Genomic DNA, 110,891 nt, shown 5'->3' with positions numbered 1-110,891 from the left:
CAGCCGGTGGGCGGCGGAGCAGTAGAGCCGTTGCGGTCGTCCGTGGACGGACCCGATCGTCTCCACACAACCGTCCAAGGCGCACGTGCGCACCGGTTCGTCCACGAAGTCCTCCCGCCACCCGTGCCGCCGGCCACCGGCGCGCACCGGCGTGTCGCGGCGATCCGAAGCCATGTTTCGCGGGACGACCTGGTTACGGGGGCCGATCCGGTGATCGTCACCCGTCCGGGTCGGCAACCGCGGTCGGCAACGGCGGGCGCACGCACCGTTCCGCTGCGTGGACGACGACGGCCGCCGCCCCGGGATCGGGACGGCGGCCGTGGGCTCGCGCGGGAGGGGTCAGTAGGTCGGCTGCGAGGGGTCGATCTGCTTGACCCAGGACAGCACGCCCCCGCCGACGTGGACGGCGTCGGCGAAGCCTGCCTTGTGCAGCGCCGCGAGGGCCTCGGCGGAGCGGCCGCCGGACTTGCAGTGCAGCACCACCGGCCGGTCCTGGGAGATCTCGGACAGCGCCTCGCCGGACAGGATCCGGTCCTTGGGGATCAGCGTCGCGCCCGGGATGTTCACGATCTCGTACTCGTGCGGCTCGCGGACGTCGATGAGCTGGAAGTCCTTGCCCACGTCGATCATCTGCTTGAGCTCGCCGACGGTGATCGTGTTGCCGGCCGCCGCGTCCTGCGCGTCCTGGGTGACGGTGCCGCAGAACGCCTCGTAGTCGATCAGCTCGGTGATCTTCGGCGTCTCCGGGTCCTTGCGGATCTTCACCTGGCGCCAGGTGGTCTCCAGCGCGTCGTAGATCACCAGGCGGCCGAGCAGCGGCTCGCCGATACCGGTGATCAGCTTGACGGCCTCGTTGACCATGATCGAGCCGATCGACGCGCAGAGCACGCCCAGCACGCCGCCCTCGGCGCAGGACGGGACCATCCCGGGCGGCGGGGGCTCCGGGTAGAGGTCGCGGTAGTTGAGGCCCTGCCCGTCGGGGGCGTCCTCCCAGAACACCGACGCCTGGCCCTCGAACCGGAAGATCGAGCCCCAGACGTAGGGCTTGCCCAGCAGCACCGCGGCGTCGTTCACCAGGTAGCGGGTGGCGAAGTTGTCCGCGCCGTCCAGGATCAGGTCGTAGTCCCGGAAGACGTCGAGGACGTTCTCACTGGTCAGTCGCTCGTTGTGCAGCCGGACCTCGACGTAGGGGTTGACCTCGCGGATCGAGTCACGGGCCGACTCGGCCTTCGGCCGGTCGATGTCCGACTGGCCGTGGATGACCTGGCGCTGCAGGTTGGACTCGTCGACGACGTCGAACTCGACGATGCCGAGCGTCCCGACACCCGCGGCGGCCAGGTACAGCAGGGCGGGCGAGCCGAGCCCGCCGGCACCGACGACCAGGACCTTGGCGTTCTTCAGCCGCTTCTGACCATCCATCCCGACATCCGGGATGATGAGGTGGCGGCTGTACCGCTCGACCTCTTCCTTGGTGAGCTCGGTAGCCGGCTCCACCAGCGGCGGTAGCGCCATCTCGTCCACTCCTCGCGTTGTCGCGTGCGGTCTCGCTGCGTCTCAACGCACCGGGTCGCCACCATCTTCCCCGATGCCGGTGCTGCCGCCGTCCCACAGCCCGGCGACGGCGCGGGCCACCGCCTCGGGACGCTCGATCTGGGCGACGTGCCCGGTCTCCGGGAGCACCAGCAGGCCCGCGTCCAGCGCCGACGCCGTCCGCCGGGCGAGCTTCGGGGTGACGACGCGGTCGGCGCCGCCCCACACCACCAGCGTGGGCACCCGCACCCGGGACGCCCGCTGCCACGCCGTCCGGCCCGCCCACACCGCGAGCAGCCCGCGGGTGGCGCCGTCGGACGCCTCGGCCGCCCACGGCAGCGTCGCCCGGTGCTCGTGCTCGGCGATCAGTTCCTCGAGCCGTCGCTCCGAGCCGCGCTGCGGGTCGGCGAAGCAGACCTTCACGATCCGCTCGGCCCGGCTGCGCAGCGGCTCGGCGGCGAGCGCGCGCCGGGCGCCGCGGCCGAGGACCGGCACCATGGCGAGCGCCATCCGCGGGTCGGACAGCCGCCGCGGGTCCGGGCGCAGGTCCGGCATCGCGGGCGACACCAGCGTCAGGGTCCGGACCAGCTCCGGACGGCGGGCCGCGACCGTCATGCAGATCAGGCCACCGAGCGAGTTCCCGACGAGGTGCACCGGCCGGCCGCGACCGGCCAGCCAGCAGAGCAGCGCGTCGGCCATGCCGTCCGGGGTGAAGTCGCGCGACGCCGTCGGCTCGGACAGCCCGAAGCCCGGCAGGTCCACCGACAGTCCGGTGGCGCGGGTGCCGAGCAGCCCGGCGAGATCGGTCCAGTTGGTCGCCGACCCGGCGAGGCCGTGGACGTAGACCGCCTCGGTGCCGGGATCACCCGGGGTCTCCCGGACGTGCAGCGACACCCCGCCCGCGGTGACCGTCCGGCCGGGCCACGGTGCCTGGTCGGACCGCAGTGATGCGAGGGTCGTGGGGTCGGCCAGGCGCGGCTCCGCACCCGTCGCCGCCCCGGACCGGGGCGCGGTGACGGGCGGATGAACGGGGAGCGTCGTACCGGCGGCCATCCGACAAGGATGACGTGCCGGTGATCCCCATCGCCGTCCCGGGTGACCCCGATCTCGTCCGAGGGTCGATCTCGTCACTCCGTGCGTTCGTGCATCCACGGAGCGCAACGGCTGCGGCGCCCGCGCGTTGTACCGGGGGGACACCGACCACGGGAGGACGCATGGGGCGGATCGCGGGATCGGCCGCCGCCCGGATCGCCGGGTTCGGTGCCGCGTCGGTGCTCGTGTTCACCGGGGCCTGGACGGCGGGCGGCGCGCTGGAGGCGCTGGGCCCGGCGGGCGACCCGGACGGCGCGGCCGGCTCGCCGGTGCTCCCCGCCCGGCAAGCCACCGACACCGGGAGCGCGCCGGGCGGCGTCCTCAGCACCGGCGCCGGGTACAGCCTGTCCCCGGTGCGTCAGGTCTACCCGTACCGGCAGCCCACCGAGGTGGCCTTCACCGTCACCGGCTCCGACGGGGCACCGGTGACCCGGTTCGACGACCCCGGCGACGGCGAGCCGGTCATGGACGTGGCCGTGCTGCGCCGCGACGTCGCCGGCTACACCCGGCTGCGCGCCACCCAGGGCCCCGATGGCGTCTGGCGGGCCCCGGTGACCTTCCCCGGGGAGGGCGTCTGGCAGCTCTACGCGGGGTTCACCCCGACCGGCGGCCCACGCCTGGACCTGGGCACCGACCTGCACGTCCCCGGCCCGTACGGCGCGTTCCAGTTCCCCGACGAGAACCGTGCCGGGCTCTGCGGCGGCAGCGACCAGCAGGTCCGGCTCGACGGCGTGCTGGTCCCGGGCGGCGACTCGCGCCTGTTCGCCACCGTCGGGAGGGACGGCGCCCCGGTCACCGATCTCGAACCGCTCGACGACGGCGGGTTCGGACGGGTCACCGCCGTCCGGCAGGGCGACCTGGCCCGGTTCCCGGTGCGCCCGGAGGTGACCGGCGCGTCGCCGGCCGACCGGTCCGGGCCCGGGATCGCGTTCACCGCGTCGGTCCCCGCCCCGGGCAGCTACCGGCTCTTCCTCGACTACCGCTCCGGCGGCGCGCTGCGCTCCTGCGAGTTCACCCTGCCGACGGCGCCGGGGAGCTGAGCCGGTGCGCCGACCCGTGCCGGTCCCCGCCGCCGTCGCGGCCGTGGCGGCACTGCTGCTCCCGCTCGCCGGGCCCGTGGTGCCCCCGTCCGCGCACCCGGGCGTCCTCGTGGGGGCCGTCCTGCTGGGGGCCGCCGTCGTGTGCGGCGCCGGACGGCACGGGCACCGGGCCGCCGCCCGTGCACTGCGGCAGGGCTCCGTCACCGCCGACGCCGGCGTCTCGCTGGCGACCATGCCGGCACTCACCTGGTCGGGCTTTGCTCTGCTCACCCCGGCGCTCGGGGGGCCGGGCGCGCCCATCGGGATCCGGGTTCCCGGAGCGCTCCTGACCGGACCGTCCCTGCTGCCGGGGATCGCGGCCGTGCTGACGGTGGTCGCCCTGGCCGTCCGGGTCACCGGACGGAGCGACGACGACGGGCCGGGCGAGGACGCGCTCGGCGCGGCCGCCGACCGGTGGTGCGTGCGGCTGGTCCCGGTCACGGCGCTGCTCGCGCTGGCCGTCGCCGGGTTCCGTGCGGGCACCGGCCGGCCCTGGGACGACGCCGCGACGGCCGCGGTGGCCGTCCTGCTCGCCGGCTGCCCGCTGGTGCTGCTCGCCGCGGTCCCGGCGGCCGTACGGGCCGCGGACCGGGCCTGCGGGACGGACGTGCGGCTCCCGCTGCCGGCGGCGGGCCGGCCCGATCCGGTCGGCTGGACCGCCCCGCACCGCGGTCCGCGCCCGGCTGACCGGGTCGACACGGTCGCCCTCGCGGGGCCGGAGGTGCTGACCGGTGCCGTCCCCGCGCCGCTCGTCGTGCACCCGGCGCGCGGGGAGGACACGGCCACCGTGGTGCGCCTGGCCGGGTCGGTCGCCACCGGGATCGCGGCCGGTTCGGACATCGGGCCGCTCGGCCGCGCGCTCGCCGCACAGGCCCCGGACGCGCTCCCGGACGTCGCCGAGGCCGACGAGCGGCCGGGGCTGGGCATGTCCGGGCTGGTCGCCGAGCTGCTCCCGGCGCCGGACGACGGGAGCGCGCCCCCGGGAGCCGGGATCGGGACGCTCGAGCGCAGCTCCCCGACCGTCGTCGCGCACGCGGTGCTCCTCGGCGCGCACGCCTGGCTGCTCGAGCACGGCATCGGGCTGCCGGCCGACCTGGCCGTGCAGCGCGAGCGGGCCGAGGCCGAGGCCGAGGGACACGCGATCGTCGCGGTCGCCTGGGACGGCACCGCCCGGGCCGTCCTGGAGCTGACCCGGTCCCCGCACGACGGCGCCGGCCCCGGCCTGGACGCGCTGCGGGCGGCCGGGACGGAGCCGGTCCTGCTCACCCCCGACGACGACGGCCCCGCCCGCGCGCTCGCCGCCGCCGCCGGCCTGGACCCGGCCGACCCCGACGCCGTCCGGCCGGGCCTGGATCCGGGCGGGCGCGCGGCCGCCGTCGCCGGGCTGCGGGTGCGTGGCCGCACGGTCGCGGTGGCAGCCGATCCCGGGACCGACCCGGCGGCGCTGGACCGGGCCGATCTGGCCGTCGAGCTGCACCCGCGGGCCCCGGGGCCGGCCGCACCGGACCCGGTCCCGGCGCCCGCCGGCGGATCGGCGAGGATCGTCGCCCGGGGCGGCCCCGCCGAGGTGGCCACGGCCCTCGAGCTGGCCCGCCGGGCGCGGGCGCACGCCCGCTCCGGGATCGTCGCGGGGGTCGTCGTGGGTGCGGCGGCAGTCGTCGCCGCGGTGGCCGGAGCACCCGCGGTGCCGGTCGCCGCGGTGCCGGTGCTCGGGGCGGCCGCGGTCCGCGCCCGCCGGATCCGCCCCGGCCGGTGATCGGGTCTCCCATTGAGACCACACCGGTGTTCACGGAACGTTCGTCAACCCGGTTACCTGCGGGTAGGGTGACCCCACACCGGGTGAAAGGTAGGGGGCCGATGACCGGAACCGCCACGCCTCGGGGCGCTCGCCTGTCCCGTGGAGCGCGGCGCGCCCAGCTGTTGCTGGCCGCCCGCGACGTCTTCGCCGACCAGGGCTATCACGCCGCCGCCATGGACGACATCGCCGAGCGGGCGGGTGTCAGCAAGCCGGTTCTCTACCAGCACTTCCCCGGGAAGCTGGAGCTGTACCAGGCGCTGCTGACGACCTACGCCGAGGAGCTCGTCGAGCGGGTCTCGGGGGCGATCGAGCGCACCGACGACAACAAGGAACGCGTGCAGGCCGCGGTCGCGGCGTACTTCGACTTCGTCGCCGGGGAGGGCCGGGCCTACCGGCTGGTGTTCGAGTCGGACCTGCGCGGCGACGCGGAGGCCGCGGCCCTCGTCGAGAGCGCGCTGGACCGCTGCATCGACGCGGTCGCGGGCGCCGTCACCACCGACGCCGGGCTCGACCACGACCGCGCCCGGCTGCTCGCCGTCGGACTGGTCGGGCTCAGCCAGGTCGGTGCCCAGTACTGGCTGGACTCCGACCAGCGGGTCCCCCGGGACGAGGCCGTCGCGCTGATGACCTCGCTCGCCTGGCGGGGCATCGCCGGCTTCCCGAAGCAGTCCGGCGAGCAGTAGCCACCCGGCCCGGTCAGGCCGCCCGCGTCGCGGCGGCCTGCCGGACCAGGGCGGCGATCCGGGCCGTCACCCCGCCGACCCGCTCGACGGGAAGCATGTGCCCGGCGTCCGGGAACACGGTCAGGCCCGCCCTCGGGAGCCGGTCCCGGATGCGCCGCGAGAACCGCGGCGGGGTCAGCCGGTCCCGCGAGCCCGCCAGGATCTCGACCGGGAGCGCGGCGAACGCCTCCAGTGCCTCGTCGCGCTCGTGCTCGGTGAGGGTCGGGGTGAAGCCGAAGACGGTCGTCGGGCGGCAGGCGGCGATCGCCTCGCAGGTCGCCCGCACCGCGAGCCGGTCCGGACGCCTGCCCAGCAGCAACGGCTGCAGGGCGGCCCGCAGCAGCGCGGGGTGGGTGCTCAGCGAGCGCCGGCCCGTCCACAGCGGACTGACCGTGACCTTGTCCTTCCCCGCCAGGAACAGTTCGGCGCGACGCCCGGTCAGCCCGAGCGTGGCCGCGCCGCCGAGCCCGCCGCTGGCCGTGGCGACCAGCGCGACGCCCGCGACCCGCGACGCCACCAGGTCCGGATACCGCTGGGCCAGCGCCATCGCGGTCATCCCGCCCATCGAGTGCCCGGCCAGCACGAGCGGCCCGGACGGCGCCACCTGCCCGATCACCTCGGCCATGTCGTCGGCGAGGCGGTCGAGGGTCTTGAGCTCGTCCGGGGTGTCGTCGGACCGGCCGTGGCCGCGGTGGTCGTAGCGCACGACGCGCGGTGCCGCGGCCCCGCCGGACGCCACCAGCGCGTCGGCCACCGGCGCCCAGCAGCGCTCGTCGAGGGTCCAGCCGTGCGCCAGCAGCACGGTGACCGGCGCCGACGCCGGACCCGACTCGCACACGTGCAGCCCGGTCCCGTCCCGGGTCACGACCCGCCTGCTCATCGATCACTCCCTCAGATCAAGTGTGCGCGCTTCCACAGCGCCTCGGTCGGCCCGCCGACGACCTTCTGCTCCCGCAGGAACGGGACCAGCTTGCGCGCCGACCAGCGCAGCATCTCGTGGTGGTGCGGGTTGGCCATGGCCGCCTTCCGGCCGGCCGCCGGGTCGATCCCGACACTGCGGTACACGTCGGGGTGGATCAGGTTGCGCGCCACGACGTAGGCGATCCGTGCCGTGAGGTACCGCGCCCAGGCACGCTCGGCGTAGTTGGTCCTCGGCATGATCCGCTGCAGCTCCTCGCGGGCGTAGCGGACGTGCCGGGCCTCCTCCGTCACGTGGATCTTGTTGATCATGCGGGAGAGCGGCTGGACGCGCTCGTCGCGCATCCCCTCGCGCTGCATCTGGTCGAGGATCTCCTCGACGTAGAGGGTCCCGGCGAACATGGCGGGCCCGGTACCGATCGTCTTCATCAGACGGCCCTGCTCGTGGGTGAGCCGCCGGGGTGCGTAGTCCGGCACGCCGTAGCGCTCGGTCGCCTTCGCGAACATCATCGAGTGCCGGCACTCGTCGGCGATCTCGACCAGGGCGTACTGGATGTGCGCGCGGCGGGGGTCGCGGTCGTAGGCGTAGCGCAGCAGCATCTGCATGAGGATCATCTCGAACCACAGCCCGATCCGGGCGACGCTGCAGAACTCGTGGATCGACAGGGTGATCCGCTGCTCCTCGGTCAGCCCGTCCCAGAGCGGGGTCCCGTAGAGCGACACGCGCTCCGGGACGATCCCGTACTTGCCCTCCACGAGCGGGGCGTCCCAGTCGATGTCGATCGACGGCTCGTAGGACTTGTCGACGGAGCTGCGCAGCAGCCGTCGCGCGGTGTCCTCCCGGTCGGCCGGGTTCACCTTGCTCCCCGTGCGACCATTCCGGCCGAGGACGTGTGCTGTTCCGGACACCGCAGCCTCCTTGCTGTTACCGCCGGTAACGGTTACCAGTGGTAACGTGCCCCACGTGGAGAGGGATGTCAAGCCGGACGCACGCGTCCGACGCCGGGAGGAACGCCGGGCCGAGATGGTCGACGCGGCCGTCGGAGCCATCCGCGAGCACGGACCCGGGGTCTCGGTCGCGCAGATCGCCGCCGCGGCGGGGATCACCAAACCCGTCCTGTACCGGCACTTCGCCGACCGGGCCGACCTGCAGCGCGCCGTGGGCGAGCACGCGGCGGAGATGCTCATGGAGCGCATCTCCCCCGTCCTCGCCATCGACGCGGAGCCGATCGAGCACGTCGCCGCGGTGATCGACGCCTTCCTCGGCATGATCGAGGACGAGCCGCACCTGTACCGGTTCGTGGTGTCCAACCCCGCCGAGCCGACGGCCGGCGCCGAGGTCGCCGAGGACGTCCGCGGCCGGATCGGCGCGGTCCTCACCACGCTGTTCGGGGAGCGGTTGCGCGCCGAGGGCCGCGACTCGGGCGGCGCCGAGGTCTGGGCCCACGGCCTGATCGGCATGGTCCAGTCGGCGGGCGACTGGTGGCTCGACCGGCGCACGATGAGCCGGGAGGCGCTCACCAACTACCTGTCCGCGATCATCTGGGGCGGGATCGCCGGGGTCTCCGGGATCGACTCGCCGACGGCGAACGCCGACATCCTGCGGCTCGTCCCGGACCCGCACACCCCGACCGGCACCGACACCGGGAGCACCCCGTGAGCGACGACGACGAGGGCTACCGCGGGCCGGCCGAGCTGGTCGTCGACGGGGAGACGCTGGCCGTCGAGGTCCTGCTCGACGCGCGGCACGAACCGTTCGACGGCCGCATGCACTGGTCGGGCCGGGTGCTCGCGCACCCACGGCTGACCGAGCTACTGGGCACCGGCGGCGGCCGGGCCGAGGTGCGGACGCCAGGGCACTCCGCGGTCGGCGCGCTCTCCGAGCCGGACCCCTGGGACCGGTTCCGGATCACCGGGACCGGCCCGCCGCCGTTCCCCCTGGACGATCCACCCCCGCCCGCGAGCGACTGAGCGGGACCCCGCCACACACGCCGACGGGCCCGATCCCTCGCGGAACCGGGCCCGTCGACCACGCCCCGGAGGACGTGTCACACGTCGTCAGCCGCCGAGGCCGAACCCGACCTTGCGCTCCTCCGACGGGCCGATCTCCACGTACGAGATCCGCGCGACCGGAACGACGAACCGGTTGCCCTGGTCGTCGGTGAGGTCCAGCAGGCCGTCGTCGGACTTCATCGCCCCGCTCACCAGCTGGGCGACCTCGTCCGGGGTGCGGTCGCTGGACACCACGAGCTCCCGCGGCGTCTCCGCGATGCCGATCTTGACCTTCACCGGTAGGACCTCCCGATCCGTCACCTCGTGCTCTTGCGGACGCCAGGCTAGTCGAAACCGCTCAGGACAGCCCGAGCCTGCTCATCCGCTTCCCGTGCGCCGACTGCACGGTCTTGATCAGGCCGGCGACGCCGCCCTTCTCGCCGGAGCCCAGGACGATGAACTCGGCCAGCTCGTCGCGCTCGGCGACCACCCGCTGGGCGTGCGTGACGGCCTCGCCGAGCAGCCGCCTGCCCCACAGCGCCAGCCGGTCGCGCTGGTGCGGATTCGCCTCGCAGGCCGCCTGCACCTCCCGCTCGGCGAAGGCCGAGTGCCCGGTGTCGGCGAGCACCCGCCGGACGAGCTCACCCGTGGCGGGGTCCACCCAGCCCGCGACCTCGCGGTAGAAGTCGGCACCCAGGCCGTCCCCGAGATAGGCCTTGACCAGCGACTCCAGCCAGCTCCGCGGCGCGGTCGACGCGTGGTAGCTGTCGATCAGCGCGACGAACGGCGCCATCGCGTCCGCGACACCGATCCGGACCCCGCCGAGGTGCTCCTCGATCAGCCGGAAGTGGCCGATCTCCGCGGCGGCCATCGTGGAGAGCTGGGCCCGGCCGGCGAGGGTCGGTGCCGCCCGCGCGTCCTCGGCCAGCCGGTCGAACGCGGAGAGCTCGCCGTAGGCCAGGACGCCGAGCAGCTCGACGGTCGCCGCGGCCGGCCCGTCGGCATCGGAGGTCATGGCGCCACCCTAACCGGACGAGCCGGACCGTCCGGGCCACGTCACGGACGGTGGCGCGAGGCATCTCACGACCCGCCACGGGCCCGGCGTGTCGTGCGCGACGGAACGGCCGGGTACCATGCGGGGAGCGCGTCTCCGGTATGCGGCGGACGTGCCCACCGCGCGGGATCCGGGTAACGGGGCGGGCGGGCCGCGGGACACGGCTGACCGCCAGCTGCTGCGGCCGGCCACATCTCACCGGGACCCGCACCCGAACTGGTGCGCGCAGCGCCTCGGCGGCTCTCCCGCCCGGTCCCACACGGACCCGGTGCCGGTCGACGAGCCACGCCACGGCTCCTGTGCGCGGAGAGAGGCGATCACCCTGTCCGTTTCCGCAGACAGCCCCGACACCACCCCCGACGGCGACACGGCCGACCCCGGCTTCCTCGCCACCGGCATCACCGCCACCGAGGCGCCCGAGGGCGTCACCAACCCCGGCGGCGAGAAGCTCCCCCCGACCTTCGCCGAGCTCGGCGTCCGCCCCGAGATCGTCTCCGCCCTCGCGGAGAACGACATCGTCCGGACCTTCGCGATCCAGGAGCTGACCCTCCCGCTCGCGCTGGACGGCGAGGACGTCATCGGCCAGGCCCGCACCGGCACCGGCAAGACGCTCGGTTTCGGCGTCCCGATGCTCCAGCGGATCACCCCGCCCGGTGAGCAGCCGGCCGCCACCGCCGAGGGCGAGGCCGCCGACCGCACCAAGGACGTGCCGCAGGCGCTCGTCGTCGTCCCGACCCGCGAGCTGTGCGTGCAGGTCGCCCGGGACATCGCCGCGGCGGGCAAGAACCTCGGCGTCCGCGTCGTCGCGATCTACGGCGGCCGCGCCTACGAGCCGCAGCTCGAGGCCCTCCGCAAGGGCGTCGACGTCATCGTCGGCACCCCGGGCCGGCTGCTCGACCTCGCCGAGCAGCGCCACCTGGTGCTCGGCCGGGTCAAGGCGCTGGTCCTCGACGAGGCCGACGAGATGCTGGACCTCGGGTTCCTGCCCGACGTCGAGCGGATCCTGCGCATGCTCCCCGAGCAGCGCCACACCATGCTGTTCTCGGCCACCATGCCGGGCCCGATCGTGCAGCTGTCCCGGGCGTTCCTCACCCGGCCGACGCACATCCGCGCGGAGGAGGCCGACCAGGGCTCCATCCCCGAGCGCACCAAGCAGCTCGTCTACCGCGCGCACGCGATGGACAAGGTCGAGCTGGTCACCCGGGTGTTGCAGGCCAAGGACCGCGGCCTGTCGATGATCTTCACCCGGACCAAGCGGACCGCCCAGCGGGTCGCCGACGACCTCGCCGAGCGCGGGTTCGCCGCGGCCGCGGTGCACGGTGACCTCGGCCAGGGCGCCCGCGAGCAGGCGCTGCGCGCGTTCCGGGCGGAGAAGGTCGACGTCCTGGTCGCGACGGACGTCGCCGCGCGCGGCATCGACGTCACCGGCGTCACCCACGTCGTCAACTACCAGTGCCCGGAGGACTCGAAGACCTACGTGCACCGGATCGGCCGCACCGGCCGCGCCGGGCGCGAGGGCGTCGCCGTCACCCTGGTCGACTGGGACGAGATCCCCCGCTGGAAGCTCATCTCGGAGGACCTGAACCTGGGGATGCCGGAGCCGGTCGAGACCTACTCGACCTCCGACCACCTGTTCACCGACCTAGACATCCCGACCGACTCGACCGGGCGGCTCCCGCTGTCCGCGCGCACCCGGGCCGGGCTCGACGCCGAGTACATCGACGCCGAGGGCGACCACGGGTCGAAGAAGCAGCGTGGCGGGCGTCCGGCACGCGACGGCGCCGGCGACGACGGCGGACGCCGTCCGCGCAAGCGCCGTGCCCGGACCCGGACCCGCGGCGGGGTGGCGGTCGACGCCTCCTCCGAGCAGGGCCAGGGCGAGGGGGCCGCCCCGCAGAACGGGCCCGGCTCCGACGGTGGGGCGGAGGCCGGCGGCGACGGCAAGCCGCGCCGTCGTCGTCACCGTGGCGGCGCCCGGCGCCGCTCGGACTCCGGCGACGGATCCACCGGCGACTCCGACGCCGCCGCCAGCTGACGGTCCCCCGCACGCGTGCTGCGCCCGCGGGACCCGCGACCCGGACGTCTGCCCTGGTCGCGGACACCGGCCGAACGACGCCACCGCGGCGACCTCCTGGTCGCCGCGGTGCTCGTCCTGCTGCTCGGCGGCGGAGCCGTGCTCTACGGCGTGCAGAGTCCCGCCGCGAACACCGAGTCCGTCCCGGCCACGGCCGCGCCGGCGCCACCCCCGCCCGCGGGGGCGGTGCCCGCGTCCTTCACCGAGCTGTGGCGGGCCGCCAGCCCGGGGACACCGGTCCCGCTCGTCGCCGGTGACGGCGTCGTCGTGGCCGAGGGGTCCCGGATCTCCGGCCGCGACGCCACCACCGGACAGGAACGGTGGAGCTACACCCGCGACCTGCCGCTGTGCACCACCGGCCTGGCCGACGGCCGGGTGCTGGCGCTCTACCGCAACGACGAGTACTGCTCCGAGCTCAGCACCCTCGGTCCGGACACCGGCCTGCGCGGGCCGACCCGCACCCTCGACACCCGCCCCGGTACCCGCCTGATCGGCCAGGACCCGGTGCTCGCCACCGGGCAGGACTACGCCGAGACGTTCCGCTCCGACCTCGTCCGGACCGCCGAGTACGGCACGGTCCGCGCGCAGGAGGAGCCCGGCGACCAGCCACGGGCCGGCTGCACGTACCTCTCCTTCGCGGCGGCCCGCGACCGGGCCGGCGTGCTCGAACGCTGCCCCGGCCAGGCCACCGAACGACTGTCGGTGATCCGGCCCAGCGGGACCGACGGCGACCGGCCCGTCTTCGACTCGTCGGCCGAGATCGGGACCGACGGTGCGCAGCTGGTCGCGGTCTCCCCCGAGCGGTCCGCGGTGCTGCTGCCGGGCGTCCCGCGGCTGGCGCTCTACGACCGCGGCGGCCGCAAGACCGGCGAGTTCCCGGTCGCCACCGGCCCCCGGATCACCGCACCCGCCGACGGCGTGGCCCGCACCTCCTCCGACGACGCGCGGCGCTACTGGTGGACCGGCAGTGCCACCGTCGCGCTCGACACCGGCACCCTGCAGCCGCTCTGGTCGGTGCCCGGCACGCTCGGCCCCGGTACCCGCTACGGCGACCGGCTGCTCGTCCCGGTCCCCGGCGGCCTCGCCGACGTCGATCCCGGCACCGGCTCGGCCGGGCGCACGGTGCCCGTCGACCGCGCGGGCTGGACCGGCCCCGTGCAGGTCACGGCGCAGGGCGGGCTGCTCGCCGAGCTGCGCGGCGACCAGGTCGTCCTCCTGGGTCCGTCCGCCTCCTTGCCTTAGTGTCCGAGACACTAGTACCTTCGACACTATGACGCAGCGGTCCGGGCTGGCTCTCGCCGTCCTCTCCCTGCTCACCGAGGAGCCGATGCACCCGTACCGGATGCAGCAGCTCATCCGGGAGCGGGGCAAGGACGACGTGGTCAACGTCGGGCAGCGGTCACAGCTCTACAAGACGATCGACCGTCTCGCGCGCGACGGCCTGATCACCGAGCACGCGACCGAGCGGGAGACCGCCCGCCCGGAACGCACCCTCTACACGGTCACCGACGCCGGTCGCGAGACCGCGGCGGACTGGACCCGGGAGATGCTGGCCGCGCCCCGGCCGGAGTTCCCCGAGTTCGTCGTCGGGCTCGCGCACCTCGCCCAGCTCCGCCCGGCCGACGCGGCCCGCGCACTGGACACCCGTCTCGACGGGCTGCGCCGGCGCCTCGCGGCCTCGCGGGCGAGCCACGAGGCGGTCGAAGGGTTCCTCCCCCGCGTCGTCGTCGTGGAGCTGGAGTACGCCATCGCGATGCTGGAGGCGGAGACGGCCTGGGTCGCCGCTCTCGTCGACGACGTGCGCGGCGGACGCCTGACCTGGGACCGCGAGGAGCTGCGCCGGTTCGCGCAGCGCCTCGGACAGTCCGGCGACGCCTGAGGTCCCCGACCACCACGGCCCACCACGGCCCGTCGCACCCGCGACCGGCCGCGACCACACCTGTCCTCGTCCGGAGGTCCGTCATGTCCTTCCGAGTCATCGTCGCCGGAGCCGGTACCGGCGGCCTCTGCCTGGCGCAGGGTCTGCGCCGGGCCGGCATCGACGTCGTCGTGCTGGAGCGCGACGACGGTCCGCGGGCCGCCGGGCTGCGCGGCTACCGGGTCGGGATCTCCCCGAACGGGGCCCGCGGGCTGCGTGCCTGCCTCGCCCCGGAGCTGTACGCGGTGTTCGAGGCGAGCACCGGCGAGCCCTACGCACGGCTGCTGATGTGCACCGAGCGGTACCGCCGGCTCCTGGCGGTCCCGTTCGCCGAGATGCCCGGCGGCGGGAGCGACGAGCACAACGTCAGCCGGGCCACGTTGCGCCAGGTGCTGCTCACCGGCATCACCGACGCGGTGGCCTGGGGCAGGCCGGTCACCGGCTACGAGCTGCGTCCCGACGGGCGGGTCACCGTGCACGCCGGCGGCGGCGAGCCGGTCACCGGCGACCTGCTGGTCGGGGCGGACGGGGCCGGTTCGCCCGTCCGGCGGCGGTTCCTCCCCGGCGCCGGGCACACGTCCACCGGGCTGGTCGCGATCGGCGGGAAGGCCCCGCTCGACGCGGCCGCCACCGCCCTGCTCCCGGACGGCGACGTCCCCGGGATGGCGCCGATGTTCGACCGCCACGGCGGGATGGGCATCAGCCACGTGATGCGGATGCGGTGGGACGACGACCACGTCCCCCGGCCCGGGATCGCTCCGGCGCACGCCGCGGCGCTGAACGGGTGGGAGGGCCTGGCCGGCGACCCGACGACCGACTTCGTGTCGTGGGGCGTGACCGTCCCGCACACCCGGTTCCCCGGCGGGATGCCCTCCTCCACGGACGGCTTTGCTCTGCTCACCCATGCGCGCCGGGTCACCGACGACTGGGATCCGCGCTGGCACGAGCTGCTGAAACGTTCGGACCCGGCGTCGGCGATCACGATCGACATCCGTACCTCGGACCCGCTGCCGGAGTGGGAGCCCGGACCCGTCACGCTGCTCGGCGACGCCGCGCACACCATGACCCCGGGCCGCGGCGCCGGGGCCAACACCGCGCTGCGCGACGCCCGCGAGCTGTGCGAGCGCCTCGTCCGGGTCCGTGACGGCGAGCTGGGGCTCCGCGAGGCCGTCGGCGGGTACGAGACGCTGATGCGGCGCTACTCGGCGCTCGCCGTCCGGGAGTCGCTGGAGTTCATGAATGACGGGGCCGCCTCGCGCGGGCCGGTCGCGCGGGCCCTCGGGACGGTCGGCACGCGGGCCGGGATGCGGCTGGTCGACCGGGTCCCGGTGCTACGCAGGCGGATGATCCGCGACATGCAGCGGGTGCGGGACTCCGAGCTCGTCTGAGCGCCCGTCCGGCCGGGCTACAGGAACCAGCCGGCACCCAGCACGAGCGCCGCGAGCCCGACGACGCCGAGCGCGACGAGGGACCCGGTCCGGTCCCGGCGCCGGTCCGCGACGACCTGCCCGACGACGGCGGCGACGGCCGCGCCGGCGTGCCCGGCCAGCGCGCCGGAGCCCGGGCCGGGCACACCGTTGCTCCCGGCGACCCACTCCACGATGCCGAGACCGACGGCCAGCACGACGAGGCCACCGGCGAGCACGCCGGAAACCCCGCGCAGGACCCGTCCGGCGGCGGTGGTCGTCCGTCCGGCGGCGCGGGGGGGGGTGCGCCGACGGTCGTCGCGGTCGCCGCCCGGTGCCCGCGACGCGGGATGGCCGTCGTCGCCACGGCGGCGCGCACGGTCGCCCCCGGCCGGTCCGGCCGGCCCGCGCCGCGATCCGCCGTCACCGGCCCGGCCCGGCGCCTGGTCCGTGTCCCGGCGCCGGCCTCCCGGGCCGGCCGGCCCACGACGGGCGCCGTCGCCGGCGAACGCATCGGGACCTCCGGCACCGGGCCCGGCCGGGGCGCGCCGCACCGGTGGGCGGTGCCCCTGGGGGACACCGGAGGGCCGGGTCGGCGGCTCCGGCGGCCCGGAGCCGCCGTGCCGGGCGCCGCCGGGGACCGGTCCGTCACCCGGGGCCGGCCGGTGCCGGGGTGGGGCGGGCGGTGCGGGACGACCGCCCCGGTCCGGCGGCCGGTGGCCGGGAAACCGGTCGCCGGGACCGCGCGGTCCGGGCCGGTCGGGGTGGCGCGGGTCGGTGCTCACGGGACGAGGAGGTCCCACGGGCGGGGCTCGGGTGCCGCGGCGCGACCCTCGGGGCAGTGCCGTCGCACCGGGCAGGTGCCGCACTGCACACCGGTACGCACCGGGAACAGCTCCGCCGGGTCGCCGCCCCCGGCGAGCGCGCCGGTCGCCGCGGCGGCGGCGCCCGCGGTCTCCTCCACGGCCCGGACGTGGCCGTCGAGGGACGCGTCGTCGTGCTCCCAGGCCGCGACGGTGCCGGTGGGGACGTGGTGCAGCTCCACCCGCCGGCAGCGGCGGCGGAACACCTGGGCGGTGGCGACGGCGTACAACGCGAGCTGGCGGGAGTCCCGGGCGTCGTCGTCGGTGGGGACCCGGCGCCCGGTCTTGAAGTCGACGACGACCGCGCCCTCGCCGCCGTCGTCGACGCGGTCGATCCGGCCCTCGACGAGCAGCCCGCCCGCGGCCGCGCTCACCCACCGCTCGACGGCGAGCGGCTCGGTCGCGCCGACCGGGCCCTCCGCGGCCGTGGCCAGCCATTCCTCGGCGCGACGCCGGTACCGGGCGGCCTGCTCGCGGTCGGCGAACCCCTCGTCGGACCAGTGTCGCCGGACCAGTCCGGCGGCCTCGGCCGGGGTCCGCCGGTGCGGGGGCAGCGCGGCCAGCGACCGCAGCGCCAGGTGCACGACGGCGCCGAGCGTGGTGTGCGCGAAGGCGCCGCCGCGGGCCGGGGCAGGGCGGTCGACGTGCAGCATCCGGTACCGCCGCGGGCAGGCGTCCCACGCGTCGAGCCGGGCGGGGGTCACCCGGTGCAGTGCCTGGGCGCCGAAGTCGGGATCCAGCAGGTCGAGGCCGAGCTGACCGTCCGGGCACCCGGTGGTGGCAGGGGTGGTCCGGGCCATCCGTCCACGGTACAGCGACCCCGGTCACCCCCCGCGGGTCGCCCGGACGGATCAGCCGTACACGACCGGCACGCCGGAGGCGCGGGCGACGACGGCGTCGTAGACCTCGGCCGCGGTGGTCTCCTCGGCGAGCGGGGTGGTCTTGTTGGTGCCGTGGTAGTCGCTGGACCCGGTGGCCAGCAGGCCGTGCTCGGCGGCGAGGCCCCGCAGCAGCTCCCGGTCGGCGGGCAGGTGGTTCGGATGGTCCACCTCGACGCCGCCGAGCCCGTACCCGACCAGGTCGACCAGCACCGACGGCTCGATCACGGTGCCGCGCCTGCGAGCCAGCGGGTGCGCGAACACGGCGATCCCGCCGGCCGCGACGATCATCTCGACGGCCGTCTCGACCGCGGTGTCGGCCCGCGGCACGTAGTAGGGGCTGTCGTTGTGCAGAAGTTCGGCGAACGCCTCGTCGACCGAACCGACCACGCCGGCGGCGACGAGTGCCCGGGCCAGGTGCGGCCGTCCGGCGCTGCCGCCCTCGGGCAGGTGGGCGAAGACGGTGTCGACGTCGACCGGGTACCCGTCGGCCGCCATCCGGCCGATCATGGTGTGCAGCCGCTGCACCCGTTCCTCCCGCAGCCGGTCCTGCTCGGCGACGATCGCGTCGTGCCGCGGGTCGAACAGGTAGCCGAGCAGGTGCACCGAGCAGCGCGGTTCGCCCATGCGGCTGGTGGGGCTGAGGCAGGAGAACTCGGCACCGCGTACCAGGGACAGACCGGCCGGCAGGGCGGCGACCGCGTCGTCCCAGCCGTGGGTCGTGTCGTGGTCGGTGATCGCGACGACGTCGAGCCCGGCCGCGCCGGCCGCGCGGACCAGCTCGGCCGGGGTGTCGGTGCCGTCGGAGGCGGTGGAGTGGGCGTGCAGATCGATCACGGGCACGGGCCGACCCTAGCGCCGCGCCGGTGCACGCGGCCCGTCCCTCCGGACGGGCGTCTCAGCGCCGCCAGCGCGGCTTGGCGAGCATGCCCGTCGCGCGGGTCTTGCCCTTCTCGCCGAACACCAGCTCGGAGAGCGCCTCGTAGATCTCCTCGGGCCGGGGCATGTAGTCGATCTTGTTGAGGGCCTGGATCTGACCTGCCGACTCGACCACCATCGTCCCGTAGCCGAGCAGACGACCGGACAGCGACCGGCGGAAGGTCAGGTCCGTGACCTTGCCGAGCGGCATCATGCCGACGTTGTGGACGATGATCCCCTGGGCGATCATCACGCGTTTGTCGGTGATCACGATGCGCTCGATCCACCAGAGGATCGTGAGCGCCGTGAACCGCAGTACGGCGACCAGCACCAGGTAGAACGCCAGGTTGTCGATCAGGATGTCGACCGACGTACCGAGCTGTCTGCCGTCGGTGAACTGCTCGATCGCGACGACGATCAGGATGAACAGGCCCGTCTGCAGGATGTGCCGGGCCATGACGGCCCAGTGCTGGCGCACACGGATGACGCGCCGCTCCGTGGGGAGCAGGTACTCGTCGATCTCCCGGGGCGCGAGCACGGGATCAGATCAACGACGTGACGAAGGTCGAGACCGACTGGGCGGCGTCGTAGAGGATGTTGCCGACGTTCTGCACCGATCCCGCCGCCGCTTGCGGCGCGGTCACGACCAGGAAGATACCCAGCGCCACAGCGGCGAAGATCAGAATCTTGCGCACGTTACTCGTCACCCGTTCCGGCCCGTTGGGAACAACCTCGTCATTGGTACCCGAGCCCCGCGGACCCGGGGTACCGGCACCCGAGCAGCGTACCGTCGTTACGGATGACCGACAGTAGCCGACACGTCGCCTGCGTGGGTGGAATCGTCTTTGACCCGGACGGCCGATTGCTGCTGGTACGCAGGGCGAACGAGCCGGGTCGTGGCCGGTGGTCGGTCCCGGGCGGCCGGGTCGAGCCCGGTGAGGACGACCACACCGCCGTCGTCCGGGAGCTGGCCGAGGAGACCGGCCTGACGGTACGTCCCGGCAGGCTCGTCGGTGTGGTGCACCGCGGGCCCTACCGGATCGCGGACTACGTGTGCGCCCTCACCTCGGGATCCGCGACGGAACCGCGGCCCGGGGACGACGCCGACGACGCCCGGTTCGTGGACCGCGCCGCCTACGCCGCGCTGCCCGTCGTCGACGGCCTCACCGAGGCCCTGACGGGCTGGGGCTGCCTCCCGCGGAGCTGATAGCGACCCGCCCACCCGCACCTGGCCCCACGACGGGTGGCGCTCCGGCCGCCGGAGCCCCGGCCGCGGGGCGGGACCCGGCTCGGGGACTGCACCGGGGGATCCGGGCGGCGCCCCGGGGTGGCGTGTGGGGGACACACGTCGGCCCCGCGACCGGGATCCGGTGCGGGGCCGAGGCGCGCGTCTCAGACCTGGGGGGTCGGACGGCCGGGCTGCTCCCCGCCGCGGGTCTCCCCGTACTTCTCCTTCGGCACCATCACCTTGCGCCGGAAGGTGCAGACGACGGTGCCGTCCTGCTTGTAGCCGCGGGTCTCGACGTACACGACGCCGCGGTCGTCCTTGGACTTCGACTCGGTCTTGTCCAGGACCTCGGTCTCGCCGTAGATCGTGTCCCCGTGGAAGGTCGGCTTCGTGTGCTTGAGCGACTCGACCTCGAGGTTCGCGATCGCCTTGCCCGACACGTCGGGAACCGACATGCCGAGCAGCAGCGAGTAGATGTAGTTGCCGACCACGACGTTCTTGCCGAAGTCCGTGGTCTCCCCTGCGTAGTGCGCATCCATGTGCAGCGGGTGGTGGTTCATCGTGAGGAGGCAGAAGAGGTGGTCGTCGTACTCGGTGACCGTCTTACCGGGCCAGTGCTTGTAGACGGCACCGACCTCGAACTCCTCGTAGTAGCGCCCGAACTGCACCGTTCACGCTCCCATCACGCCGACGACTCGTTGCGCGGGTAATCTATCCGGTGGCCCGCGAGCGACACGGCGGTCCGGCTCACACGTGCCCGGTCGGGGATCTCACATCTCCGACACGTTCCGGTGCGTGTGCGCGATGACAGGGACGGACCCGTCGGATCCAGGGAGGTGAGAGCGGTGTCGTCAGAGTCCCGGACACCGGCGAGCAGTACGTGCCGCCTCCCGCTCCCCTCTGCCCGGAGCACGCTCCCGGGCTGAGCCCCGGCGGGAGGCGAGTCGTGAGCCAGGCGGCCGCCGGTGCGGCCGCACGACCTCGGTCCCCGCCCGGAGGTTCCTCCCGTGATGCCCTCGCTCTCCCAGCTCCGCCCCGCCATCCGGTCCGCCGGCCGCAGCCGTCGCGCCGAGCGGGCCGCCGCCCGCGCCGCCGCGAACAGCCCGGCCGACCGGCTGCGCGTCCCGCTGTCGGCCTACGTCGTCGACTGCGCCGTCTACGTCGACGGGGAACGCCTGCCGGGCCGCTGGACCCACGACGAGGCCATCGCCGAGGTCCGCGAGCGCGGTGACGGCTTCGTCTGGATCGGCCTGCACGAGCCGGACGCCGAGCAGATCTCCGGTGTCGCCGAGACCTACGGGCTGCACGAGCTCGCCGTCGAGGACGCGGTGCACGCGCACAACCGGCCCAAGCTCGAGCGCTACGACGACACACTGTTCATGGTGCTCAAGACGGTCCGCTACGTCGGCCACGCCGACCCGACGACGGCGAACGAGATCGTCGAGACCGGCGAGGTCATGACGTTCCTCGGCCGGGACTTCGTCGTCACGGTCCGGCACGGCAGGCACACCGGCCTCCGCGAGGTGCGCCGCCGTCTCGAGGAGGACCCTGATCAGCTGCGGCTGGGGCCCGCCGCGGTGCTGCACGGGATCGCCGACCACGTGGTCGACTCCTACATCGAGGTCGTCCGGCAGATCGAGGGCGATCTGGACGCCGTCGAGGCCGAGGTGTTCTCGCCCCGCTCGACGATGAACCCCGAGCAGATCTACGTGATGAAGCGCGAGATCCTCGACCTGCGCCGCAGCGTGATGCCGCTGGTCTGGCCGATGCGCAAGCTGTCGGGCTACAGCGCGCTGGTGCCGCACGAGGTGCGGTCCTACTTCCGCGACGTCGACGACCACCTCGGCGGCGTCGCCGAGCAGGTCGCCGGGTTCAACGAACTGCTGACCACGCTGGTCGACGCGGTGCTGGCGAAGATCAGCATGCGGCAGAACAACGACATGCGGAAGATCACCGCCTACGCCGGTCTCATCTCGGTCCCGACCATGATCGCCGGGGTCTACGGGATGAACTTCGACTACATGCCCGAGCTGCACTGGAACTTCGGGTACCCGCTGGTGCTGCTGGTCATCGCGACCATCTGGACGCTGCTGTACCGGAACTTCCGCCGCAACGGCTGGCTGTAGCGGACCGTCCGGGGCCGCAGGGTCCCGCGGTCGGCGGACGTCCGTCAGCGGACCGTCCGGGTGCCGGTGGGCGGGGTCGGCAGTTCGTCGTCGGGGCCGTCGGACCTGGTGTCGCCGGACCCGGTGTCGGCGTCGCCGGGACCGGATGTGCCGTCGGCGCGGCCGGTCGGATCGTCGTCAGCGGGGGCAGCACGGTCCGCGGAGCCGGTGCCGGAGCCGGAGCCAGTGCCAGTGCCAGTGCCAGTGCCAGTGCCGGAGGGATCGCGGTCGTCCGGGCGGGCCGCCGCATCCGCCTCGTCCGGGCCGTCCTGCTGGGAGCCCGTGCCGTCCCCGGCCGGCTCCGCAGGCGCGGGTGTCCCGCGCCAGCGTCCGGCCAGGGACGCGCCGCGCCCGCGGGGCCGGTCCGGCGCGTCGTCGTCCGGGTCGCGGGGGCCGGCCCCGGAGGGACCGTCCGGGCGAGGGGCGGGGTCCGCCCCGTCCTCGGCGGCGTCCCCCTCGCCCCCGGTGTCCTCGACGACCTCGTCCGGCAGCTCGTCGGCGTAGCCCGGGTCCTCCGGACCGCCCTCGTCGACCGGGCCGTCGTCCTGCGGGGTGTCCCGGCCGGGAGCGCCGACCGGCCGCCAGCCGGCCGCGGCCAGTGCCGACGACCGGGCCTTCCGCTCCCCCACGACGTCCGGTTCCTCGGGGCGCCGCCCGAGGAAGGTGTGCACGAGGTGCTGCTGCACCCCGCCCATCGTCTGGACGCGGACGTCACCGAACCCGGCCCGCTCCATCCGCAGCTTCATCTGCTCCGGCCCGCCGGCGGAGGCGACCCGCTTCAGCCGGTAGCGCAGCAGGTCGGAGACGCCCCAGCGGGCGGCCGCGAGGGGCAGCAGGTAGCCCCAGCCCGCCGTCGCCCAGCGGGCCCGGCCGCGGGTGCCGCCGACGGCGTAGTCGTGCACGGCGAGCGGGGCGCCCGGCGCGAGCAGCGACAGCAGCCTGCGGAGGCCGTGCTCGGCGTCGGGCAGGTTGGAGACCAGGTAGGAGGCGAGGATGCCGTCGAACGGGCCCTCGATCCCGGCCTCGGCGAGCGTCTCCAGCTTGGCGTGCACGAACGACACCCGCGGGGACCAGTTCTTCCGGCGCGCGACGGCGAGCATCTCGGTGGACGCGTCGACCGCGACGACCTCGGCGCCCTTCACCGTGGTCAGCAACGCCTCGGTCGAGACGCCGGTCCCGCACCCGATGTCGAGCAGGCGCAGGCCGTACCCCTCGCCCAGACCCATCCGCGACGCCGAGACCCTCAGGTGCGTGCGGTAGCCGGGGATCATCCCGACGAACGCGTCGTACCCGGCCGCGCCGCGCCCGTAGGCCCGGTGCACGGTGGAAGGGCGGATCTCGTCGCTCTGCCACGCCTCGCCGTTCACGGAGCCGATCCTGCCCGCCGCGCCGCGTGACGGGAACCTCGACGCGCCCGGGGACACACCCCGCACGCGATCGTGCCGCCCGTCCGGACGTCCCCGGCTGCGCCGCACCACCCGTGCGGCGCAGCCGGGGCGCTCAGCAGCAGCGGCCCTGCGGGTTGCGCTCCTGGTGGTCGGTCCGGGCCCGCCAGTACTCCCGCTCGGTCATCGGCGGGTGGTCGTGCCCGGCCCGGCGGTGGTGGTCGAGGTAGCGGTCGTAGAGGTCCGCCCCGATCACCCCCCGCCACCAGCGGTGCAGGCCGCGCAGCCGGTCGAGCACCGGGCTCAGTGCCCCGACCGGGCCGGCGTGCCGACGGTCTCCGCCCACTGCTTCTCCAGCTCCTTCTCCGCCGGGGTCGCGATCATCCCGGCCGGTGCGTAGATCCGGGCCGGGACGGCCGGGTCCTCGTTGTCCGGGCGCCCGCCTGCCTGCACCGACTTCCAGGTCGCCAGCACGGCGGTCACGATCACGACGATCGCCAGCGAGACGAACAGGATCGACAGCGTCCCCTGGATGAAGGTGTTGCGGACGACGGCCGCCATCGCCTCCGGGGTGCCCGCGGTGCCGAAGCTCGTCTCGCCGGACGCGATCGCGTCCCGGAACGCGAGGTGCTGCGCCCAGTACCCGATCTTCGGGTTCGACGAGAAGATCTTGTACATCGACGCCGTGACCGTGATGACGGCCGCGAACGCCAACGGTACGGCGATGATCCACAGGTAGCGGGCCCGCCTGCCCCGGGCGGCCAGCGCCAGGCAGACCGCGAGCGCGATCGCCGCCAGCAGCTGGTTGGCGATGCCGAACAGCGGGAACAGCGTGTTGATCCCGCCGAGCGGGTCGGTGACACCCATGACCAGGATCGCACCCCAGCCACCGACCATCAGCGCGGTGCAGATCCATGCCCCGGCCCGCCACGAGGTGTCCTTGAACTTCGGGACGACGGTGCCGATCGCGTCCTGCAGCATGAAGCGCGCCACCCGGGTGCCCGCGTCGACCGCGGTCAGGATGAACAGCGCCTCGAACATGATCGCGAAGTGGTACCAGAAGCTCATCATGGCGGGACCGCCGATGAACTGCTGCATGATGTTCGCGAGACCGACCGCCAGCGTCGGCGCACCGCCGGTCCGGGAGACGATCGACTCCTCCCCCACCAGCGCCGCGGTCGTCGCGAGCTGGTCCGGGGTGACGTTGACGTTCATCAGCCCGAGCGAGTTGACGAACGCGGCCGCGCCCTCGACGGTGCCCTCGGTCAGGTTGGCGGGCACGTTCATCGCGAAGTAGAGCCCGCGGTCGATGGACAGGGCCGCGACCAGCGCCATGATGGCGACGAACGACTCCATGAGCATGCCGCCGTAGCCGATGAACCGGGTCTGCCGCTCCTTCTCCACCAGCTTCGGCGTGGTGCCCGAGGAGATCAGCGCGTGGAACCCGGACAGGGCGCCGCAGGCGATGGTCACGAACAGGAACGGGAACAGCGAGCCGGAGACGACCGGGCCGTCGTCGCGTCCGGCGAACTCGCTGAACGCGGGCGCGTTCAGCTCCGGCCGCACGACGATGATCGCGACGGCGAGCAGCACAATCGTGCCGATCTTCATGAACGTCGACAGGTAGTCGCGCGGGGCGAGTAGCAGCCACACCGGGAGCACCGCGGCGATGAACCCGTAGACGATGATGCCCCAGGCGATCGTCACCGGCTCCAGGGTGAAGACGGACGCGCCCCACTCGGTCTCCGCGACCCAGCCGCCCGCGATGATCGCGACCATCAGCAGGACGAAGCCGATCCAGGAGACCTCGGAGACCTTCCCGGGCCGCAGGAACCGCAGGTAGACGCCCATGAACAGCGCGATCGGGATGGTCATCGCGACCGAGAAGACGCCCCAGGGGCTCTCGCCGAGCGCGTTCACCACGACCAGCGCCAGCACCGCGACCAGGATGATCATGATCGCGAGCGTCGCGACGAGCGCGGCGGCGCCGCCGACCCGGCCGAGCTCCTCGCGGGCCATCTGCCCCAGCGAGCGGCCGCCCCGGCGCATCGAGAAGAACAGGACCAGGTAGTCCTGCACCGCCCCGGCGAGGATGACCCCGACGATGATCCAGATCGTGCCGGGCAGGTATCCCATCTGCGCCGCGAGCACCGGGCCGACCAGCGGGCCCGCACCGGCGATGGCGGCGAAGTGGTGGCCGTAGAGGACGCGGCGGTCGGTCGGGAGGAAGTCCTGCCCGTTCTCCTTGTACTCCGCGGGTGTCGCTCGTCGGTCGTCCGGCTTGAGGAGCTTGTCCTCGATGTAGGTGGAGTAGAAGCGGTAGGCGATCAGGTAGGTCGCCACCGCGGCGAACACGAACCAGATGGCGTTGACCGTCTCGCCACGGACCAGGGCCACCATCACCCAGCCCAGGCCGCCCAGCAGCGCGATCGTCGCCCAGATCGCGATCTTGAACGGGGTCCACTTCCGCCGCTCCGCGAGCAGCACGTCCTCGCCGACCGCGGCCGGGGGCAGGTCGTGCCCCGCCGCGCCCGCTCGTGACACCTGTGTCATCGAGTGTCCCTTTCCGGTATGTCCGACGCGCGCACTTTAGGGAGCTTCGCCGGGAAAGGGAACGGGTGCGGGGCCCCGACGCACGAGACCGCCGCCACCCTGCCGGGTGACGGCGGCCGGGACGGGTCCGGACGGGGTCAGAAACCCCCGCCGGGACCGCCCATCGCGAGCTTGGCGAGCATCTCCCGGGCCTGCTCGGCGTTGCGGGGCTCGCAGAGGACGTCGTAGCGGCCGGCGACCATCTGGCTGGACGACTGGAAGTCCCGGCGGCCCTTGCTGGCGCCGTAGCCGGCGGCGGCGAAGGCCATGCCGAACACGGCACCGGAGACCAGGCCGACCACGATCGGGAGGAAACTCCCGTCCGGGGAGAACAGGCTGAGCAGCAGACCGACGAACAGACCGAACCAGGCACCGGACGCCGCGCCCGAAGCGAGCACCCGGCCCCAGGTCAGGCGGCCGATGACCCGCTCCACCAACATCAGGTCGACGCCGACGATCGTGACGTCCCGGACCGGGAAGTCGGAGTCGGCGAGGTGGTCGACGGCGCGCTGCGCCTCCTCGTAGGTGGCGTAGGAGCCGACCGGCCACCCGGTCGGCGGGGTGGGCAGCTGCGGCAGGCCCGGTGCCGGGCGTGCCTGGCCGCCGAAGGGGTTGGTCATGGTGCACTCCTTCTCGACGCTCGCAACCCCCTCAACGTACGAGGACTGCTCGATGTGCCCGGGAGGATAACGACGTCCGGTACGTCACCGATCGGGTCGCCGCCCCCGGCGGATCCGGGGCCCCGTCGTGACGACGCGGAGCGGGTGCGTTCCGCGGAACGCACCCGGGCACACGACGACCGACGACACCGGCGAGGCCGCATTGCCCGACGCACTGACGATCACCGGCTCGCGCGGGGTCCGGTCGTAACCGGACGCACGACCGGTGGCCCTGTTCGAGGAGTTCGTGGCGCCGTTCGCCCGGGCCGGGACGACCGTCCACGTCGGCGGCGCGGTCGGCATCGACACCGCGGCGCTCGACTGGCTCGCGCAGTGCACGGACGCCGGAATCGTCGTCGTCGTGCCGTGCACGGTCGCCGACCAGCCGGACGTCGCGGCCGCGGCCGTCCGCCGGTGGCAGGACGCGCACCGGCTGGCCGCCGTGGTCGAGCTCGGTGCCGCGCGGCTCGGATCGGACGCCTATCACGCCCGGAACCGGTGGATGGTGGACCGCAGCCGGCTCGTCGTCGGCTTCCCGCTGGGCGACGAGCCGACCGCTGGGACCCGGTACACGCTCGACTACGCCGCAGCTCTCGGCGTCCCGCGGCTGGTCGTACCGGTGTGAGCGGCGGAGCGGGGCGCCGGCGTCCGGCCGGTCGTGCCGGCCGGACGCCTCAGCCCACGGGCAGGCCGCTCAGCGCAGCTTGTAGTCGCGCAGCAGACCCCGGGAGATGATCGTCTTCTGGATCTCCGAGGTGCCCTCGCCGATGAGCAGGAACGGGGCCTCACGCATGAGGCGCTCGATCTCGTACTCCTTGGAGTACCCGTAGCCGCCGTGGATGCGGAACGACTCCTCGGTGACCTCCTTGCAGTACTCCGAGGCGAGCATCTTGGCCATGCCGGCCTCGACGTCGTTGCGCTCGCCGCGGTCCTTCAGGCGCGCGGCGTTGACCATCATCAGGTGCGCGGCCTCGACCTTGGTCGCCATCTCGGCGAGCTTGAAGCTGATCGCCTGGTGCTGGGCGATCGGCTTGCCGAAGGTGGAGCGCTGCTGGGCGTACTCGACGCCGAGCTCGAAGGCCCGGATCGCGATGCCGCAGGCACGGGCGGCGACGTTGACCCGGCCGACCTCGACGCCGTCCATCATGTGCGAGAAGCCCTTGCCGCGCTCCCCGCCGAGGATCTGGTCGCCGGACACCCGGTGGCCCTTGAACACCATCTCGGTAGTGTCCACGCCCTTGTAGCCCATCTTGTCGATCTTGCCGGGGATGACGAGGCCGGGAGCGACCTCGCCGTAGCCGGTCGGCTTCTCGACCAGGAACGTCGTGAGGTTCTGGTGGGCCTTCTCCGCGCCCTCGTCGGTCTTGACCAGCACCGCGGTCAGGTTCGACGTGCCACCGTTGGTCAGCCACATCTTGGCGCCGTCGATGACATAGTCACCACTGCCGTCGCTCGACTCGACCGCCTTGGTCTTGATGGCCGCGACGTCCGAGCCGAGGTCGGGCTCGGACATCGAGAAGGAGCCGCGGGTCTCGCCCGTGGCCATCTTCGGCAGGTAGCGCTCCTTCTGCGCCTGCGTGCCGTGCTGGCGCAGCATGTAGGCCACGATGAAGTGGGTGTTGATCACACCGGAGACGCTCATCCAGCCGCGCGCGATCTCCTCGACGACGAGCGCGTAGGTCAGCAGCGACTCGCCGAGACCGCCGTACTCCTCCGGGATCATGAGGCCGAACAGCCCCATCTCCTTCATCCCGTCGACGATGTCCTGCGGGTAGGCGTCCTCGTGCTCCAGCGCCGTGGCGTGCGGGATGATCTCCTCGTCCACGAAGCTGCGGACGGTGGAGAGGATCTCCTCCTGGATGTCGGTGAGACCGGCGGTCCGTGCGAGCCGGGCCATGGGTGTTCCTCCTGAACGTCTCTGGTCAGTACCGGGCGGGACTCACGCCTCCGGCGGCGTCCACTTCTCGGTGCGGGTCATGCCCGCGGCGCGGCCCTTGCCGGAGATGACCAGCGCCATCTTCCGGCTGGCCTCGTCGATCATCTCGTCGCCGATCATCGCGGCGCCCTTCTTCCCGCCCGCCTCGGACGTGAAGTACTCGTAGGCGTCGAGGATGTTCTCGGCGTGGTCGTAGTCGCTCTGCGCCGGCGAGAAGGTCTCGTTCGCCGCGTCAATCTGACCGGGGTGCAGCACCCACTTGCCGTCGAATCCGAGCGCGGCCGAGCGGCCGGCGACGCGCGTGAAGCCGTCGACGTCCTTGATCTGCAGGAAGGGGCCGTCGATGGCCTGCTTGTCGTGCGCGCGCGCCGCCATCAGGATCGACATGAGGATGTGGTGGTAGGCGTCGCCCACGTCGTAGCCGGGCGGCTGCTCACCGACGACCAGCGACTTCATGTTGATCGAGGCCATGAAGTCCGCCGGGCCGAAGATGATCGTCTCGACCCGCGGCGACGCGGTGGCGATCGCGTTGACGTTGGTCAGGCCCAGCGCGTTCTCGATCTGCGCCTCGATGCCGATCTTCCCGACCTCGTAGCCCAGGGTCTTCTCGATCTGGGTCAGCAGCAGGTCCAGCGCGACGACCTGCTCCGGGGTCTGCACCTTCGGCAGCATGATCGCGTCGAGGTTCGCCCCGGCGCCCTCGACCACCTCGGTCACGTCGCGGTAGGTCCACTCGGTCGTCCAGTCGTTGACCCGGACCACGCGGAGCTTCTCACCCCAGCCGCCCTCGTTGAGGGCCTCCACGATCGTCTTCCTCGCCCCGGGCTTGGCCAGCGGGGCGCACGCGTCCTCGAGGTCCAGGAACACCTGGTCGGAGTTCAGGCCGCGCGCCTTGTCGATGAACTTCTGGCTCGAACCGGGCACGGCCAGGCAGGACCGGCGCGGGCGGAGGGTAGTGCTCACAGGCGGGCTCCTCGTCGAGATCGTCCTCGTCCGCGCCACGGTGCTCGGCGCGGACCTCGCGTCGGACTGTGACTCTGGCACGAGCGCCCGCCGTCCGCCCCGTCCAGGTGATTGGTTTCTCACCCGCCGGTGGTCAGGGTGGGGTTACTCGCCGGTCACCCCTGCTCGGGAGGTGGGGTCAGGGATCCGCCGGCCACCGCGACGACGGTGCCCCCGACCCAGGTCCCGGCGACCCGGCCGCCCTCGGTGCGGACCCCCGCGTACAGCGTCGACGGCCGGCCCATCTCGACGCCCTGGGTAACGACGAAGGGATGGTCGCCGTCGTCCCCCACCAGCCCGCGGTCGGCGAGGAACACCCCGAGCGCGACGGCGGCGGACCCGGTGGCCGGGTCCTCGGGGACGCCGATGCCGTTGCCGAACATCCGGGCGTGCACCCGCTCGGCGGTGGCGTCGACCGCGGCGACGAGCAGCCCGGTCGCGCTGCCGGTCGCGTCGGCGAGCGCGGCGGGGTCGGGCCGGCAACGGGCGACGGCGTCCGGCTGCACCAACAGGATCGCGAACTCGACCCCCGCACCGGCGACGCCGGGGACGGGGCCCCGTCGACGTCGTCGAGGCCGAGGCCTACCGCGGCGGCGAGCCGGACGGCGTTCAGCTCCTCCCCGACGAACGGCTCCCCGCCCTCGACGCGGGCGCCCGTCCCGTCGACCCGGACCGGGAGCAGGCCCGCGCCGCACTCCTGGATCCGCTCGCCGTGCCCGATGACGCCGTCGCGGGCCAGCACCCAGGCGGTGCCGACGCTGGGGTGACCGGCGAAGGGCAGCTCCCGGCCCCGGGGTGAAGATCCGGACCCGGCAGTCGGCGCTCCCGTCGCCGTCCCCGGTCGGGGCAGCGGGAACGTAGTCTCGGAGAGGTTGAACTCGGTCGCGATCGCCTGCATCCGCGCCGTCGAGAGGGCCTCGGCGCCGTGCACGACGGCGAGCGGGTTCCCCGCGTAGGCGCGGTCGGTGAAGACGTCGACGACGTCGTAGCGGAGGGTCTCGGCGCTGCGCTCGCTCACGTGGCCGCAGCCTAATCGTCCGGCGGGTGTGTGCCACCCGGCCCCGGCCCGGCGCCGGCTCTAGGCTCGCCCCATGGCCTCGGCACGGGTGTTCGTCGCGCGGATGGCCGGGCTGGCCGTGTTCGGGCCGGACGGCGAGCGGATAGGGAAGGTCCGCGACGTCGTCGTGTCGCTGCGGGTCGACAGCCACCCGCCGCGGGTGCTCGGGCTGGTCGTGGACCTGTCGGCGCGGCGGAGCATCTTCGTCCCGATGCTGCGGGTCTCCGACGTGGCGCCGACCGCGGTCACGCTGGCCAGCGGGTCGGTGAACCTGCGCGGGTTCGACCAGCGGCCGAACGAGACGCTCGTCGTCGGTGAGCTGCTGAACTCCACGGTGGGCGTGCGCGAGTCGGGGGCGTCGGGCGTCGTCGTGGACGCGGCGATCGAGCCGACCCGGACCCGGGACTGGGCGATCACGAAGGTCGCGGTCCGGTTCCGCCGGGCGCGACTGTCCCGTCGCCCGCGCGTCGAGGTGTACGGCTGGGAGGCCGTGTCCGGGCTCGACGTCGCCGCCACCCAGGGCGCCGATCGGCTGCTGGCGGTGTTCGACACGATGCGCCCCGCCGACGTCGCGGCGGCCCTGTCCCGGCTGCCCGACGAGCGGCAGCGGCAGGTCGTCGACGCCCTCGACGACGAGCGTCTCGCCGACGTGTTCGAGGAGCTGTCCGAGTCCGACCAGCGGGAGCTGCTCGCCTACCTCGACGACGACCGGGCCGCCGACGTGCTCGAGGCGATGAGCCCGGACGACGCCGCGGACCTGCTCGGCGAGCTGTCCGACGACGAGGCCGGCCGGCTGCTGGAGCTGATGGAGCCCGACGAGTCCGAGCCCGTCCGGCGGCTGCTGCGCTACGAGTGGGACACCGCGGGCGGTCTCATGACCCCCGAGCCGATCACGCTGTCCCCGGACGCGACGGTCGCGGAGGCGCTGGCCCGGGTCCGGAACCCGGAGGTGCCGCCCGCGCTGGCGTCGATGGTGTTCGTCGTCCGGCCGCCGACGGCGACCCCGACCGGGCGCTACCTCGGCTGCGTGCACGCCCAGCAGCTGCTCCGTGCCGCACCGTTCGAGCTGGTCGCGGGCATGGTGGACACCGAGCTGCAGCAGCTCGGCCCGGAGGCGGGGCTGGGTGCGGTGACGCGCTGGTTCGCCAGCTACAATCTGGTCGCCGGCCCGGTGGTCGACGCCGAGGACCACCTGCTCGGTGCGGTGACCGTCGACGACGTGCTGGACCACCTGCTGCCGCAGGGCTGGCGGGACCGCGACCTCGCCCCCGGCGAGGTGCACAGCGGCACCGCGAACGGCGGGGACACCGGCGGTGCGGAGGTGCGCGGTGCCTGAGGCCCCCGTCGGACGCCGGCTCGACCAGCCCCGCGTCGGACGCCGGCGGTTCGAGGTCGACCCGGACGGCTTCGCCCGGCTGTCCGAGCGCATCGCACGGTTCCTCGGGACGGGGCGCTTCCTGGCGATCCAGTCCGTCATCGTGGTCTTCTGGATCGCGCTGAACCTGATCGCCTGGCGGATCCAGTGGGACCCGTACCCGTTCATCCTGCTGAACCTGGCGTTCTCCACCCAGGCGGCGTACGCGGCACCGTTGATCCTGCTGGCCCAGAACCGGCAGGACGACCGGGACCGGATCGCGCTGGACGAGGACCGGCGCCGGGCCGAGCGGACCAAGGCCGACACCGAGTTCCTCGCCCGCGAGCTCGCGGCGCTCCGGCTGGCGGTCGGTGAGACGGCCAGCCGGGATTACCTCCGCGGGGAGCTGGAGAAGCTCACCGACCGGCTCGACGACGCGGTCGCCCGCGCGGCCGAGGGCCCCGGTCCGGCCCCGCACGCGGAGAAGGACGACCGCAAGCGGGGCCGCAAGAAGGACCGGTTCAGGGGATGAGCTTGCGGCTGATCCGCTCGAGGTCGACGAGATCGGCGGGGTCGAGCCGGTCGGCGAAGTGCTCGCGGACCCCGCGCAGGTGCGTCGTGGCGGCGATCCGCAGGCGCTCGTAGCCGGCGTCGGTCAGCTTGGCGGTGACGCCGCGGCCGTCGCCGGCGAACTTGGCGCGGGCGACCAGCCCGGCCCGCTCCAGCCGGTCCACCAGCCGGGTCACCCCGGACCGGGACAGCAGGACGGCGTCGGCGAGCTCGGTCATCCGCAGCCGGTGCTCCGGGGCCTCGGAGAGCTGCACGAAGACGTCGTACGCGGCCAGTGAGAGCTGCTGCTCGACCTCCAGCTCGCCCTCGAGCAGCTTGGTGATGCCGGCGTGCGCACGCAGGAAGCTGCGCCACGACGCCAGCTCCTCGCGCGTCGGGACCGCGCGGCGCCGCCCGGTGAGCTCGCGCCCCGGGGCGCCGACGGTGTCCTCCACCGAGACGATGCTAGGGGGCCGCCGGCTGCGGCGTGGTGGGAGGCACGCGTCCTGTCCCGTACCCGCACGTAGCATGGGTGGGACGCGAGAGGAAAGAGGTCGTCAGGCTCATGTCCGTCACCGACAGCACCAGCACCGTCGAGGACCGGGTGCGCGCCGCTCTCGGCACCGTCGAGGACCCGGAGATCCACAAGCCGATCACCGAGCTGGGGATGGTCAAGAGCGTCGCCGTGTCGGCCGACGGGCTCGCCGAGGTCGGCGTCTACCTGACCGTCGCCGGCTGCCCGATGCGCGAGACCATCACCACCCGGGTGACCGACGCCGTCACGAAGGTCCCGGGCGTCGAGCGGGTCGAGGTCGAGCTCGACGTGATGAGCGACGAGCAGCGCACCGAGCTCCGCAAGTCGCTGCGCGGCGACTCCGACGAGCCCGAGATCCCGTTCGCCCAGCCCGGGTCGATGACCCGCGTCTACTGCGTGGCGTCCGGCAAGGGCGGCGTCGGCAAGTCCTCGGTCACCGTCAACCTGGCCGCGTCGATGGCGCGGCGCGGGCTGAAGGTCGGCGTGGTCGACGCCGACATCTACGGCCACTCGGTGCCCCGCATGATCGGGGCGGACGACCGGCCGACCAAGGTCGACAACATGATCATGCCGCCGCAGTCGCACGGCGTGAAGGTCATCTCGATCGGCATGTTCACCGACGGGAACACCCCGGTCGTCTGGCGCGGGCCGATGCTGCACCGGGCCCTGCAGCAGTTCCTCGCCGACGTCTTCTGGGGCGATCTGGACGTCCTGCTGCTGGACCTGCCCCCCGGCACCGGCGACGTCGCCATCTCGACCGCGCAGCTCGTGCCCAACGCCGAGCTGCTCGTCGTCACCACCCCGCAGCAGGCGGCCGCCGAGGTGGCCGAGCGGGCCGGTGCGATCTCCACGCAGACCCGTCAGCGGCTGGCCGGCGTCGTGGAGAACATGTCGTGGCTGGAGATGCCCGACGGCTCCCGCAACGAGCTGTTCGGATCCGGCGGCGGGCAGATCGTGGCCGACTCGCTCTCGAAGATCGTCGGCGCACCGGTGCCGCTGCTCGGGCAGGTCCCGCTCGAGGTGGCGCTGCGCGAGGGCGGCGACGCCGGGAACCCGATCGTGCTGGGCAGGCCCGAGTCCGGGGCCGCGCAGGCCCTGGAGGGCATCGCCGAGAAGCTCACGGTCCGTTCGCGCGGCCTGGCCGGGATGAGCCTGAACATCTCGCCCGTCGGGCGCTGAGCACACCGCGTCCGTCCGGACGACGAACGGCCCCGCACACCGATCGGTGTGCGGGGCCGTTCGCGGTTCCCCGGGGTTGGTCAGGACAGCGCGTCGTCGAGCGCCTTGGTCCAGAGCGCGAGGCCCTCGTCGATCTGCTCACCGGTGACGACCAGCGGCGGGATCATCCGGACGATGTTGCCCTGGACGCCGCAGGTCAGCAGGAGCAGACCCTGCGCGGCTGCGGCGGCATGGACCTTCGCCGCGGTGGCGCCGTCCGGGTTGCCCGCGGCGTCGACGAACTCGATGCCGACCATCAGGCCACGGCCGCGGACGTCGCCGATCGCGGCGATCCCCTGCGCCGCGTCCCGGACCCCGGCGACGAGCTTCTCGCCCTGCACCCGGGCGTTCTCGACGAGACCCTCGCCCTGCACGACGTCCAGGGTGGCCAGGGCCGCGGCGCAGGCGACGGCGTTGCCGCCGTAGGTGCCGCCCTGCGAGCCCGGCCAGGCCTTCTCCATGATCGCCTTCGGCGCGGCGATCGCGGACAGCGGGAACCCGGACGCGAGCCCCTTCGCGGTGACGATGACGTCCGGCGTGAAGCCCTCGGCGTGCTGGTGACCCCAGAACCTGCCGGTGCGGCCGTAGCCGGTCTGCACCTCGTCGGCGATCAGCAAGATGCCGTGCTTGTCGGCCCGCTCCCGCAGACCGTGCAGGAACGCGGACGGGGTCGGGACGTAGCCACCCTCGCCGAGCACCGGCTCGACGATGAAGGCCGCGACGTCCGACGCCGGCGCGGAGCTGGCCAGGACCCGGTCGAGCTCGCGCAGCGCGAACGCGACGGTGTCCTCCTCCGACCAGCCGTAGCGGTAGGCGTAGGGGAACGGGGAGAACGCGACCCCGCCCATCATCGGGCCGATCCCGGCGCGGATCTTCGCACCGGAGGTGGTGAGCGCCGCGGCGCCCATCGTGCGGCCGTGGAACCCGCCGTCGAAGGCGACGATCGTGGAGCGGCCGGTGGCCTGGCGCGCGAGCCGCACCGAGGCCTCGACGGCCTCCGAACCGGAGTTGGTGAAGAAGACCGAGTCGATGCCCTCGGGCAGGACCTCGCCCATCCGCTCGACCAGCTTCAGCAGCGGCTGGTGCATGACGGTCGTGTACTGGCCGTGGATCAGGGTGCCGACCTGCTCCTGCGCCGCCTTGACGACCGTCGGGTGGCAGTGCCCGGTGGACGTGACGCCGATTCCGGCGGTGAAGTCGAGGTGCCGGCGGCCGTCGGTGTCGTACAGGTACACGCCCTCACCGCGGGCGGCCTGGACCGGGGTGGCCTGCTTCAGCAGCGGGGACAGCTGTGCCATGGGTTCGCAGCTCCTGGTGCGTCGAGGTGTCCGGCGTGCGGCTGGGATCCGGGTCCGTCGACCCGAGTTGTCGAGTTGTCGACAATCCAAGGGAAGCATGCGCGACCGGGGCGGGGCAAGGGCCTCCCCTGGCTCCCTTTGCTCTGCACACCGGTACGCGCCGGGGGGCGGGCAGAGCCGGGACTCCGGCACCGGGCCGGCTCCGGCCCGCCCGACCCGGGGGCCGCGCAGGCGGGTGGTGCGTACCGGTGTGCAGAGCAAAGCGGCCCACGGGCAGCACCCTCCCGAGCGGGCGGGCGGACAGGCGGCCGGGCGGATCGGTGGGTCGGGACGCCCGTCAGCTCAGGAGACCCGCGATGACCAGCAGGACCGGCACCGCGACGATCGTCGATGCCAGTGCGGACTCACGGGCCACGGAGACGGCGCGGTCGTAGCGCACTGCGTAGCCGAACACGTTCTGCGCGGTCGGCAGCGCGGCCAGGACGACGGCGGCCAGCAACGCCGGCCCCGTCAGCCCGAGCAGGCCGGCGGCCAGGGCCCAGGCGAGCAGCGGGTGCACGACGTTCTTGATCGCGACGGCGGTCCACACCGAGCCTGCGGTGTCCCCGAGGCCCGGCAGCCGGGCGCCGTGCAGGGAGATCCCGAACGCGAGCAGCATCGCGGGCACGGCGAGGTCGGCGAGCAGGTCGATCGGCGCCGCGACCGGCTCGGGCAGCGTGATCCCCGTACCCGACACGATCAGTCCGGCCGCCGTCGCGAGGGCGATCGGGTTGCGCAGCGGCGCGAACGCGATGCGCGTCCAGCCGGGACGCTCGCCGCGGCCGTCGCCGGGCAGGATGTCCATCAGCGTCGTGAACAGCGGTGTGAGGATCGCGAGCTGGAACAGCAGCACCGGTGCGACGGTCGCCGGGTCGCCGAGCACGTAGGTCGCGATCGGGATGCCGAGGTTGCCGGCGTTGACGTAGCCCGACGCCATCGAGCCGACCACCGCCTCCCCCGCGGGCCGGCGGCGCAGCAGCGCGATCGGGACGAACAACGCGCAGGCCAGGGAGCTGGTGACGCCGTGACCACGAGCGCGGAGGAGAAGACCGCACCGACGTCGGCCCGGGACAGGGTGGTGAACAGCAGTGCGGGCGAGGCGACGAAGAACGCCGTGCGCGCCAGGACCCGGGACCCGTTGTCGCCGAGGACCCCGCCCCGGCCCAGGGCGTACCCGACGGCGACGACGACCGTGATGACCAGGAATCCCTCGAGCACGCCCGTCACGTGCCCAGATGTTACGTATGCGAACGATCGCGCGGGGCGGCGAGCGCCCCGATTCACACGGTTCCGGCTCAGGCGGCCCCGGGCATCGCGGCGAGGATCCGGGTGACGGCATCGTCCATGTGTGCGGCCAGCCGGTCGAGCAGGAGCTCGGTCCGGCCGTCGCGCAGGGCGTCGCGCAGCCCCTCGTGCTCGGCGAGCAGCTCCGGGGCGGGCGGGGCGGTCTGCTGGAACGCGGCCAGGCACATCCGGGTCTCGACGAGCAGCCCGTCGGTCATCCGGCGCAGCCGCGGGCTCCCGGACGCCGCGACCAGCGCGGCGTGGAAGTCGTGGTCGGCGTCGGCGAGGCCGATCGCGTCCCCGGCCGCCGCGGCGGCCTCCATCGCACCGAGCGGGATCTCCAGCGCGACGACGGCCGACGCCCGGTCCCCCGCCAGCACCTGCAGCGCTGCGGCCCGCTCGACCGCGGTCCGGGCCAGGTACACGTCACGGACGTCGTCGGGGCCGAGCTCGCGCACGAACAGGCCGCGGTGCCGCTCGCTGCGCAGGAGCCCCTCGGCGACGAGCCGCTGCATCGCCTCGCGCAGCGGCCCCCGGCTCACCCCGAGCCGTCCGGCCAGGTCCACCTCGCCGAGCTGGGTGCCCGGCGCGAACGTGCCGCGCATGATCGCGGCGCGGATCCGGTCCGCGACGATCTCCGCGGTCGACCGCCGGCTGACCGGCTCCAGGTCCGAGACGTCCAGGCCCACCCGGGCTCACCCCTTCCGGAACAACGTCCCCAGCCCGGGGCGGTCGACGTCCGAGCCGGCCAGGCGCAGGCCCTGCCAGATGCTGACCTGGTTGGCCGTCAGCACCGGCTTGCCGAGACGCTCGTCGAGCGCGTCCAGGATCTCCACGGTGTGCAGTGCGGTGTCCGGCAGCAGCACCGCGTCGGCGGCCGGCGCGTCCGACGACACCGCGTCGGCGAACTCGAGCACCGTCGACGACGGCAGCGTCCCGACCTCCGCGGCGGTGATGATGTCCCGCGCGGAGACGGTCAGCACCGAGATGCCGTGGTGGGTCAGGAACTGCACGAACGCCCCGGCGACGTCCGGCGGGTAGGTCGCGCCGACCGCCACCGTCGTGACGCCGAGCCGCTTGCAGGCGTCCACGAACGCGAACGACGTGCTCGACGCCGGCACGCCCGCCGCCTTCTCCAGCGCCGCCGCCTGCCGGGCCGCCCCCTCGGGGCCGAAGATGAAGCTGCCCGAGGTGCAGGCCCAGACGACCGAGTCGAGGGGCCCCGCCTCGGCGGCGACGCGCCCGGCCGCCTCGGCGAGGACGTCGTCGCCACCGATGTCGAGCAGCGCGTCCTCCCGGTGTGCGTCCACCTTCATCTCGGAGTGGACCAGCGGGAGCCTGCTGCCGTCGGCGAGGAGCTTCTCGGCGCGGGGGTAGTCGTCCTCCGCGGAGTATCCGGGGTACAGGATGCCGACCGTGCTCATGTTGTCGACAATCCTACAGAGCCCGGGGTCACCGCAAGGGGCTCACTCGACCCGCGAGTAGACGAGCCGCTCTCCGACGCTGCCGGAACGCCAGACGTCGTGGCAGGCCGTCGCGATCGCGTCCAGCCCGTCGACGATCGTCGCGAAGACGTTCCCGGGCACCCAGCCGACGTCGCCGTTCAGCAGCAGGTTGTTCCGGCCGTAGAAGATCGCCAGGTCGATGCCGCCCTGGTCCGCGTCGATGCCCTGGTCGTCCTTGAAGGCCGCGTCGAGCATGCCCCCGTGGAAGTCGAAATAGCAGACGTCGCCCGGGATCGGGGTGACGGTCGGGTTCTCCTGGCCGATCCGCGGGCCGAACCGCGGGACGATCGTGTAGACCTCGTTGCGGGCGTACTTGGCGTGCTGCGCGTCACCACCCTGCGGGCCACCCGCGAGGGCCTCCCAGACCGCCGCGGACGTCCGCGGGGCCTCCTTCTCCAGCAGTTCCGCGGTGCACGCGACACCGCGCTTCGCGAGTTCGATCCTGATCAGCTTGGGCATCCGTTTCCCCTCGGACGTTCGCGGATACGGGGAGACCTCCACCGGATAGGTGGATTGTTGACAATCCTAGGTGCGCTTCCTAGCGTGTCAACGCCGCCCGACCTCCCCACCGACAGGATCTCCCGTTGCCGGTTTCCGCTGGTCAGGACCCCACCACCATCACCGCGCTGTGCGCGGGCGACGCCCCGCCCGGGATCGATGACCGCATCGGTGACGCACGCCTCAGGATCGTGTCGAGCGCCGACGAGCTGGCCGCCGCGCTCCCCGGCAGCGACGTCCTGCTCACCTGGGACTTCACCTCGGACGCCGTCCGGCAGGTGTGGTCGCCCGAGCGCACCGCCGACCTGCGCTGGGTGCACACCGCCAGCGCCGGCGTCGACCGGGTCGCGTTCCCCGAGCTGCTCAGCTCCCCGGTGACGCTGACGAACTCGCGCGGCGTGTTCGACCGGCCGATGGCCGAGTTCGTGCTCGGCGCGGTGATCGCCTTCGCCAAGGACACCGCCCGGTCGCTGGCCCTGCAGCGCGAGCGCACCTGGCAGCATCGCGAGACCGAGACCGTCGCCGGGAAGGTCGCCACCGTCGTCGGGAGCGGCCCGATCGGGCACGCGATCGCCGACCTGCTCGGTGTCGTGGGGATGACCGTGCGGCTGGTCGGCCGCCGCGCGGCCGAGGGCGTGCATGCCTTCGACGAGCTGCCCGACCTCCTGCCCGACTCCGACCACCTGGTGCTCGCCGCGCCGCTGACCGACGCGACCCGAGGCATGCTGCACAGCGGGACGATCGCGCTGCTGCCCGAGCGGGCGCGGGTGATCAACGTCGGGCGGGGGCCGCTGGTCGTGCAGGACGACCTGACCGACGCGCTGGCGTCCGGCCGGATCGCGGGCGCCGCACTGGACGTCTTCGAGGTCGAGCCGCTCCCCGCGGGCTCGCCGCTCTGGGACATGGAGAACGTCCTGCTCTCCCCGCACATGTCCGGTGACGTCGTCGGCTGGAAGACCATGCTCGTCGACCTGTTCGCCGACAACCTCGCGCGCTTCCGGGAGGGCCGGGAGCTGCGCAACGTCGTGGACCCGGAACGCGGGTACGTCAGCACCGGGGCGAACTCGTGAGCCCCGCAGACAGCACCGGGGCGAGCTCGTGAGCCCCGCAGAAGAGACTGCCACCGGAGGGAACTCGTGAGCGAGACGACCGCGGACCTGAGCGCGACCGAGCTGCTGGCCGCCTACCGTACCGGCGAGGTCTCCCCCGTCCAGGCCACCCGGGACGCGCTGGACCGCATCGAGGCCCACGACGGGGCCGTCAACGCCTACTGCCTCGTCGACGCCGACTCCGCGCTGTCGCAGGCGAAGGACTCCGAGGCGCGCTGGCAGGCCGGCGAGCCGATCGGCCCGCTGGACGGCGTCCCCACGTCGATCAAGGACATGCTCCTGACGATCGGCTGGCCGACCCGCCGCGGATCGACGACGACCTCGCCCGACGGCCCGTTCGAGGTCGACGGCCCGCCGGTCGCCCGGGTCCGCGCCGCCGGCGCGGTGTTGCTGGGCAAGAACACCACCCCGGAGCTGGCCTGGAAGGGCGTCACCGACTCGCCGCTGACCGGCGTCACCACCAACCCGTGGGACCCGACGAGGACGGCGGGCGGCTCGTCGGGCGGGTCCGCGTCCGCCGTCGGCCTGGGAATGGGCCCGCTGTCGCTGGGGACCGACGCCGGTGGCTCGGTGCGGATCCCCGCCGCCTTCACCGGGACGGTCGCGCACAAGCCGACCTACGGCCGCATCGCGCACTACCCGGGTTCGGCGTTCGGCACCCTCGCCCACGTCGGCCCCATGACCCGCACCGTCGCCGACGCGGCGCTGCTGCACGACGTCGTCGCCCAGCCCGACACCCACGACCCGTGGGTGTTCGACGTGCCCCGGGAGTCCGCCGTCGAGCGGCTGGCCGGCGGGGCCCAGGGCCTGCGGATCGCGTTCTCGCCCACGCTCGGCTTCGTCGACGTCGACCCGGAGGTGGCCGCGCTGGTCGCCGACGCCGTCGCGGTGTTCTCCCGCGCGCTCGGCGCGACCGTGGAGCACGCCGACCCGGGGTTCGCCGACCCGATCGAGCCGTTCCACACGCTCTGGTTCGCCGCGGCGGCCAAGTCGCTCGAACCGATCGGCGCCGAGGCGCGGACGGCGATGGACCCGGCGCTCGTCGGGATCGCCGAGCAGGGCGAGCGGGTGTCCGCGCTCGACTACCTGGGCGCGATGGCCGTCCGCAACGAGCTCGGCACCCTGATGGGCGCCTTCCACGACTCCTACGACCTGCTGCTCACCCCGACGCTGCCGATCACCGCGTTCGAGGGCGGCCGGGAGGTCCCCGAGGGCTGGCACGACCCGCGCTGGACGTCGTGGACGCCCTTCACCTACCCGTTCAACATGACCCAGCAGCCGGCGACGTCGGTGCCGTGCGGGTTCACCTCCGCCGGGCTGCCGGTCGGGCTGCAGGTCGTGGGGCCGCGGCACGCCGACGCGACCGTCCTGGCCGCGGCGCACGCCTACCAGCAGGCCACGGAGCACCACCTGCGCCGGCCGGCCCTGCTGGGCTGAGCCCGCCCGTCGCCCCGGGCCCCGGGGCGTCCCGTCAGGTCGCGTCGGGGTCGACCGGCGGCTGCTCCCCGGAGGACAGCGGCTGCTGCGGCGGCCGGGGCGCCGGTGCGGGTGCGCTCGCCGCGGCGCCCGCAGCACCGGTCGCCGCCACGCCCCCGGCAGCGGCCTCGGAGCCGTTCGAGCCTGCGGCACCGGGCGCGAACCCGTTCGGCTTCACCGGATCGTCGTCGGAGAACAGGCTGCGGGTGATGGCGCGGCGGGGGTTCAGCGACCGCAGGCTCCGCAGGTCGTCCAGGGGCTGGCGGATCTGGTCGAACTCCGGGCCCAGCTCCTTCTTCAGGTGGTTCTGGGCGCCGGTGGCGTAGTCCTTGACCTGCCGTACGGCGCTGCCCAGCCAGCGGGCGGCCTCGGGGAGGCGGTCGGGGCCGAGGATGAACAGACCCGCGACCACGAGGACGAGGATCTCCCACATGCCGATGTTCTCGAACACACCGTCAGCGTACGGCCGGTCCCTGTGAGACCGGTGTGCGCCGGTCCTCCTCAGCGCTCGCCGAGCGTCGCGGTCACGGTGAGCGGTCGGCCCTGACGGACGAGCTCGATCGGGATCTGCTCACCGGGGTCGTGCTCCCGCACCGCGACGACGAACTCGTCGGCGCCGGCGATGGGACGGCCCGCGACCCGGACGACGACGTCACCCTCCACGACACCCGCGGCCGCGGCCGGTCCCCCGGCGACGACGTTCTGCACCTGGGCACCGTCGGTGGAGCCGTCGGTCACCGAGCGCGCGTTCACCCCGAGATCGGCGTGCGCGACCCGGCCGCTGCGGATGAGCTCCTCGGCGATCGCGCGTGCGTCGTCGATCGGGATGGCGAACCCGAGGCCGATCGAGCCGCCCTGACCGCCGCCCTCGGCGGCGCTCGCGCTGCGGATCGCGGTGTTGATCCCGACGACGGCGCCGGTCGCGTCCACCAGCGGCCCGCCCGAGTTGCCGGGGTTGATCGCGGCGTCGGTCTGCACGGCGTCGATGACGGCGTCACCGGCGCTGCCCTCCGGGTCGAGCCGGACCGGGCGGTCGACGGCCGAGACGATGCCGGTCGTCACGGTGCCGGCCAGCCCGAACGGCGACCCGATCGCGATCACCGCGTCGCCGACGGCGAGCTCCGAGGACCGGCCGATGGCCGCCACCGTCGGGTTCGCGACCGGCACCTTCACCACGGCGAGGTCGGTCATCGGGTCGGCGCCGACCACGGTCGCCGGGAGCCGGGAACCGTCGGAGAACACGGCTTCGATCGAGCCCTCACCGGGCCCCGCGGCGGGCGCGACGACGTGGTCGTTGGTGAGGACGTAGCCCTCGGGGTCGATGACGATGCCGGAACCGTTGCCCGCCTGGTTGCCGACCGACACCTCCAGCGACACCACCGACGGCAGGACCCGGCCGGCGACCTCCGGTACCGACCCGGGCGGACGTTCCTTCGCCTCCTCCGCCGACGCGAGCACCGCGCCGGGGCTGGTCAGCTCGCTCGCCCCGGACGCCGTCCAGTGCCCGACGAGACCGCCGAGCGCGCCGATGCCGAGCGCCAGCACGCCGAGGAGTGCCAGGGCGCGGGGCTGCACCCGCTTGCCGAAGAGGACGTCGCGGACGCTGAGCCGCGGGCCGTCCTCCGGGTCGGGACCGGGCTCGGGGTCGGCGTCGCCGTGCGGGGCGGACGCGACCACCGGGGTCCCCGGATCCCGCCACGGGTCGTCGGTGGAACCGCCCGGCCAGAACGCCTCTTTGCTCTGCTCACCGGGAGTGGCCGGACCCTCCGCCTCGTCGGCCGCCGGCCGTTGCAGGCCGGGGCCCCCGTCCTCGGGCCTGCCGAACGCGCGGGCGACCGCGGCCGTCGGCGGTGGTGCGGCGGGCAGGCCGGACCCGTTGCGGGAGCCGTGCCGCGGCGGCGGCGCGAACGACGAGCCGACGCCGTCCGGGCGTCCGAACGCGGCCCGCTCGCCGGGATCGGTGTCCGGGCGGGTCAGCGGACGCGGCTCCAGCCGGGGCGGGGCCGATCCGGCCGGGTCTCCGGGGCGGTCGTCCCCGTGGTCGGGAGTCCCGCTCATCGCCGGCCCGTCACGCACGACGTCGCGTCACCCCACAGCACCCCGCCAGACTGCCGGTCCGGCGGTGAAGTCCCTGTATCGGTCCGGCGCCGTCAGCCGGACGGGGGCAGCCCGGCGTTGCGGACGGTGGAGGTCGGCGCCGCCGGGGTGACGCCACCGGTCGGCGACGCGGGGGTGCCCGGCGCCGGGGTCGCCGACGACGAGCGCTGACGCGGGGCCTGCGTCGGGGTGGTGGCGAACCGGGCGACGGCGGCGGCTCCGGGACCCGGGCCGCCGGGGGCCGGGGCCGACGTCGTCGCGGCCGGTACGCCGAACGCGAGCGCGCCCAGCGCGATCCCGGACACGGCTGCACCGGTGCCGAGCCGCACCCGCCGCGACCGGCGGGAGCGGCGCTCTCCGGTGTCACCGAACTCGGCGGGACGCAGCACCGAGACGAGCTCGCCGTCGGGGGTGAGCGAGAGGCCCGCCGGCGGCGGGGGGAGTTCGGTGTCCTGCGGGATCGACCGCAGCGCGCTCATCAGCGACGGCGGCAGCGTCGACGCGTCGGCACCGCGCAGCGCTGACCGGGCCCGCCGCTGCTCGGCGACCTCGGCCGCGCAGTCCGGGCAGTGCCCGAGGTGCCGGGTGGCCCGGTCGTGCGGGCCGCGGGCCAGCTCGTCGTCCACGTAGGCGACGACCGCCTCGAGCGTCAGGTGGGCCTCCCCCCAGTCCGGGGGGACGACCTGGAAACGCCGTCGATCGGTCACGACGTCAACTCTGCCACCGGGTTGCGGTCGGTTGCCACCGCCTCGTCCCGCTCGGCGGCACGGTGCCGCTCCAGCGACGCGCGCAGCGCGGTCCGCCCGCGGTGGATCCGGCTGCGCACCGTGCCCAGCTTCACACCGAGCGTCGCCCCGATCTCCTCGTAGGACAGGCCCTCGACGTCGCACAGGACGACGGCGACCCGGAAGTCCGGCGGGAGCTCGTCCAGCGCGGCCTGCAGGTGCGGGTCCAGGTGGTTGATCGCGAACACGGTCTCCGGCTCGGGGCCGCCACCGGGGACCCGCTCGGTGTCCTCCGGCAGGCCCTCCATCCGGAGGCGGGCGCGGCGGCGGACCATGTCCAGGAACAGGTTCGTCGTGATGCGGTGCAGCCAGCCCTCGAACGTGCCCGGCTTGTACGACGCGAGCGAGCGGAACACCCGGATGAACGTCTCCTGGGTGAGGTCCTCGGCGTCGTGCTGGTTGCCGGACAGGCGGTAGGCGAGCCGGTAGACACGGTCGGCGTGCTCCCGGACGACCTCGTCCCAGCTGGGCGGGGTCCAGTCGGCGCCCTCACCGGGGCGCGTGCCGGCGGCGTCCCGGACAGGGGCGTCGTCGGCGGTTCGAGGAGCAGGCATCGGGGCGGGGCACCTCCGTCGATCGCGGCCGGTCGGTTGTTCGCTCGCCCGCGAGGTCTGGTTCGTTGCAGTACAGAGTGCCCGCCGCTGATGAGGAGCATGTGAAACGGATCTGAGAGAAGTCTGTGAAATCGTTCCGGACCGGTACGTAGATAATCTTGCGCCATGAGCACACCCGCGGGGGGCGCCGCGTACGCCGAGGGCTACCTCGCCGAGGACGACGCGCTCGGCGAGGCCCGTGCGCTCGGCACGTCGGCGGGCGCGCACCCGATCTCCCCGGCCGGCGGTGCGGCGCTGTCCGTGCTGGCGGCGACGGTCGCCGCGCGCGCCGTCGTCGAGATCGGCACCGGAGCCGGTGTCAGCGGGCTCTACCTGCTCCGGGGCATGGCGGCGGACGGCGTGCTCACTACCATCGACGTCGACCCGGAGCTGCAGCGCGCGGCGAAGCGCACCGCGATCGGCGCCGGCTACGGCCCCGGCCGGCTGCGCCTGATCAACGGGATGGCGCTCGACGTGCTGCCGCGGCTCACCGACGGCGGCTACGACCTCGTCGTCGCGGACGCCGTCCCCGCCGAGTACCCGGGCTACCTCGCCGAGGCGGTCCGGCTGCTCCGCCCCGGTGGCGTGCTGGTCCTGGAGGGTGTGCTCGACAGGGGCCGCGTCGCGGGCGACGGCTCGGAGGACGGCCCGGGGACGGCGGCGCTGCGCGAGACCGCCGCGCTGGTGCGCGACGACGAGCGGCTGCTGTCCGCGCTGCTCCCGGTGGCGGACGGCATGCTCTGCGCCGTCCGCCGGTGACTCACTGGGCCGTGACGCCCTTCCCGAGAACGACGACGCCGCCGTTGGAGACGGTGTAGCGGCTGCGGTCCAGGTTGAGGTCGACGCCGATCAGCGCGCCGTCCGGTACGACGACGTTCTTGTCCAGGATCGCCCGCCGCACGACCGCGCCCCGCCCGATCCGGGCACCCGGCAGCACCACCGAGTCGGAGACCTCCGCGCCGCCCTGGACGCTGACGTTCGGGCTGATCACCGACCGGCGCACGATGGCCCCGGAGATGATCGTCCCGGCGCCGACGATCGAGTCCTGCGCGATGCCGCCCTCGACGAACTTCGCCGGCGGCAGGGCGGGCGTCGCGGTGCGGATCGGCCAGCGCGCGTTGTACAGGTTGAAGATCGGGTGCACGGAGACGAGGTCGGTGTGCGCGTCGTAGTACGCGTCGATGGTCCCGACGTCGCGCCAGTAGCCCTCGTCACGGTCGGTCGCGCCGGGGACGACGTTGTCGGCGAAGTCGTAGACGTGCGCGTCCCCCTTCGCCACCAGCGCCGGGATGATGTCGCCGCCCATGTCGTGGTCGGAGTCCGCGTTCGCGGCGTCGGCCTTCAGCGCGTCGAGCAGCGCCTCGGTCGTGAAGACGTAGTTGCCCATCGACGCGAAGGTGACCTCGGGGTCGTCCGGCACGTGCGGCGGGTCGGACGGCTTCTCCAGGAACTCGGTGATCCGCCCGGTCTCGTCGGAGGCGATGCAGCCGAACGCCTTGGCCTCGGCCCGCGGCACCCGGATACCGGCGACGGTGACGCCCGCGCCGGACTCGGCGTGCTGGGCGATCATCTGCGCCGGGTCCATCCGGTAGACGTGGTCGGCGCCGAACACGGCGATGTACTCGGGCTCGTCGTCGTAGACCAGGTTCAGGCTCTGGAAGATCGCGTCGGCGCTGCCCGTGTACCAGCGGCGGCCGAGCCGCTGCTGCGCCGGGACCGTGGTGATGTACTGGTCGAGGACGCTGGACAGTCGCCACGTCGTGGAGATGTGCCGGTCCAGCGAGTGGGACTTGTACTGGGTCAGCACGCAGAGCCGGTCCATGCCCGCGTTCACCAGGTTCGACAGGACGAAGTCGATGAGCCGGTAGTTGCCACCGAACGGGACGGCAGGCTTGGCGCGATCGGCGGTGAGGGGCCAGAGGCGCTTGCCCTCCCCGCCGGCCAGCACGATTCCGAGAACCCTTCCGGGAAGACGCCCGGACGCCGTCGGTCGCATGGTGTGAACAGTAGTAGGCACACGGTGGCGGGGCCATATGTCCGGTGCTGCCGGACCCGGCCGGAGCGATCCGGGCACCCCGGTGGGTCGCGTGGCGGCACCCGGACGCAGTAGCGTCACCCGCCGTGCGCGTCGGCCTGCTCACCCGTGAATACCCGCCCGCCGTCTACGGCGGTGCCGGAGTCCACGTCGGACACCTCGTCCCCGCCCTGCGGGAGCTGGTCGACGTCGACGTCCACTGCTTCGCCGAGCCGGGGATCGACGCCCCGGCCGACGCCCGCGCGCACTCCGCGCCACCGCTGCCCGACGGCGCCAACGCAGCGCTGACGACGCTGGGCGTGGACCTGTCGATGGCCGCCGAGCTGGAGCGGTGCGACGTCCTGCACTCGCACACCTGGTACGCCAACATGGCCGGCCACATCGGCGCGCTGCTGCACGGCCGCCCGCACGTCGTGACCGCGCACTCGCTGGAGCCGCTGCGCCCCTGGAAGGCCGAGCAGCTCGGCGGCGGGTACCGGCTGTCGTCGTGGGTGGAGCGGACCGCCTACGAGGCCGCGGACGCCGTCGTCGCGGTGTCGCACGGCATGCGCCGCGACGTCCTCGCGGCGTACCCGGCGATCGACCCGGAGCTGGTGCACGTGGTGCACAACGGGATCGACACCGGCTTCTACGCGCCCGACCCGGCCCGCGACGCCCTCCTCGAGAACGGCGTGGACCCGGACCGGCCGATGGTGGTGTTCGTCGGGCGGATCACCCGGCAGAAGGGGCTGAAGCACCTCGTCGCGGCGGCGCACCGGTTCGACCCGGCGGCGCAGGTCGTGCTGTGTGCCGGCGCGCCGGACACCGCGGAGATCGCGGCCGAGACCGAGGCGGCGGTGACGGAGCTGTCGGCGTCGCGCTCCGGCGTCGTCTGGATCCAGCGGATGCTCAAGACCACCGAGGTGCGGCAGCTGCTGTCCGCGGCGACGGTGTTCGTGTGCCCGTCGGTGTACGAGCCGCTGGGGATCGTGAACCTGGAGGCAATGGCCTGCGGGACGGCCGTCGTCGCGTCCGACGTCGGCGGGATCCCGGAGGTCGTCGCGGACGGCGAGACGGGCCTGCTCGCGCACTACGACCCGGCCGACACCGAGGGGTTCGAGAAGTCCATCGCCGACGGGGTCAACGCGCTGGTGGCGGACCCGGAGCGGGCGGCGCGGATGGGTGAGCGGGGCCGGGAGCGGGCGGTCACCGAGTTCGCCTGGGCGGAGATGGCCCGCCGGACCCTCGAGGTCTACGAGAGCGTGGCCTGAACGACGGCGGGGCCGGTCACCCGGCCCCGCCGTCGCACCGCTCGACCGAGGGGGAGCGGTCGGTCAGCCGACGGTCGACTTGAGCGCCTCGCTGAGGTCCGTGGCCTCGTCCGGGGTCATCTCGACGACCAGACGCCCACCGCCCTCGAGCGGGACGCGCATCACGATGCCCCGACCCTCCTTGGTGACTTCCATGGGCCCGTCGCCGGTGCGGGGCTTCATCGCGGCCATTCGTCCGTCCTCCGTCAGCTTCCTCAACAGTCGTTCCTCGGGGACGCGCTCGGGGCACGCGCCGACCGTGGACCTCCATTGTTCCCCATCCCCGGTGGCGGGGTGCAACCGAGGCGATCACGGCGCGGGCGCGGGCGCGGGCGCGTTCACGCAGCGCAACAGCGCGGCGACCGTCCGGCGTGGTCGTCTCAGGCGTCCCGGGCGGCGCCGGCCCGCCAGCAGTACGCGACGTGGTCGTCGACGAGACCGGTCGCCTGCATGAGGGCGTAGCAGGTCGTCGGGCCGACGAACCGGAACCCGCGCTTCTTGAGCGCCTTCGACAAGGCGGTGGACTCCGGGGTGCTCCCGGGGACGTCCTCGATCCGGGCCGGGCGGGGATGCTCGGCCGGGTCCGGGGCGAACGAGGCGAGGAGGCCGCCGAGGTCGTCACCGGCGTCGGCCAGGTCGAGGACGGCCCGCGCGTTGGTGACCGCGGCCTCGATCTTCTGCCGGTTCCGGACGATGCGGGCGTCGGTGAGCAGGCGGGCCACGTCGTCGTCGCCGAAGCGGGCGACGCGCTCGGGGTCGAAGTCGTGGAAGACCTCGCGGAACGCCGGGCGCTTGCGCAGGATGACGATCCACGACAGGCCGGACTGGAACCCCTCGAGGGTCATGCGTTCGAACCAGGCCGCGGTGCCGTGCACGGGGTGGCCCCACTCGTCGTCGTGGTAGGCGACGTAGTCGGGGCCCGAGAGCGCCCAGTCGCAGCGGCCCCTCCCGTCCGGTGCCTCTGCTCTGCTCACCTCGGCGCTCCTCCCCCGTCCTGCCCGTGATGGCGCTGCTCGGTGCGCCGCGCCATCGCACGCAAGGAGTGCGCGACCCCGGCCCGCATCACCGGCCGGACGACCGGCCAGCCGAGCCGGCCCAGTGCCCCGAGCGGCAGCTCCAGCAGTTCGGCCCACAGGAACCGGGACCGGCCGGGCCCGAGCTCCTCGACGACGAACACCCCGTCACCCCGGATGACGGTGCCGGTGTGCGCGACGACGATCCGTCGCGTCCCGGACCCGCCGGCGGGCGGCTCGGTCCACTCGGTGACCCGCATCGTGTCGGCGACGCCGAGCGGACCGAGCCCGGTCGTGGCGCGCAGCTCGGTGCCGACCGAACGGCCGTCCCCCGAGGTGATCTGGACGGTCGTGGCGAGCATCCACTCCGACTGGCCCTCGAGGTCGGAGACGACGTCCCAGAGCACCGCGGCGGGTACATCGACGTCGACCGGGACGGTCAGCTCCGCCGGCCCTTTGCTCTGCTCACCGTCACGCACGTCGCCCACTCCCCCGCCCGTCCCTTGCTCTGCTCACTCCGGCACCCCCCCCGAGCCCCCCGAGCCCGCGGCCCGCGGCCCGCGAGTTCACCGCTGCCGGCGCGGATCCTCCCCCGGGGTCTCCCCGGCGTGCATCCGCGCGATCGTCGCCTCCAGCCGGGCGACCCGGTCGGCCAGCTCGTGCCGGTCGGCGCGGACCCGGTCCAGCTCACCGGCCAGCCGGTCCAGCGCCCAGTCGACCTCCGCCATCCGGTACCCGCGCAGGACCTGCTGGAACCGCAGGTCCCGCACGTCGGAGCCGGCCACCTCGCGTGCGGGCAGCCGGGTCGGCGTCGCGTCCGGCGCGAGCGGGGCCAGCTCCTCGCCCCGCCCGAAGACGGCGGCGGCGATCACGAAGACGAGCGCCGCCACCACGGCGAGGACGAGCACGTACACCAGCGCGGTCCCCATGGACCCATCTCATCACGAGCGGACGACGGCGGCGCCCGCCCCACGCGGCCGGGCGCCCACGGCCACCGGCTCGGCCGGACCGCCGGCGCGGACGTCACCGGGCGGGGGACGGTCGACCTGGACGAGGGTGTGTGTCTCGGTGCGCCAGCCGGGGGCACCGTCGTCGTCTCCGGGCAGGAACCCCACGAGGCCGGCGCCGGAGTCGTCGATCCCGCACCGGTCCAGCGCGGTCGCGAGCACCTCCCGCGAGGTACGGGCGAGCTCGTGCAGCGGCCGGTTGCGGTGCCGCCGGACGCCGAGATCGGCCTGCCCGACCGCCTCGGGACCCCGGAGCGCGACGGTGTCGAGCAGCAGGCCGACGTCGACGCCGTACCCCGTGGCGAACGGCAGCCGGTCGAGCAGCCCCACGGTGGCCGCGTACTCACCGCCGAGGGGCTGCCGGACGTGCCGCAGCCCGGGCCGCAGCGCCGCCAGCAGGGGCCGGGCCATGAGCTCGGTGACCCGGCCGCCCTCGTGACCGTCCGGCCCGTCGAGCGGACGGCGGTGGAAACCCTTCACCAGCGCCGTCCCCGGCTGGTGCAGCAACGGCGCCACCAACCGTGGGACGAGCTCGGGGTCCGGGTCGACGAGATCGGCGTCGACGAAACAGATCAGGTCGGACGGGGCGGCTCCGGATCCCAGCGCGACGACCGCCCGCCACATCGCCTCGCCCTTGCCGGGCAGCACCGGGACCTCCGGCACCGCGCGTTCCCGGTCGAGCACACGGGCACCGGCCGCGGCGGCGCGCGCCGCCGTGCGGTCGGTGGAGCCCGAGTCGAGGACGACGACGTCGTCCACCAGTGCCGGCGGCCCACCCGCGAGCCGCAGGAGACCGGAGACCAGTGGGCCGATCGTCGTCTCCTCGTCCAGCGCGGGCAGGACGACAGTGATCCGGCGACCGGCCTTGGACGCGACCAGACGCTCCGGATCGACGGACGGCACGCCGTCGCCGCCCGGGCGGGTCACGCGACGGGACGGGCGCAGGCGTCGAGAGCGGCGCCGACGAGCGCGGCGCCGTCCGGTCCTGCGCCGTCGGATCGGACCACCTGCAGTCGTCCCATCGGAGGGCGCGCGGCGAAACCGCGGTCCTGCAGGCCCGCGACCCAGTCGAGCAGCCCGTCCCAGTGCCCGTCCGGGTCGAGCACGACGACCGGCTTGTCGTGCAGACCGAGCACCCCCGACGTCCACACCTCGAACAGTTCCTCGCAGGTCCCGATGCCGCCCGGGAGGGCCAGGAACGCGTCGGACCGCTCCTCCATCTGGCGCTTGCGGTCCCGCATGCTGTCGGTGATCACGAGCTCGTCGCTCTCGTGGTCTGCCCACTCCCAGTCGACCATGGACTTCGGGATGATCCCGACGGTCCGGCCGCCCGCCGAGCGGGCACCGGCGGCGACCGCACCCATCATGGAACGACGCCCGCCGCCCGACACGAGTGTCCAGCCGCGGTCCGCGACGCCCCGGCCGACGGCCCCGGCGAGATCGAGGTAGTGCTCGGCGACGCCGTCGGAGCTGGCGCAGTACACGCAGACGGAGAACCCGGGTGCGGCGTCGGTCATCAGTGCGTCTCCTCCCAGGCGTGGTAGGCCTCGCCGACGACGACGTCGACGGCGTCGTCGATGTCGTCGGTCAGGTAGAGCAGGTCCATGTCCTTCTCGGAGACCTTCCCGTCGCGCAGCACGGTCTTCGCGATCCAGTCGTGCAGCCCGCCCCAGTAGTCGGTGCCGAGCAGGACGACCGGGAACTTGGTGACCTTCTTGGTCTGCACGAGGACGAGGGCCTCGAACAGCTCGTCGAGGGTGCCGAAGCCACCGGGCAGGCAGACGAACGCCTGCGAGTACTTCACGAACATCGTCTTGCGCGCGAAGAAGTACCGGAAGTTGATCCCGAGGTCGACCCACGGGTTCAGGCCCTGCTCGAACGGCAGCTCGATGCCCAGCCCGACCGAGAGACCCCCGGCCTCCGACGCGCCCCGGTTGGCCGCCTCCATCGCGCCCGGACCACCGCCGGTGATCACAGCGAAACCGGCTCCGGCCAGCCGGGCCCCGAGCTCGCGCCCCTGTTCGTACTCGGCCGAGCCAACCGGTGTGCGGGCCGACCCGAACACCGTGGCGGCCCGGGGCAGTTCGGCGAGCATCCCGAAGCCCTCGACGAACTCCGCCTGGATCCGCAGGACCCGCCACGGATCGGTGTGCACCCAGTCCGTCGGCCCCCGCGAGTCGAGCAGCCGCTGGTCGGTGGTCGTCGGCTCGATGCTGCGGCTGCGCCGCAGCACGACCGGGCCACGCTGCTTCTCCGGCAGCCTCTGGGGATCGGCGTTCTCGTCGGCCATGCGGCTCACGGTATTCCGCGTGCGTGCACGCCGATCGCCCGGCTGGCTCAGGGCGCGAGGTAGCGGCGCAGCACGGCCGCGCAGGCGGTGATCGCGTCCTCGGCGACGTGTTCCTCGCGGGTGTGCGCCAGGTTCGGGTCACCGGGTCCGTAGTTGACGGCCGGGATGCCGAGGGCGGCGAACCGCGAGACGTCGGTCCAGCCGTACTTCGCGCGCGGCGTGGCGCCGCTCGCGGTGACGAACTCGGCGGCGGCGGGCGCCGACAGCCCCGGCAGCGCCCCCGGCGAGAGATCGGTGACGGTCAGCGGGAACCCGTCGAACACCTCGCGGACGTGCTCCACGGCCTGGTCCGCCGAGCGGTCCGGCGCGAACCGGAAGTTGACGGTGACGACGCACTCGTCCGGGACGACGTTGCCGGCGACACCGCCGCCGATCCGCACCGCCTGCAGCCCCTCGCGGTAGAGGCAGCCGTCGATGTCGACGTCGCGGGCGTCGTAGGCGGCGAGCCGGGCGAGGATCTCGCCGGCGCGGTGGATCGCGTTGTCGCCCAGCCAGGACCGCGCGGAGTGCGCGCGCCGCCCCGAGGTGCGGAGCTCGACCCGCAACGTGCCCTGGCAGCCTGCCTCGAGCGCACCGTCGGTGGGCTCACCGAGGATCGCGAGATCGGCGTCGAGCCAGTCCCGGTGCTCGCGCTCGATCCGGCCCAGGCCGTTGCGCTCGGCCTCGATCTCCTCGCAGTCGTAGAACACGAAGGTCACGTCGTGCCGCGGATCCGGCAGTGTGGCCGCGAGGTGGGCGAACACGGCGTCACCGGACTTCATGTCGGACGTGCCGCAGCCGTGCACGATCCCGTCGGCCCGGTACGACGGCACGTTGTCGGCGATCGGGACCGTGTCGAGGTGCCCGGCCAGGAGGACGCGGTGCGGCCGGCCGAGGTTCGTGCGGGCGAGCACCGCGTCACCGGACCGCAGGACCTCCAGGTGCGGCGCCTGCGTCCGCAACGCACGCTCGAGCGCGTCGGCGAGCTCCTTCTCGTCCCCGGAGACGCTCGCGACGTCGACCAGCGCTGCCGTGAGCGTCACCGGGTCGGAGGTCAGGTCCAGGGCGGGCAGCGTCCTCGTCACCGTCGCGACGCTACCGACCGGCGCTGCAGGTGCCCGGGGCCGCCCGGCTCGGTCGCCACGCCCCGGGCCCGGTTCGCGGACGGACAGTGACCTCGCGCGGGCGGCGCCGTCGTGATCACGGGCCACGCGCCCGAGTCCGGCAGGTCGAGTCGAGGCGGGATCGGGCGGCGGGGGTGGGTGTCTACTCCCGGCTTTGCTCTGCACACCGTGGCGCGCGGGCACTCTCGACGTCCGATCACTCGCCGAGGTGCGCGCGCCTCGGTGTGCAGAGCAAAGGGAGCAGTGCGCACCCCTCCCGGGCCCGCCCGATCGGCGCCACGAGGCGCGCCGGCGTACCGGGACGGCACCGGGTAGGCCGCGGGCCGTGGCGCGGAGCGCCGACGCGACTGCCGCCGGAGGGGCGACGTCCGCCGCAACCATCCACAAGTCGACCGGTTGTCCACAGGCCGGCGAACGACCGCTCCGGACGCCTCGCCGGCAGCCAGGCTCGACCACATGACAGACCATGACCCGGTGCTCGCGGAGCCGCCGGCGGCGCCCGACGACGTGGCGGTCCCCGACGTCTCGGGCCTGGTCCGCGCGGTCCGCCGACGAGCCGACCTCTCCCAGCGGGAGCTCGCGGAGCGCACCGGGCTGGCCCGGTCGACGATCGGCCGGATCGAGAGCCGGTCGCTCGCGCCGAGCCTCGACACGCTCTCGGCGATCCTCGACGTCGCCGGCCTGCGGCTGGTCGCCGTCGACCAGGAGAACCGCCTCGTGCGGCCGATGGAGGACATCCCGGGCGATGTCCGCGACGGTGCGGGGCGCCGGTTCCCGTCGCACCTGGACACCGTGCTCGACCCCGTGGACGGCGAGTGGTGGGCCGACCGGTTCGGCCTGGCCCGACCGCCGGAGACGTTCCGCCGGGATCGTGCGATGCGCGACGTGATGCGCGCCCGCAGCGTGTGGGAGGTGCGGGTGGCGCTGTACCGGTGCGTCCCGGCTCCTCCGACCGTCGAGCGGTGGATCCAGCTGCAGTCGCGGTGCGAGTCGTGCGGCCGGCTCCCCGCGCCCGTTCCCCCGCCGTTCGCGCCCCAGCGGGTCGCGCGTTACCTGCGGGCCGCTGCCCATCTGAGCGGTGCCGCCACGTCCGGGCACGACGTGGCCCGGCGCACCCACGGCGGCGCGCCACGAGCGTCGCCGGGACGGTAGGTTCGGCGGCCGTGAGTACCGAGTACCGCCGCGAAGGCGCTTCCGGCACCGGCCTGGCCACGGTCACGACCGACGGCACCGTCCTCGACGTCTGGTACCCGGCGCCCGCGCTCGCCGGGACCGACGTGACCGACCCCGCCGACGACCTCGCCGCGCTCGTCGCGACCGACGAGCTGCGCGGGGTGCGCACCGAGGTCGTCCGCACCGAGATCGGCTCGCTGGCCGACGCCCCGGTCGACGCGGCCGACGCCTACCTCCGCCTGCACCTGCTCAGCCACCGGCTGGTCCGGCCGCACCAGGTCAGCCTGGAGGGCCAGTTCGGCCTGCTGGCCAACGTCGTGTGGACCAACCACGGCCCGTGCCCGGTCCCCGGCTTCGAGCTGACCCGCGCGAAGCTGCGGTCCCGCGGGCCCGTGACGGTCACGCACGTCGACAAGTTCCCGCGGATGGTCGACTACGTGGTCCCGTCCGGCGTGCGGATCGGCGACGCCGACCGGGTCCGCCTGGGCGCGCACCTCGCCGAGGGCACGACCGTCATGCACGAGGGCTTCGTGAACTTCAACGCCGGCACGCTCGGTGCGTCGATGGTCGAGGGCCGCATCTCGGCCGGCGTCGTCGTCGACGACGGCTCCGACATCGGTGGCGGCGCGTCGATCATGGGCACACTGTCCGGGGGCGGCAAGGAGGTCATCTCGATCGGCCGCCGCTGCCTGCTCGGCGCCAACGCCGGGCTGGGGATCTCGCTGGGCGACGACTGCGTCGTCGAGGCGGGTCTCTACCTGACCGCGGGCACGAAGGTCGTCCTTCCCGACGGGGCGACGACCGCGGCACGCGAGCTCTCCGGGCAGGACGGGCTGCTGCTGCGCCGCAACTCCGTCTCCGGCGCGGTCGAGGCGCTCGCCCGCACCGGCGACGGCATCGCCCTCAACGCCGCACTGCACACCAACTAGGACGTGAGCATGGACGGGGCCCCGCAGCCTCCCTCGAACCTGTACGGCGTCGCCGACCTGGGCGAACGACTCACGGCCGGGCCCGGTGAGCCGGCCGTCGCCCACGTGCGGGCGCTGCTCGACAAGCGTCTGCGCGCGATGCTGCACCACGAACCCGGTGTCCGGGACGGCTCCGACATCGAGGAGCTGCACCAGATGCGGGTCGCGGTCCGCCGGATGCGGGCCGCTCTCAAGGCGGCCCGCCCGCTCCTCGACCACACCTGGGCCGACGGTCTCCGGTCCGACCTCGGCCGCCTCGGACGGGCGCTGGGCCCGGTCCGCGACCTCGACATCATGATCGAACGCCTGCGGGGCGAGGTCGCGACGCTCCCGCCCGCCGAGCAGGACGCCGGGGACCGTCTCGTCGGTGTGCTCGAGGCCGAACGGATCGCGGCACGGGCGGAGATGCTCGACGAGCTCGACTCCGACCGGCACACCGCGCTGCGGCGACACCTGGTCGAGGCGGTCTCGGAACCGCTGCCGGAGCCGCCCGACGAGGTCGCCCGCCCGGCCCTGATCGACCTGGTGCGCGCCGAGACCCGCAAGCTCACCAAGGCGGTGCGGCGGGCCGGCGAGAACCCGCCGGACATGACCCTGCACGACCTGCGGATCCGCACCAAGCGGCTCCGCTACACCGGCGAGCTCGTCGAACCAGCGATGCGCGACGACGACGGCGACCGCACCAAGGACGCCAAGCACGTCAAGAAGATGCTCAAGGCCGCCGAGGGGCTCCAGGAGGTGCTCGGTGACCACCAGGACGCCTGCGTCGCCGAGCACCGCATCCGGGCCCTGCTGGACGAGCTGGGCAACTCCCCCGACGCGCACGAGGTCTTCGTCGGCGGGCGGCTCGTCGAGCGGGAACGTGCCCGGGCCGAGGACCTCCGCACCCGGTGGTGGGACGCCTGGCTGGAGCTGTCCGAACGCGCCGAGAAACTCTGACCGGCTACTCCCGGCGGTCGCCGATCCGCCAGACGGCGGCCGCCTGGAGACCGGCAGCGGCGACGAGCAGGACGATCGCCGGCGGGAACCCGCCGAGATCGATCAGCAGCCCCATCACCAGTGGCCCGATCCCGGCCGCGAAGTAGCCGATCCCGAGCCCGAACCCGCTGACGGCCGCGCTGCGCGCCGGCGTCGGCGTCCGCCAGGCGATGACGGTGAGGCCGAGCGGGAACCCGGCCCCGACCCCGATGCCGATCAGCGACGCCCAGAGCCACGGCAGCGGCGTCCCCGGCGCGGGCAGGAACAACGCCCCCAGGGTCCCGGCTAGACTGCTCAGGACCGTCAGCGACGCCCACAGCTGCCACCTCCGCTGCCGTTCCGCGGCCGCCCGGGAACAACAGCGCAGCCGGGATCTGCGCGATGCTCCAGACCGCCAGCAGCAGTCCCGCCGCCTGCGGGGACCACCCCTGCTGCTCGTAGAACGGCGACAGCCAGGTCAGCCAGCCGTAGAAGATCGTCGACGACCCGGCGAGATAGCAGGCGATCCGGCGGGCGAACGGATCGCGCCACGTCCGGAGCTCGTCCCGGACGGTGGTCTCCCCGGCGTCGTCGCCGACCGTGTTCCCGGCCGCCACCGGGGCGGCCCGCCCCATCCGCGACGCGACCGGGATCCACACCGCGACGGCCAGGACGGCGGGCACCGCCCAGACCGCGAGGGAGAACGACCAACCGCCCAGCGCGACGGCGAGCGGCACCGCGACCGCCGACGCGATCGTCGCACCGATCATCATCGAGACGACGTAGGCGCCGGTCACCGCCCCGGCCCGTTCGGCGAGGTGCTCCTTGACCACACCCGTCAGCAGGACGCCGGCAACGCCGATCCCCAGGCCGACCAGCACGCTCCCGCCGATGAGCGCCGGGAGCGCGGCGACGGCACGCAGGAGACTCCCCAGACCGATCGTGGCGACCGCGACACCGAGGAGCCGCTCCCGGCCGACCCGGGCCGCGACCGCGGCGGCCCCGAAAGACCCGGCCGACATCATCAGCACGGCGCCCGCCTGGACCAGTCCGGCGCCACCCGCCCCGATCCCGAGGTCGGCGCGGGCCGTCTCCAGCAGCGGCGGGTACCCGGCCAGACCGGCACGCAGGTTGACCGCGAGGGCCAGCACCCCGGCGAGGACGAGTCCCGGCCGCACGGCCCGGTGCACGGGCGGCGTACCCGCTGACGACGACATCGGCGCAGCTCCCTTGTCCGGCGAAACGATCAGGCCGTGTACCGGGCCCGTCCTCGCCGCACAGCGCGGAGCAGGAGCCCGGCGCGCGGTGCTCAGGTACCGCCGAGGCGCTCCACCGCGGCGTCGATGCGCTCGTCCGGTGCGGTCAGCCCGACGCGGACGTGCCGGGAGCCGGCCCGGCCGTAGAACTCGCCGGGCGCGACGAGGATGCCGAGATCGGCGAGCCGGTCCACGGTGGCTCTGCACTGCTCACCCATGGTGGCCCACAGGTAGAGCCCGGCCTGCGAGTGCTCGATCTCGAGCCCCGCCTTCTCCAGCCCGGCACGCAGGCGGGTACGACGGTCGTCGTAGCGCGCGGCCTGCTCGGTGACGTGGGCGTCGTCCGAGACGGCCGCCCCGAGCGCGGCCTGCACCGGCCGCGGGACGATCATGCCGGCGTGCTTGCGCACCTCCAGCAGACCCGAGACCAGGGCCGGGTCACCGGCGACGAACCCGGCGCGGTACCCGGCCAGGTTCGACACCTTGGACAGCGAGTGCACGGCGAGCAGGCCGGTGACGTCGCCGTCGCAGACGTCGGGGTGCAGCACCGAGCGCGGCGCCGGGTCGGCCTCGCCGGGGAGCCCCAGGTAGCACTCGTCGGACGCGACGACCGCGCCCCGTTCCCGGGCCCACGCGACGACCTTCCGCAGGTGCTCGACCGGAAGGACCCGCCCGGTGGGATTCGACGGCGAGTTCAGCCAGACCAGCCGGACGCGGGCCGGACCGGCCGCGGTCAGGCCGTCGGACCGGACGTGGTCGGCCCCGGCCAGCCGGGCACCCACCTCGTAGGTCGGGTAGGCCAGCTCCGGGATGACGACCGTGTCGCCGCCGGTGAGCCCGAGCAACGTCGGCAGCCAGGCGACCATCTCCTTGGAGCCGATCGTCGGCAGCACCGCCGCCGGGTCGACGCCGTCCACACCGAAGCGCCGCTGCAGCGAGGCGACGATCGCCTCCCGCAGCGGCGCGGGGCCGTGCGTCGTCGGGTAGCCGGGTTCCCCGGCGGCGGGCCCGGAGAGCGCGTCGCGGACGACCGCGGGGACCGGGTCGACCGGCGTGCCGACCGAGAGGTCGACGATGCCGCCCGGGTGCGCCGCCGCCCGCTCACGCGCCGGGACCAGCGAGTCCCAGGGGAAGTCGGGAAGGTCCAGCCGGCTCACTCGTCGTGTTCCTGCGGGGGCAGGCTCTTGGCCGGCTCCACGTCCATGTCGACCTTCCCGACCTTGGACGCACCGCCCGGCGAACCGAGCTCGTCGAAGAAGTCGACGTTGGCCTTGGTGTAGGCGGCCCACTGGTCCGGGACATCGTCCTCGTAGTAGATCGCCTCGACGGGGCAGACCGGCTCACACGCACCGCAGTCGACGCACTCGTCGGGGTGGATGTAGAGCATCCGGCCGCCCTCGTAGATGCAGTCCACCGGGCATTCCTCGATGCACGCCTTGTCGAGCAGGTCGACGCAGGGCTCGGCGATCACGTAGGTCACTTCGGTGGTCCTCCACTCGGGCCGCGGGCCCCCGTAGATCATGTGGTGGTGGGGTGCCCGGTCAAACTGGGACTCCCGCAGGTTAACCCGCGACCCCGGCAGGGGCAGGAGTGAGGTGGTCGGCGACATGCTGGACGAGTTGCACGGACGCCGGGTCAGCCTGCGGCACCGCATCGCACCGGAGGGCGCAGCGGGCCCCGGCCTGACCGACGCCGTGGGCGACCTCACCCCCGACGGGCCGGACGGTGTGGTCGTGCACACCCGTTCGGGACCGGTCCGGGTGGCGCGCGACGCCGTCGTCGCCGTGCGGGAGGTGCCACCCGCGCCGGCCCGGAGAGCGTCCCGGGCGGCCGTCGCCCGGCTCGAACGGCTCCGCTCCGCGGCCTGGCCCGCCCCGGTACAGGTGGAGCAGGGCGGATGGCTCCTGCGGGCCGCAGGCGGCTACACCAAGCGCGCCAACTCGACGCTCGTGCTCGGTGACCCCGGTGTGCCGCTCGTGACCGCGCTGGACGGGACGACGACGTTCGCCGCCACCCACGGCATCGCCCCGCTGATCCAGGCCCCGGTCGGTTCGCCGTGGTCGAACCGCGTCCGGGAGGCCGGTTGGCAGGTACTCGACGACCCGGGCGACTGCCTGGTGCTGGTGGCCGCGGTCGACGACCTCGTCCCCGCCGACGAACCCGTACCCGACCTGGCGCCCACCCCGCAGGACGGCTGGTGGTCGGTCGCCGACGAGCCCGTCCCCGAGCCCGGGACGCCGGCGTGGTCGGTCGTCGTCGCCGGCCGGACCGGCGGCCTCGGTGGGGTGGCGCGCCCGGGTGCGCAGAGCAAAGGCGGGGCCGCGGAGGGCCCGGCGCGTCACGGTGTGCAGAGCAAAGGGGCGAAGACAGACCACCCCCAGCTCGGCTTCGGCATGATCGTCTCCCAGCGGGACGAGCCCGTCGGGGTCGTCCGGGCCGCGGTCGTCGAGGACCACTTCTACGTCTCCCGGCTCCACGTCCGCCCTGAGCACCGCCGCCGCGGCCTGGCCGGCGATCTCATGCGCAGTGCGCTCGCGTGGGCCCGCGCGCACGGCGCCCGGCACGCGATGCTCGACGTCACCGCCGACAACGACGCCGCCCGCGGGCTCTACACCCACGACGGATGGACCGAGCACCACCGCTACCACTACCTGGCGCCGGCGCCCGCCCGCAGCTGATCCCGTGCGCCGGCCTCTCAGCCGCGGGCAGCGAGCCCGCGGCGCTCCAGCCACGTGTGGCCGTGCCGGGCGGCACGCTTGAGCCCCGACCACTCGCCGAGGTACTTCCCGACCACGCCGACGACCGGCAGCAGGCCGATCCACTGGTGGTAGAAGCGCCCGTTGGGCCGCTTGTCGAGCTCGTCCTCGACCGACCACAGCGCCCGGCCGAGCCGCCACACGGCGGCCCCGACCCTCTTCAGCGTCGCCCGGGTCCCGGAGCCCGCCAGATCGCCGGTGAGCTCCGAGGCCCGCGCGTCGACCGCCGCGTCCTCCTCGGCCGTGAGGGCCCGCTGGTCCAGCGTGAGTTCGCGCCGGAACAGCACCGACGCCAGCAGCTCCACGAGCCGGTCCTCGTCGCGGACGCCGTGCTCGCCGGCGATCGCCACGAGCAGCAGCCCCTCCCCCGCGGCACCGACGGCGTCGGAGACCGGCAGCGTCCGGGCGAGCGCGCCGCCCAGTCCCGGGATCGCCGCGATCAGGGTCGTGAACCGGCCGACCCGGTAGACCCACCAGTGCGCGCGGGCCTCGACGCCCATCCGCGCCCAGGCCGCCGTGCCCGGCACCTGGACCGACGCGAGCGTGTCGAGGATCTTGTCGGCGAGCGAGCGCTCCTCGGGGGTCGGCCCGTCGGCGGAACCGTCCGGGGCCGGGCGGGTCACGCCCGGCGCGACCCGCGCCCGCAGCCCGAACGGGTCGGACTCGCGCAGCCCGTCGAGGACGGGCCGGGTGGCCCGGACGAACGGCCGCAGCACCGTGACGAGGTAGTCGTCGGGCATCTCGGGCATCGTCTACAGCACCCTCGGTCCGGAACCGGCCACGAGGCCCTCGACGGCCCGCCGGAACGCGACCACACCGGCGGCGGCGCCCGCGACCAGCAACAGGAGCGACTGCCACGTCGCCGGCAGCAGCAGGTCGCCGCCGGGCCCGAACATCCCCAGCACCAGCACCGACGCGAACCACAGCAGCACCGGCGCGGCGGCGGCGGCCGTCGTCGGGGAGATCTCGGTGACGGTGGTGTGGACGAGCCACGGCAGCGACACCAGGACGACCACCGTGCCCACCGGCACCGGGACCGGCCCGATGTAGAGCATCTGGAACATCAGCTCGAAGGCCGCCAGCAGTACCGAGATCACCACCAGCAGCGCCGCGAACGGCAGCCGGGTCGGGTCGCTCACGTCTCGACTCCCTCGAACAGGTCCGTCTCGGAGGTCCCCGGGTCCGCGCCGTGCAGCACGAACTCCTCCGTACCCAGCAGCGGCTGGACGATCTCGTTGCTCATCGCGAACGCCGTCCACCCGTCCCCGCTGCGCACGTCGATCTGGGTGGTGTGCGCGCGCATCGCCGCGATCCGCTCGTCGTCGTGGGCCGAGACGTCGACCCGCGTCGTGATCGAGGCGGTGTCGTGGCCGGGGTGCTCGTCGGGCTCGGGCCAGCGCAGACCGGTCCGGCCCGGGTCCCCGCCGCAGGCGGTGAGCAGCTCGGCGAGGCCCTTGTCGAGCAGCGCGGTGGACCGGACGGCGAAGTACAGCTTGGCGACGACGTCCGGGCGCGCGGCCGCGGCGGCGACCGTCAGTTCGTGCGCACGGACGTGGTCGGGATGCCCGTAGGTCCCGTCCGCCGCGTAGGACACCAGCACCTGCGGCCGGACCGTGTCGACGACGTCGAGCAGCTGGGCCAGCTGGGTCCCGAAGACGTCCGGCGCGGCGAACGCCCGGGGGTGCAGCTCCGGCGGCAGCGCGGCCCGCGTGCCGTGCCCGGCGAGCACCATCCCGGTGTCCCGCCAGCGGCCGGCCCCGCCCAGGTAGCGGTGGTCCGGGCCACCGAGGGCGGTGAGCGCCGCGTCCAGCTCGCGGATCCGGTACCCGCCCAGCTGGTCACCCCGGTCCGGGGCGAGCTCGGCGAGCTCCGGCGGGATCACCTCGCCCTCCTCGCCGAGGGTGCAGGTCACGACGGTGACGCCGGTGTCGGGCTCGGCGGCGTAGCGAGCGATCGTGCCGCCGGTGGTCAGGGTCTCGTCGTCGGGATGTGCGTGGACGAGCAGCAGTCGGCGGGCGGGAGACACCGGGGGAGCTTACGAGGCGGTGATCGTCCGGGGCGCGACGGATCCGGGTAGCGGGTACGCGGCCGCCTCACCTTCGGCGGGCGGGACCGGCACCGACGCGCCGGTCAGCGGGACCGTCGGCACGGCCGTCGACGCCAGACCGGCGGGTTCGATCCCCCCGCGCACCAGCAGGTCACCGAGCGCCGCGATCATCGCGCCGTTGTCGGTGCACAGCCGCGGCGCGGGCACCCGCAGGGTGATCCCCGCGCCGGCGCAGGCCCGCTCCATCTCCGCGCGCAGGACCCGGTTCGCCGCGACGCCGCCGACCATGAGCAGGGTGTCGGCGCCGCGTTCGCGGCAGGCCCGCAACGCCTTGCGCACCAACACGTCGACGACGGCCATCTGGAACGACGCCGCGACGTCCGCGACCAGGAGCGCGCGGCCCGCGTCCTGGGCGGCCTCGACGTGCCGGGCGACGGCGGTCTTGAGCCCGGAGAAGGAGAACCCGAACGCCGCGTCGCGCGGGCCCGTCATCGGCCGCGGGAACGCGATCGCCGCCGGATCACCCTCGAGCGCGGCACGGGACACCGACGGCCCGCCAGGGTAGGGCAGGCCGAGCAGCCGGGCGACCTTGTCGAAGGCCTCCCCCGCCGCGTCGTCGACGGTGTCGCCGAGGTGCTCGACCGGGTCCCGGGCGAGGTCGCCGAGCGACAGCAGCGAGGTGTGCCCGCCGGAGACGATCAGGCAGACGCAGCGTTCCGGGAGCGGTCCGTGCTCCAGCACGTCGACGGCCGCGTGACCGGCCAGGTGGTGCACCCCGTACAGCGGGACGTCCAGCGCGGCCGCGTACGCCTTCGCCGCGGCGACCCCGACGTGCAGCGCCGGCGAGAGTCCCGGCCCTGCGGTGACGGCGACGGCGTCGACGTCGGACAGCGCGACCCCGGCCGACTCGACGGCCGCCCGGACCATCGGTACGACGGCGCTCACGTGGGCGCGGGCCGCGACCTCGGGGACGACCCCGCCGAAGCGGGCGTGCTCGTCCGCCGACGACGCCAGGCCCTCACCGAGCAGCACACCGTCCCGGACGAGACCGGCCCCGGTCTCGTCGCACGACGTCTCGATCCCCAGCACCAGCGACACGCCGGGCATTCTCCCAGCCCGGCGTGCCGCCGCGACGCCAGCCCTCAGGCGCGCACGACCTCGCGCTCCTCGGCGAAGTGGCAGGCCACCTGGTGCGAGGGCCCGGACCCGATCTGCAGCACCGGCTTGTCGTCGATGCAGCGCTGCTTGTCGGCGTCGGACAGCTCCAGGTGCTTCCAGCACCGGGTGCGGAACCGGCAGCCCGACGGCGGGTCGGCCGGGTTCGGCACGTCCCCGGTCAGCACGATCCGCTCCCGCGAGCGCTCCACCGCCGGGTCCGGGATCGGGACGGCCGAGATCAGCGCCTGCGTGTAGGGGTGCTGCGGCCGGTCGAACAGGTCGTCCCGGTCGGCGACCTCCACGACGTTGCCCAGGTACATCACCGCGACCCGGTCCGAGATGTGCCGGACCACCGACAGGTCGTGCGCGATGAACAGGTAGGTCAGCCCGAAGTCGCGCTGCACCCGCTCCAGCAGGTTCAGGACCTGCGCCTGGATGGAGACGTCGAGCGCGGAGACCGGCTCGTCGAGCACGACGAACTTCGGGTTGAGCGCGATCGCCCTGGCGATGCCGACCCGCTGGCGCTGCCCGCCGGAGAACTCGTGCGGGTAGCGCTCCGCGTACTCGGCGGACAGGCCGACGGTCTCCAGCAGCTCCGGGATCGTCTGGTCGGTGAGTTCGCCGCCGAGCAGCTCGTACTTCTCGGACAGGATGGAGCGCACCGTCATCCGCGGGTTCAGCGACGCGTACGGGTCCTGGAAGACGATCTGCATGTCCTCCCGGGCGGTCCGCAGGTCCTGCTGGGACAGCGCGGTGACGTCACGCCCGTTGACGTGCACGGTGCCCGCGGTGGGCTCGTGCAGCCGCAGGATCGCCCGGGCCGCGGTCGACTTGCCGCAGCCGGACTCGCCGACCAGCGACAGCGTCCGCCCCTCGGGGATCTCCAGGTCGATACCGTCGACGGCCTGGACGACGCCGACGGTGCGCTGGAACAGCACCCCCGAGCGGATCGGGAACTTCTTGGTCAGTCCGTCGGTGCGGAGCATCGGCTCGCCGGCCGCGTCGGCACCCGCGGCGTGCTCGACGGGGGCCGCGGGCTCCCGCGGGGTCGCGACGGCCTCGGCGACCCGGTCGGCGTGCAGGCACGCGTGCGCGTGCCCCGGCCGGCCGGTGATCTGCAGCAGCTCCGGGACAGTCTCCGCGCAGGTGGCGGTGGCGAACCGGCACCGCGGGTGGAACGCGCAGCCCGACGGGACGTGCGCCAGGTTCGGCGGCTGCCCCGGGATCGGCTCCAGCTTCTCCGGCCGGGCCTGGTCCATCCGGGCCAGCGACGACAGCAGCCCGTAGGTGTAGGCGTGCCGCGGCTCGGCGAAGATCTCGTCGTTCGTCCCGGTCTCGACGACCTTGCCGCCGTACATGACCAGGATCCGGTCGGCGTGCGCGGCGACCAGGCCCAGGTCGTGCGTGATCAGCACGATGGCGGTGTCGCGCTGCTCCTGCAGTTCCTCGAGCAGGTTCATGATCTGTGCCTGGACCGTGACGTCCAGCGCGGTGGTCGGCTCGTCGGCGAGCAGCACCTTGGGGTCGTTGGCCAGCGCCATCGCGATCATCGCGCGCTGCCGCATGCCGCCGGAGAACTCGTGCGGGTACTGCGCCGCCCGGGTCGCCGGATTCGGGATGCCGACCTCTCCGAGCAGGTCGACGGCCCGGCGGCGCGCGGTGACCTTGCCTGCCTGCCGGTCGTGCGCCCGGATCATCTCGGCGATCTGATCGCCGACCTTGTAGACCGGGTTCAGCGCGGTCAGCGGGTCCTGGAAGATCATCGCGATGTCCTTGCCGCGCAGCGCGCGCTGCTCGGACTCGGGCATCGTCAGCAGCGAGCGGCCCTCCATCAGCACCTCGCCGCTGGGGAACGTCGCGGGCGGGGCCGGGACGAGCCCCATCAGGCTCATCGTCGACACCGACTTGCCGGAGCCGGACTCGCCGACGATCGCGAGGGTCTCGCCGCGGTCGACGTGCCAGCTGACGCCGTCGACGGCCTTGACCAGGCCGCCGTCGGTCTCGAAGTGCACCCGCAGGTCGCGGACCTCGAGCATGTGCTCGCTCATCTCAGTTCCCCCCGCGCAGCTTCGGGTCGAGTGCGTCGCGCAGCCCGTCGCCGACGAAGGCGAACCCGAGCGTCGTGAGCATGATCGCCAGGGACGGGAACAGCCACAGGTGCGTGACCCCGTCCGCGGACAGGTACCGGGCGGCGGACGCGATCAGGCGTCCCCACTCCGGCACGTCCGGCGGGACACCGACGCCCAGCCAGGACAGCGACGCCATCGCCACGACCGTCACGCCGATGCTGGTCAGCGAGTAGACGAGCACCGGGGCGACGGCGTTGGGCAGGATGTGGCGGCGCAGGATCCGCCCGGTGCCCGCGCCGATCGAGCGGGCCGCCTCGACGTACTCGGCCTCGCGCAGCGCCAGCACCTGCCCGCGCATCAGGCGCGCCGTCGTCATCCAGCCCAGCGCCACCAGCGCGATGATCACCGGGACGACGCCGTTGCCGGTCGCCCGCACGATGACGATCGCGCCGACCAGCGCGGGGAACGCCAGGAAGATGTCGATGATCCGGCCGATCACCGAGTCCCAGGCACCGCCCTTGAACCCGGCCACCGCGCCCAGGGTCAGGCCGAGCAGCAGCGAGAACAGCACCGTCGAGACGCCGACGATCATCGCCAGCCGGGTGCCGTAGATGACGCCCGAGTAGAGGTCGCGGCCCAGCACGTCGGTGCCGAAGAAGTGGTCGGCCGACGGCGGCTGCAGCGTGTTGAGCAGGTTCTGCTCGAACGGGTCGTAGGGCGTCGAGAACGGCGAGACGATCGCGACGACGACCAGGAAGGCCACGATCACCAGGCCGGCCATCGCGAGCTTGTTCCGCCGGTAGCGGCGCCAGATCTCGGTGAACTGGCCGGGACCCTGCGGGCGGCCGACCGGCCCGGCTGCCGGGACGCCCGGGAGCGCCGACGACGGGTCGGCGTCCGACGGGGTGCCCGGGGTCGAGGTGGGCGCGGAGGTGGTCGCGCCGCTGGAGGGTGGTGGGTTCATGAGGGATCGCCTCGCGTGGGTTCGGGACCGGTCCGCTGCGACGCCGGAGCGTCAGTTCAGCCGGATCCGCGGGTCGAGGTAGGCGTACAGGATGTCGACGATCAGGCTCAGCACGACGTACGCGATCACCGTGTAGATGACGACGGCCATGATCACCGGCGCGTTGTTGTTCACGATCGCCCGCGAGAGCAGGTAGCCCACGCCGTTGTACTGGAACACGGTCTCGGTGATGATCGCGCCGCCGACGTAGGAGCCCAGTGTGAGGCCGACGAACGTGACGACCGGCAGCAGTGAGTTGCGGACCGCGTGCCTGCCGAGCACGGTGCGTTCCGGCAGCCCCTTGGCCCGGGCGGTGCGCACGTAGTCGGCGCGCAGCACCTCGAGCATCGACCCGCGCATCAGCCGGGCGACGAACGCCGCCTCGATGACGGCGAGGGTGAAGGCGGGCAGCAGCACGTCGAAGTACCAGGGCACCTCGACGGTGAAGCTGCGCGGCACCGGCGGGAACGGCCCGATCCCGGAGACGTTCGCGACCAGGAAGATCGCGAGGACGAAGACCGGAATGCCGATCATGACCGTGGTCAGGACGGTGACGAGCGCGTCCCAGAACGAGTAACGCCTGACGGCGGCCAGGATGCCGGCGCTGACCCCGAACAGCAGCAGGAACAGCATCGCGACGAGCCCGAGGATGATCGTGTTCGGGAGCACGGCGCCGATCAGCTCGGTGACCGGGCGGCGCTGGTCGAAGTCGATGCCGAGGTCGCCGGTGAACAGGTTCCCCAGGTAGTGCAGGAACTGGATCACCAGCGGCTGGTCCATGCCGAACTTGGCGCGGTTGAGGGCGGCGACCTCGGGCGGGACGGCCTTCTCCCCGGTCGAGGCGAAGGGGTCACCGAGCGCGAAGGTGGCCAGGAAGATCAGGAGTGCGGCGACGACGACGACCAGGATCCCCTGGAGCACGCGCCGGGTGATGAAGCGACCCATGTGGTGGTTTTCCCGTCAGCAGCGGACCCGGTGCCGGGCCCGCACCGCCGGATCGCGGCGGTGCGGGCCCGGCACCGTGGGTCACTTGAGGGTGATGGTCTCCAGCGTCGGGTTCTCGTAGAAGTCCATGCCGAGGTTGGCGAACTTCTCCGTGTTGATCAGCCGGTACTGCTGGCGCTCGAACATCGGGATGAGGGCGAGGTCGTCCCCGATCGCGATCTTCTCGGCCTGCTTGTACAGGTCGTCGCGCTGCGCCTCGTCCTTGGTGGCCGAGGCCTGGTCCATCAGCCGGTCGAACTCCGGGTTGGAGTAGCGGCCCCGGTTGTCGCCCAGCGCCGGGTCGTTCGGCGACGCGGCGCCGATCGAGCGGGTGGCCAGCAGCGGCGTCAGGAAGTTCGCCGCGGTCGGGTAGTCGGCGCTCCAGGCGAGACGCGAGATGCCGGTCACGGTCGGCGACTGCTGGTTGTCCAGCAGGTCACGGAACGGCACGCCCTCGTAGTTGACCTTGATGCCGAGGTTCTGCTCGATCTGCTGGCGCACCGCGGCGGTCCACTCCTCGTGCCCGCCACCGGTGTTGAACTGGAAGTTGATCTCGGTACCGGGCTGGAAGCCGGCCTCCTGGGCGAGCTGCTTGGCCCGCTCCGGGTCGAACGTGCACGCGTCGCAGACGCCCGGCTGGTAGGTCTGCGGGAACGCCGGCGGCACGAACGCGGTGGCCGGGGACTGCCCGCCCTGGAAGACGCCCGCGGTGATCGCTGCCCGGTCGATGGCCATCGAGACGGCCTTGCGCGCCGCGACCGTGTCCAGCGGCGGCTTGGTCACGTTGACGACCAGGAAGTTGATGCCCGCCGTCTTGCGGGACAGCCACTTGCCCTGCGGGTCGAACTCGGCCTGCGCCTGCTGGTAGACGGGCGTGGGCATCCGGGCCCAGTCGAACTGGCCGTTGCGGAAGCCGTTGTACTCGGTGTCCGCGCCGGTGTCGGCCGGAGTGATGGTGATCTCGACGGCGTCGAGGTTGGCCTTCTCGCCCGCCGTGTAGGCGTCGTTGCGGACCAGGCGGATGCCCTGGTCGTGCCGCCACGCGCCGTCCATCTTGAACGGGCCGTTGCCGATCGGCAGGTCGTTGTAGGTCGCGTTGTCGGCACCACCGGCCACGGTCGGGATCGGGGACAGCGCGGGGTGCGCGGTGCGGAGCTCGAACTCGCAGTTCGGCTCCTTCAGCGACACGACCAGCGAGTTCGGGTCGGTCGCGTTCACGCCGGACAGCTGCTGGGCCGTACCGGCCTGCATCTCGTCGTAGCCCTGGACCTGGTCCAGGTGGTACGAGACCTCGGAGGCCGACGCCTTCGCGCTGGTGCGCTCCCACCCGCGCTTGAACGACGCCGAGGTCAGCGCCTCACCGTTCGAGAACGTCTGGTTCGGCTTGAGGGCGAAGGTCCACTGCGTGCAGTTGTCGTTCGACTCCCAGGACTGGGCGACGCCCGGGTACTCGTCACCGTTCGGCTGCACCTGCACGAGGCCGGTGAACAGCTGCTTGGCGACCAGCGAGCCCTCGGACTCCTGCACGTTGTACGGGTCGATCGCGGTCGGCTCCGTGATGCCGAAACGGAAGATCCCGCCCGGCTTGCCGGGCACCTGCTCGGGAACGGGCGTCTCCGGGAACCCGGCGCCGGCCTGCGCGGCGTCCCCCGAGGTCCCCGTGTTGCTCTGCTGGCTGCAGCCGGTGAGGACGAGCCCCACCACCGCGGTCAGGGCGATGGCCGAGGCGGCCGCCCTTCTACCCCTCATCTGTCGTGCCTCTCGAAATCGGTGGGCGCACGCCGGCGTGGCACCCGCTCGGGACCGGGCGGTTCCCCGGATGTACTGCCGGGTAACCGCCCGAGAGGACGCTAGGAATGGCGTTCCTCCGGCCGCGACGCCGGTGGTCGATCGTGACCAAAGGGTGACCTCCGATCGACGTAACACCGTCGCGAACGGACGGGACAGTAACAACGGGAGACGCGCGTTCCCAGGGGTCCGATGCACTTCGAAACCTGTTTGGTACACACGTACCACTAGCCGTCACGGAAGCGGGACGCAGCGCACCCTCCGGGTGCCGGATCAGGCGTCAGTTGCCGCGGTCGCCCGGCTGCGTCGACATCTCCTCCTCGGCGGAGCCCTCCGGCTCGGCCCAGGTCCGGGCACCCGTCATCGGGCCGCTCTGGATCGGCCCCGGCGTCACCCGGGTGGCCGCGTCGGTCTCCCGGTTGCTGATCACCAGGCCCTGCGCCTGGAACAGCGGCAGCGCCGGCAGCTGGCGCCACAGGACCCGCTCCGCCTCGCCGACGACGGCCGGATCGGCGTCACCGACCAGCAGCTCGTCGAGCAGCGGCTGCAGCGCCGGGAAGCACGACGTTCCGGGCAGGTCCTCCGGGAGGTCACCGGGCGGGCAGCCGTAGTCGGAGTCCAGCCGCGGCCCGATCTCCCCGTACGCCGGCCGCGGCGCGACCAGCAGGTCGACCGCGACCTGGGACGCGTCGTCGGAGTCGCTCGACGACGAGGTCGGGCTCGACGACGTCGTGGGCGCCTGCTCCCCCGGCGCCCCGCCGGGGGCCGGGGCGGGCGTGGGAGCCGGCGTCGGCGTGATCGTCGAGGCCGACGTCGGCGTCGGCGTCGTCGGGGCGACGCTCGCGTTCGAGAGCAGGTCCGTCGCCGACGGCGCGACGACCGTCGACCCGATCCCGGCGACCCGGAGCTGTTCGGCGACGACGCGGGCGATCTCGACGTCCTCGCTGCGTTCCGCGCCCGCACCGATCACGATCGACAGCGGCCGGCCGCCGAGCGTCCAGCGCCCGTCGGCACCGCGCACGTAGCCGGCCTCGGTGAAGGCCCGCTCCGCGACCGCCGGATCGGGACGCCCGGGGGCGCCCGCGGGGGCCGTCGGCGCGTAGCCCGCGTCGGAGGGGGCGAACCCGAACGCGTCCACCGGGACCGAGTCCGGGCTGACCCGTTCGCGGATCGCGCCGCGGTCCAGGCTCGCCGCGATGCCCTCGCGCACCCGCGGGTCGGCGAGCGGCCCGTCCTGGGTGCGGAACGCGAGCTGCTGCACCGACGGGCGCGGGGCGCTCTGGACCGTCGGGGGCTCCGGGGAGCGCGCCAGCACGTCGAGCGCCTGGGTGATCTCCGGCCGGGCGTCGGGCAGGGCCAGGTCGATGCCCTGGCTCTCCAACGCGGTAGGGAGGGTGTCGGCCGGGATCCGGCGCAGGACGAACTCGTCGAGCACCGCCGGCGTGTCCCAGTAGGGGTCGTTGCGGACGAGCAGCACCTCACCGCGCAGCCGGTCGACCTGCATCAGGCGGAACGGGCCACCCGCGGCGGGAGTGCCGTTCGCGAACGGCGCGGTCCAGCCACCGGGGGCGTCCTTGAGCAGGTGCGCGGGCAGGAGGTTGTCGAACAGCTCCGGCCAGTGCGGGTAGGGCTCGCGGAAGACGACGTCGACGGCCTTGCCCGCGGCGCGCGACCGGACGTCGGTGATCTCCCGGTAGCCGGCGGCGCCGATGGTGTTGGGCTGGCTGCGCATCTGCTGCCAGAGGTAGACGAAGTCCTCGGCGGCGATCGGCGCGCCGGTCGACCAGCCGGCCTCGACGTTGAGCTCGTAGCTGACCGTGAACGGGCTCTGGGAGGTGACCTTCGCGTCGGTGGCCACCGTCCGGTCGAGCTGCCGGACGCCCTGCGCGCCGGACCGGAACACCGACGGCATCGTCATCGCGGCGATCGCCGTGGTCGCCGTCGACTGGTCCGACCGCAGGTGCGGGTTGAACCCGGCGCCCAAGTCGTCGATCCCCGCCACAACCCGGCTCGGGGTCGTCACGGGTTCGGCCGGCTGGTCGATGTCCGGCGGAGGTGCCGGCTGCGGGTCCGCGGAGCAGGCGGTCAGCGCCAGCAGGCCGGCCAGCAGCAGCGCGGGGAGCGCTCGGATCGGTCGACGTGCTCTCACGTCGGCATTATCCCCGTCCGGTCCTCCCGGCCCGGCGGACGGGGTCCGTCGGCGGGTGCCTTTGCTCTGCACACTCCGGCGCACCGGTCTGCTCCCTGCACCCGGGCGCACCGCCTTGCTCTGCGCACCCGGGCGCACGACCCGCCGCGGACCCCGGACCTCACTTCTCGGCGTTCGCCGCCGCCTTGGCCCGCGACCGGGCGCGGGCACGCAGGTTCGGGTCCAGCTCGATCTTGCGGATCCGGACGTTCTGCGGGGTGATCTCGACGCACTCGTCGGGCGCGCAGAACTCCAGCGACTGCTCGAGGCTCAGGATCGTCGGCGGGACCAGCTTGACCAGCACGTCGGACGTCGAGGACCGGACGTTCGAGAGCTTCTTCTCCCGGGTGATGTTGACCTCGAGGTCCTCGTTGCGGGTGTACTCGCCGACGACCATGCCGCCGTAGACCAGCGTGGTCGGACCGACGAACAGGGTCCCGCGGTCGGAGAGCTGGTCGACCGCGTGGCCGGTGACGGGGCCGCTGCGGTCGGAGATCAGCGAGCCCTTGTTGCGGGTGCGGATCTCACCGACCCACGGGCCGTAGCCGTCGAAGACGTGGCTGGCGATCCCGGCGCCGCGGGTGAGCGTGAGGAACTCGGTCCGGAAGCCGATCAGGCCACGGGCCGGGACCCGGAACTCCAGCCGCACGCGCCCCTCACCGTGCACCATGTCGCCCATCTCGCCCTTGCGGCCGGCGAGCAGCTGGGTGACACCGCCGAGGCTGTCGTCCGGGACGTCGACCGAGAGCTGCTCGAACGGCTCGTGCAGCTTCCCGTCGATCGTCTTCGTGACGACCTGCGGACGGCCGACGGTGAGCTCGAAGCCCTCCCGGCGCATCTGCTCGACGAGGACCGCAAGGGCCAGCTCGCCACGGCCCTGGACCTCCCAGGTGTCCGGACGGTCGGTCGGCAGCACCCGGACGGACACGTTGCCGATGAGCTCGGAGTCCAGCCGGTTCTTCACCAGCCGGGCGGTCAGCTTCTTGCCGGGCAGCGGGTCGCGACCGGCCAGCGGCGAGGTGTTGGTGCCGATCGTCATCGAGATGGCGGGCTCGTCGACGTCGATCCGCGGCAACGCGACCGGGTGCTCCGGGTCGGCGAGGGTGTCGCCGATGGTCACGTCCGCGATCCCGGCGACGGCGACGAGGTCACCGGCTCGGGCCTCCTCGGCCGGGACACGGGTGAGCGCCTCGGTCATCATCAGCTCGGTGATCTTGACGCGCGGGGTGCTGCCGTCCTCCCGGCACCAGGCGACCTGCTGGCCGCGACGGAGCACGCCGCCACGGATCCGGCAGAGCGCGATCCGGCCGAGGAAGCTGGACGCGTCGAGGTTGGTGACGTGCATCTGCAGCGGCGCGGACGGGTCGTCGGCCGGCGGCGGGACGACGTCGAGCAGCGTCTCGAAGAGCGGGGTGAGGTCGTCGGAGTCGGGCAGCTCGCCGTCGCCCGGGCGGATCCGGGAGGCCTTCCCGGCCCGCCCGGAGGCGTAGACGACCGGCAGGTCGAGCAGGTGTGCGGTGGCCGACTCGTCGAGGCCCAGCTCGTCGGCAAGCTCCAGCAGCAGCTCGAGGGACTCGTCGACGACCTCGGCGATCCGGGCGTCGCCACGGTCGGTCTTGTTGACCACGAGCATGACCGGCAGGCCGGCGGCGAGGGTCTTGCGCAGCACGAAACGGGTCTGCGGCAGCGGGCCCTCGGAGGCGTCGACCAGCAGGACGACACCGTCGACCATGGACAGGCCGCGCTCGACCTCGCCACCGAAGTCGGCGTGGCCGGGGGTGTCGACGACGTTGATCGTGTAGCCCTGCCAGCTCACCGCGGTGTGCTTGGCGAGGATCGTGATGCCCTTCTCGCGCTCGAGGTCGCCGGAGTCCATGATCCGGTCGACGGGCTCGGCGCGTTCGCCGAAGGCGCCGGACTGGCGCAGCATCGCATCGACGAGGGTCGTCTTGCCGTGGTCGACGTGCGCAACGATCGCGACGTTGCGCAGCTCGGGCCGGCCCGCGGAATCGGGCACGGCGTCGCTTCCGATCGCGGAGGCAGCGTCGAGGGCCGAGGCGGAACGAGGGATGGTCACACCACCACGGTATCGGCAGCAACCCCTGGCCCCTGCCCGCGGTGCAGGTTAGCCTGACCTCATCATGGGTAAGGTCGAGAAGAAGTGCTGCCGCTCCAAGCCGAAGTGCTGCAAGAACTGCCCGGTGGTCGCGATGCGCCTGCGCAAGGTCGGTGCCGACGACCTGAGCGGCAAGTCCTACCAGCGCGCACTCAAGGTCGCACGGATCTACTGACCACAGTGGACGACCGCTGATCAGCGGCTGAACCGGTCCGTCGATCGACACGGGCCGGGCGGGCGGAGTGGCCCGGAGCGCGGCGGAGCGCGTCCCCGGGCTCCGCGTGCGCCCCCGACGACGGCCGGTCGAACCCGTCCTTCGGCGGTGTCCGGGAGCACCCCGGACCGCACCGCGGGCATGGCCGGGATCGCACGGTCTGCTGCGTCACCCCGGTGCCGCGGGGCCACCGGAGCCGTCATCCGGCGGCCCGTCTGGCCGTGGCACCACCGGGCCCGGCCGGTCGCCCGGACACCGCGGCGCCCAGCGCGGCGAGGGTGGCGGCGGGGCGTCCCACGGGGTCCGACGGGTCGAGCACGAGCACCCGCCAGCCGTGCCAGCGGAGCATCGCCCGCCGCCAGCCCGCCCCGCACCCGTCACCCACCGACGAGGCTCCACGGATCTCCACCGCGACCCGGGCGTCGGGGAACGCCAGCCGCAGGACGACGCCCGCGATCTGGTGCTCGGAGCGCCACCCGGTCACCCGTTCCTGCACGAGCAGGGCGCGGAGCCGGTGCTGGGCGTGCTCGACGGCCTGCCCGGTCGCGGAGGCCAGCATCCGGGCGACGGCCGACGACCCGTGCGCGCCGCGGTACCTCCCGAGCGCGGCGGTGAGCGTGGCCAGGTCCGGGACGGAACGGGCACCTCCTGTTCCCGCCCCGGACAGGACCCGGGTCAGCAGAGCCTCCCCCGCGACGTGCGGTTCGAGGGCCGCCTCGATCAGCGCGAGCGCCGGCGCGGCGACGGCGATCCGGTCCCGGTGCACGACGTCGGCCTGGTTCAGCCCGCGGCGCCGGACCTGCACCTCCGGCCGGGGGCGCGGCGCGCGCCGGCGGGGGACGGTCACGGTGACCGTCACCGGGGCGTCCGGGATCAGCCCCCACCACCAGGCGGCCGCGGCGCCGGTGAGGACCGCGTCCTCCCCCGCCCACAGCACCGCCGCCCGCAGCCGGCCGGCATCGGTGACCGCGTACGTGGTGTCCCGGTAGACCCGCGGATGCACCGGCACCCAGCGGCGCGCCGCCAGCCGGCGGTCCACGGCGTCCGGTGAGACGCCCGCCCGCACCGCCTGGCCACGGGAGAGCACACCGTCCTGGGCGGCGAGCAGGTGCTCGACAGGACCGGGCGGGGCGCTCCGCGACCGTCGACGGCCGGGTGGCGCTCCCTGCGCCCCGGCGGAGCCGGCGGCCGGCCCCTGCTCAGGGGACGGGGACGGCGGGAGGGTAGAGGGCATCGGGCTGCGAGTCATGCGGCTTGGACGACACCCGGGGCCCGGCGGTTCCCCCGACTTCCGGAGCCGTCGTCGTTCCGGCACGGTCCGCCGCGGTCCACGCGCCGGGATCAGGACCGGAGCAGGTCGACCAGCTCCGCGACGACGGCCCGGTCCGCGTCGAGCCAGCCGAGGGCCGCCACCTCGTGCGCCCCGACCCATCGCAGCGACCGGTGCTCGCGGGCCTCCGGGTCGGGCGAGTCCGGCGTGAGCCGGGCGGTGCGGATACGCAGCACCCGGCGCCCGATCGGCAGGTCGGTCCCGATCCGGCCGTCCGCGCGGATCCGTGCCCCCAGCTCCTCTCGGCACTCCCGGACGAGCGCGTCCGTCTCGCTCTCCCCTGGCTCGACCCCACCTCCGGGCAGCTCCCAGCGACCGGCGATCTCGGCCGGGTAGGACCGCTGGGCGACGAGCAGCCGCCCGTCGCGCACGATCGCCGCACCGACGACGACGGGGGCCCGGCCCAGCTCCCCGGCCCGCTCGGCGACGACGTCGCGGCGCGCCCCGAGCAGGCGACGGCCGTACCGGCGCAGCACCGGATCGGAGAGCCGTCCGAGGACGCCGAACGGCGGTGACCAGGTGAGTTCGTCGCGGACCCGGGTACCGGCGCCGTCCGGGATCACCCGGGTCGCGTGCCGCAGGACGGCGGCCGGTCCCGTCGCGAGCTCGGACCACACTCCGGCAACGCCGGCCCGGGTGATCCGGGTCCGGCAGGCGAGGACCCCGCCCGGCAGGGCGACCCGCACCTCGTCGCCGGCGACGAGCAGCCGGGCGGGGGCGGTGAGCCGCGCACCGGTCCGGGAGAGCGCCTGCTCCGCAACGGCCGTCTCCCGGAGGACCCCCGCGACGAGCGCCGGTGGTGCGTCCACGTGGTGGTCGAGGGTCAGCACGGGCACACGGACGATCCTCGCAGGACGGGTCCCGGCGGCCGTCCCGGGCCGGATCTCGCCGAAACGCCACGGCCACCGGCGGTCGCGGCCAGGCTGGCGGCGTGCAGCAGACCCTCGGTGCTCCCGGAGAACGGGCTGTCCCGGCCGCCCGGCCACCCGCCGTCCGCATGACCGGCCTGGGCCGGGACTTCGGCGCGGTGCGCGCCGTCGACGGCGTCGACCTGGACGTCCCGATGGGATCGGTCCTTGGCCTGCTCGGGCCGAACGGGGCGGGCAAGACCACGCTGCTGCGGATGCTGCTCGGGCTGCTCGCCCCGACCGACGGCACGATCGAGCTGCTCGGGCGGCAGCTCCCGGGTCGGGCCGCCGAGGTCCTCCCGCACGTCGGCGCCCTGATCGAGGGCCCGGCGCTGCACGGGCACCGGACGGGCAGGCAGAACCTGCTGCGGTACGCGGCGGCCGAACCGCTGCTGGCCACCGACCGGGTCCCGACCGCCGTCACCGCCGTCCTGGAGCGGGTCGGGCTCAGCGGCGCTGCGGACCGGAAGGTGCGCGAGTACTCGCTCGGCATGCGGCAGCGGCTGGGCCTCGCCGTCCCGCTGCTGACCCGACGACGGCTCGTGGTCCTCGACGAGCCGACCAACGGTCTCGATCCGGCCGGCACCCGCGACGTCCGCCGGCTCGTCGCGGAGATGCACGCGGCCGGCGCGACCGTGGTGGTCAGCTCGCACCTGCTCGCCGAGATCGAGACCACCTGCACGCACGTCGCCGTGCTGCGGGCGGGGCGGCTGGTGGCCGCGGGCCCGTTGCGGGACCTGCTCGGCGGCGCGGCCGGACGGCTGGTCGTGACCACACCGGACGGCGGCCGCGCGGTCCGTGTCCTGCTCGACCGCGGCATCGACGCCGAGGTGGCACCGGAGGGCCGGGTGCAGGTCGCGGCCGGGCCGCCGGCGCCGGACGTCGTCGCGCTGCTCGTGCACGCCGGTGTCGCGGTGCACGGGGTGACCCGGCCCGTGGCCCGACTGGAGGAGGTCTTCGCCGACCTCACCGGGGACCCCGGCCCGGGCCGGACGCCCGGTGGACCCGGGGCGTACCGGTGAGCACCACGGTCCGCCCCGGTACAGCACCGCGCGCGGCCGGCCGGGCCACCGCGGCACAACTCCCCCGCCTCCTCCGCTCGGAGCTCGAGCTGGCCCTGGCGCGCCCGCGGACCGCTGTCGTGCTCGCCGCGGCGGCGGCCGTCCCGGTGCTCGCGACGCTCGCCCTGGCCGGCGGGCCCGGCGACCTGACCCACGCGCTGGGTGTCCTGGTGGTCGCTCTGTCCGAGCCGGCCGCGTTCTCCCTGGGCATGCCCCTCGTGCTCGTCGCCGCGGACGCGTTCGCCGCCGAGCGGGGCCGCGGCACCCTCGACGGGCTGCGCCTGTCGCCGGTCGGCCCCGGACGGTTGTTGCTGCTCAAGGCCTCGGCGGTGGCGTGTGCGGCGACCCTGTCCGCACTCGTCGTGGTCGCCGCCGCGCTGGTCGCCGGTGGCCTGGTGCTGGGCGCCGGGCCGTACGGCACCGGGGTGACGCTCGGGCGGGCGCTCGTCCTCGCCGCCTGGGTGACCGGGCAGCTGACCGGGCTCGGTCTGCTGCTCCTCGCGTTGTCGGCGGCGGTGCGGCGACCGGCGGTCGTGGTCGCCACCGGGCTCGCCGCCCTCACCGCCGCCCCGCTGGTCGCGACGGTCCTCCCGGATGCCGCCGCCGTGCTCCCCTCCGGGCACTGGCACGAGGTCCTCGCCGCGGTCACGGCCGTACCCGCCGACACCGGCGCGGCGTGGGCCACCACGGTGCGCGCGGCGGGGTTCGCCGTGGCCGGGGCCGGGATCGTGCTGTTCCTGCTCACCCGCCGCGACGGGTGACCCGGCGGTCGTCCCGCCGTGACGCGCGGTCCGGTCTGCGCCACGATGGGCCGATGGCCACCCCGCTGCTGACCGACGCCGAGATCACCGACGCCCTGCGGACGCTCCCGGGCTGGGACCGGGACGGGGACTCGATCGTCCGCACCGCACGGCTGCCCGACTTCGTCGCCGCCGTGTCGGTGGTGGACCGCGTCGCCGACGACGCCGAGGCCGCCGACCATCACCCGGACATCGACATCCGCTACAACACGCTCACGTTCCGGCTCTCCACGCACTCCGAGGGCGGGCTCACCGCCAAGGACACCGGCCTGGCCGGCCAGATCTCCGACCGGATCGCCACCGCCGGCGGCTGAGCCCGGCCGGGACGGCCCGGCCGCCTCAGAGCCGGCGGTTGCGCAGGACCGGGATCTGCTCGCGGACCTCGGCGGCGACCGCCGGGTCGACGTCGGCGACGAGCACACCCGGGCCGGCGTCGAGCGAGTGCACGATCTCCCCGCGCGGTCCGGCCACCAGGCTGTACCCGATCCCGGTGGGGGCCTTGCCGTGCTCCCGGCCGACGGTCGTCGGGTCGGCCTGGTCACAGGCGACGACGAACGACCCGGTGTCCAGCGCCCGCGCGCGGACCAGCAGCTCCCACTGCTCACGCTTCCCCGCTCCCGCACCCCAGGACGCGGGCACGAGCTGGACGGTCGCGCCCGCGTCGGCGAGCCGCTGGTAGAGCCCGGGGAACCGGACGTCGTAGCAGGTGGAGAGCCCGACCCGGACCGGATCGGTGCCGGGCCCGTCCGCCTCCGGGACGTCGACCGTGACCGGTTCGGTCCCCGGCGCGACGGTGTCGGACTCGGCGAACCCGAACGCGTCGAACATGTGGATCTTGTCGTAGTGGGTGTCCACACCGGCACCGGTGACCAGGAGGGTGTTGCGGACCCGGCCGTCACCGGAGGGGGTGAACATCCCGACCACCACCGTGATCCCGGCGGCCGCGGCCAGCCCACGCACCCGCGACGCCCACGGCCCGTCCAGCGGCTCGGCGACCGGTCCCAGCGCGGTGCCGAAGCAACACATGCCGGCCTCGGGGAACACGACGATGCGGGCCCCCGCACCGGCCGCCTCCCGGACCCACGGTCCGATCTCGGCGAGGTTCTCCTCGGGGTCGCGGGTGGAGGAGATCTGGGCCAGTGCGATCCGCATGGACCGGTCGTACCACGTCCACCTGGTGGACGCGCCGGTCGAGCCGCGGGCGGAACGTGGGGTACGGTCGAACCGTGCTGCGCGCCTACTACTACTGGTTTCGCCAGCCGGCCCGGGATGGGTCGGCCGGCGCGGTAGCGCGCTGACCTCCATCCCCGCGAGCCGGCATCACGGACCGGCTCGGGCACGGTGATCCGGGGCGGTCTGCCGGGAAAGGACCGCCGTCCCCGATGAGTAGCACTCCCGCTGCACTGCTCGACACCCCGCTGGACGACCGGCGCATCGAGCGGATCAGCCCACTGATCTCCCCCGCCCTGCTGCGGCACGATCTGCCGTGCACCCCCCCAGGTCGCCGACACCGTCACCCGTGGACGGGCCGCCGTGACCGGGGTGCTCGACGGCACCGACGACCGGCTGCTCGTCGTCGTCGGGCCGTGCTCGGTGCACGACCCGGAGGCCGCCATCGACTACGCCGGCCGGCTTGCCGCGCGGGCCGAGGAACTCTCCGGCGAGCTGTGCGTCGTCATGCGGACCTACTTCGAGAAGCCGCGCACCACGGTCGGCTGGAAGGGCCTCATCAACGACCCGGGCCTGGACGGTACGTTCGACGTCAACCGGGGCCTGCGCACCGCCCGCAAGCTGTTGCTCGACATCTCCGCCCTGGGCCTGCCGGTGGGCTGCGAGTTCCTCGACCCGATCACCCCGCAGTACATCGCGGACGTCGTGACGTGGGGATCCATCGGCGCCCGCACCGCGGAGAGCCAGGTGCACCGGCAGCTGGTCAGCGGGTTGTCGATGCCGGTCGGGATCAAGAACGCGACCGACGGTGACGTCCGGGCGGCGCTCGACGGCATGCGGGCGGCGGCGGCGTCGCACGTGTTCATGGGGGTCAACGCCGACGGGCTCGCCGGGCTGGTCACGACCACCGGCAACCCGGACACCCACGTGATCCTGCGCGGCGGCACCCGGCCGAACTACTCGGCGGAGGACGTCGCCGCGACCACGTGCGCCCTGCGCGACGCCGGGGTCCCGGAGCGGGTGGTCGTCGACGCGAGCCACGGAAACAGCGGCAAGGACCACGACCGCCAGGCCGTGGTGGTCGGCGAGCTGGCCGAGCGGATCGCGGACGGGGAGCGCGGCGTCACCGGGCTGATGATGGAGAGCTTCCTGGAGGCGGGGCGCCAGGAGCTCGGCCCCGACATGGTGCGCGGCCGTTCGGTGACGGACGCCTGCATGTCCTGGGACACCACCGACGAGCTGCTCGGCACCCTCGCCGCTGCCATCCGCACCGGCCGCCGCTGAGCCGGACCGGCGGGGCCGGGCCGGGAGCCGGTCGCCGCTCCCGCCCCGGCCCTCCGCCACGGGTCCTCTCCCACCGGCCGGGTTCCGTCGCGCACAGTTCCGGCGTGCGCACTGTCCGTCCGTTGCGGACGGTGCGAGGCTCGACCCCCGTCCGGCCGGGACCGGCCGTGACCACCGGGAGGGGACGAACATGATCAAGGGCTTCAAGGACTTCCTGCTGCGCGGGAACGTCGTCGACCTCGCCGTGGCGGTCGTCATCGGCGCCGCCTTCACCGCGGTCGTCACGGCCTTCACGGAGGCGTTCCTGAAGCCGCTGATCCAGCTCTTCTCCGGCGGCGGCGAGCTGGCCGGGGCGTTCGAAGTGAACGGCGTGACGTTCGACTGGGCGAGCTTCGTGAACGCGGTGATCACCTTCGTGATCACCGCGGCGGTCGTATACTTCCTCGTGGTGCTGCCGCTGAAGACGATCCAGGAGCGGCGCAAGCGGGGCGAGGAGGCCGGACCGGCCGACCCCACCGAGGTCGAGCTGCTCAAGGAGATCCGCGACCTGCTGCGCGAGGGCCGTGCCGACGGCGTCGCGGGCCGGCACGCCGTCGGGCCCGACAGGTCGACCGACTGATCCCGGGGCCGCCCGGCCGGTCTCACCCCGCACCGCCGCCGAGCCGGGCCCGCACGCGTCGGCGCAGCAGGTCGTACTGGGCGGCGCAGCGCCGCGGCGGCCCGGGCGGCCGCACCACCGGGCGGGGCGGCTGGACGGTCTCCCCCGGTGCGAACTGGTCGCGCGTCAGGTCGATCTCGGCGCCGCCGGGGAGCCGGTTCCACCAGTGGTATCCCTGCAACCTGCCGTCGGGCAGCCAGACCTCGGCGAGCAGCAGCTCCCCGCCGAAGAGGTCGTGCAGCACCAGGGCCGTCGCCCCGCACTGCCCGCGGGACGGTGACCCGGGGCTCCAGTCGTCGAGATCCGCATCGTCGCAGGTGTCCCGGCCCCACGACGACCGCAGCGCGGCCGCCACCTCGGACAGGGTGGGTGTCGGCGCGGCCGGCCGGGCGGCGGTGGTCATGGCGCGGAAGCTACGACCGACCCCCGACAGTTCCGGCCGGTGCGGGCGCGTCGGCAGCGGTCGCCGCCAGGACGGTCACCGGCACCGCGACACCGGTCGCGGCACGCCGCGCTCCATCCGGTGCTCGGTGATCCCGTCCGGCCGCTCGATCGGTCCGAGATCGACGAACCCGAGCCTGCGGTAGAGCGCAGCGGCCCGCTCGTTCCCGACGACGACGTGCAGGGCCAGCCGGCCCGCGCCCCATCCCCCGGCCCGGTCGAGCACCGCGGAGACCAGTGCCTCCGCCGCGCCGGTGCCACGGGCGTGCGGCGCGACCCACAGCGCGATCAGGTCGGCGGTCCCGGTCTCGTCCGGCGGGACGGCGACGACCTGGCCGCACGGACGCCCGTCGAGGTCGGCGACGAGGTGGCGGTTCGGCGCGGCCAGCCGGTCCCGCCACTCCTGCTCGCCCGCGCCCAGCCAGTCCTCGAGCCTGCTGTGGAACGCGTGCGGGGCCTCGGCGAGCGCGGCGAGCCGCAGCGCACGCCAGGTCCTCCAGTCGTCGGGCTCCAGCTCTCGCACGGTGATCGACGGACCGGCCAACGAGCACCTCCCGGGGTCGGACGGAAGGGCGAACCTAGCAGCGTCCACCCGGCCGCCGACGCCCGCTGCACCGTGGCGTCCGAGACCTCCGGCGCCGCAATGTGTCCGGATCGTCCGGTCCGAACCGGCAACCGGAGCCCGGAGCGGGTACGAACAACGGTCATGCCGCCCGAACCACGTCACCGCGCCCGGACGGTCGTCTCGTCCTGGTCGGCCGGAACCCACCGTGTCCTCGTCCTGCTGATCGTGGCGGTGCTCGTCGTCGCCGGTGTCCTGACCGGACTGATGCTGAGCCGCGCCGACGCGCAGGACACGGGCATCGACGCACTCGGCCCCCTGACCGGCCCGCCGACGCTCGTCGGGCGGGTGCAGGAGGTGCGGGACCCGGCCACCGTCGTCGTCGACGTGCAGGGGCGGCCGGTGACCGTCTCGGTGCTCGGGGTCGACACCTCGGCGACGCCGGAGTGCGCGCAGGCCGGCGCGCTGGCCTTCGCCCGCGACTTCCTCGACGGCGAGGAGGTCACCCTGGTACCCGACCCGACACTGCCCGCCCCCGCGGCGGACGCCCCGGCCTGGCCGGCCTACCTGGTCGTCGCCAGCCAGCAGTCCTACACCGACGCCGCCCTGGTGGCGGGCTGGGTCTCCCCCGGTGAGGGCCGGTACCGGCCCGGGTTCGAGGCCGGCGAGCGGATCGCTCAGGACCAGGACGCGGGGATGTGGGGCCCGCCCTGCAACCGTCAGCCCTGATCGTGGGCGACACCCCGGTCACACGGCACGGCGACCACGCTCCTGGGAGGATGCCGCCGTGGATCCCCGGGTGGTACGGACGCGCAGGCGCCTGCAGGACGCCCTGCTCGCCCTCGCCCGCGAACGCCCGCTGGAGTCGATCGCCGTCGCGGACGTCGCCGAGCGCGCCGGGGTCAACCGCAGCAGCTTCTACCAGCACTACGGCGACAAGGAGGCCCTGCTCGCGGACGCGCTGAGCGCGCAGGCCCTCGCCGCGGGCGCCGACCTGTCCGAACTGGTGACGACCGACGTCGGACCCGAACCCCCGGGCGCGCTGCTCCGCTGGTTCGCGCACGTCGGCGATCACGCGTCGCTGTACCGCCAGGCACTGGGCGGGGCGGCGGCACCGGACGCGGCGGCCGGGATGCGCCGCTGGATGCAGGACTTCGTCGCCGACACCGCGCGGCGGATGGGGTTCGCCGAGGACGACGCCGGCATCCCGCTCGACGTGTTCGCCGCCGGTCTGACGTGGTCGTTGCTCGGCGTCGCGGCGAGCTGGCTGGAGCGCGATCCGCTGCCCGCCCCGGAGGTCGCGGCCGGGTGGGCGTGGCGGATGCTGGTCCGCCGGGACTTCTGAGCTCGCTCGGACGTTCCGGTCGGCCGTGCCGCCCGGGCCGGGTCCAGCGGCCCGGGCGGCACGTGCCTTCCACCCCGTGGATCAGCCCTGCACGATCCCGGAGTTGCTCGAGTCGACCGTGGTCGAGGACTGCGAGACCGGGCCGCTCGAGAGCAGGCCGCCGATGTTGAGCGTCGGGTTCACCGAGGCGTCGACGTCGATCAGGCCGCCCTTCTGCGACGCGTGGCCGCCACCCTGCCCGTGCTTGCCGGAGCCGGACTGCAGGATGCCGCTGTTGGACTCGTCGACATCGGTCGTCGACTGCTCGACCGCGCCGGAGCTGAGGATGCCACCGACGTTCGCCGACGGGCTCACGTCGAGGCCCAGGCCCACCAGGTCGTCGACCTGGACGGCGTCGCCGGCGCCGCAGCCGGACTGCGCGATGCCGGAGTTCGAGCGGTCGACCTTCGTCGACTGCTGCGAGACCGGGCCGTCGTTGGCGATCCCGCCGAGGTTCAGCGCGGGGTCGACGGCGGCGTCCAGGCCGAGCAGGCCGCCCTTCTGGGAGGCGTGCGACGGGCTGCAGTCACGGTCCTTGCCGTCCTTGCCGTGCCCGCCGTCGCCGTAGTCACCGGCGAAGGCCATACCGGCCGAGCCGAGGGCGAGCGGGACGGTCAGCGCACCGACGGTGGCGACGCGCCGCAGGGCGCGGCGGGAGGAGAACGTCGTCTGGGGGGCGTTCATGGCACTCCTTCTCTTCTGTGTGGCCCGACCGCCCGCATTTCACGCTGTGTCACGGCCAGGTGGCACAGAACGTACGGACGACCGTGACAGAACAGGAGGGCACCCCTCACTTCACGACCTTTTTGTCCGTTTCGGCACTGACCGATGGACCGCTCGCCGTTGATCAACTACACCGAGTGCTATCCATCATCTGTCGGATAGCTACTCTGCGTATAAGTGAGGGCTCTCTCCGATCGTTACACTCGACCGCGGAAATGAGACCCACGTCACAGGCGCGCAATGGCAGGGCGGACGAGGCGTCCTACTGCGCGGGCACGGAGAACACTCCGAAGCGCGACACTCTCTCGCTTGGGATCTCACCTGCGGCGATGCGCCGTCCGGAGCAACGTCTGCTGCGCCGTTCCGCGAGCGACGGACGGCGACATATCGATCGCCGAACGGCAGCACGACTCACGCCTCCGACAATTGGCGATAGGCCATCGTGAAACGGCTGGCCGTCAGTGCGTTCGCATCCCGCTCAACGACGTGGCCCGTCTGGAGTAACGGCTCACGGCGAAGAATTACGCCGTCGGTGGTACCCCGAGGCGGTGCCACCCGCCCGTGATCGACCCGCGCCCGGCGGTCAGCGTCCGGCGAACGCCGCCAGGAGCCCGTCGGTCAGGGCGGCGCGCTGGTGCTCGGGCACGTCCTCGAGCAGGATCCGGTCGGACTCGCGCAGCACGGACCTGCCCCAGCGGGTCAACTCCCGGCCGTACTCGGTGACGTGCAGGCGTGCGGCCCGCCCGCGACCGCCCGGGCCCCGCCGCTCGACCGCGCCCAGCTCCTCGAGCTGCCGCAGCGTGGCCTGCATGCTCTGGGCCGTGATCCCGGACCGCCGGGCGAGTTCGCTGTACGAGTGTCCGGTGTCTCCCGCAAGGTGCCCCAGCGCGGAGAGGTGGCGCATGGACAGGTCCCGGGTGCGCAACGTGTCCTCGACCTGCTCGCGGAGCCGGCGGCCGAGCGCCATGATCAGGAACGTCGGGCTGGGCTCGATCGCCGGACCCGCGATGGGGGCGGACGGGGACTCGGACGGCTCGGACACCCGCCCATCATCCCCGTCCGCCGGACACGGTGGGCACACGTCGAGTGGTACTCGGTGCACCCCGCCGGTGATCGCACCGGTGCATGGCGTGCCAGTCGACGGCGCCCGGACCGGTGGGAAACCGGGGCGCGACGGCCGGACGTCGGCGCTTAGCATCGCTTCCATGACCGTCGCGTCGGCCCTGGCCTACACCTTCGCGTTCGTGCTCCTGCTCGTCGTCCCGGGACCCGACTTCGCACTGGTGCTGCGCAACGCGGGCACGGGCGGCCGGCGGGCCGGGATCGCGACGGCGCTGGGCGTCGGGGCCGGACTCGCCGTGCACGCGGTCGGAGTGGCGCTCGGCCTGGGCGCGATCATCGCCGCGTCCGCGACGCTGTTCGCGATCGTCAAGTTCGTCGGCGTCGCCTACCTCGCCTACCTCGGGATCGCGGCGCTGTGGGCCGGGCTGCGCCGCCCCCGGCCGTCGGGCACACCCGCGACCGACGACGAGCCTGCCGCTCCGTCCGGCCCCCGGCCGTTCGCCGCGCACTTCCGGCAGGGCCTGCTCTGCAACGTGCTCAACCCGAAGGCGATCCTGGTCTACCTCGCGCTGATGCCGCAGTTCCTCCCTGCCGGGGCGGCGCTCGGCGCGACCCTGACCCTGTCGACGATCACCGTCGCGTCGGCGGTCGTCTGGTTCGTGCTGGTCGCGTGCACCGTGGCGGCCACCGGGCAGGTGCTGCGCCGGCCACGGGTGCGGCGCTCGCTCGACGCGCTGACCGGTACCGCACTGCTCGCGTTCGGAGCGAGACTGGCGCTCGCCCGGCCCTGACCAGCATCGACACACCGGTGTGGCGCTGGTCACATTCTCCCGAGCTTGTGTGTGCCGCTGCGGCACAGCGTCTCCTCGTCGGCGGAACCGGCCGCGAGCAGTGAGGAGATCCCATGAACCCGCCCGAGACCATCGCCGTCGAGGACTTCCTGCGTCCTCCGGAGCGCACCGGGGCCTCGATCTCACCGGACGGCACGAGGATCGCGTTCCTCGCGCCGTGGAAGAACCGGCTGAACGTCTGGATCGAGGACCTCGACCCGGCGGACGGCGAGGTCCCCGAGCCGCGCTGTGTGACCGCCGACGAGACCCGCACCGTGCAGGACTACCGCTGGACGCACGACCCGCGGTGGATGCTGTACCTGCAGGACGACGGCGGCGACGAGAACTGGCACGTCTACCGCATCGATGTCGACGACCCGGACGCCGCGGCCGTCGACCTGACCCCGTTCCCCGGTTCCCGGGTACTCGACCTCGTCCAGCCCCCGGCCCGGCCGGGGACCGCGATCGTCCAGCTCACCGGGCGGGTGTCCGCCGCGATCGAGCTGCACGAGCTCGACATCGCGACCGGGGAGCTGACCCTGCTGTCCGGCGCCCCGGAGACCGCCTCCGACGACGGGGATTACGTCAAGAGCTCGCACCACGTCGGTGACGGGACGCTCCTCGTCGAACAGCTGAACGCCGACGGCGACATCGAGCTCCTGCGGAGCACCGGCTCGGGACCGCCGCGCCGGATCACCACCTTCGACGGATCCGACCTCCCGCTGGGTCTCTACCCGTTCGAGGTGACCCCGGACGGCACCGGCCTCTGGGTCGGCTCGAACCGTGGCACCGACCGGACCCGCCTGGTGCGGGTCGACCTGGCCACCGGGGAGGAGACGGAGGTCGACAGCCACCCGTCGTTCGACCTGGACACGCGCGCGCTCGTCCTGGGCCACCTGCCGAGGCCACTGATCCGTCACCGGCGCACGGGCGAGCTGCTCGGCGTCCGCTACCTCGGCGAGCGGCAGGTGATCCATGCGCTGGACCCGCACTTCGCCGAGGTGCTGCCGCAGCTGGAGGCCCTGTCCGACGGCGATCCGGCCACGATCTCCTCCGACCGGGACGGGCGCCGCTGGATCGTGTCCTTCACCCACGACCGCGAACCCGGCGTCACCTGGCTCTACGACCACGCCACCGGGGAGAGCCGGCTGCTGTTCCGGCCGAACCCGCACCTCGATCCGGACACGCTGGCGCCGACCACGCCGGTGACCATCACCGCCCGGGACGGTCTCACGCTGCCGTCGTACCTGACGTTGCCGGTCGGGGTGGAGCCGTCGGCGCTGCCGATGGTGCTGCTGGTCCACGGCGGCCCCTGGGTGCGCGACGCCTGGGGGATGGACCGGTCCGTGCAGGTGCTGGCGAACCGCGGCTACGCGGTCCTGCAGGTCAACTTCCGCGGCTCGTCCGGATTCGGCAAGGCCCACATGAAGGCGGCGATCGGGGAGTTCGCCGGGAAGATGCACGACGACCTGCTCGACGCCGTCGACTGGGCCGTCGAGCAGGGGTACGCCGACCCCGACCGGGTCGGGATCTTCGGCGGCTCCTACGGCGGTTACGCGACGCTGGTCGGCGTCAGCTTCACCCCGGACCGCTTCGCCGCGGCCGTCGAGTACGTCGGCATCTCCGACCTGTCGACGTTCATGCGGAGCGTGCCCGAGTTCGCCCGGCCGGGCCTGCGGATGAACTGGTACCGCTACGTCGGCGACCCCGACGACCCGGAGGAGGAGGCGGACATGATCACCCGCTCCCCGATCAGCCGGGCGGACGACATCCGCACACCGCTGATGGTGGTGTAGGGCGCCAACGACACCCGGGTGGTCCAGGCCGAGTCCGACCGGATCGTCGGGGCGTTGCGGTCCCGCGGGGTCGACGTCGAGTACCTCGTCTTCGACGACGAGGGTCACTTCATCATCAACCCCGAGAACCTGCTCACGATGTTCCGGTCCGGCGGAACGGTTCCTCGCGGAGCACCTCGGCGGACGGGTGCACGAGAGCTGACGACGGTGCGCTCACCCGCGCTGCGGCGGGACGGCGTCGGGGCGTGGGACGAGGGTCGTGAGCTCGGGCACGTCCCGCGCCAGTCCCTCGTCGAGCGTGGCCGGCGACGCGCCCGGGACGGCGGCCACGAGGCTCGTGAGGTAGGCGTCCGTCACCTGCCGGTGTCCGCCCACGTGGCCGAGACGGGCGTCGGCGAAGGACAGGGAGTCCGGCCAGAACTCGCATCCGGGGAGCGCGTGCACGGCCCGGAGGAGCCCGGTCGCCGTCAACGGTGTCTCCCCGGCCCGGACCAGGAACCGGACGAGCGCGCCCTCCACCACGGGGCACAGGGCGAAACGCTCGATGCGTGCACCCCACGCGGACGCCCTGTCGTGGTGTTCGTGTTCCGTGACGGTGAGCGCGATCAGGACGTTCGCATCGAGGAGGTAGGTCGTCACTCCTCGTCCACCGTGGCCGCGACGTCCTCCGAGGTGACCCGCCGTCCCACGCTCACGACCGGGAATCCGGACCGGTCGTCGTCGACACCGATCACGGCGGGCTCCCCGAGCTGGATCAACCCGCGCGCCGCCAGCTCCGCGACCCCGATCGAGGGCGTCCGGTCCCTAGGCTGTTCCCATGGTCAGCACTCGCTACGAGTCGATCGGGACACCGGACGGCGCGTTCGACGCGTTCTGCGCGGCGCCCGACGGGCCCGGCGCCCCGGCGGTCCTGGTCTTCCAGGAGGTCTTCGGGATCAACGACAACATCCGCGGGCTGGCGGTCCGGCTGGCCGAGGCAGGCTTCCTGGCGCTGGCACCGGACGTCTTCTGGCGCATCGAGCCGCGCTTCGAACGCAAGGACGAGTCGGGGCTGGCCGACGGCTTCGCGATGGTGCAGCAGCTCGATCTCGACCTCGCCGCCGCCGACATCACCGCCACGATGGCGCACACGCTGGCGATGCCGGGGTGCGACGGGCGGATCGGCGGCGTCGGGTTCTGCCTCGGCGGCACGCTCGCCTACCTGTTCGCCACCACGTCACGCGTGGCGGGCCGCGGACCGGACGCCGTCGTCTCGTACTACGGCTCCGGCGTGAACGGCCTTCTCGGTTCGGCGGACAGCATCGAGTGCCCGATGCTGTTCCACTACGGGGCGGACGACCCGTACATCCCCACCGAGCAGATCGACGAGGTCGAGCGGGCCCTGGCCGGTCGCGCCGACGTCACCCTGCACCGCTACGACGCCGGGCACGCGTTCTCCAACTGGGACGCCCCGTCGATGTACGACGAGTCCGCCGCGCGGCCGGCGTGGGACCGGACGATCCGGTTCCTCGACCGGCATCTCCGCACCTGAGGCCGCGAGGACGGATGGGTGTCCTGGCGGCAGGACGACGCCACTCGGTCGCATGCCGGACGGACGGCACGGTCGTCGCGACCGGGGACGGCCGGGCCGGCGAGTGCGACGTCGGCGGGTGGACCGGCGTCGTCGCCGTGGCGGTGGGCAACGTCCACACCGCGGCCAACACCGGCAGAGCCCACACGGTCGGACTCCGCTGCGACGGGACGGTGCTCGCGACCGGCTGGAACGGCGACGGGCAGTGCGCGGTGGACGGCTGGCGGGGCGTCACGGCGGTCGCAGCCGGGTGGCGCCGGACCCTCGGGTTGCTCGCGGACGGCACCGTGGTGGCTGCCGGGAGGGACGCCGAAGGGCAGTGCCGGGTCGCGGACTGGCGTGGGGTGCGGGCCATCGCCTGCGGTGACTGGCGCTCCGTCGGGGTGCTGGCGGACGGGACGGCCGTCGCCACCGGGAACGACCGGCGCGGCCAGTGCCGGGTCGAGGAGTGGCGCGACCTGGTGGACGTCGGCGCCGGTGCGCTGCACACCGTCGGGCTGAGAGCCGGCGGCACCGTCGTCGCGGCGCCCGGCGACGAGCCGGGCACCGTGGCCGTCACGGCGTGGCGGGACGTCGTCGCACTGTCGGCCGGCAGCCACCACACCGTGGCGTTGCGCGCGGACGGCACGGTCCTGGCCGCCGGGGACGACGCCCACGGGCAGTGCGACGTGCAGGAATGGCGTGATGTCGTCGCGGTGGCGGCCGGTTCCACCCACACTCTCGGGCTCCGGGCGGACGGGACGGTCGTCGCCGCCGGGAACGACGCGGACCGGCGGTGCCGGGTCGGTGGGTGGAGCGGAGTCCGGTCGGCGCCTACACGTTGAAGCGGAATTCGACCACGTCGCCGTCGTGCATGACGTAGTCCTTCCCCTCCATCCGCACCTTCCCCGCGGCCTTCGCGGCGTTCATCGTCCCGGCCGCGACGAGGTCGTCGTAGGACACGATCTCGGCCTTGATGAACCCACGCTCGAAGTCGGTGTGGATCACGCCGGCGGCCTGCGGGGCGGTCGCGCCCTGCGGGATCGTCCAGGCGCGGGACTCCTTGGGCCCGGCGGTGAGGTAGGTCTGCAGCCCGAGGGTGGAGAACCCGGCGCGGGCGAGGGCGGCGAGGCCCGCCTCGTCCTGCCCGATCGACTCCAGCAGCTCGGCCGCGGACTCGTCGTCGAGCTCGAGCAGCTCGGCCTCGACCTTGGCGTCCAGGAAGACCGCCTGCGCCGGGGCGACGAGCTCGGTCAGCTCCTTGCGGCGGGCGTCGTCGGAGAGGACGGCCTCGTCGGCGTTGAACACGTACAGGAACGGCTTGGTGGTGAGCAGCGTCAGCTCGCGCAGCAGGCTGGTGTCGGCGCCGGCCTGGAACAGCGTCCGGCCCTCGTTGAGGATCCCGGCCGCGGCCTGCGCGGCGTCGAGCACCGGGCGCCGGTCCTTCTGGGTGCGAGCCTCCTTCTCCAGCCGCGGGAGTGCCTTCTCCAGCGTCTGCAGATCGGCCAGCACGAGCTCGGTCGCGATCGTCTCGATGTCGCTCGCGGCGTCGATGCGGCCGTCGACGTGCACCACGTCCGGGTCGTCGAAGACCCGCACGACCTGGCAGATCGCGTCGGACTCGCGGATGTTGGCGAGGAACTTGTTGCCCAGGCCCGCCCCCTCGGAGGCGCCCTTGACGATGCCGGCGATGTCGACGAACGACACCGTCGCCGGGAGGATCTTGTCCGAGGCGAAGATCTCGGCCAGCTTGTCCAGGCGGGGATCCGGCAGCGGGACCACGCCGACGTTCGGCTCGATCGTCGCGAACGGGTAGTTCGCGGCCAGGACGTCGTTACGGGTCAGCGCGTTGAACAGGGTCGACTTGCCGACGTTGGGCAGGCCGACGATGCCGAGGGTGAGGGACACGGACGACCAGGGTAGTCGCGCCGGTCAGCCGGGTTCGAGCCGGTAGCCCGCCCCGCGCACCGTCGCGATCCAGTCGGGCCCGAGCTTGCGCCGCAGGTAGCGGACGTAGACGTCCACGACGTTGGACGACGTGGCCGCCGCGCTGTACTCCGAGCCCCACACCAGGCGGAGCAACTGGTCCCGGGACAGCACCTGCCCGGGGTGCCGCAGGAACGTCTCGGCCAGCGCGAACTCCCGCGCCGACAGCTCGACCGCGTGGCCGTGCAGGGTCACCAGCCGGGTCCGCGGGTCCAGCTCCAGCCCGCGGTGGGCCAGCACCTCCGGGTCCGGGGCGGGCCGGGCCCGTTCGAGCCGCAGCTGCACCCGGGCCAGGAGCTCCTCGAACTGGAACGGCTTGGCCATGTAGTCGTCGGCGCCACCGGTCAGCCCGGCCACGGTGTCGTGCACGCTGTCCCGCGCCGTCAGGATGATCACGGGGATGGCGCTGCCCGCCGCGCGGAGCCGGCGAAGCACGTCGAAGCCGTCCATCCCGGGCAATCCGATGTCGAGCACCATCAGGTCGAACCCGCCGGTGATGGCGTGGTCGTGGACACCGGTGCCGTCGGCGACGACGGTCACCCCGAACCCGGCGGCGACCAGGCCCTTCTTGAGGAACGACGCGATCCGCGGCTCGTCCTCGGCGACCAGGATCCGGCTGCTCACGTCTCGCTCCTCGGCAGGTCCAGTGTGAACGTCGCGCCGTGCCCGGGGGTGCTCTCCAGCAGCACGCGGCCCCCGTGCGTCGTCGCGATCGCCTCGACGATCGACAGTCCCAGCCCCGCGCCGTCGGAGCGCGGCGCGTTCTCACCACGGGCGAACCGGCGGAACACCCGGTGCCGGTCCTCGGGCGCGACACCGGGGCCGCCGTCGGCGACCCAGACACGGAGCCGGTCCCCCACCGCCTCGGAGCCGAGCGCGATCCGGTCGCCCGCACCGGTGAACCGGGTCGCGTTGTCCGCCAGCGCGACGACTGCCTGGGTGATCCGGTGCGGATCCATCCGGGCGTGCACGTGCGCGACGGATTCCAGCTGCCAGTCCCGGTCGGCCAGCCCGGTGAGCTTGTCGAACAGCTCCCGGGTCAGCTCGGCGACGTCGACCGACTCGGGCCGGAGCAACGACGGCTGCTCGGCGCGGGTCAGCGCGAGCATCTCGGAGACGAGCCGGTTCATCCGTTCCAGCTCGTCGTCGACCAGCGCGACGGTCTCGGTGACGTCCTCGGGGTCGCGCGCGTCCAGGACGCCCAGGTGCCCCCGGACGATCGTGATCGGTGTGCGGAGCTCGTGGCCGGCGTCGTCGACGAAGCGGCGCTGGGCCTGCACACCCGACTGCACGCGGTCGAGCATCGCGTTGAGCGTCCCGGCCAGCTCGGCGATCTCGTCGCGGGCCCGCGCGTGCTGCGGGACGCGCCGCGAGAGGTCGCTGCCGGTGATCGTCCGCGCGGTGGCGGCGACGTCGCGCAGCGGGCGCAGGATCCGCCCCGCGACCAGCCAGGCACCGACGGCGCTGAGCAGCGCCGTCCCGAACCCGACAAGACCCATCAGCCGGGCCGCCTCGTTCGCGAACTCGTGCTCCTGCTCGGTGAAGTAGCCGATCACGATGACGCCGGTCGCCGGGTCGCCCGCCAGCCCGACCGGCAGCGCCGACCAGCGGACCTCACCGGCCTCGCTGAGGTAGGAACCGCTGGTCAGCCGCGGGACGTCGGCGACGAGCCGGTTGAACGCCGGGTCCTCGCGCAGCAGCACCCGGGGACTGGTGCGGCGGGACTCCCAGCGGAACTCGCCGTCGAGGTAGCCGAGGAACTTCTCGTTCGGGCGGGCGACGTTCGCCGCGATCACCGACCGCAGGATCTCGTCGACCGAGCCGTAGGGCCGGCCGGTCGTCGGGTTGATGCCGGTCACCGTCACCCGGGCGAACTCGGCGGTCTCGGAGCGCAGCGCCTCGTCGATCCGGCGGTCCGACTCGTTGATCAGCAGTAGCCAGGTCACGAACGTGACGACGCCCAGCGACGCGAGCACGAGCAGCAGCACCCAGCCCACGATGCGGGTGCGGGCCGCGGTGGCCCGGCCCGCACGTCGGCCCTCGGGGCCGGCGTCGACGGCCTCGGTCGCGATGATCGCCTCCTCTGCTGCCCGGGTCACCACCATGATCCCGTACGACGCGGGGTGCGCGTCGGCGAGGCCCCCTTGCCAAAGGTCACGGACCGTCGCTGTCACTAGGCCGAGCGGAGTACGACATACTGCGCCGAGCACCCGGTCGTGACGCACCGTTCGTCGGCACGACCGGTGGCATCACCCCACGGACGCAACACCGGCCCGCACGGGGTGGAAGCTGCGGCGCCGAGACCGAGGGGGATTCATGCGCCTGCCGGGAATGCACGCCCTGCTGACCGCCGGGGTGGCGGTGCTCGCCACCGCGGGCACCGTCTCCGCGGTGTCGCTGACGGCGACCGGTGCCGAGGAGGCCGCGCTGCCGCCCGCGACGCCGGCCACCTCGGCGCCGCCGCCCGCGCCGGCCCCGCCGCCGGTCGTCGCGCCGCCGCCCGCGGCGCCGGTCGAGGACGAGGCGTCCGGGGACGGCGGATCGCGCGGATCCGGGGGCTCGGGCTCGGGCTCGGGTTCAGGTTCGTCCGGCTCGGGTTCGTCGGGCTCCGGTTCGTCCGGCTCGGGCACGTCCGGAACCGGGAACTCCGGATCCGGCAGCTCCGGATCCGGCGGGTCCGGGCCCGGCGGATCGGGTTCCGGCGCCGAGCGGCCCGACCCGCCGCGCGCCACGCCGGACGACGGCGTCCCGCCCCGCGGCCGCCCCGACGACCCGGGCGAGCGGGAGCAGCAGGTCGAGTTCGCCTGCGAGCAGGGCTGGCTCTCCGGCTCGGTCTGCGGGAGCTGAACGGCTCGTCGCGGGTCCGATACCCGCGACCGATTCCCGCGAGTCCCGGGCGGTGCGCGGTGGCACAGTCGGTGTCGTGCTGCTCGACCACGACACCTGTTACCGCGCCGTCGCCGCGAAGGACCAGCGGTTCGACGGCCAGTTCGTCACGGCGGTGCGCACGACCGGCATCTACTGCAGGCCGTCCTGCCCGGTGTCGCCACCGAAGGCACGCAACGTCGAGTTCCTGCGCACGGCGGCGGCCGCCCAGTCGGCCGGCTACCGGGCGTGCCGGCGGTGCCTGCCCGACGCCGTCCCGGGGTCCCCGGAGTGGAACCTGCGGGCGGACGCCGCCGGGCGGGCGATGCGGCTGATCGCCGACGGCGTCGTCGAACGGGAGGGGGTGCCCGGGCTCGCGTCGCGACTCGGGTACTCGCCCCGGCAGCTCGGCCGGATCCTCACCGCCGAGCTCGGCGCCGGGCCGCTCGCGCTGGCCCGCGCGCAGCGCGCGCACACCGCCCGCGTCCTGGTGGAGACGACGCCGCTCGGCCTGGCCGACGTCGCGTTCGCCGCCGGGTTCGGCAGCGTGCGCCAGTTCAACGACACCGTCCGCGGCGTCTACGGCGTGCCGCCGTCACGGCTCCGGAGCGAGGCCGCGCGGCGGCGGGGTGCGGCGCACGCGGCACCGGGGACGATCACGCTCCGGCTGCCCTACCGGGCGCCGTTCGACCCGCACGGGCTGCTCGAGCACCTGACCGCCCGTGCCGTCGACCGCGTCGACGGCGGCACCTACCGGCGGACGCTGCGCCTGCCGCACAGCCCGGCGTCGGTCGCGCTCGACCTGACCGCCCGGCCCGGCGCCGTGCTGGCGACGCTGCGCACGACCGACCCGCGCGACGTCGGCCCGGCGGTGTCCCGGCTGCGCCGGCTGCTCGACCTCGACGCCGACCCGCTCGCCGTCGACACCGCGCTGGCCGCCGATCCGGTCCTCGCGCCGCTCGTCGCGGCGACGCCGGGGATCCGGCTGGCGGGCACCGCCGATCCGGCCGAGACGGCCGTCCGCACCGTGCTCGGCCAGCAGGTCTCGGTCGCCGCGGCGCGGACCGCGGCGTCGCACGGGACGGAGCTGCCGCCCGCCCTGCGCGACGACGACGGTCCCGACCTGCTCTTCCCCGCCCCGGAGACGCTCGCCGACGTCGAGCTCGCCGGTCCGGCGCGGCGGGCCGCCTCGCTACGCGGGCTGTGCTCCGCGCTCGCGTCGGGAGAGCTCGTGCTCGACGCCGGACGCGAGCCCGACGCGCTGCGCGCCGAGCTGCGGACGCTGCCCGGGATCGGGCCGTGGAGCGCCGGCTACCTCGCGATGCGGGTGCTCGGTGACCCCGACGAACTGCTGGCGTCCGACCTCGCGGTGCGCCGCGGGGCCGCGGCGCTCGGCCTGCCCGGTGAGGAGGACGCGCTCGTCGAGCGCGCCCGCGCCTGGGCGCCCTGGCGGTCCTACGCCGCCACCCGTCTCTGGCGGGCGGCCACGTCCGCCCCCGCCGTCAGGAGGAACGCATGAGCACCGCCGTCTGGGCCACCCGGGACACCCCGGCCGGGCCCTTCACCGCCGTCGTCGACCCCGACGGGTACGTCCTCGCCTCCGGCTGGACCGGATCGGTCGACGACCTGCTGCCGCTGATCCACACCTCGCTGGCCCCCACCGAGGTGACCGAGGGCGACATCGGTGCGGTCGGCGACGCGATCGACCGCTACCACGACGGCGACCTGTCGGCCGTCGACGACGTCGCGGTCCGCCAGCGGTCCGGTCCGTACCGCGAGCACGCCTGGGACGTCCTGCGCACGGTGCCCGCCGGCGCCCCGGTCACCTACACCGGCTATGCCGAGAAGACCGGGCGTCCGGCCGCCGTGCGGGCGGCGGCGGGCGCCTGCGCGCACAACGCGGCCGCCCTGTTCGTGCCGTGCCACCGGGTGCTGCGCACCGACGGCTCGCTGGGCGGGTTCCGCTGGGGGCTGCCGGTCAAGCGGTGGCTGCTCGACCACGAGTCGGCCGACCTGCGGCTGGGCTGACCCGCCGGGGGCGGACCGTCCACGGTGGCCGTGCGTCCGGTCCGGACGCACGGCCCCGTCGTCGCGGTCAGGGTGCGGGGTAGAAGGACGTGACGCCCATCCGCTCCCCGATGCCGATCCTGCCGGTCGCGACGAAGCGCCCCGGGATCGGCTCGAGCGCCTCCGACGCCGTGAACTCGACGGTGTCGGCCGGGACGAGCGCCGGGCCCTCGACCCGGACGTCGAACTGCACCGGGGTGTCGGGGCCGAAGTCGACCGGGCTGGCGGCACCGTCGGCGGGACCGGCGTAGGGCAGCTCCTGCGGCACCCCGGCGAGCGAGGCCGCCACCAGGTGCGGCCAGCCGTTGACCCGGCACGGCGCGGTGCCCTCGTCGGCGACGAGGCGGACGGTGTAGCTGCTGAACTCGCCCGTCGAGACGCCGGGCCGGACGGTCGCCCGGACGTTCTCGGGCGCGCACGCCGTCGGCGCGGCCGGCGGGGCTGTCGCGGCCGACGCGGCGTTCGCGACGCCGGCCGGGGCGAGTGCCAGGCCCGCCGTGACGGCCAGTGCGGCGGCGGTACGGGTGATGGTGCGCATGGGTTCCCCTCGGATTCGATGACGTCCGGCGGCCCGTCCACGGGCGGGGCGGTGTCCCCCCTCCCCTGCCCCGTGGACGGGCGCCGGTGTGCGGTCCCGGACGGGACCGCGCCGCGGGCCGGGTCCGGCCCGCGATGGCTCGGTGCTGCGGATCAGCGGTGCGGCCCGGTGCCGCACGGATCTGCGCCGCGGGTCACTGCTGCCCGGTGACCGGCCCGATCCGGATGCCCGCGTCGACCCCGATCGGGCCGTACGCGGTGAAGGCGCCCGGGATCTCCCCGTCCGGGGCACCCGGGGCGAAGTCGACCTGGTCCGCCTGTGCGGGGCCGGGCGAGCTCGGGACCTGGACGTCGAACTGCACGGGATCGGCCGGGCCGAAGACCACCGGACACGTCTGGTCGCCGTAGGGCACCGCGTCGACCGCACGCGGCGAACCGTCCAGGCTGAACGTGACGTCGGACGGCGATCCCTGCAGGATGCAGTTCGCCGTCCCGGGCGCGGCGGTGAGCACCACCGAGTAGTGGCGGTGCCCGGCGCTCGACGGCGCCGGCTCCACGACCGCGTTCGTGTTCGCGGGGCGGCAGGCGCTGGGTGCGGGGTCGATCACCGGGTCGGCGCTCGCGACCCCGGCGGGGACGAGCACCGCCCCGGCGGTGGCGACGGCGGCGGCCGTCGTCGCGGCGGTCCGTGCGATGGTGCGGGCGAGTCGGGTGTCCATGGGTACCTCTCTCGGTCCTCGCGGTGCCGCTCCGGTGTCCCGGAGCGCTGGTGTCACGGCGGCCGGGCCGCCGGACGGGTCGGCGCCGTCGGTCAGCGGGCGGCGCTGGTGATCGGGCCGGCCGTCGTGCCGGCGTCGACGGTGATCGGGCCGTACGCGGTGAAGGTGACGTCGGACGCCGGGATCGGCTTGAAGGTCGTCTCGTTGGCGTGCGCGGGCCCGCCGGAGTTCGGGACGTGGATGTCGAACTGGACCGGGGCGCCGTCACCGAACGCGACGACGTAGCCGTCCTCGCCGGTGGGCTGGACGTCGGCCGGGCGCGGCGAGCCGTTGAGGCTGAAGCCGAAGTCCGTCGGCGAGCCGGACAGGAAGCACTGCTCAGCACCGGGCGCGGCATGGACGGTGACCGTGTAGTTCGCGACCTCCGCGGTGGAGGGCAGTGCCTCGACGACGGCCGACTGCTTGCCGGGGGTGCACCCGGTGAAAGGCGGCGGGTCCTGTGCGGGCGCGGCCGAGGCGACCCCGGCGGGGACCAGCGCGGCGGCGGCTGCGACGGTGACGGCGGCGGTGATGCGAGCGAGTCGGGTCTGCTTCGTCGTCATCTGCGGTACCTCTCTCGTTCCGCGTGTACGCCGTCCGCCGCACACCGGACTCGCGGACACGCCCATGACCTGCGGGTTCATCGGAACTGTCAGGGGTCCGGTGCACGCTGCGTGCCGTGGACGTCCTGAGCCTTCTCGCCGGAACGCTGCTCGGTGCGGCGCTGGCCGTCGTCGTCACCTGGCTGGTCGCCACCGCCCGGTTCCGCGCCGAGGCGGCGGAGGCCGCCCGGGTCGCCGCCAACACGGCGGCGACCACGCGGGCCGACGCGGCGGGCCTGCGCGCCGAGCGCTCCGGGTTGATGGAGCGGATCGAGGAGCTGCACGAGTCCCTGGACGACGCGGCCGTCCGCGCGCGACGGGCGGAGTCCGACGCGGCGGGCGCGACAGCGGCGCTGCGTGCCGAGCGGGAGGCGCGGGCCGAGGCCGAGGCCGGGTTGAAGGACTCCTTCGCCGCGCTGTCGCAGGACGCGCTGGCCCGCAACAACGAGGCGTTCGTGGCGCTCGCCGAGAGCCGGCTCAAGGAGGCGACCGCCGAGCTGTCGGCGAAGGCCCGGGGCGACGAGACCGCGCGGGCCAAGGCCGTGGAGCAGATGCTCGACCCGGTCACGGCGGCGCTCGGCCGCGTCGAGGGACAGCTGCGTTCGGTGGAGAAGGAGCGCGAGTCCGCCTACGCGGGACTGCGCGAGCAGGTGCGGGCGATGGCCGCCAACTCCGAGAAGCTCGGCACCGAGACCAAGGCGCTGGTGAATGCGCTGCGCGCGCCCCAGGTCCGCGGGCGGTGGGGCGAGATGCAGCTGCAGCGGGTCGCCGAGATGGCCGGGATGGTCGAGCACTGCGACTTCTCCACCCAGGTCTCCGCCGACGGCGAGGACGGCGGCGTCCGCCCGGACATGCTCGTCCGCCTGGCCGGGGGCAAGCAGGTGGTGGTGGACGCCAAGGTCCCGTTCGCGGCGTACCTGGAGGCCGTCGAGGCCACCGACCCCGACGTGCACGCGCAGAAGCTCACGGCGCACGCCCGGCAGCTCCGCACCCACGTCGACCAGCTCGCGGGCAAGGCGTACTGGGAGTCGTTCGAGCCGACACCGGAGTTCGTCGTGCTGTTCGTGCCGGGCGACCCGTTCCTGGAGGCGGCGCTGCGTTCCGATCCCGGGCTGCTGGAGCACGCGTTCGGCCGCAACGTGGTCCTCGCGACGCCGACCACCCTGGTCGCGCTGCTCCGCACCGTCGCCTACGGCTGGAAGCAGGAGGCACTGGCCCGCAACGCCGCACAGGTGCACCGGCTCGGCCGCGAGCTGCACGGCCGGCTCGCGACCATGGGCACGCACGTCGCCAAGCTCGGCCGGAGCCTCGACTCGGTGGTGGAGAGCTACAACCGCACCGTGTCGTCGCTGGAGGCGCGGGTGCTGGTCAGCGCCCGCAAGTTCACCGAGCTGCAGGTCGCCGACACCGAGCTCGAGGGGCCCGCCACGGTGGACCGCACCCCGCGTGGTGTCTCGGCGCCGGAGCTGGTCGCCTCCGCCGGGGACTCGCTGGTGTCGCTGGAGGACCTCGGCCGCGGCGACGCCGAGGAGCGGCAGCCGCGGGTCCGCACGCCGTGGGCCGACGCGGCCCGGGCCGAGCACGGCCGGAGCGGGCCCGGCCGGGCCGACCACGCCGGCGACCCGCACCTCCACCCGGACGGCCCCTTCGGCGACGGTGGGCCGGCCGACGGGTCCGGGCCCGCACCGCGGGGGGAGTTAGGCTGACCGGGTGACCACGCGCACGAGCTCGGCCCGCCGGCCCGGCGGATCCGCGTCCCGGTCCCCCGCTCCTGCCCGTGGCAGCTGGCCGGTCCGGGAGCGGTCGCTCCTCCGTCCCGTCCTCGGCATCCCGCCGCTCGCCGCGATCGGCATCGCCGTCGCGACGACGGCCGTCGGGGTGCTCGTCGACCTGCTCCGGATCGGGACCGTGGGCCGGGTCTTCGAGATCGGGTACCTCCTCGGGTGCGTGCTCGCCGTCTCCTGGGTGCGACGGCGCAGCATCTTCCTCCCGGCAGTGCAGCCACCGCTGCTGCTGGCCGTCGTCGTGCCGTTGACGGCGGTGCTGATCGGCGCCCCGACCGGTGGCGGCGCGGCGGAGAGCGTCCTGATGGCGGGTGCCCCGCTGATCAACGCGTTCCCGGCGATGGCGGTCACGACGGCGGTCGTCCTCCTGGTCACCGGCTTCCGGCTGCTGCGGCAGCGGCTCGGCCCGGACGACTCCGTGGGACGCCTGCGGGCGCGGCTCGGCCGCGACCCGGGTGGCCACGACCCGGACGGTCCCGGCGGTACCCCCGGCGCCGGCCGGAGCCGCCGCGGTGGGGCCCGCAACGCGGACACGGAGCGCCCCGGAGAACGACGTCCCGGGCGTGGCCGTTCCGGACGGGGCACGACGACGGGCCGGTCCGCCGACGGGCGCGGCCGTCCCGGTGGCGCGGGCGGCGCGACCGAGCGGTCCCCGCGACGGGGATCCACCGGCCGGGCCGGGGACGGCGCCGCCCGAACCGGCTCGACCGGCCGTGCCGACGCCGGCCGGGGCGGTTCCGTGTCGGACCGCTCCGGGTCGGGACGGTCCGGGGCACCCGGCTCCGGCGGCTCCGCGGGCGCGGGTGGTGTGGCCGGCTCCCGCTCGTCCGGTACCGGGCGGTCCGGGTCCGGACGGTCCGGCATCCCGGGTGCGGCACGGTCCGGCGGTACCGGCGAGGCCGGGGGCTCCCGGTCGACGTCCCGGTCGGAAGGAGCGCGACCGGCCGGCGCCACACGGCGGAACCCCTCCGGACGGACCCGCCGCGACTCCGGCTGACGGAGCCCGGCACACCGGACGGATCACACATCCGGTCCCGCCGGCGTCGTCGCTGGTAGGCGGTCCGGGGGTACCCCGGTCACACCGTCCGGGGCAACCGACCGGACAATCGAGGCAACCCGCCCCCCGGTCCGGGCGTCAGATGTTCCGGGGGCAGGCGTGACTGCCCGCTCCCCGACGCCCGTCGCACGACCTGGAGAACGATGTCCACCACCCGGAACACCCGCCTCCCCCGGCCCGCGATCCTCGTCGCGCTCGTCACCGCGGCGATCGCGCTGATCGGCGTCGGAACGGCACTGGCCTCGACGCCGGCGGCGCAGGCGTTCCGCGACCAGCCCCTGGTGCCCGGCACCCCGTGCACCGTGACCGCCCGCGCCTGCGTCGATCTCGACTCGAAGCAGTCCTGGCTGTTCGACGCCGGCAAGGTCGTCAACGGCCCGGTCCCGGTCGCGACCGGCGGTCCCGGCAAGGAGACCCCGATCGGCCACTCGCTGCGGGTCTACCGCAAGGAGCAGCTGCACCACAGCGGGGAGTACACCGCCACCAACGGCGAGCCGGCCCCGATGCCGTGGTCGGTCTTCTTCCAGGACGGCGGGATCGCCTTCCACGAGGGCCGCACCGACACCCCGTCGGCCGGCTGCGTCCGGCTGACCAAGGACCACGCCGTCGCGTGGTTCAACCACCTGCAGATCGGCGACCAGGTCCAGGTCGTCTCCGGCAAGCAGGTCCAGGCGGAGCGCGGCGCGCCCCCGGCCTGATCCCCTCACACACGACGAACGCCCCCGGGACCCGATCGGGTCCCGGGGGCGTTCGTCCGTTCTCGGCCGGCGCGGAGTCCGCGCGGCGGGTCGCGGCGGGTCAGGGTGTCGCGGGCTGGCGCGGTGGGCGCAGCTCGCGCGGCAGCGAGAAGACCAGCGTCTCCTCGGCGGTGTCGACCTCCTCGACCGAGCCGAAGCCGCGCTCGGCGAGATGGTCGACGACACCGCGCACCAGCACCTCGGGGACCGAGGCGCCGCTCGTCACGCCGATCGTCTGCACGCCCTCGAGCCAGGTCTCGTCGATCTCCTTGGCGTAGTCGATCAGGTACGAGGATCCGGCGCCCGCGCCGAGCGCCACCTCGACCAGCCGCACCGAGTTCGACGAGTTCCGCGAGCCGACGACGAGCACGAGGTCGCAGCGCGGTGCCATCGTCTTCACCGCGACCTGGCGGTTCTGGGTGGCGTAGCAGATGTCGTCCGACGGCGGGTTCTGCAGCTTCGGGAACTTCTCCCGCAGCGCACGGACCGTCTCCATCGTCTCGTCGACGCTCAGCGTGGTCTGGGACAGCCACACGACCTTGTCCGGGTCGCGGACGGTGACCTTGTCGACGTCGGCGGCCGACTCGACGAGCTGGATGTGCTCGGGCGCCTCACCGGAGGTGCCCTCGACCTCCTCGTGGCCGGCGTGCCCGACGAGCAGGATGTCGTAGTCCTCGCGGGCGAACCGCTTCGCCTCCTGGTGGACCTTGGTCACCAGCGGGCAGGTCGCGTCGATCGTCCTGAGCTCACGCCCCTTGGCCTCGTCGCGCACGGCGGGCGAGACCCCGTGCGCGGAGAACACGACGTGGGCACCCTGGGGGACCTCGGAGGCCTCCTCGACGAAGATCGCACCGCGGTCGCGCAGCGTCTCGACGACGTGCTTGTTGTGCACGATCTCCTTGCGCACGTAGACCGGCGCGCCGTACTGGTCGAGCGCCTGTTCCACCGCCTCGACGGCACGGTCGACGCCCGCGCAGTAGCCGCGGGGCTTGGCGAGCAGGACCTGCTTCGCAGAACCGGACATGCCACCAGCGTACGGACCACGATCGGCACGGGCAGCGGTACGTGACGGGCCCGACCGGACACGCCACGGCGGTCCCCCGCGACACGCACGCGCCACTGCTGGACAATGAGCCACATGTCACCGCTGCCGTTCCCCGTGCGGATCGCCGCCGGCCTCGTCGTGACGGCCGTGGAGCAGGCCCGTGAGCTGCCCCGGCACGCCGTCGAGCTGCCGGTCACCGCGGTCAGTCAGGCCCTGCAGGTCTCGATGCGCCTGCAGCAGACGGTCACCGAGCTGGCGATCAAGGGTGATCGCGCGCTGGGCGCGCTGCGCCCCGCCGACGACGTCCCGAACTGGGCCACGTTCGACGACGACCTCGCCGACCTGCGGCTGCCCGAGGCGGAGCCGATCGCGCCGCCGCTGCCGCCGGAGTCGTCGGCGGCCACGCCCGGCGACGGCCCGCGCAACGGCTCCGTGTCCACGCTGCGGCCGTCCCGCTCCGGCATCCCGATCGAGCGCCCCGGGCGGCCCGCGACGGCGTCGAACCGGGCCGAGGCGGCGGCGGGCGCACCGCAGGCCGTGCCGGAGTACCCGACGATGACGGTCCCCCAGCTGCGCGGCAAGATGCGCGCGCTGAGCCTCGACGACCTCTCCGACCTGCTCGCGTGGGAGACCGCGCACGAGAACCGGCCGCCGTTCGTCACGATGCTGACGAACCGGATCGCGACGCTCTCCCAGGAGAAGTGACCACCTCCGAGGAGGACCCCTGGCCCGTCCGCACGGTCGCCCGCAAGATCGCCGAGTGGGTCGACCGGCTCGGAGCGGTGTGGGTCGAGGGTCAGCTCGCGCAGGTCAACGCCCGGACCGGCACCGCGTTCCTGACGCTGCGCGACCCGGCTGCCGACGTGTCGCTGCAGCTCACGGCGCCCTCGTCGCTGGTGCGCGACTCCGGTGGTGCCGTGACCGAGGGCAGCCGGGTGATCGTGCACGGCAAGCCGTCGTTCTACCTGGGGCGCGGGACGCTCAGTCTGCGGGTGGACCGGATCCGCGCCGTCGGTCTCGGCGAGCTGCTCGCCCGGATCGAGCGGCTGCGCCGGCTGCTCGACGCGGAGGGCCTGTTCGATCCCGCGCTGAAGCGCCGCCCACCGCTGCTCCCGCACACCATCGGCCTGGTGACCGGCCGGGACTCGGCCGCCGAGCACGACGTCGTCTCGGGCGCCACGGCCCGCTGGCCCGCGGTGCGGTTCCGGATCGAGAACGTCGCGGTGCAGGGCGGGCTCGCCGTCGAGCAGGTCGTCGGCGCGCTGCGGACCCTCGACCGCGACCCGGACGTGCAGGTGATCGTCCTCGCCCGCGGCGGCGGCAGCGTGGAGGACCTGCTGCCCTTCTCCGACGAGACCCTCTGCCGGGCCGTCGCGGCCTGCCGGACCCCGGTCGTGTCGGCGATCGGGCACGAGCCCGACACCCCGCTCGTCGACCACGTCGCCGACGTCCGCTGCTCCACCCCGACCGCGGCCGGCCGCAGCCTGGTGCCCGACCTCGGCGAGGAGACCGCGCGGATCGCCGGGCTGCGGGACCGGGCCCGGCACGCGTTGCACGGCTGGGTCGACCGCGAGCAACGACGGCTGGACGACCTGCGGCGCCGTCCCGCCCTGGCCGAGCCCCTGCGGCTGGTCGGGTCCCGGGAGCGGGAGATCGCCGACGCCCGCGCCGCCGCGCACCGGGCGGTGCTGCGGCGGTTGGACCGGTCGTCGTCGGAGCTGGAGCACCTGACCGCACGCCTGACCGCGCTGGGGCCGACGGCGACGCTGGCCCGCGGGTACGCGATCGTCCAGCTCACCGGGTCCGGGGACGATGTCCCGCCGCTGCTGCGGTCGGCCGCCGACGCACCGGCCGGGACCGAGCTGCGGATCCGGGTCGCCGACGGCGCGGTCGCGGCGACCGTCACGGGCCCGGACGACGACAGCAGACGGGCCTCGGGCACCACCACGACCTCGGGCACAGCGAAGGAGACCGGATGAGCGAGCGACCTGCCGTCGACACCCTCGGGTACGAGCAGGCCCGTGACGAGCTCGTCGAGGTCGTGCGCGCGCTCGAGGTGGGCGGCCTCGGCCTGGACGAGTCCGTCGCGATGTGGGAGCGCGGCGAGGCCCTGGCCCGCCGCTGCGAGGACCAGCTGGCCGGTGCCCGTACCCGCATCGAGGATCGGCTCGCCGAGGCCGAGTCGGGGGACGACTCCGCCGACGAGACCTGAGCGCCTGGTTCGCACGGGTTCCCGTCGTCCGCACGGGATCCGATCCAGTGCGAACGGAGGGATCCCGTGCGAGCCATGGGCCGCGACCGATCCGGATCGGGCCGCGGCCCCGGCGTAGCGGAGTCCGTTCGGGACGAGGTCCCGTGGCTCACGAGCTCCCGCTGCTCGCACGGGGTCTCGTCGCTCGCACGAGGTCCGACCCCGTGCGAGCGAACCGATCCCGTGCGAGCCGGGATCCGACACGGGCAGGTCCTGTGTCGACGCGGGTCCTGCGTCGACGCGGGTCCCGGCGGGGGTGGGCACGGGCGCCGGGACCGGGCCGGTCGGCCGGCGCCGGGGTCAGGTCCCGGTGGGGAGGGTCCGGGCGGTCGACAGGGCTCCGGCGAGAGTGCGGAAGTCCTCGTCCGGGGCCGATCCCGTCACCAGGACGCGCACCTCCGGCGCTCCCGGCAGCGTCGTGACGCGGAACGGCTCCCCGCCTTCACGCTGGTAGGTCTCCCAGGTCAGGCCACCGGCGTCGATCGTGCCCTGGCGCAGCGGGGGCCCCTCCCCGCGCCCGGCGGCACCGGACTCGGTCACGAGCACCCCTTCCACCGACGCGTCGGTCTGCACCAGACTCAGGTAGTCCGCGCCCGGCGTCACGTAGCCGATCCGGACCGCTGTCCCACCGCCCTCGACGGGCCCCCGGTCCGCCGAGTTCGCGCGGAACGGCACCTCCGGCACCCGCAGCGGGAACGCCGAGCCGCGGGCGAAGTCGGCGAGGCGGGCCTCGACGTTCACGGTGGGCCCGGAGTCGGGGTCCTCGACCGGGCCGGTCGGTGCGAAGGAGCACGAGCCACCCACCGAGAAGATCAGGAGTGCGACGGGGATCAGGATCAGCACGGCGCCGATGAGGTCCCGCACCGACGTCTCGCCCCGCTCCGGCTTCCGCATCGCGCGCGGCCCGACCCGCGGGGCGGACCGGGTGGACGGCCCGGTCTCGCCCGCCGCACCGGGACCGGCGCCGGGGTCGGCGACCGCGTCGTCCGACCGGCCGGGCGTCGCGGCGTCGTCGGACCGTCCCTGCTCGTCGGCTCCCCCGGACGCGGACGTGCTCGGATCCCGTGGCGAACTCACCGGTACATCGTCCCCCAGGCATGGCGTCGGTCGCTCATCACTCCTCCCCCACCCGGTCACGTGCGAGGATCGGAGGCCGCCGGTCCCCTGGCCGGGACCGAGCACGCCGCCGTGAATGGAGACGTCAGTGAGCCAGCCCCCCAACCCGACGACGAACCGCCGCCGCGAGGCGCCGGACCGCAACCTCGCGATGGAGCTGGTCCGCGTCACCGAGGCGGCCTCGATGGCGGCCGGTCGCTGGGTCGGCCGGGGTGACAAGAACGGCGGTGACGGCGCCGCGGTCGACGCCATGCGCCAGCTCATCTCGTCGGTGTCGATGCGCGGCGTCGTCGTCATCGGCGAGGGCGAGAAGGACGAGGCGCCGATGTTGTTCAACGGCGAGGAGGTCGGGAACGGCGAGGGCCCGTTCTGCGACGTCGCCGTGGACCCGATCGACGGCACCACCCTGATGAGCAAGGGCATGCCGAACGCCCTCGCGGTGCTCGCCGTCGCCGAGCGGGACGCGATGTTCGACCCGTCGGCCGTCTTCTACATGGAGAAGATCGCGGTCGGGCCGGAGGCGGCGGATCTGATCGACATCACCGCGCCCGTCGCCGACAACATCCGCAAGGTGGCCCGCGCCAAGCACGTCGACGTCGCCGACGTGACGGTCTGTGTCCTCGACCGCCCGCGGCACGAGCAGATCGTCAAGGAGATCCGCGAGGCCGGGGCCCGGATCCAGTTCATCTCCGACGGCGACGTCGCGGGCGCCATCGCCGCGGCCCGTCCGACATCCGGTGTCGACATGCTCTACGGCGTCGGCGGCACCCCCGAGGGGATCATCACCGCGGCCGCGCTGAAGTGCATGGGCGGCGAGATCCAGGGCCGGCTGTGGCCGAAGGACGAGGAGGAGCGCAGCAAGGCGATCTCCGCCGGGCACGACCTCGACAAGGTCCTGACGACCGCGGAACTGGTCCGCGGCGAGAACGTCTTCTTCTGCGCCACCGGCATCACCGACGGCCCGCTGCTGCGCGGCGTCCACTACCGCGGTGGCGGCGCGACCACCCAGTCGATCGTGATGCGGTCGAAGTCCGGCACCGTCCGCCTCATCGACGGCTACCACCGGCTGACGAAGCTGCGCGAGTTCTCCTCGGTCGACTTCGACGGCGTCGAGGGCGAAGCTCCCCCACTGCCCTGATGAGGTGAGCCTCACCTAAGGGAGCGGGGACCGTCGCGGTGGAGTAGACCTGCGCGTATGAGCTCCGACTACCGCATCGAGCACGACACCATGGGTGAGGTCCGGGTTCCCGCCGACGCGCTGTGGCGGGCCCAGACCCAGCGCGCCGTGGAGAACTTCCCGATCTCCGGGCGCGGCCTGGAGCGCGCCCAGATCCGCGCGCTCGGCCTGGTGAAGGCGGCCGCCGCCCGGGTGAACGGCGAGCTGGGCGTGCTCGACGACGACCGCGCGGCCGCCATCGCCGCGGCCGCCGACGAGGTGGCCGAGGGCCGGCACGACGACCACTTCCCGGTGGACGTGTTCCAGACCGGCTCCGGCACCTCGTCGAACATGAACGCGAACGAGGTCATCGCCACGATCGCGAGCCGCGCCGGTACCGACGTGCACCCGAACGACCACGTCAACGCGTCGCAGTCGTCGAACGACGTCTTCCCGACGACCATCCACCTCGCCGCGACCGAGGCGCTGGCCACCGAGGTCGTCCCCGCCCTGGAGCACCTCGAGGCGGCGCTGCGCCGCCGTGCGGCGGAGTGGTCCGAGGTCGTGAAGGCCGGCCGCACGCACCTCATGGACGCCGTGCCGATCACCCTCGGACAGGAGGCCGGTGGCTGGGCCAGCCAGGCCGGCTACGGCGCCGACCGGGTGCGGGACGCGCTGCCCCGGCTCGCCGTCCTCCCGATCGGCGGCACCGCGGTCGGCACCGGGCTGAACGCACCGGACGGGTTCGGCGGCGCCGTCGTCGCGAAGCTGCGCGAGGCGACCGGACTGGACCAGCTGTCCGAGGCGACCGACCACATCGAGGCGCAGGGCTCCCGGGACGGGCTGGTCGAGGCGTCCGGCGCGCTCCGGACGGTCGCGGTGAGCCTCTACAAGATCGCCAACGACCTGCGCTGGCTGTCCTCGGGCCCGCGCACCGGGCTCGCCGAGATCTACCTGCCGGACCTGCAGCCGGGCAGCTCGATCATGCCGGGCAAGGTCAACCCGGTGATCTGCGAGGCCACGATGATGGTCTGCGCGCAGGTCATGGGCAACGACGCGACCGTCGGCTTCTCCGGCAGCCAGGGCAACCTGGAGCTGAACGTGATGATGCCGGTGATGGCGCGCAACGTGCTGGAGTCCGCACGGCTGCTGGCGAACACGTCCCGGCTGCTGGCCGACAAGGTCGTCGACGGCATGGAGGCCGATCTCGAGCGCACCCGGGAGTACGCCGAGTCGTCGCCGTCGATCGTCACGCCGCTGAACTCGGCGATCGGCTACGAGGAGGCGGCGTCGATCGCCAAGCAGGCGCTGAAGGAGCGGCGGACGATCCGCGAGGTCGTGATCGAGCGCGGTCACGTGGAGTCCGGGAGCCTCACCGAGGACGAGCTCGACCGCGCCCTCGACGTGCTGGCGATGACGCGCGGGGAGAAGCGCTCGTAGGTCTTCGACTGCGGACCGCGACCGCTCCGTCGCTGCAGGTCAAGCCATCTCCTGTTCACCTCGTGGCCCCCGTTCGGTCCACTTCGTCGTGACACGGTGTGGCTGATTGCCGATCATCACCATCCGAACGGAACAGCCGCATGCCCGACCAGCGCTTCGCGTACGAGCCCGTGCACGACCTGCGCAGTGGACGCTTCGCGGGCGTGGAGATCGTGCCGCGGCGTGTCCACGACGCCGTCGCCGTGCAGGCCAGGGACCGCGGGTGGGGTGCCCGGCAGATCGCGGAGCTGGACGCGAGCACCGTCGTCTCGGCGGTGACGTCGGCCCGCGCGGCCGACGGCGTCGTCCCGCTCCAGGTCGACGTCGCCGCCGACACGGTGCTCTACGCGCGGGACCGGCTGCGGGCCGTGCTCACCGTCGGCGCGACGTCGGTCGGCGCGGTCGCCCCGCTGCTGGAGATCGGCCCGCCGATCGCGGCGGCCGCCCCGGCCGAGGTGCTGGTGCCCGCACTCGCGGAGCTGCGCCGGTGGGGGTTCCGGATCGGGCTCGACGGCTGCGGACGGGCGTTCGGGCCCGAGCTCGTCGCGGCCGTCCGCCCGGACGTCGTGAAGCTGGAGCCGGAGCTCGCCGACGGCGTCCTGGACGCCGGCACCGGGGCGGCCGTGCGCGCCGTACTGGAGGTCGCGCGGGCGGTCGGGGTGCCGGTGGCCGCGACCGGCGTCCGGGATCCGGACCGGCTGACGGGGCTGTACGCGACCGGGGTGTCCGTCGCGCAGGGACCGCTGCTGGGTGGGGCCAGGCCCGAGCCCACGGCGGATCCGGCGACGCTGCCCGAGCTGCTGGCGTTGCTGCGTGCCGCACCGGGCGGTGCGGCGGTGCGGACGACCGGTCCGGCCACCGTGGGTCCGGCCGCACCCGGCCCGGCCGGACCCGCCCCCGCGGGCCCGCCGGTCCGGGGACTGGCCGCGCCCGCCGTCACGGTCGGCGCGGACGTCACCGGCGACGTCGCCCGCGAGACGATGCGCGAGCACCCGGACTCGGCGGGCGTCGTGCTGGTCGATGCGGCCCGGCGACCGGTCTGCTATCTCGACCGCAGCCGGTTCCTGCTGAGCATGACCGGCAAGTTCGGGCACGCGCTGTGGGCCGACAAGCCCGCGCGGGAGCTGGCCGACCCGCCGCGCACGGTCGACGAGCGCACCCCGCTGTCCCGCGCGCTGGAGCTCAGCCTGTCCGGCGACCCCGCCCGCGCCTACGACGACCTGGTCGTCGTCGCGCCGGACGGGTCCTGCCGCGGGACGGTGACGGTGGCGGAGCTGTGGCGGCAGGCGATCCTGCCGGGCGCCGCCGACCGGCCCGGTCCCCGGTCGCAGGCCGCGGTGTCGGGTCCGCACCCCGTACCGGCGGCCGCGGCGTCCGGGGCGCATCCGGTGCGGGCCGACGCGGGTCGCCGTCCGGTCCACGGCCCGTCGGGCCGCCCGCCGATGAGCGCACCGGCCGCGCGGCACGGCCCGGGTCCCGGGGACGGACGCACGGCACGCAGCGCCTGAGCCACACCTGACCGGCCCGTGTCCGGGGACGGCGACGGGTCCGGGCCCGGCTCGACGCCGCGCGACTGTCGGTGGTCGCTGCTTTCATGAGTTCGTGCTGTTCCACGACGTCGTCGCCACCTCCGCCGCGGTCGGGGCGACCCGCGCCCGCACGGAGAAGACCGCCGCGCTGGCCGGGCTGCTGCGCGCGGCCGGGCCCGGTGAGGTGCTGCCCGTCGTCGCGTGGCTGTCCGGGGTGCCGCGGCAGGGCCGGATCGGGACCGGCTGGCGGACCCTCTCGGCGGTCGACGTCCCGGCGGCCGCGG

Annotated in this window: 115 protein-coding genes and 3 pseudogenes (2 of these 118 running past the window's edge); 48 read left to right on the top strand and 70 right to left on the bottom strand. The window is 74.1% G+C overall.

Features of this window, described 5'->3' with window-relative positions; all coding sequences use genetic code 11:
- The 3 genes from Ae150APs1_RS20285 to Ae150APs1_RS20275 all read right to left on the bottom strand — a co-directional run.
- Positions 1–105, bottom strand: partial view of a hypothetical protein gene (locus Ae150APs1_RS20285; protein WP_139317626.1) — the beginning only. The gene continues 2,079 nt to the left of window position 1, outside the view; the window shows 105 of its 2,184 coding nt (coding positions 1–105); its start codon is at positions 103–105; the stop codon falls past the left edge of the window.
- A 234-nt stretch (positions 106–339) separates the two neighbouring features.
- Positions 340–1,512 (bottom strand): adenylyltransferase/sulfurtransferase MoeZ, encoded by a 1,173-nt coding sequence (moeZ, locus tag Ae150APs1_RS20280; RefSeq protein ID WP_075299635.1) that lies wholly within the window; start codon positions 1,510–1,512, stop codon positions 340–342.
- A 42-nt stretch (positions 1,513–1,554) separates the two neighbouring features.
- Positions 1,555–2,583, bottom strand: a complete 1,029-nt coding sequence (locus tag Ae150APs1_RS20275; protein WP_075299633.1) for an alpha/beta hydrolase — start codon at positions 2,581–2,583, stop codon at positions 1,555–1,557.
- 161 nt (positions 2,584–2,744) lie between these two features.
- Here Ae150APs1_RS20275 and Ae150APs1_RS20270 point away from each other — a divergent pair, with 161 nt between their 5' ends.
- From Ae150APs1_RS20270 to Ae150APs1_RS20260, 3 genes are all read left to right on the top strand, one after another.
- Positions 2,745–3,662 carry a hypothetical protein gene (locus Ae150APs1_RS20270; protein WP_075299631.1) on the top strand — a complete coding sequence of 306 codons (918 nt, stop codon included), beginning with the start codon at positions 2,745–2,747 and terminating at the stop codon, positions 3,660–3,662.
- Positions 3,663–3,666: 4 nt separating this feature from the next.
- Entirely contained in the window at positions 3,667–5,457 is a 1,791-nt protein-coding gene (locus Ae150APs1_RS20265) for an HAD family hydrolase (RefSeq protein ID WP_139316998.1), read from the top strand.
- A gap of 101 nt (positions 5,458–5,558) precedes the next feature.
- Positions 5,559–6,182, top strand: coding sequence for a TetR/AcrR family transcriptional regulator (locus tag Ae150APs1_RS20260; RefSeq protein WP_029239644.1), 624 nt, complete (start codon positions 5,559–5,561; stop codon positions 6,180–6,182).
- A gap of 13 nt (positions 6,183–6,195) precedes the next feature.
- On the opposite strand, the gene Ae150APs1_RS20255 is transcribed toward Ae150APs1_RS20260, so the two are convergent.
- Positions 6,196–7,101, bottom strand: a complete 906-nt coding sequence (locus Ae150APs1_RS20255; RefSeq protein WP_075299627.1) for an alpha/beta fold hydrolase — start codon at positions 7,099–7,101, stop codon at positions 6,196–6,198.
- An 11-nt stretch (positions 7,102–7,112) separates the two neighbouring features.
- Positions 7,113–8,048 carry a diiron oxygenase gene (locus tag Ae150APs1_RS20250; RefSeq protein ID WP_139316997.1) on the bottom strand — a complete coding sequence of 312 codons (936 nt, stop codon included), beginning with the start codon at positions 8,046–8,048 and terminating at the stop codon, positions 7,113–7,115.
- A gap of 55 nt (positions 8,049–8,103) precedes the next feature.
- Between Ae150APs1_RS20250 and Ae150APs1_RS20245 the strand changes: the two genes are divergently transcribed.
- The gene (locus Ae150APs1_RS20245; RefSeq protein WP_010232413.1) at positions 8,104–8,799 is read left to right on the top strand and encodes a TetR family transcriptional regulator; all 696 of its coding nucleotides are present in this window, start codon (positions 8,104–8,106) and stop codon (positions 8,797–8,799) included.
- Positions 8,796–9,110, top strand: coding sequence for a DUF4873 domain-containing protein (locus Ae150APs1_RS20240; RefSeq protein ID WP_010232414.1), 315 nt, complete (start codon positions 8,796–8,798; stop codon positions 9,108–9,110). The genes Ae150APs1_RS20245 and Ae150APs1_RS20240 overlap by 4 nt, the downstream gene beginning before the upstream one ends.
- Before the next feature lie 87 nt (positions 9,111–9,197).
- On the opposite strand, the gene Ae150APs1_RS20235 is transcribed toward Ae150APs1_RS20240, so the two are convergent.
- Both Ae150APs1_RS20235 and Ae150APs1_RS20230 read right to left on the bottom strand, forming a co-directional pair.
- Positions 9,198–9,428, bottom strand: coding sequence for a DUF3107 domain-containing protein (locus Ae150APs1_RS20235; RefSeq protein WP_010232415.1), 231 nt, complete (start codon positions 9,426–9,428; stop codon positions 9,198–9,200).
- Positions 9,429–9,489: 61 nt separating this feature from the next.
- Positions 9,490–10,146, bottom strand: a complete 657-nt coding sequence (locus tag Ae150APs1_RS20230; RefSeq protein WP_075299622.1) for a ferritin-like fold-containing protein — start codon at positions 10,144–10,146, stop codon at positions 9,490–9,492.
- A gap of 436 nt (positions 10,147–10,582) precedes the next feature.
- Here Ae150APs1_RS20230 and Ae150APs1_RS20225 point away from each other — a divergent pair, with 436 nt between their 5' ends.
- The 4 genes from Ae150APs1_RS20225 to Ae150APs1_RS20210 all read left to right on the top strand — a co-directional run bounded on the left by Ae150APs1_RS20225 (position 10,583) and on the right by Ae150APs1_RS20210 (position 15,565).
- On the top strand, positions 10,583–12,220 hold the full coding sequence (locus tag Ae150APs1_RS20225; RefSeq protein ID WP_249266578.1) for a DEAD/DEAH box helicase: 1,638 nt from the start codon (positions 10,583–10,585) through the stop codon (positions 12,218–12,220).
- Positions 12,221–12,235: 15 nt separating this feature from the next.
- Positions 12,236–13,501, top strand: a complete 1,266-nt coding sequence (locus tag Ae150APs1_RS20220; RefSeq protein ID WP_060573886.1) for a PQQ-binding-like beta-propeller repeat protein — start codon at positions 12,236–12,238, stop codon at positions 13,499–13,501.
- Between the two features lie 28 nt (positions 13,502–13,529).
- Positions 13,530–14,138: a PadR family transcriptional regulator gene (locus tag Ae150APs1_RS20215; protein WP_075299620.1), complete on the top strand. Its 609-nt coding sequence runs from the start codon at positions 13,530–13,532 to the stop codon at positions 14,136–14,138.
- 83 nt (positions 14,139–14,221) lie between these two features.
- The gene (locus tag Ae150APs1_RS20210) at positions 14,222–15,565 is read left to right on the top strand and encodes an NAD(P)/FAD-dependent oxidoreductase (protein WP_075299618.1); all 1,344 of its coding nucleotides are present in this window, start codon (positions 14,222–14,224) and stop codon (positions 15,563–15,565) included.
- Positions 15,566–15,582: 17 nt separating this feature from the next.
- Here Ae150APs1_RS20210 and Ae150APs1_RS31370 read toward each other — a convergent pair whose 3' ends face one another.
- The 5 genes from Ae150APs1_RS31370 to Ae150APs1_RS32190 form a co-directional block, all read right to left on the bottom strand.
- Positions 15,583–15,822, bottom strand: coding sequence for a hypothetical protein (locus Ae150APs1_RS31370; RefSeq protein ID WP_139316996.1), 240 nt, complete (start codon positions 15,820–15,822; stop codon positions 15,583–15,585).
- Between the two features lie 542 nt (positions 15,823–16,364).
- Entirely contained in the window at positions 16,365–17,246 is an 882-nt protein-coding gene (locus tag Ae150APs1_RS20200) for a PD-(D/E)XK nuclease family protein (RefSeq protein WP_075299614.1), read from the bottom strand.
- A 51-nt stretch (positions 17,247–17,297) separates the two neighbouring features.
- Positions 17,298–18,167: a PHP domain-containing protein gene (locus tag Ae150APs1_RS20195; RefSeq protein WP_075299612.1), complete on the bottom strand. Its 870-nt coding sequence runs from the start codon at positions 18,165–18,167 to the stop codon at positions 17,298–17,300.
- Positions 18,168–18,222: 55 nt separating this feature from the next.
- On the bottom strand, positions 18,223–18,780 hold the full coding sequence (locus tag Ae150APs1_RS20190; protein ID WP_010229718.1) for a PH domain-containing protein: 558 nt from the start codon (positions 18,778–18,780) through the stop codon (positions 18,223–18,225).
- 4 nt (positions 18,781–18,784) lie between these two features.
- The gene (locus Ae150APs1_RS32190; RefSeq protein ID WP_010229720.1) at positions 18,785–18,937 is read right to left on the bottom strand and encodes a hypothetical protein; all 153 of its coding nucleotides are present in this window, start codon (positions 18,935–18,937) and stop codon (positions 18,785–18,787) included.
- Positions 18,938–19,041: 104 nt separating this feature from the next.
- On the opposite strand from Ae150APs1_RS32190, the gene Ae150APs1_RS20185 reads away from it, so the two are divergent.
- The gene (locus Ae150APs1_RS20185) at positions 19,042–19,449 is read left to right on the top strand and encodes an NUDIX domain-containing protein (RefSeq protein WP_075299610.1); all 408 of its coding nucleotides are present in this window, start codon (positions 19,042–19,044) and stop codon (positions 19,447–19,449) included.
- A 185-nt stretch (positions 19,450–19,634) separates the two neighbouring features.
- On the opposite strand, the gene Ae150APs1_RS20180 is transcribed toward Ae150APs1_RS20185, so the two are convergent.
- Positions 19,635–20,138: a MaoC family dehydratase gene (locus tag Ae150APs1_RS20180; RefSeq protein WP_010229726.1), complete on the bottom strand. Its 504-nt coding sequence runs from the start codon at positions 20,136–20,138 to the stop codon at positions 19,635–19,637.
- Positions 20,139–20,480: 342 nt separating this feature from the next.
- On the opposite strand from Ae150APs1_RS20180, the gene corA reads away from it, so the two are divergent.
- Positions 20,481–21,596 carry a magnesium/cobalt transporter CorA gene (corA, locus tag Ae150APs1_RS20175; RefSeq protein WP_075302324.1) on the top strand — a complete coding sequence of 372 codons (1,116 nt, stop codon included), beginning with the start codon at positions 20,481–20,483 and terminating at the stop codon, positions 21,594–21,596.
- Positions 21,597–21,640: 44 nt separating this feature from the next.
- On the opposite strand, the gene Ae150APs1_RS20170 is transcribed toward corA, so the two are convergent.
- The 4 genes from Ae150APs1_RS20170 to Ae150APs1_RS20155 form a co-directional block, all read right to left on the bottom strand.
- Positions 21,641–23,002: a methyltransferase domain-containing protein gene (locus Ae150APs1_RS20170; protein ID WP_075299608.1), complete on the bottom strand. Its 1,362-nt coding sequence runs from the start codon at positions 23,000–23,002 to the stop codon at positions 21,641–21,643.
- Between the two features lie 133 nt (positions 23,003–23,135).
- Positions 23,136–23,366 carry a YbdD/YjiX family protein gene (locus Ae150APs1_RS20165; protein WP_010229733.1) on the bottom strand — a complete coding sequence of 77 codons (231 nt, stop codon included), beginning with the start codon at positions 23,364–23,366 and terminating at the stop codon, positions 23,136–23,138.
- Entirely contained in the window at positions 23,324–25,573 is a 2,250-nt protein-coding gene (locus Ae150APs1_RS20160; protein WP_075299606.1) for a carbon starvation CstA family protein, read from the bottom strand. Before Ae150APs1_RS20160 ends, Ae150APs1_RS20165 begins: the two co-directional genes overlap by 43 nt.
- Positions 25,574–25,710: 137 nt before the next feature.
- Positions 25,711–26,232, bottom strand: a complete 522-nt coding sequence (locus Ae150APs1_RS20155; RefSeq protein ID WP_010229739.1) for a general stress protein — start codon at positions 26,230–26,232, stop codon at positions 25,711–25,713.
- A gap of 265 nt (positions 26,233–26,497) precedes the next feature.
- Between Ae150APs1_RS20155 and Ae150APs1_RS20150 the strand changes: the two genes are divergently transcribed.
- On the top strand, positions 26,498–26,896 hold the full coding sequence (locus tag Ae150APs1_RS20150) for a hypothetical protein (protein ID WP_075299604.1): 399 nt from the start codon (positions 26,498–26,500) through the stop codon (positions 26,894–26,896).
- A 69-nt stretch (positions 26,897–26,965) separates the two neighbouring features.
- Here Ae150APs1_RS20150 and Ae150APs1_RS20145 read toward each other — a convergent pair whose 3' ends face one another.
- From Ae150APs1_RS20145 to Ae150APs1_RS33780, 4 genes and pseudogenes are all read right to left on the bottom strand, one after another.
- A complete protein-coding gene (locus tag Ae150APs1_RS20145) occupies positions 26,966–28,168 on the bottom strand; it encodes an acyl-CoA dehydrogenase family protein (RefSeq protein WP_075299602.1) in 1,203 nt (400 codons plus the stop codon).
- A 42-nt stretch (positions 28,169–28,210) separates the two neighbouring features.
- A complete protein-coding gene (locus Ae150APs1_RS20140; RefSeq protein ID WP_010229749.1) occupies positions 28,211–29,170 on the bottom strand; it encodes a CoA ester lyase in 960 nt (319 codons plus the stop codon).
- Between the two features lie 155 nt (positions 29,171–29,325).
- Positions 29,326–29,715, bottom strand: coding sequence for a PhzF family phenazine biosynthesis protein (locus Ae150APs1_RS33785; protein ID WP_249266403.1), 390 nt, complete (start codon positions 29,713–29,715; stop codon positions 29,326–29,328).
- A 209-nt stretch (positions 29,716–29,924) separates the two neighbouring features.
- Positions 29,925–30,140, bottom strand: a pseudogene (locus Ae150APs1_RS33780) (PhzF family phenazine biosynthesis protein); the annotation flags it as partial.
- Between the two features lie 160 nt (positions 30,141–30,300).
- Between Ae150APs1_RS33780 and Ae150APs1_RS20130 the strand changes: the two are divergent.
- Both Ae150APs1_RS20130 and Ae150APs1_RS20125 read left to right on the top strand, forming a co-directional pair.
- Positions 30,301–31,602: a CBS domain-containing protein gene (locus tag Ae150APs1_RS20130; RefSeq protein WP_010229754.1), complete on the top strand. Its 1,302-nt coding sequence runs from the start codon at positions 30,301–30,303 to the stop codon at positions 31,600–31,602.
- Positions 31,595–32,152, top strand: a complete 558-nt coding sequence (locus Ae150APs1_RS20125; RefSeq protein ID WP_075299600.1) for a DUF1003 domain-containing protein — start codon at positions 31,595–31,597, stop codon at positions 32,150–32,152. The genes Ae150APs1_RS20130 and Ae150APs1_RS20125 overlap by 8 nt, the downstream gene beginning before the upstream one ends.
- Here the strand turns inward: Ae150APs1_RS20125 and Ae150APs1_RS20120 are convergent.
- On the bottom strand, positions 32,142–32,624 hold the full coding sequence (locus Ae150APs1_RS20120) for a MarR family transcriptional regulator (protein ID WP_075299598.1): 483 nt from the start codon (positions 32,622–32,624) through the stop codon (positions 32,142–32,144). The two genes, Ae150APs1_RS20125 and Ae150APs1_RS20120, sit on opposite strands and share 11 nt — an antisense overlap.
- Before the next feature lie 110 nt (positions 32,625–32,734).
- On the opposite strand from Ae150APs1_RS20120, the gene Ae150APs1_RS20115 reads away from it, so the two are divergent.
- On the top strand, positions 32,735–33,883 hold the full coding sequence (locus Ae150APs1_RS20115; protein ID WP_010229761.1) for a P-loop NTPase: 1,149 nt from the start codon (positions 32,735–32,737) through the stop codon (positions 33,881–33,883).
- 80 nt (positions 33,884–33,963) lie between these two features.
- Here Ae150APs1_RS20115 and Ae150APs1_RS20110 read toward each other — a convergent pair whose 3' ends face one another.
- The 5 genes from Ae150APs1_RS20110 to Ae150APs1_RS20090 form a co-directional block, all read right to left on the bottom strand.
- Complete coding sequence (locus Ae150APs1_RS20110) at positions 33,964–35,220, bottom strand: aminotransferase class III-fold pyridoxal phosphate-dependent enzyme (RefSeq protein WP_060573896.1); 1,257 nt, start codon at positions 35,218–35,220, stop codon at positions 33,964–33,966.
- Between the two features lie 337 nt (positions 35,221–35,557).
- The gene (locus tag Ae150APs1_RS20105) at positions 35,558–36,256 is read right to left on the bottom strand and encodes an AEC family transporter (RefSeq protein WP_349289889.1); all 699 of its coding nucleotides are present in this window, start codon (positions 36,254–36,256) and stop codon (positions 35,558–35,560) included.
- A 298-nt stretch (positions 36,257–36,554) separates the two neighbouring features.
- The gene (locus tag Ae150APs1_RS20100; RefSeq protein ID WP_212567316.1) at positions 36,555–37,226 is read right to left on the bottom strand and encodes a GntR family transcriptional regulator; all 672 of its coding nucleotides are present in this window, start codon (positions 37,224–37,226) and stop codon (positions 36,555–36,557) included.
- A 12-nt stretch (positions 37,227–37,238) separates the two neighbouring features.
- Complete coding sequence (locus Ae150APs1_RS20095; RefSeq protein WP_010229771.1) at positions 37,239–37,967, bottom strand: maleate cis-trans isomerase; 729 nt, start codon at positions 37,965–37,967, stop codon at positions 37,239–37,241.
- 42 nt (positions 37,968–38,009) lie between these two features.
- Positions 38,010–38,507: a DUF3830 family protein gene (locus tag Ae150APs1_RS20090; RefSeq protein WP_010229774.1), complete on the bottom strand. Its 498-nt coding sequence runs from the start codon at positions 38,505–38,507 to the stop codon at positions 38,010–38,012.
- 125 nt (positions 38,508–38,632) lie between these two features.
- On the opposite strand from Ae150APs1_RS20090, the gene Ae150APs1_RS20085 reads away from it, so the two are divergent.
- Positions 38,633–39,616, top strand: a complete 984-nt coding sequence (locus Ae150APs1_RS20085) for a D-2-hydroxyacid dehydrogenase (RefSeq protein ID WP_083680255.1) — start codon at positions 38,633–38,635, stop codon at positions 39,614–39,616.
- Between the two features lie 66 nt (positions 39,617–39,682).
- Positions 39,683–41,092 carry an amidase gene (locus tag Ae150APs1_RS20080; RefSeq protein WP_075299594.1) on the top strand — a complete coding sequence of 470 codons (1,410 nt, stop codon included), beginning with the start codon at positions 39,683–39,685 and terminating at the stop codon, positions 41,090–41,092.
- Positions 41,093–41,126: 34 nt separating this feature from the next.
- Here Ae150APs1_RS20080 and tatB read toward each other — a convergent pair whose 3' ends face one another.
- The 4 genes from tatB to sigE all read right to left on the bottom strand — a co-directional run bounded on the left by tatB (position 41,127) and on the right by sigE (position 44,567).
- Positions 41,127–41,582 carry a Sec-independent protein translocase protein TatB gene (gene tatB, locus Ae150APs1_RS20075; RefSeq protein WP_075299592.1) on the bottom strand — a complete coding sequence of 152 codons (456 nt, stop codon included), beginning with the start codon at positions 41,580–41,582 and terminating at the stop codon, positions 41,127–41,129.
- Positions 41,583–41,632: 50 nt separating this feature from the next.
- On the bottom strand, positions 41,633–43,189 hold the full coding sequence (locus Ae150APs1_RS20070; protein WP_075299590.1) for a trypsin-like peptidase domain-containing protein: 1,557 nt from the start codon (positions 43,187–43,189) through the stop codon (positions 41,633–41,635).
- Between the two features lie 92 nt (positions 43,190–43,281).
- Positions 43,282–43,935, bottom strand: coding sequence for a zf-HC2 domain-containing protein (locus Ae150APs1_RS20065; protein ID WP_075299588.1), 654 nt, complete (start codon positions 43,933–43,935; stop codon positions 43,282–43,284).
- On the bottom strand, positions 43,932–44,567 hold the full coding sequence (sigE, locus tag Ae150APs1_RS20060; protein WP_075299586.1) for an RNA polymerase sigma factor SigE: 636 nt from the start codon (positions 44,565–44,567) through the stop codon (positions 43,932–43,934). Before sigE ends, Ae150APs1_RS20065 begins: the two co-directional genes overlap by 4 nt.
- A gap of 165 nt (positions 44,568–44,732) precedes the next feature.
- On the opposite strand from sigE, the gene Ae150APs1_RS20055 reads away from it, so the two are divergent.
- On the top strand, positions 44,733–45,365 hold the full coding sequence (locus Ae150APs1_RS20055) for a class I SAM-dependent methyltransferase (RefSeq protein ID WP_075299584.1): 633 nt from the start codon (positions 44,733–44,735) through the stop codon (positions 45,363–45,365).
- Between the two features lies 1 nt (position 45,366).
- On the opposite strand, the gene glgC is transcribed toward Ae150APs1_RS20055, so the two are convergent.
- Positions 45,367–46,602, bottom strand: a complete 1,236-nt coding sequence (glgC, locus tag Ae150APs1_RS20050) for a glucose-1-phosphate adenylyltransferase (protein WP_050802543.1) — start codon at positions 46,600–46,602, stop codon at positions 45,367–45,369.
- Positions 46,603–46,727: 125 nt separating this feature from the next.
- Here glgC and glgA point away from each other — a divergent pair, with 125 nt between their 5' ends.
- The gene (glgA, locus tag Ae150APs1_RS20045; protein ID WP_075299582.1) at positions 46,728–47,891 is read left to right on the top strand and encodes a glycogen synthase; all 1,164 of its coding nucleotides are present in this window, start codon (positions 46,728–46,730) and stop codon (positions 47,889–47,891) included.
- Positions 47,892–47,954: 63 nt separating this feature from the next.
- Here the strand turns inward: glgA and Ae150APs1_RS20040 are convergent, their stop codons facing one another.
- From Ae150APs1_RS20040 to dapE, 8 genes are all read right to left on the bottom strand, one after another.
- Positions 47,955–48,122, bottom strand: a complete 168-nt coding sequence (locus Ae150APs1_RS20040; protein WP_010241564.1) for a DUF3117 domain-containing protein — start codon at positions 48,120–48,122, stop codon at positions 47,955–47,957.
- Between the two features lie 188 nt (positions 48,123–48,310).
- The gene (locus Ae150APs1_RS20035; protein WP_075299580.1) at positions 48,311–48,904 is read right to left on the bottom strand and encodes a DNA-3-methyladenine glycosylase I; all 594 of its coding nucleotides are present in this window, start codon (positions 48,902–48,904) and stop codon (positions 48,311–48,313) included.
- Positions 48,901–49,431: an SRPBCC family protein gene (locus Ae150APs1_RS20030; RefSeq protein ID WP_083680253.1), complete on the bottom strand. Its 531-nt coding sequence runs from the start codon at positions 49,429–49,431 to the stop codon at positions 48,901–48,903. The genes Ae150APs1_RS20035 and Ae150APs1_RS20030 overlap by 4 nt, the downstream gene beginning before the upstream one ends.
- 78 nt (positions 49,432–49,509) lie before the next feature.
- On the bottom strand, positions 49,510–49,872 hold the full coding sequence (locus Ae150APs1_RS20025) for a DivIVA domain-containing protein (protein ID WP_010241567.1): 363 nt from the start codon (positions 49,870–49,872) through the stop codon (positions 49,510–49,512).
- Positions 49,873–49,884: 12 nt separating this feature from the next.
- Positions 49,885–50,877, bottom strand: coding sequence for a glucosyl-3-phosphoglycerate synthase (locus tag Ae150APs1_RS20020; protein WP_075299578.1), 993 nt, complete (start codon positions 50,875–50,877; stop codon positions 49,885–49,887).
- On the bottom strand, positions 50,874–51,467 hold the full coding sequence (locus Ae150APs1_RS20015) for a TIGR00730 family Rossman fold protein (RefSeq protein WP_010241569.1): 594 nt from the start codon (positions 51,465–51,467) through the stop codon (positions 50,874–50,876). The genes Ae150APs1_RS20020 and Ae150APs1_RS20015 overlap by 4 nt, the downstream gene beginning before the upstream one ends.
- Positions 51,467–52,240, bottom strand: a complete 774-nt coding sequence (locus Ae150APs1_RS20010; RefSeq protein WP_075299576.1) for a TIGR00730 family Rossman fold protein — start codon at positions 52,238–52,240, stop codon at positions 51,467–51,469. The genes Ae150APs1_RS20015 and Ae150APs1_RS20010 overlap by 1 nt, the downstream gene beginning before the upstream one ends.
- A 47-nt stretch (positions 52,241–52,287) precedes the next feature.
- Entirely contained in the window at positions 52,288–53,352 is a 1,065-nt protein-coding gene (gene dapE / locus Ae150APs1_RS20005; RefSeq protein ID WP_075302321.1) for a succinyl-diaminopimelate desuccinylase, read from the bottom strand.
- A 507-nt stretch (positions 53,353–53,859) separates the two neighbouring features.
- Between dapE and Ae150APs1_RS20000 the strand changes: the two genes are divergently transcribed.
- From Ae150APs1_RS20000 to Ae150APs1_RS19990, 3 genes are read left to right on the top strand one after another with little or no spacing between them, the layout of a single operon-like run.
- Positions 53,860–54,555, top strand: coding sequence for a helix-turn-helix transcriptional regulator (locus Ae150APs1_RS20000; RefSeq protein ID WP_082399138.1), 696 nt, complete (start codon positions 53,860–53,862; stop codon positions 54,553–54,555).
- Positions 54,556–54,566: 11 nt separating this feature from the next.
- Entirely contained in the window at positions 54,567–55,505 is a 939-nt protein-coding gene (dapD, locus tag Ae150APs1_RS19995) for a 2,3,4,5-tetrahydropyridine-2,6-dicarboxylate N-succinyltransferase (RefSeq protein ID WP_075299574.1), read from the top strand.
- Positions 55,506–55,514: 9 nt separating this feature from the next.
- Positions 55,515–56,483: a CHAD domain-containing protein gene (locus tag Ae150APs1_RS19990; RefSeq protein WP_075299572.1), complete on the top strand. Its 969-nt coding sequence runs from the start codon at positions 55,515–55,517 to the stop codon at positions 56,481–56,483.
- Between the two features lie 4 nt (positions 56,484–56,487).
- On the opposite strand, the gene Ae150APs1_RS33775 is transcribed toward Ae150APs1_RS19990, so the two are convergent.
- The 4 genes and pseudogenes from Ae150APs1_RS33775 to fdxA all read right to left on the bottom strand — a co-directional run bounded on the left by Ae150APs1_RS33775 (position 56,488) and on the right by fdxA (position 59,237).
- On the bottom strand, positions 56,488–56,790 hold the full coding sequence (locus Ae150APs1_RS33775) for a hypothetical protein (protein ID WP_249266401.1): 303 nt from the start codon (positions 56,788–56,790) through the stop codon (positions 56,488–56,490).
- A 148-nt stretch (positions 56,791–56,938) separates the two neighbouring features.
- Positions 56,939–57,718: pseudogene (locus tag Ae150APs1_RS33770) on the bottom strand (MFS transporter); the annotation flags it as partial.
- 92 nt (positions 57,719–57,810) lie between these two features.
- Positions 57,811–58,914, bottom strand: coding sequence for a succinyldiaminopimelate transaminase (gene dapC / locus Ae150APs1_RS19980; protein ID WP_075299569.1), 1,104 nt, complete (start codon positions 58,912–58,914; stop codon positions 57,811–57,813).
- Positions 58,911–59,237 carry a ferredoxin gene (fdxA, locus tag Ae150APs1_RS19975; protein WP_010241582.1) on the bottom strand — a complete coding sequence of 109 codons (327 nt, stop codon included), beginning with the start codon at positions 59,235–59,237 and terminating at the stop codon, positions 58,911–58,913. The genes dapC and fdxA overlap by 4 nt, the downstream gene beginning before the upstream one ends.
- A 127-nt stretch (positions 59,238–59,364) precedes the next feature.
- Between fdxA and Ae150APs1_RS19970 the strand changes: the two genes are divergently transcribed.
- A complete protein-coding gene (locus Ae150APs1_RS19970) occupies positions 59,365–60,435 on the top strand; it encodes a GNAT family N-acetyltransferase (protein WP_139316994.1) in 1,071 nt (356 codons plus the stop codon).
- Positions 60,436–60,452: 17 nt separating this feature from the next.
- On the opposite strand, the gene Ae150APs1_RS19965 is transcribed toward Ae150APs1_RS19970, so the two are convergent.
- The 10 genes from Ae150APs1_RS19965 to typA form a co-directional block, all read right to left on the bottom strand.
- Positions 60,453–61,253, bottom strand: a complete 801-nt coding sequence (locus Ae150APs1_RS19965; protein ID WP_349289888.1) for a hypothetical protein — start codon at positions 61,251–61,253, stop codon at positions 60,453–60,455.
- Between the two features lie 12 nt (positions 61,254–61,265).
- Positions 61,266–61,652, bottom strand: a complete 387-nt coding sequence (locus Ae150APs1_RS19960) for a hypothetical protein (protein ID WP_075299563.1) — start codon at positions 61,650–61,652, stop codon at positions 61,266–61,268.
- Positions 61,649–62,539, bottom strand: coding sequence for an N-acetyl-1-D-myo-inositol-2-amino-2-deoxy-alpha-D-glucopyranoside deacetylase (mshB, locus tag Ae150APs1_RS19955; RefSeq protein WP_060573938.1), 891 nt, complete (start codon positions 62,537–62,539; stop codon positions 61,649–61,651). The genes Ae150APs1_RS19960 and mshB overlap by 4 nt, the downstream gene beginning before the upstream one ends.
- Before the next feature lie 9 nt (positions 62,540–62,548).
- Positions 62,549–63,667, bottom strand: a complete 1,119-nt coding sequence (tsaD, locus tag Ae150APs1_RS19950; RefSeq protein WP_075299561.1) for a tRNA (adenosine(37)-N6)-threonylcarbamoyltransferase complex transferase subunit TsaD — start codon at positions 63,665–63,667, stop codon at positions 62,549–62,551.
- A gap of 35 nt (positions 63,668–63,702) precedes the next feature.
- On the bottom strand, positions 63,703–65,766 hold the full coding sequence (locus Ae150APs1_RS19945; protein ID WP_075299559.1) for an ABC transporter ATP-binding protein: 2,064 nt from the start codon (positions 65,764–65,766) through the stop codon (positions 63,703–63,705).
- Position 65,767: 1 nt separating this feature from the next.
- The gene (locus tag Ae150APs1_RS19940; RefSeq protein WP_010241592.1) at positions 65,768–66,751 is read right to left on the bottom strand and encodes an ABC transporter permease; all 984 of its coding nucleotides are present in this window, start codon (positions 66,749–66,751) and stop codon (positions 65,768–65,770) included.
- A 51-nt stretch (positions 66,752–66,802) separates the two neighbouring features.
- Positions 66,803–67,735, bottom strand: a complete 933-nt coding sequence (locus tag Ae150APs1_RS19935) for an ABC transporter permease (RefSeq protein ID WP_010241593.1) — start codon at positions 67,733–67,735, stop codon at positions 66,803–66,805.
- Positions 67,736–67,816: 81 nt separating this feature from the next.
- Positions 67,817–69,523, bottom strand: coding sequence for a peptide ABC transporter substrate-binding protein (locus Ae150APs1_RS19930; protein WP_075299557.1), 1,707 nt, complete (start codon positions 69,521–69,523; stop codon positions 67,817–67,819).
- A gap of 319 nt (positions 69,524–69,842) precedes the next feature.
- Positions 69,843–71,711: an ABC transporter substrate-binding protein gene (locus tag Ae150APs1_RS19925; protein WP_075299555.1), complete on the bottom strand. Its 1,869-nt coding sequence runs from the start codon at positions 71,709–71,711 to the stop codon at positions 69,843–69,845.
- Between the two features lie 160 nt (positions 71,712–71,871).
- Positions 71,872–73,767, bottom strand: coding sequence for a translational GTPase TypA (typA, locus tag Ae150APs1_RS19920; RefSeq protein WP_249266577.1), 1,896 nt, complete (start codon positions 73,765–73,767; stop codon positions 71,872–71,874).
- Between the two features lie 124 nt (positions 73,768–73,891).
- On the opposite strand from typA, the gene Ae150APs1_RS32185 reads away from it, so the two are divergent.
- Positions 73,892–74,041, top strand: a complete 150-nt coding sequence (locus Ae150APs1_RS32185; RefSeq protein ID WP_170918111.1) for a hypothetical protein — start codon at positions 73,892–73,894, stop codon at positions 74,039–74,041.
- A gap of 238 nt (positions 74,042–74,279) precedes the next feature.
- Here the strand turns inward: Ae150APs1_RS32185 and Ae150APs1_RS19915 are convergent, their stop codons facing one another.
- Together Ae150APs1_RS19915 and Ae150APs1_RS34370 are read right to left on the bottom strand one after the other, a co-directional pair.
- The gene (locus Ae150APs1_RS19915; protein ID WP_075299553.1) at positions 74,280–75,167 is read right to left on the bottom strand and encodes a hypothetical protein; all 888 of its coding nucleotides are present in this window, start codon (positions 75,165–75,167) and stop codon (positions 74,280–74,282) included.
- A gap of 254 nt (positions 75,168–75,421) precedes the next feature.
- Positions 75,422–76,246 carry an NUDIX domain-containing protein gene (locus Ae150APs1_RS34370; protein ID WP_283160254.1) on the bottom strand — a complete coding sequence of 275 codons (825 nt, stop codon included), beginning with the start codon at positions 76,244–76,246 and terminating at the stop codon, positions 75,422–75,424.
- A 95-nt stretch (positions 76,247–76,341) separates the two neighbouring features.
- Here Ae150APs1_RS34370 and Ae150APs1_RS19905 point away from each other — a divergent pair, with 95 nt between their 5' ends.
- Genes Ae150APs1_RS19905 through Ae150APs1_RS19895 form a run of 3 tightly spaced genes read left to right on the top strand, consistent with a single transcriptional unit; the run spans position 76,342 to position 78,493 of the window.
- Positions 76,342–77,340 carry an ABC transporter ATP-binding protein gene (locus tag Ae150APs1_RS19905; RefSeq protein ID WP_075299551.1) on the top strand — a complete coding sequence of 333 codons (999 nt, stop codon included), beginning with the start codon at positions 76,342–76,344 and terminating at the stop codon, positions 77,338–77,340.
- Positions 77,337–78,140 (top strand): ABC transporter permease, encoded by an 804-nt coding sequence (locus tag Ae150APs1_RS19900; RefSeq protein ID WP_075299549.1) that lies wholly within the window; start codon positions 77,337–77,339, stop codon positions 78,138–78,140. The genes Ae150APs1_RS19905 and Ae150APs1_RS19900 overlap by 4 nt, the downstream gene beginning before the upstream one ends.
- A gap of 53 nt (positions 78,141–78,193) precedes the next feature.
- On the top strand, positions 78,194–78,493 hold the full coding sequence (locus tag Ae150APs1_RS19895) for a 4a-hydroxytetrahydrobiopterin dehydratase (protein ID WP_010232766.1): 300 nt from the start codon (positions 78,194–78,196) through the stop codon (positions 78,491–78,493).
- 25 nt (positions 78,494–78,518) lie between these two features.
- On the opposite strand, the gene Ae150APs1_RS19890 is transcribed toward Ae150APs1_RS19895, so the two are convergent.
- A complete protein-coding gene (locus Ae150APs1_RS19890) occupies positions 78,519–79,331 on the bottom strand; it encodes a carbon-nitrogen hydrolase family protein (protein WP_075299547.1) in 813 nt (270 codons plus the stop codon).
- Between the two features lie 230 nt (positions 79,332–79,561).
- Between Ae150APs1_RS19890 and Ae150APs1_RS19885 the strand changes: the two are divergent.
- Positions 79,562–80,633 (top strand): annotated as a pseudogene (locus Ae150APs1_RS19885) (3-deoxy-7-phosphoheptulonate synthase).
- Positions 80,634–80,823: 190 nt separating this feature from the next.
- Positions 80,824–81,252 carry a large conductance mechanosensitive channel protein MscL gene (mscL, locus tag Ae150APs1_RS19880; protein WP_075299545.1) on the top strand — a complete coding sequence of 143 codons (429 nt, stop codon included), beginning with the start codon at positions 80,824–80,826 and terminating at the stop codon, positions 81,250–81,252.
- A gap of 22 nt (positions 81,253–81,274) precedes the next feature.
- Here the strand turns inward: mscL and Ae150APs1_RS19875 are convergent, their stop codons facing one another.
- Both Ae150APs1_RS19875 and Ae150APs1_RS19870 read right to left on the bottom strand, forming a co-directional pair.
- Positions 81,275–81,694: a hypothetical protein gene (locus Ae150APs1_RS19875; RefSeq protein WP_075299543.1), complete on the bottom strand. Its 420-nt coding sequence runs from the start codon at positions 81,692–81,694 to the stop codon at positions 81,275–81,277.
- A gap of 75 nt (positions 81,695–81,769) precedes the next feature.
- A complete protein-coding gene (locus Ae150APs1_RS19870) occupies positions 81,770–82,276 on the bottom strand; it encodes a GNAT family N-acetyltransferase (protein WP_010223801.1) in 507 nt (168 codons plus the stop codon).
- Between the two features lie 162 nt (positions 82,277–82,438).
- Between Ae150APs1_RS19870 and Ae150APs1_RS19865 the strand changes: the two genes are divergently transcribed.
- Both Ae150APs1_RS19865 and Ae150APs1_RS19860 read left to right on the top strand, forming a co-directional pair.
- Complete coding sequence (locus tag Ae150APs1_RS19865; RefSeq protein WP_060573949.1) at positions 82,439–83,023, top strand: hypothetical protein; 585 nt, start codon at positions 82,439–82,441, stop codon at positions 83,021–83,023.
- Between the two features lie 58 nt (positions 83,024–83,081).
- Positions 83,082–83,639 (top strand): TetR/AcrR family transcriptional regulator, encoded by a 558-nt coding sequence (locus tag Ae150APs1_RS19860; protein ID WP_010223797.1) that lies wholly within the window; start codon positions 83,082–83,084, stop codon positions 83,637–83,639.
- Positions 83,640–83,720: 81 nt separating this feature from the next.
- Here the strand turns inward: Ae150APs1_RS19860 and Ae150APs1_RS19855 are convergent, their stop codons facing one another.
- A complete protein-coding gene (locus Ae150APs1_RS19855) occupies positions 83,721–84,362 on the bottom strand; it encodes a hypothetical protein (protein ID WP_075299541.1) in 642 nt (213 codons plus the stop codon).
- 622 nt (positions 84,363–84,984) lie between these two features.
- Positions 84,985–85,443, bottom strand: a complete 459-nt coding sequence (locus tag Ae150APs1_RS19850; RefSeq protein WP_083680247.1) for a MarR family winged helix-turn-helix transcriptional regulator — start codon at positions 85,441–85,443, stop codon at positions 84,985–84,987.
- Between the two features lie 163 nt (positions 85,444–85,606).
- On the opposite strand from Ae150APs1_RS19850, the gene Ae150APs1_RS19845 reads away from it, so the two are divergent.
- Both Ae150APs1_RS19845 and Ae150APs1_RS19840 read left to right on the top strand, forming a co-directional pair.
- Entirely contained in the window at positions 85,607–86,254 is a 648-nt protein-coding gene (locus Ae150APs1_RS19845; RefSeq protein ID WP_075299539.1) for a LysE family translocator, read from the top strand.
- Positions 86,255–86,367: 113 nt separating this feature from the next.
- A complete protein-coding gene (locus Ae150APs1_RS19840; RefSeq protein WP_249266398.1) occupies positions 86,368–88,089 on the top strand; it encodes an alpha/beta fold hydrolase in 1,722 nt (573 codons plus the stop codon).
- Between the two features lie 213 nt (positions 88,090–88,302).
- Here Ae150APs1_RS19840 and Ae150APs1_RS19835 read toward each other — a convergent pair whose 3' ends face one another.
- Positions 88,303–88,728, bottom strand: a complete 426-nt coding sequence (locus Ae150APs1_RS19835) for a PIN domain-containing protein (protein WP_075299537.1) — start codon at positions 88,726–88,728, stop codon at positions 88,303–88,305.
- A gap of 178 nt (positions 88,729–88,906) precedes the next feature.
- Between Ae150APs1_RS19835 and Ae150APs1_RS19830 the strand changes: the two genes are divergently transcribed.
- The gene (locus tag Ae150APs1_RS19830) at positions 88,907–89,620 is read left to right on the top strand and encodes a dienelactone hydrolase family protein (RefSeq protein ID WP_010223784.1); all 714 of its coding nucleotides are present in this window, start codon (positions 88,907–88,909) and stop codon (positions 89,618–89,620) included.
- A 14-nt stretch (positions 89,621–89,634) separates the two neighbouring features.
- The gene (locus tag Ae150APs1_RS19825; RefSeq protein ID WP_075299535.1) at positions 89,635–90,483 is read left to right on the top strand and encodes a chromosome condensation regulator; all 849 of its coding nucleotides are present in this window, start codon (positions 89,635–89,637) and stop codon (positions 90,481–90,483) included.
- Here Ae150APs1_RS19825 and ychF read toward each other — a convergent pair.
- Genes ychF through Ae150APs1_RS19810 form a run of 3 tightly spaced genes read right to left on the bottom strand, consistent with a single transcriptional unit; the run spans position 90,473 to position 93,729 of the window.
- Positions 90,473–91,546, bottom strand: coding sequence for a redox-regulated ATPase YchF (gene ychF, locus Ae150APs1_RS19820; RefSeq protein ID WP_060573956.1), 1,074 nt, complete (start codon positions 91,544–91,546; stop codon positions 90,473–90,475). The two genes, Ae150APs1_RS19825 and ychF, sit on opposite strands and share 11 nt — an antisense overlap.
- Positions 91,547–91,570: 24 nt before the next feature.
- Complete coding sequence (locus Ae150APs1_RS19815; RefSeq protein ID WP_075299533.1) at positions 91,571–92,248, bottom strand: response regulator transcription factor; 678 nt, start codon at positions 92,246–92,248, stop codon at positions 91,571–91,573.
- Positions 92,245–93,729: an ATP-binding protein gene (locus Ae150APs1_RS19810; protein ID WP_075299531.1), complete on the bottom strand. Its 1,485-nt coding sequence runs from the start codon at positions 93,727–93,729 to the stop codon at positions 92,245–92,247. The genes Ae150APs1_RS19815 and Ae150APs1_RS19810 overlap by 4 nt, the downstream gene beginning before the upstream one ends.
- A gap of 211 nt (positions 93,730–93,940) precedes the next feature.
- Here Ae150APs1_RS19810 and Ae150APs1_RS32920 point away from each other — a divergent pair, with 211 nt between their 5' ends.
- From Ae150APs1_RS32920 to Ae150APs1_RS19795, 3 genes are all read left to right on the top strand, one after another.
- Positions 93,941–94,471 (top strand): hypothetical protein, encoded by a 531-nt coding sequence (locus Ae150APs1_RS32920; RefSeq protein ID WP_175579845.1) that lies wholly within the window; start codon positions 93,941–93,943, stop codon positions 94,469–94,471.
- A 76-nt stretch (positions 94,472–94,547) separates the two neighbouring features.
- Positions 94,548–96,008 carry an AlkA N-terminal domain-containing protein gene (locus tag Ae150APs1_RS19800; RefSeq protein WP_075302317.1) on the top strand — a complete coding sequence of 487 codons (1,461 nt, stop codon included), beginning with the start codon at positions 94,548–94,550 and terminating at the stop codon, positions 96,006–96,008.
- The gene (locus tag Ae150APs1_RS19795) at positions 96,005–96,517 is read left to right on the top strand and encodes a methylated-DNA--[protein]-cysteine S-methyltransferase (protein WP_075299527.1); all 513 of its coding nucleotides are present in this window, start codon (positions 96,005–96,007) and stop codon (positions 96,515–96,517) included. The genes Ae150APs1_RS19800 and Ae150APs1_RS19795 overlap by 4 nt, the downstream gene beginning before the upstream one ends.
- Before the next feature lie 67 nt (positions 96,518–96,584).
- On the opposite strand, the gene Ae150APs1_RS19790 is transcribed toward Ae150APs1_RS19795, so the two are convergent.
- The 3 genes from Ae150APs1_RS19790 to Ae150APs1_RS19780 form a co-directional block, all read right to left on the bottom strand.
- Positions 96,585–97,094 (bottom strand): hypothetical protein, encoded by a 510-nt coding sequence (locus tag Ae150APs1_RS19790; RefSeq protein WP_075299525.1) that lies wholly within the window; start codon positions 97,092–97,094, stop codon positions 96,585–96,587.
- Between the two features lie 193 nt (positions 97,095–97,287).
- On the bottom strand, positions 97,288–97,812 hold the full coding sequence (locus tag Ae150APs1_RS19785) for a hypothetical protein (protein WP_075299523.1): 525 nt from the start codon (positions 97,810–97,812) through the stop codon (positions 97,288–97,290).
- 92 nt (positions 97,813–97,904) lie between these two features.
- Entirely contained in the window at positions 97,905–98,414 is a 510-nt protein-coding gene (locus tag Ae150APs1_RS19780) for a hypothetical protein (RefSeq protein ID WP_075299521.1), read from the bottom strand.
- Positions 98,415–98,530: 116 nt separating this feature from the next.
- Between Ae150APs1_RS19780 and Ae150APs1_RS19775 the strand changes: the two genes are divergently transcribed.
- From Ae150APs1_RS19775 to Ae150APs1_RS19765, 3 genes are all read left to right on the top strand, one after another.
- Positions 98,531–100,159, top strand: a complete 1,629-nt coding sequence (locus tag Ae150APs1_RS19775) for a DNA recombination protein RmuC (protein WP_075299519.1) — start codon at positions 98,531–98,533, stop codon at positions 100,157–100,159.
- Between the two features lie 4 nt (positions 100,160–100,163).
- Positions 100,164–101,234 (top strand): DUF6542 domain-containing protein, encoded by a 1,071-nt coding sequence (locus tag Ae150APs1_RS19770; RefSeq protein ID WP_075299517.1) that lies wholly within the window; start codon positions 100,164–100,166, stop codon positions 101,232–101,234.
- A gap of 203 nt (positions 101,235–101,437) precedes the next feature.
- Positions 101,438–101,992 (top strand): L,D-transpeptidase, encoded by a 555-nt coding sequence (locus Ae150APs1_RS19765; RefSeq protein WP_010225423.1) that lies wholly within the window; start codon positions 101,438–101,440, stop codon positions 101,990–101,992.
- Positions 101,993–102,092: 100 nt separating this feature from the next.
- Here the strand turns inward: Ae150APs1_RS19765 and Ae150APs1_RS19760 are convergent, their stop codons facing one another.
- A complete protein-coding gene (locus Ae150APs1_RS19760) occupies positions 102,093–103,055 on the bottom strand; it encodes a 4-hydroxy-3-methylbut-2-enyl diphosphate reductase (RefSeq protein WP_060573964.1) in 963 nt (320 codons plus the stop codon).
- Positions 103,056–103,169: 114 nt separating this feature from the next.
- Between Ae150APs1_RS19760 and Ae150APs1_RS19755 the strand changes: the two genes are divergently transcribed.
- Genes Ae150APs1_RS19755 through Ae150APs1_RS19745 form a run of 3 tightly spaced genes read left to right on the top strand, consistent with a single transcriptional unit; the run spans position 103,170 to position 105,288 of the window.
- Positions 103,170–103,781 carry a lipid droplet-associated protein gene (locus tag Ae150APs1_RS19755; RefSeq protein WP_075299515.1) on the top strand — a complete coding sequence of 204 codons (612 nt, stop codon included), beginning with the start codon at positions 103,170–103,172 and terminating at the stop codon, positions 103,779–103,781.
- Positions 103,778–105,055, top strand: a complete 1,278-nt coding sequence (xseA, locus tag Ae150APs1_RS19750; RefSeq protein WP_075299513.1) for an exodeoxyribonuclease VII large subunit — start codon at positions 103,778–103,780, stop codon at positions 105,053–105,055. Before Ae150APs1_RS19755 ends, xseA begins: the two co-directional genes overlap by 4 nt.
- Positions 105,052–105,288, top strand: a complete 237-nt coding sequence (locus Ae150APs1_RS19745) for an exodeoxyribonuclease VII small subunit (protein ID WP_075299511.1) — start codon at positions 105,052–105,054, stop codon at positions 105,286–105,288. The genes xseA and Ae150APs1_RS19745 overlap by 4 nt, the downstream gene beginning before the upstream one ends.
- Positions 105,289–105,627: 339 nt before the next feature.
- Here Ae150APs1_RS19745 and Ae150APs1_RS19740 read toward each other — a convergent pair whose 3' ends face one another.
- Entirely contained in the window at positions 105,628–106,404 is a 777-nt protein-coding gene (locus Ae150APs1_RS19740; RefSeq protein ID WP_075299509.1) for a DUF4245 domain-containing protein, read from the bottom strand.
- Between the two features lie 115 nt (positions 106,405–106,519).
- Between Ae150APs1_RS19740 and glpX the strand changes: the two genes are divergently transcribed.
- The 4 genes from glpX to Ae150APs1_RS19720 all read left to right on the top strand — a co-directional run.
- Entirely contained in the window at positions 106,520–107,581 is a 1,062-nt protein-coding gene (gene glpX, locus Ae150APs1_RS19735) for a class II fructose-bisphosphatase (protein WP_075299507.1), read from the top strand.
- A gap of 57 nt (positions 107,582–107,638) precedes the next feature.
- Positions 107,639–109,039, top strand: coding sequence for a class II fumarate hydratase (locus tag Ae150APs1_RS19730; protein ID WP_075299505.1), 1,401 nt, complete (start codon positions 107,639–107,641; stop codon positions 109,037–109,039).
- Positions 109,040–109,179: 140 nt separating this feature from the next.
- Complete coding sequence (locus Ae150APs1_RS19725; protein ID WP_075299503.1) at positions 109,180–110,586, top strand: EAL domain-containing protein; 1,407 nt, start codon at positions 109,180–109,182, stop codon at positions 110,584–110,586.
- A gap of 94 nt (positions 110,587–110,680) precedes the next feature.
- Positions 110,681–110,891, top strand: partial view of an ATP-dependent DNA ligase gene (locus Ae150APs1_RS19720; protein ID WP_083680245.1) — the 5' end (the start) only. Its footprint extends 1,763 nt past the window's final position; 211 of the gene's 1,974 nt are visible here — the first part of the coding sequence; its start codon is at positions 110,681–110,683; its stop codon lies off the right edge, out of view.

It is taken from the genome of Pseudonocardia sp. Ae150A_Ps1 (genome assembly GCF_001932315.1).
In the GTDB taxonomy this organism is placed as follows: Bacteria; Actinomycetota; Actinomycetes; order Mycobacteriales; family Pseudonocardiaceae; genus Pseudonocardia.
The sequence above is the reverse complement of the archived record's forward strand: the minus strand, read 5'-3'. Positions and strand labels throughout refer to the sequence as shown.

Coding starts and splice junctions, on each gene's coding strand:
- moeZ (WP_075299635.1), bottom strand. CDS start 1,512: ATGGCGCTACCGCCGCTGGTGGAGCCGGCTACCGAGCTCACCAAGGAA.
- Ae150APs1_RS20275 (WP_075299633.1), bottom strand. CDS start 2,583: ATGGCCGCCGGTACGACGCTCCCCGTTCATCCGCCCGTCACCGCGCCC.
- Ae150APs1_RS20270 (WP_075299631.1), top strand. CDS start 2,745: ATGGGGCGGATCGCGGGATCGGCCGCCGCCCGGATCGCCGGGTTCGGT.
- Ae150APs1_RS20260 (WP_029239644.1), top strand. CDS start 5,559: ATGACCGGAACCGCCACGCCTCGGGGCGCTCGCCTGTCCCGTGGAGCG.
- Ae150APs1_RS20255 (WP_075299627.1), bottom strand. CDS start 7,101: ATGAGCAGGCGGGTCGTGACCCGGGACGGGACCGGGCTGCACGTGTGC.
- Ae150APs1_RS20230 (WP_075299622.1), bottom strand. CDS start 10,146: ATGACCTCCGATGCCGACGGGCCGGCCGCGGCGACCGTCGAGCTGCTC.
- Ae150APs1_RS20215 (WP_075299620.1), top strand. CDS start 13,530: ATGACGCAGCGGTCCGGGCTGGCTCTCGCCGTCCTCTCCCTGCTCACC.
- Ae150APs1_RS20210 (WP_075299618.1), top strand. CDS start 14,222: ATGTCCTTCCGAGTCATCGTCGCCGGAGCCGGTACCGGCGGCCTCTGC.
- Ae150APs1_RS20200 (WP_075299614.1), bottom strand. CDS start 17,246: ATGGCCCGGACCACCCCTGCCACCACCGGGTGCCCGGACGGTCAGCTC.
- Ae150APs1_RS20185 (WP_075299610.1), top strand. CDS start 19,042: ATGACCGACAGTAGCCGACACGTCGCCTGCGTGGGTGGAATCGTCTTT.
- corA (WP_075302324.1), top strand. CDS start 20,481: ATGCCCTCGCTCTCCCAGCTCCGCCCCGCCATCCGGTCCGCCGGCCGC.
- Ae150APs1_RS20160 (WP_075299606.1), bottom strand. CDS start 25,573: ATGACACAGGTGTCACGAGCGGGCGCGGCGGGGCACGACCTGCCCCCG.
- Ae150APs1_RS20155 (WP_010229739.1), bottom strand. CDS start 26,232: ATGACCAACCCCTTCGGCGGCCAGGCACGCCCGGCACCGGGCCTGCCG.
- Ae150APs1_RS20145 (WP_075299602.1), bottom strand. CDS start 28,168: ATGGCCCGGCTCGCACGGACCGCCGGTCTCACCGACATCCAGGAGGAG.
- Ae150APs1_RS20130 (WP_010229754.1), top strand. CDS start 30,301: ATGGCCTCGGCACGGGTGTTCGTCGCGCGGATGGCCGGGCTGGCCGTG.
- Ae150APs1_RS20115 (WP_010229761.1), top strand. CDS start 32,735: ATGTCCGTCACCGACAGCACCAGCACCGTCGAGGACCGGGTGCGCGCC.
- Ae150APs1_RS20110 (WP_060573896.1), bottom strand. CDS start 35,220: ATGGCACAGCTGTCCCCGCTGCTGAAGCAGGCCACCCCGGTCCAGGCC.
- Ae150APs1_RS20095 (WP_010229771.1), bottom strand. CDS start 37,967: ATGAGCACGGTCGGCATCCTGTACCCCGGATACTCCGCGGAGGACGAC.
- Ae150APs1_RS20090 (WP_010229774.1), bottom strand. CDS start 38,507: ATGCCCAAGCTGATCAGGATCGAACTCGCGAAGCGCGGTGTCGCGTGC.
- Ae150APs1_RS20070 (WP_075299590.1), bottom strand. CDS start 43,189: ATGAGCGGGACTCCCGACCACGGGGACGACCGCCCCGGAGACCCGGCC.
- sigE (WP_075299586.1), bottom strand. CDS start 44,567: ATGCCTGCTCCTCGAACCGCCGACGACGCCCCTGTCCGGGACGCCGCC.
- Ae150APs1_RS20055 (WP_075299584.1), top strand. CDS start 44,733: ATGAGCACACCCGCGGGGGGCGCCGCGTACGCCGAGGGCTACCTCGCC.
- glgC (WP_050802543.1), bottom strand. CDS start 46,602: ATGCGACCGACGGCGTCCGGGCGTCTTCCCGGAAGGGTTCTCGGAATC.
- Ae150APs1_RS20040 (WP_010241564.1), bottom strand. CDS start 48,122: ATGGCCGCGATGAAGCCCCGCACCGGCGACGGGCCCATGGAAGTCACC.
- Ae150APs1_RS20025 (WP_010241567.1), bottom strand. CDS start 49,872: ATGGGGACCGCGCTGGTGTACGTGCTCGTCCTCGCCGTGGTGGCGGCG.
- Ae150APs1_RS20015 (WP_010241569.1), bottom strand. CDS start 51,467: ATGACCGACGCCGCACCCGGGTTCTCCGTCTGCGTGTACTGCGCCAGC.
- Ae150APs1_RS20010 (WP_075299576.1), bottom strand. CDS start 52,240: ATGGCCGACGAGAACGCCGATCCCCAGAGGCTGCCGGAGAAGCAGCGT.
- Ae150APs1_RS20000 (WP_082399138.1), top strand. CDS start 53,860: ATGACAGACCATGACCCGGTGCTCGCGGAGCCGCCGGCGGCGCCCGAC.
- Ae150APs1_RS19990 (WP_075299572.1), top strand. CDS start 55,515: ATGGACGGGGCCCCGCAGCCTCCCTCGAACCTGTACGGCGTCGCCGAC.
- Ae150APs1_RS19970 (WP_139316994.1), top strand. CDS start 59,365: ATGCTGGACGAGTTGCACGGACGCCGGGTCAGCCTGCGGCACCGCATC.
- Ae150APs1_RS19965 (WP_349289888.1), bottom strand. CDS start 61,253: ATGCCCGACGACTACCTCGTCACGGTGCTGCGGCCGTTCGTCCGGGCC.
- tsaD (WP_075299561.1), bottom strand. CDS start 63,667: ATGCCCGGCGTGTCGCTGGTGCTGGGGATCGAGACGTCGTGCGACGAG.
- Ae150APs1_RS19945 (WP_075299559.1), bottom strand. CDS start 65,766: ATGAGCGAGCACATGCTCGAGGTCCGCGACCTGCGGGTGCACTTCGAG.
- Ae150APs1_RS19940 (WP_010241592.1), bottom strand. CDS start 66,751: ATGAACCCACCACCCTCCAGCGGCGCGACCACCTCCGCGCCCACCTCG.
- Ae150APs1_RS19935 (WP_010241593.1), bottom strand. CDS start 67,735: ATGGGTCGCTTCATCACCCGGCGCGTGCTCCAGGGGATCCTGGTCGTC.
- Ae150APs1_RS19930 (WP_075299557.1), bottom strand. CDS start 69,523: ATGAGGGGTAGAAGGGCGGCCGCCTCGGCCATCGCCCTGACCGCGGTG.
- Ae150APs1_RS32185 (WP_170918111.1), top strand. CDS start 73,892: ATGGGTAAGGTCGAGAAGAAGTGCTGCCGCTCCAAGCCGAAGTGCTGC.
- Ae150APs1_RS19895 (WP_010232766.1), top strand. CDS start 78,194: ATGGCCACCCCGCTGCTGACCGACGCCGAGATCACCGACGCCCTGCGG.
- Ae150APs1_RS19890 (WP_075299547.1), bottom strand. CDS start 79,331: ATGCGGATCGCACTGGCCCAGATCTCCTCCACCCGCGACCCCGAGGAG.
- mscL (WP_075299545.1), top strand. CDS start 80,824: ATGATCAAGGGCTTCAAGGACTTCCTGCTGCGCGGGAACGTCGTCGAC.
- Ae150APs1_RS19875 (WP_075299543.1), bottom strand. CDS start 81,694: ATGACCACCGCCGCCCGGCCGGCCGCGCCGACACCCACCCTGTCCGAG.
- Ae150APs1_RS19865 (WP_060573949.1), top strand. CDS start 82,439: ATGCCGCCCGAACCACGTCACCGCGCCCGGACGGTCGTCTCGTCCTGG.
- Ae150APs1_RS19855 (WP_075299541.1), bottom strand. CDS start 84,362: ATGAACGCCCCCCAGACGACGTTCTCCTCCCGCCGCGCCCTGCGGCGC.
- Ae150APs1_RS19845 (WP_075299539.1), top strand. CDS start 85,607: ATGACCGTCGCGTCGGCCCTGGCCTACACCTTCGCGTTCGTGCTCCTG.
- Ae150APs1_RS19840 (WP_249266398.1), top strand. CDS start 86,368: ATGAACCCGCCCGAGACCATCGCCGTCGAGGACTTCCTGCGTCCTCCG.
- Ae150APs1_RS19830 (WP_010223784.1), top strand. CDS start 88,907: ATGGTCAGCACTCGCTACGAGTCGATCGGGACACCGGACGGCGCGTTC.
- Ae150APs1_RS19825 (WP_075299535.1), top strand. CDS start 89,635: ATGGGTGTCCTGGCGGCAGGACGACGCCACTCGGTCGCATGCCGGACG.
- Ae150APs1_RS19810 (WP_075299531.1), bottom strand. CDS start 93,729: ATGGTGGTGACCCGGGCAGCAGAGGAGGCGATCATCGCGACCGAGGCC.
- Ae150APs1_RS32920 (WP_175579845.1), top strand. CDS start 93,941: ATGCGCCTGCCGGGAATGCACGCCCTGCTGACCGCCGGGGTGGCGGTG.
- Ae150APs1_RS19795 (WP_075299527.1), top strand. CDS start 96,005: ATGAGCACCGCCGTCTGGGCCACCCGGGACACCCCGGCCGGGCCCTTC.
- Ae150APs1_RS19790 (WP_075299525.1), bottom strand. CDS start 97,094: ATGCGCACCATCACCCGTACCGCCGCCGCACTGGCCGTCACGGCGGGC.
- Ae150APs1_RS19785 (WP_075299523.1), bottom strand. CDS start 97,812: ATGGACACCCGACTCGCCCGCACCATCGCACGGACCGCCGCGACGACG.
- Ae150APs1_RS19780 (WP_075299521.1), bottom strand. CDS start 98,414: ATGACGACGAAGCAGACCCGACTCGCTCGCATCACCGCCGCCGTCACC.
- Ae150APs1_RS19765 (WP_010225423.1), top strand. CDS start 101,438: ATGTCCACCACCCGGAACACCCGCCTCCCCCGGCCCGCGATCCTCGTC.
- Ae150APs1_RS19760 (WP_060573964.1), bottom strand. CDS start 103,055: ATGTCCGGTTCTGCGAAGCAGGTCCTGCTCGCCAAGCCCCGCGGCTAC.
- Ae150APs1_RS19755 (WP_075299515.1), top strand. CDS start 103,170: ATGTCACCGCTGCCGTTCCCCGTGCGGATCGCCGCCGGCCTCGTCGTG.
- Ae150APs1_RS19745 (WP_075299511.1), top strand. CDS start 105,052: ATGAGCGAGCGACCTGCCGTCGACACCCTCGGGTACGAGCAGGCCCGT.
- glpX (WP_075299507.1), top strand. CDS start 106,520: ATGGAGACGTCAGTGAGCCAGCCCCCCAACCCGACGACGAACCGCCGC.
- Ae150APs1_RS19730 (WP_075299505.1), top strand. CDS start 107,639: ATGAGCTCCGACTACCGCATCGAGCACGACACCATGGGTGAGGTCCGG.
- Ae150APs1_RS19725 (WP_075299503.1), top strand. CDS start 109,180: ATGCCCGACCAGCGCTTCGCGTACGAGCCCGTGCACGACCTGCGCAGT.